This is a genomic window from Nostoc commune NIES-4072 (genome assembly GCF_003113895.1).
GTDB lineage: Bacteria > Cyanobacteriota > Cyanobacteriia > Cyanobacteriales > Nostocaceae > Nostoc > Nostoc commune.
In genome coordinates this window covers 617,388-732,730 of sequence record NZ_BDUD01000001.1, presented here as the reverse complement: position 1 = coordinate 732,730, position 115,343 = coordinate 617,388, and the positions used below count along the sequence as shown (strand labels likewise).

94 protein-coding genes, 1 tRNA gene and 2 pseudogenes (1 of these 97 only partly in view) are annotated in these 115,343 nt (G+C 42.3%); 55 read left to right on the top strand and 42 right to left on the bottom strand.

The window, feature by feature from the left end:
- Window positions 1–1,599, top strand: the 3' portion of a protein-coding gene (locus CDC33_RS03210) for a DNA polymerase III subunit alpha (RefSeq protein ID WP_109007267.1). The gene continues 1,032 nt to the left of window position 1, outside the view; the window shows 1,599 of its 2,631 coding nt (coding positions 1,033–2,631); its start codon lies beyond the left edge, outside the window; its stop codon occupies window positions 1,597–1,599.
- A 315-nt stretch (window positions 1,600–1,914) separates the two neighbouring features.
- Here the strand turns inward: CDC33_RS03210 and CDC33_RS03205 are convergent, their stop codons facing one another.
- Window positions 1,915–2,445 (bottom strand): hypothetical protein, encoded by a 531-nt coding sequence (locus CDC33_RS03205; protein WP_109007266.1) that lies wholly within the window; start codon window positions 2,443–2,445, stop codon window positions 1,915–1,917.
- A 538-nt stretch (window positions 2,446–2,983) separates the two neighbouring features.
- Here CDC33_RS03205 and CDC33_RS03200 point away from each other — a divergent pair.
- The 4 genes from CDC33_RS03200 to CDC33_RS03185 all read left to right on the top strand — a co-directional run bounded on the left by CDC33_RS03200 (window position 2,984) and on the right by CDC33_RS03185 (window position 8,094).
- Window positions 2,984–6,259, top strand: a complete 3,276-nt coding sequence (locus tag CDC33_RS03200) for a phycobilisome rod-core linker polypeptide (RefSeq protein ID WP_109007265.1) — start codon at window positions 2,984–2,986, stop codon at window positions 6,257–6,259.
- 365 nt (window positions 6,260–6,624) lie between these two features.
- Window positions 6,625–7,110, top strand: a complete 486-nt coding sequence (apcA, locus tag CDC33_RS03195) for an allophycocyanin subunit alpha (protein ID WP_109007264.1) — start codon at window positions 6,625–6,627, stop codon at window positions 7,108–7,110.
- 65 nt (window positions 7,111–7,175) lie between these two features.
- Window positions 7,176–7,664, top strand: a complete 489-nt coding sequence (gene apcB, locus CDC33_RS03190; protein WP_100899351.1) for an allophycocyanin subunit beta — start codon at window positions 7,176–7,178, stop codon at window positions 7,662–7,664.
- Window positions 7,665–7,887: 223 nt separating this feature from the next.
- Window positions 7,888–8,094 carry a phycobilisome linker polypeptide gene (locus CDC33_RS03185; protein WP_109007263.1) on the top strand — a complete coding sequence of 69 codons (207 nt, stop codon included), beginning with the start codon at window positions 7,888–7,890 and terminating at the stop codon, window positions 8,092–8,094.
- 429 nt (window positions 8,095–8,523) lie between these two features.
- Here the strand turns inward: CDC33_RS03185 and CDC33_RS03180 are convergent, their stop codons facing one another.
- Together CDC33_RS03180 and CDC33_RS03175 are read right to left on the bottom strand one after the other, a co-directional pair.
- Complete coding sequence (locus tag CDC33_RS03180; protein WP_109007262.1) at window positions 8,524–8,904, bottom strand: cupin domain-containing protein; 381 nt, start codon at window positions 8,902–8,904, stop codon at window positions 8,524–8,526.
- Between the two features lie 205 nt (window positions 8,905–9,109).
- Window positions 9,110–10,528: an energy transducer TonB gene (locus CDC33_RS03175; RefSeq protein WP_109007261.1), complete on the bottom strand. Its 1,419-nt coding sequence runs from the start codon at window positions 10,526–10,528 to the stop codon at window positions 9,110–9,112.
- 334 nt (window positions 10,529–10,862) lie between these two features.
- On the opposite strand from CDC33_RS03175, the gene CDC33_RS03170 reads away from it, so the two are divergent.
- Both CDC33_RS03170 and CDC33_RS03165 read left to right on the top strand, forming a co-directional pair.
- Window positions 10,863–11,516 carry a MotA/TolQ/ExbB proton channel family protein gene (locus tag CDC33_RS03170; RefSeq protein WP_109007260.1) on the top strand — a complete coding sequence of 218 codons (654 nt, stop codon included), beginning with the start codon at window positions 10,863–10,865 and terminating at the stop codon, window positions 11,514–11,516.
- Window positions 11,500–11,904, top strand: a complete 405-nt coding sequence (locus CDC33_RS03165) for an ExbD/TolR family protein (protein ID WP_109007259.1) — start codon at window positions 11,500–11,502, stop codon at window positions 11,902–11,904. Before CDC33_RS03170 ends, CDC33_RS03165 begins: the two co-directional genes overlap by 17 nt.
- 155 nt (window positions 11,905–12,059) lie before the next feature.
- On the opposite strand, the gene CDC33_RS03160 is transcribed toward CDC33_RS03165, so the two are convergent.
- A complete protein-coding gene (locus CDC33_RS03160) occupies window positions 12,060–12,830 on the bottom strand; it encodes a thioesterase II family protein (protein ID WP_109007258.1) in 771 nt (256 codons plus the stop codon).
- Between the two features lie 159 nt (window positions 12,831–12,989).
- Between CDC33_RS03160 and CDC33_RS03155 the strand changes: the two genes are divergently transcribed.
- Entirely contained in the window at window positions 12,990–13,274 is a 285-nt protein-coding gene (locus tag CDC33_RS03155; protein WP_109007257.1) for a hypothetical protein, read from the top strand.
- 5 nt (window positions 13,275–13,279) lie between these two features.
- Here CDC33_RS03155 and CDC33_RS03150 read toward each other — a convergent pair whose 3' ends face one another.
- Window positions 13,280–13,732, bottom strand: a complete 453-nt coding sequence (locus CDC33_RS03150; protein WP_109007256.1) for a globin domain-containing protein — start codon at window positions 13,730–13,732, stop codon at window positions 13,280–13,282.
- Window positions 13,733–14,181: 449 nt separating this feature from the next.
- Complete coding sequence (locus tag CDC33_RS03140; RefSeq protein WP_109006873.1) at window positions 14,182–15,009, bottom strand: IS982 family transposase; 828 nt, start codon at window positions 15,007–15,009, stop codon at window positions 14,182–14,184.
- Between the two features lie 256 nt (window positions 15,010–15,265).
- Between CDC33_RS03140 and CDC33_RS03135 the strand changes: the two genes are divergently transcribed.
- From CDC33_RS03135 to miaB, 3 genes are all read left to right on the top strand, one after another.
- A complete protein-coding gene (locus CDC33_RS03135; RefSeq protein WP_109007254.1) occupies window positions 15,266–16,696 on the top strand; it encodes a carotenoid oxygenase family protein in 1,431 nt (476 codons plus the stop codon).
- 145 nt (window positions 16,697–16,841) lie between these two features.
- Window positions 16,842–17,423: a Uma2 family endonuclease gene (locus tag CDC33_RS03130; protein WP_109007253.1), complete on the top strand. Its 582-nt coding sequence runs from the start codon at window positions 16,842–16,844 to the stop codon at window positions 17,421–17,423.
- 395 nt (window positions 17,424–17,818) lie between these two features.
- Window positions 17,819–19,183: a tRNA (N6-isopentenyl adenosine(37)-C2)-methylthiotransferase MiaB gene (miaB, locus tag CDC33_RS03125; RefSeq protein WP_109007252.1), complete on the top strand. Its 1,365-nt coding sequence runs from the start codon at window positions 17,819–17,821 to the stop codon at window positions 19,181–19,183.
- A 62-nt stretch (window positions 19,184–19,245) separates the two neighbouring features.
- Here miaB and CDC33_RS03120 read toward each other — a convergent pair whose 3' ends face one another.
- The 7 genes from CDC33_RS03120 to CDC33_RS03085 all read right to left on the bottom strand — a co-directional run bounded on the left by CDC33_RS03120 (window position 19,246) and on the right by CDC33_RS03085 (window position 37,563).
- The gene (locus CDC33_RS03120) at window positions 19,246–22,059 is read right to left on the bottom strand and encodes a beta strand repeat-containing protein (protein ID WP_109007251.1); all 2,814 of its coding nucleotides are present in this window, start codon (window positions 22,057–22,059) and stop codon (window positions 19,246–19,248) included.
- Between the two features lie 99 nt (window positions 22,060–22,158).
- Complete coding sequence (locus CDC33_RS03115) at window positions 22,159–24,297, bottom strand: autotransporter outer membrane beta-barrel domain-containing protein (protein ID WP_109007250.1); 2,139 nt, start codon at window positions 24,295–24,297, stop codon at window positions 22,159–22,161.
- Between the two features lie 118 nt (window positions 24,298–24,415).
- Complete coding sequence (locus tag CDC33_RS38265; RefSeq protein ID WP_181373876.1) at window positions 24,416–28,222, bottom strand: beta strand repeat-containing protein; 3,807 nt, start codon at window positions 28,220–28,222, stop codon at window positions 24,416–24,418.
- A gap of 456 nt (window positions 28,223–28,678) precedes the next feature.
- Complete coding sequence (locus tag CDC33_RS03100) at window positions 28,679–32,587, bottom strand: hypothetical protein (protein WP_109007248.1); 3,909 nt, start codon at window positions 32,585–32,587, stop codon at window positions 28,679–28,681.
- Complete coding sequence (locus CDC33_RS03095; protein ID WP_244919122.1) at window positions 32,584–34,125, bottom strand: hypothetical protein; 1,542 nt, start codon at window positions 34,123–34,125, stop codon at window positions 32,584–32,586. Before CDC33_RS03095 ends, CDC33_RS03100 begins: the two co-directional genes overlap by 4 nt.
- 166 nt (window positions 34,126–34,291) lie before the next feature.
- Window positions 34,292–34,855 (bottom strand): DUF11 domain-containing protein, encoded by a 564-nt coding sequence (locus CDC33_RS03090; protein ID WP_109007246.1) that lies wholly within the window; start codon window positions 34,853–34,855, stop codon window positions 34,292–34,294.
- A 170-nt stretch (window positions 34,856–35,025) separates the two neighbouring features.
- A complete protein-coding gene (locus tag CDC33_RS03085) occupies window positions 35,026–37,563 on the bottom strand; it encodes a beta strand repeat-containing protein (RefSeq protein WP_109007245.1) in 2,538 nt (845 codons plus the stop codon).
- An 847-nt stretch (window positions 37,564–38,410) separates the two neighbouring features.
- Between CDC33_RS03085 and thrC (CDC33_RS03080) the strand changes: the two genes are divergently transcribed.
- Both thrC (CDC33_RS03080) and CDC33_RS03075 read left to right on the top strand, forming a co-directional pair.
- Window positions 38,411–39,721, top strand: a complete 1,311-nt coding sequence (gene thrC, locus CDC33_RS03080; RefSeq protein ID WP_109007244.1) for a threonine synthase — start codon at window positions 38,411–38,413, stop codon at window positions 39,719–39,721.
- Between the two features lie 80 nt (window positions 39,722–39,801).
- Window positions 39,802–40,077, top strand: a complete 276-nt coding sequence (locus CDC33_RS03075) for a ubiquitin-like small modifier protein 1 (RefSeq protein WP_109007243.1) — start codon at window positions 39,802–39,804, stop codon at window positions 40,075–40,077.
- A gap of 430 nt (window positions 40,078–40,507) precedes the next feature.
- Here the strand turns inward: CDC33_RS03075 and CDC33_RS03070 are convergent, their stop codons facing one another.
- Window positions 40,508–42,157, bottom strand: coding sequence for an iron uptake porin (locus tag CDC33_RS03070; RefSeq protein WP_109007242.1), 1,650 nt, complete (start codon window positions 42,155–42,157; stop codon window positions 40,508–40,510).
- Window positions 42,158–42,446: 289 nt separating this feature from the next.
- On the opposite strand from CDC33_RS03070, the gene CDC33_RS03065 reads away from it, so the two are divergent.
- The gene (locus CDC33_RS03065; protein ID WP_181373875.1) at window positions 42,447–44,603 is read left to right on the top strand and encodes a hypothetical protein; all 2,157 of its coding nucleotides are present in this window, start codon (window positions 42,447–42,449) and stop codon (window positions 44,601–44,603) included.
- 186 nt (window positions 44,604–44,789) lie between these two features.
- A complete protein-coding gene (locus CDC33_RS03060; protein WP_244919121.1) occupies window positions 44,790–45,023 on the top strand; it encodes a BTB/POZ domain-containing protein in 234 nt (77 codons plus the stop codon).
- Between the two features lie 100 nt (window positions 45,024–45,123).
- Here the strand turns inward: CDC33_RS03060 and CDC33_RS03055 are convergent, their stop codons facing one another.
- Window positions 45,124–45,315, bottom strand: coding sequence for a hypothetical protein (locus tag CDC33_RS03055; RefSeq protein WP_109007241.1), 192 nt, complete (start codon window positions 45,313–45,315; stop codon window positions 45,124–45,126).
- A gap of 874 nt (window positions 45,316–46,189) precedes the next feature.
- On the opposite strand from CDC33_RS03055, the gene thrC (CDC33_RS03050) reads away from it, so the two are divergent.
- The 4 genes from thrC (CDC33_RS03050) (at window position 46,190) to CDC33_RS03035 (ending at window position 49,033) form a co-directional block, all read left to right on the top strand.
- The gene (gene thrC, locus CDC33_RS03050) at window positions 46,190–47,281 is read left to right on the top strand and encodes a threonine synthase (protein WP_109007240.1); all 1,092 of its coding nucleotides are present in this window, start codon (window positions 46,190–46,192) and stop codon (window positions 47,279–47,281) included.
- Window positions 47,282–47,518: 237 nt separating this feature from the next.
- A complete protein-coding gene (locus CDC33_RS03045) occupies window positions 47,519–48,109 on the top strand; it encodes a chromophore lyase CpcT/CpeT (protein WP_109007239.1) in 591 nt (196 codons plus the stop codon).
- A 299-nt stretch (window positions 48,110–48,408) separates the two neighbouring features.
- Window positions 48,409–48,479 (top strand) — tRNA-Cys (locus CDC33_RS03040).
- Between the two features lie 317 nt (window positions 48,480–48,796).
- The gene (locus tag CDC33_RS03035) at window positions 48,797–49,033 is read left to right on the top strand and encodes a hypothetical protein (protein WP_109007238.1); all 237 of its coding nucleotides are present in this window, start codon (window positions 48,797–48,799) and stop codon (window positions 49,031–49,033) included.
- Here CDC33_RS03035 and CDC33_RS03030 read toward each other — a convergent pair.
- The gene (locus tag CDC33_RS03030) at window positions 49,030–49,362 is read right to left on the bottom strand and encodes a hypothetical protein (protein WP_219929997.1); all 333 of its coding nucleotides are present in this window, start codon (window positions 49,360–49,362) and stop codon (window positions 49,030–49,032) included. The genes CDC33_RS03035 and CDC33_RS03030 overlap by 4 nt on opposite strands.
- 350 nt (window positions 49,363–49,712) lie before the next feature.
- On the opposite strand from CDC33_RS03030, the gene CDC33_RS41870 reads away from it, so the two are divergent.
- From CDC33_RS41870 to CDC33_RS03015, 3 genes are all read left to right on the top strand, one after another.
- On the top strand, window positions 49,713–50,039 hold the full coding sequence (locus CDC33_RS41870) for a transposase family protein (RefSeq protein WP_439956585.1): 327 nt from the start codon (window positions 49,713–49,715) through the stop codon (window positions 50,037–50,039).
- Between the two features lie 391 nt (window positions 50,040–50,430).
- Window positions 50,431–50,676, top strand: coding sequence for a hypothetical protein (locus tag CDC33_RS40155; RefSeq protein ID WP_094352238.1), 246 nt, complete (start codon window positions 50,431–50,433; stop codon window positions 50,674–50,676).
- Between the two features lie 10 nt (window positions 50,677–50,686).
- Window positions 50,687–51,724, top strand: a complete 1,038-nt coding sequence (locus CDC33_RS03015) for a hypothetical protein (RefSeq protein WP_109007237.1) — start codon at window positions 50,687–50,689, stop codon at window positions 51,722–51,724.
- Between the two features lie 111 nt (window positions 51,725–51,835).
- Here the strand turns inward: CDC33_RS03015 and ilvA are convergent, their stop codons facing one another.
- Window positions 51,836–53,347, bottom strand: a complete 1,512-nt coding sequence (gene ilvA, locus CDC33_RS03010; RefSeq protein ID WP_109007236.1) for a threonine ammonia-lyase, biosynthetic — start codon at window positions 53,345–53,347, stop codon at window positions 51,836–51,838.
- Window positions 53,348–54,125: 778 nt separating this feature from the next.
- Between ilvA and CDC33_RS03005 the strand changes: the two genes are divergently transcribed.
- The gene (locus tag CDC33_RS03005) at window positions 54,126–54,827 is read left to right on the top strand and encodes an Npun_F0296 family exosortase-dependent surface protein (RefSeq protein WP_109007235.1); all 702 of its coding nucleotides are present in this window, start codon (window positions 54,126–54,128) and stop codon (window positions 54,825–54,827) included.
- A 438-nt stretch (window positions 54,828–55,265) separates the two neighbouring features.
- On the top strand, window positions 55,266–56,246 hold the full coding sequence (locus CDC33_RS03000) for an aldo/keto reductase (protein WP_109007234.1): 981 nt from the start codon (window positions 55,266–55,268) through the stop codon (window positions 56,244–56,246).
- 46 nt (window positions 56,247–56,292) lie between these two features.
- Here the strand turns inward: CDC33_RS03000 and CDC33_RS02995 are convergent, their stop codons facing one another.
- A complete protein-coding gene (locus CDC33_RS02995) occupies window positions 56,293–56,988 on the bottom strand; it encodes a pentapeptide repeat-containing protein (protein ID WP_109007233.1) in 696 nt (231 codons plus the stop codon).
- A 278-nt stretch (window positions 56,989–57,266) separates the two neighbouring features.
- Window positions 57,267–57,449 carry a hypothetical protein gene (locus CDC33_RS02990; RefSeq protein WP_109007232.1) on the bottom strand — a complete coding sequence of 61 codons (183 nt, stop codon included), beginning with the start codon at window positions 57,447–57,449 and terminating at the stop codon, window positions 57,267–57,269.
- A 271-nt stretch (window positions 57,450–57,720) separates the two neighbouring features.
- On the opposite strand from CDC33_RS02990, the gene CDC33_RS02985 reads away from it, so the two are divergent.
- On the top strand, window positions 57,721–58,815 hold the full coding sequence (locus tag CDC33_RS02985) for a WD40 repeat domain-containing protein (protein WP_109007231.1): 1,095 nt from the start codon (window positions 57,721–57,723) through the stop codon (window positions 58,813–58,815).
- 90 nt (window positions 58,816–58,905) lie between these two features.
- Here CDC33_RS02985 and CDC33_RS02980 read toward each other — a convergent pair whose 3' ends face one another.
- Complete coding sequence (locus tag CDC33_RS02980; RefSeq protein WP_109007230.1) at window positions 58,906–59,172, bottom strand: Precorrin-3B methylase; 267 nt, start codon at window positions 59,170–59,172, stop codon at window positions 58,906–58,908.
- Between the two features lie 260 nt (window positions 59,173–59,432).
- Here CDC33_RS02980 and CDC33_RS02975 point away from each other — a divergent pair, with 260 nt between their 5' ends.
- The 4 genes from CDC33_RS02975 to CDC33_RS02955 all read left to right on the top strand — a co-directional run bounded on the left by CDC33_RS02975 (window position 59,433) and on the right by CDC33_RS02955 (window position 62,339).
- The gene (locus CDC33_RS02975) at window positions 59,433–60,272 is read left to right on the top strand and encodes an MBL fold metallo-hydrolase (RefSeq protein ID WP_244919119.1); all 840 of its coding nucleotides are present in this window, start codon (window positions 59,433–59,435) and stop codon (window positions 60,270–60,272) included.
- Window positions 60,273–60,442: 170 nt separating this feature from the next.
- Window positions 60,443–60,622, top strand: coding sequence for a CAB/ELIP/HLIP family chlorophyll-binding protein (locus tag CDC33_RS02970; RefSeq protein ID WP_012407782.1), 180 nt, complete (start codon window positions 60,443–60,445; stop codon window positions 60,620–60,622).
- A gap of 274 nt (window positions 60,623–60,896) precedes the next feature.
- Window positions 60,897–61,220 (top strand): hypothetical protein, encoded by a 324-nt coding sequence (locus CDC33_RS02965; protein WP_109007228.1) that lies wholly within the window; start codon window positions 60,897–60,899, stop codon window positions 61,218–61,220.
- A gap of 804 nt (window positions 61,221–62,024) precedes the next feature.
- The gene (locus CDC33_RS02955) at window positions 62,025–62,339 is read left to right on the top strand and encodes a hypothetical protein (protein ID WP_109007226.1); all 315 of its coding nucleotides are present in this window, start codon (window positions 62,025–62,027) and stop codon (window positions 62,337–62,339) included.
- Between the two features lie 84 nt (window positions 62,340–62,423).
- Here the strand turns inward: CDC33_RS02955 and CDC33_RS02950 are convergent, their stop codons facing one another.
- Complete coding sequence (locus tag CDC33_RS02950; protein ID WP_109007225.1) at window positions 62,424–62,687, bottom strand: hypothetical protein; 264 nt, start codon at window positions 62,685–62,687, stop codon at window positions 62,424–62,426.
- A gap of 227 nt (window positions 62,688–62,914) precedes the next feature.
- Here CDC33_RS02950 and CDC33_RS38260 point away from each other — a divergent pair, with 227 nt between their 5' ends.
- The 3 genes from CDC33_RS38260 to CDC33_RS02940 all read left to right on the top strand — a co-directional run bounded on the left by CDC33_RS38260 (window position 62,915) and on the right by CDC33_RS02940 (window position 66,543).
- Entirely contained in the window at window positions 62,915–63,076 is a 162-nt protein-coding gene (locus CDC33_RS38260; protein WP_181373874.1) for a hypothetical protein, read from the top strand.
- A 105-nt stretch (window positions 63,077–63,181) separates the two neighbouring features.
- Window positions 63,182–64,501, top strand: a complete 1,320-nt coding sequence (locus tag CDC33_RS02945; RefSeq protein ID WP_219929996.1) for a hypothetical protein — start codon at window positions 63,182–63,184, stop codon at window positions 64,499–64,501.
- Window positions 64,502–64,803: 302 nt separating this feature from the next.
- Window positions 64,804–66,543, top strand: a complete 1,740-nt coding sequence (locus CDC33_RS02940) for an RluA family pseudouridine synthase (protein WP_109007223.1) — start codon at window positions 64,804–64,806, stop codon at window positions 66,541–66,543.
- Window positions 66,544–66,695: 152 nt separating this feature from the next.
- Here CDC33_RS02940 and CDC33_RS02935 read toward each other — a convergent pair whose 3' ends face one another.
- Entirely contained in the window at window positions 66,696–68,195 is a 1,500-nt protein-coding gene (locus CDC33_RS02935) for a multicopper oxidase family protein (protein ID WP_109012416.1), read from the bottom strand.
- A gap of 911 nt (window positions 68,196–69,106) precedes the next feature.
- Between CDC33_RS02935 and CDC33_RS02930 the strand changes: the two genes are divergently transcribed.
- The 4 genes from CDC33_RS02930 (at window position 69,107) to CDC33_RS02915 (ending at window position 73,746) form a co-directional block, all read left to right on the top strand.
- Entirely contained in the window at window positions 69,107–71,461 is a 2,355-nt protein-coding gene (locus CDC33_RS02930) for a di-heme oxidoredictase family protein (protein WP_109007222.1), read from the top strand.
- 385 nt (window positions 71,462–71,846) lie between these two features.
- Window positions 71,847–72,173 (top strand): RRXRR domain-containing protein, encoded by a 327-nt coding sequence (locus CDC33_RS02925; protein WP_244919118.1) that lies wholly within the window; start codon window positions 71,847–71,849, stop codon window positions 72,171–72,173.
- A 156-nt stretch (window positions 72,174–72,329) separates the two neighbouring features.
- On the top strand, window positions 72,330–73,001 hold the full coding sequence (locus CDC33_RS02920; RefSeq protein WP_109007221.1) for a cysteine dioxygenase family protein: 672 nt from the start codon (window positions 72,330–72,332) through the stop codon (window positions 72,999–73,001).
- Window positions 72,988–73,746: a class II aldolase/adducin family protein gene (locus CDC33_RS02915; protein ID WP_244919117.1), complete on the top strand. Its 759-nt coding sequence runs from the start codon at window positions 72,988–72,990 to the stop codon at window positions 73,744–73,746. The genes CDC33_RS02920 and CDC33_RS02915 overlap by 14 nt, the downstream gene beginning before the upstream one ends.
- On the opposite strand, the pseudogene CDC33_RS40150 reads toward CDC33_RS02915, so the two are convergent.
- A pseudogene (locus CDC33_RS40150) lies at window positions 73,628–74,188 on the bottom strand (hypothetical protein); the annotation flags it as partial. The gene CDC33_RS02915 and the pseudogene CDC33_RS40150 overlap by 119 nt on opposite strands.
- A gap of 223 nt (window positions 74,189–74,411) precedes the next feature.
- On the opposite strand from CDC33_RS40150, the pseudogene CDC33_RS41865 reads away from it, so the two are divergent.
- The 3 genes and pseudogenes from CDC33_RS41865 to ylqF all read left to right on the top strand — a co-directional run.
- Window positions 74,412–74,648: pseudogene (locus tag CDC33_RS41865) on the top strand (IS982 family transposase); the annotation flags it as partial.
- A gap of 58 nt (window positions 74,649–74,706) precedes the next feature.
- Window positions 74,707–75,090, top strand: coding sequence for a VOC family protein (locus CDC33_RS02900; RefSeq protein WP_109007220.1), 384 nt, complete (start codon window positions 74,707–74,709; stop codon window positions 75,088–75,090).
- A 31-nt stretch (window positions 75,091–75,121) separates the two neighbouring features.
- Entirely contained in the window at window positions 75,122–76,003 is an 882-nt protein-coding gene (ylqF, locus tag CDC33_RS02895) for a ribosome biogenesis GTPase YlqF (RefSeq protein ID WP_109007219.1), read from the top strand.
- 27 nt (window positions 76,004–76,030) lie between these two features.
- Here ylqF and CDC33_RS02890 read toward each other — a convergent pair whose 3' ends face one another.
- Window positions 76,031–77,515: a VanZ family protein gene (locus tag CDC33_RS02890; RefSeq protein ID WP_109007218.1), complete on the bottom strand. Its 1,485-nt coding sequence runs from the start codon at window positions 77,513–77,515 to the stop codon at window positions 76,031–76,033.
- A gap of 445 nt (window positions 77,516–77,960) precedes the next feature.
- On the opposite strand from CDC33_RS02890, the gene CDC33_RS02885 reads away from it, so the two are divergent.
- The gene (locus CDC33_RS02885; RefSeq protein WP_109007217.1) at window positions 77,961–79,610 is read left to right on the top strand and encodes an adenylate/guanylate cyclase domain-containing protein; all 1,650 of its coding nucleotides are present in this window, start codon (window positions 77,961–77,963) and stop codon (window positions 79,608–79,610) included.
- A 92-nt stretch (window positions 79,611–79,702) separates the two neighbouring features.
- Here CDC33_RS02885 and CDC33_RS02880 read toward each other — a convergent pair whose 3' ends face one another.
- Window positions 79,703–80,326, bottom strand: coding sequence for a Uma2 family endonuclease (locus CDC33_RS02880; protein ID WP_109007216.1), 624 nt, complete (start codon window positions 80,324–80,326; stop codon window positions 79,703–79,705).
- A gap of 227 nt (window positions 80,327–80,553) precedes the next feature.
- Here CDC33_RS02880 and CDC33_RS02875 point away from each other — a divergent pair, with 227 nt between their 5' ends.
- Together CDC33_RS02875 and CDC33_RS02870 are read left to right on the top strand one after the other, a co-directional pair.
- Window positions 80,554–81,921: an NAD-dependent succinate-semialdehyde dehydrogenase gene (locus CDC33_RS02875; RefSeq protein ID WP_109007215.1), complete on the top strand. Its 1,368-nt coding sequence runs from the start codon at window positions 80,554–80,556 to the stop codon at window positions 81,919–81,921.
- A gap of 203 nt (window positions 81,922–82,124) precedes the next feature.
- On the top strand, window positions 82,125–83,768 hold the full coding sequence (locus CDC33_RS02870) for an acetolactate synthase large subunit (protein ID WP_109007214.1): 1,644 nt from the start codon (window positions 82,125–82,127) through the stop codon (window positions 83,766–83,768).
- A gap of 184 nt (window positions 83,769–83,952) precedes the next feature.
- Here CDC33_RS02870 and guaA read toward each other — a convergent pair whose 3' ends face one another.
- From guaA to CDC33_RS02820, 10 genes are all read right to left on the bottom strand, one after another.
- Window positions 83,953–85,572, bottom strand: coding sequence for a glutamine-hydrolyzing GMP synthase (gene guaA / locus CDC33_RS02865; protein WP_109007213.1), 1,620 nt, complete (start codon window positions 85,570–85,572; stop codon window positions 83,953–83,955).
- 224 nt (window positions 85,573–85,796) lie between these two features.
- Window positions 85,797–86,912, bottom strand: a complete 1,116-nt coding sequence (gene cbiD / locus CDC33_RS02860) for a cobalt-precorrin-5B (C(1))-methyltransferase CbiD (RefSeq protein ID WP_109007212.1) — start codon at window positions 86,910–86,912, stop codon at window positions 85,797–85,799.
- A gap of 141 nt (window positions 86,913–87,053) precedes the next feature.
- Complete coding sequence (locus CDC33_RS02855; protein ID WP_109007211.1) at window positions 87,054–87,431, bottom strand: clan AA aspartic protease; 378 nt, start codon at window positions 87,429–87,431, stop codon at window positions 87,054–87,056.
- The gene (locus tag CDC33_RS02850) at window positions 87,428–87,700 is read right to left on the bottom strand and encodes a hypothetical protein (RefSeq protein WP_109007210.1); all 273 of its coding nucleotides are present in this window, start codon (window positions 87,698–87,700) and stop codon (window positions 87,428–87,430) included. The genes CDC33_RS02855 and CDC33_RS02850 overlap by 4 nt, the downstream gene beginning before the upstream one ends.
- Window positions 87,701–87,981: 281 nt before the next feature.
- Complete coding sequence (locus CDC33_RS02845) at window positions 87,982–88,332, bottom strand: DUF5615 family PIN-like protein (RefSeq protein ID WP_109007209.1); 351 nt, start codon at window positions 88,330–88,332, stop codon at window positions 87,982–87,984.
- Complete coding sequence (locus CDC33_RS02840) at window positions 88,326–88,664, bottom strand: DUF433 domain-containing protein (RefSeq protein ID WP_109007208.1); 339 nt, start codon at window positions 88,662–88,664, stop codon at window positions 88,326–88,328. The genes CDC33_RS02845 and CDC33_RS02840 overlap by 7 nt, the downstream gene beginning before the upstream one ends.
- A 22-nt stretch (window positions 88,665–88,686) precedes the next feature.
- Window positions 88,687–89,145: a hypothetical protein gene (locus CDC33_RS02835; protein WP_109007207.1), complete on the bottom strand. Its 459-nt coding sequence runs from the start codon at window positions 89,143–89,145 to the stop codon at window positions 88,687–88,689.
- A gap of 94 nt (window positions 89,146–89,239) precedes the next feature.
- Window positions 89,240–89,536 (bottom strand): DUF7734 family protein, encoded by a 297-nt coding sequence (locus CDC33_RS02830; RefSeq protein ID WP_109007206.1) that lies wholly within the window; start codon window positions 89,534–89,536, stop codon window positions 89,240–89,242.
- A 36-nt stretch (window positions 89,537–89,572) separates the two neighbouring features.
- Complete coding sequence (locus CDC33_RS02825; protein WP_109007205.1) at window positions 89,573–90,169, bottom strand: DUF3177 family protein; 597 nt, start codon at window positions 90,167–90,169, stop codon at window positions 89,573–89,575.
- Between the two features lie 677 nt (window positions 90,170–90,846).
- Window positions 90,847–91,092: a Calvin cycle protein CP12 gene (locus CDC33_RS02820; RefSeq protein ID WP_109007204.1), complete on the bottom strand. Its 246-nt coding sequence runs from the start codon at window positions 91,090–91,092 to the stop codon at window positions 90,847–90,849.
- A 370-nt stretch (window positions 91,093–91,462) separates the two neighbouring features.
- Between CDC33_RS02820 and CDC33_RS02815 the strand changes: the two genes are divergently transcribed.
- The 4 genes from CDC33_RS02815 to kdpA all read left to right on the top strand — a co-directional run bounded on the left by CDC33_RS02815 (window position 91,463) and on the right by kdpA (window position 96,032).
- Window positions 91,463–92,698, top strand: coding sequence for an FIST signal transduction protein (locus CDC33_RS02815; protein WP_109007203.1), 1,236 nt, complete (start codon window positions 91,463–91,465; stop codon window positions 92,696–92,698).
- Between the two features lie 187 nt (window positions 92,699–92,885).
- Entirely contained in the window at window positions 92,886–93,200 is a 315-nt protein-coding gene (locus CDC33_RS02810; protein WP_109007202.1) for a hypothetical protein, read from the top strand.
- Window positions 93,201–93,521, top strand: coding sequence for a type II toxin-antitoxin system VapC family toxin (locus tag CDC33_RS39740; RefSeq protein WP_109007201.1), 321 nt, complete (start codon window positions 93,201–93,203; stop codon window positions 93,519–93,521).
- A gap of 765 nt (window positions 93,522–94,286) precedes the next feature.
- Window positions 94,287–96,032: a potassium-transporting ATPase subunit KdpA gene (gene kdpA, locus CDC33_RS02800; protein WP_109012413.1), complete on the top strand. Its 1,746-nt coding sequence runs from the start codon at window positions 94,287–94,289 to the stop codon at window positions 96,030–96,032.
- A gap of 60 nt (window positions 96,033–96,092) precedes the next feature.
- On the opposite strand, the gene CDC33_RS02795 is transcribed toward kdpA, so the two are convergent.
- Window positions 96,093–96,398 (bottom strand): hypothetical protein, encoded by a 306-nt coding sequence (locus CDC33_RS02795; RefSeq protein WP_146195766.1) that lies wholly within the window; start codon window positions 96,396–96,398, stop codon window positions 96,093–96,095.
- Between the two features lie 50 nt (window positions 96,399–96,448).
- Here CDC33_RS02795 and kdpB point away from each other — a divergent pair, with 50 nt between their 5' ends.
- The 7 genes from kdpB to CDC33_RS02760 all read left to right on the top strand — a co-directional run bounded on the left by kdpB (window position 96,449) and on the right by CDC33_RS02760 (window position 102,574).
- Window positions 96,449–98,590 (top strand): potassium-transporting ATPase subunit KdpB, encoded by a 2,142-nt coding sequence (kdpB, locus tag CDC33_RS02790; RefSeq protein ID WP_109007199.1) that lies wholly within the window; start codon window positions 96,449–96,451, stop codon window positions 98,588–98,590.
- Between the two features lie 6 nt (window positions 98,591–98,596).
- Window positions 98,597–98,866, top strand: a complete 270-nt coding sequence (locus CDC33_RS02785; protein ID WP_109007198.1) for a potassium-transporting ATPase subunit F — start codon at window positions 98,597–98,599, stop codon at window positions 98,864–98,866.
- Entirely contained in the window at window positions 98,866–99,504 is a 639-nt protein-coding gene (gene kdpC, locus CDC33_RS02780; protein WP_109007197.1) for a K(+)-transporting ATPase subunit C, read from the top strand. The genes CDC33_RS02785 and kdpC overlap by 1 nt, the downstream gene beginning before the upstream one ends.
- Before the next feature lie 252 nt (window positions 99,505–99,756).
- On the top strand, window positions 99,757–100,122 hold the full coding sequence (locus CDC33_RS02775) for a TrkA C-terminal domain-containing protein (protein WP_109007196.1): 366 nt from the start codon (window positions 99,757–99,759) through the stop codon (window positions 100,120–100,122).
- A 153-nt stretch (window positions 100,123–100,275) separates the two neighbouring features.
- Entirely contained in the window at window positions 100,276–100,674 is a 399-nt protein-coding gene (locus CDC33_RS02770; RefSeq protein WP_109007195.1) for a hypothetical protein, read from the top strand.
- Between the two features lie 116 nt (window positions 100,675–100,790).
- Window positions 100,791–101,333, top strand: coding sequence for a pentapeptide repeat-containing protein (locus tag CDC33_RS02765; protein ID WP_109012412.1), 543 nt, complete (start codon window positions 100,791–100,793; stop codon window positions 101,331–101,333).
- Window positions 101,330–102,574, top strand: coding sequence for a hypothetical protein (locus CDC33_RS02760; RefSeq protein ID WP_244919116.1), 1,245 nt, complete (start codon window positions 101,330–101,332; stop codon window positions 102,572–102,574). Before CDC33_RS02765 ends, CDC33_RS02760 begins: the two co-directional genes overlap by 4 nt.
- 371 nt (window positions 102,575–102,945) lie before the next feature.
- Here CDC33_RS02760 and CDC33_RS02755 read toward each other — a convergent pair whose 3' ends face one another.
- Window positions 102,946–103,968, bottom strand: coding sequence for a phosphatase PAP2 family protein (locus CDC33_RS02755; protein ID WP_109007194.1), 1,023 nt, complete (start codon window positions 103,966–103,968; stop codon window positions 102,946–102,948).
- Between the two features lie 319 nt (window positions 103,969–104,287).
- Between CDC33_RS02755 and CDC33_RS02750 the strand changes: the two genes are divergently transcribed.
- Window positions 104,288–106,657, top strand: a complete 2,370-nt coding sequence (locus CDC33_RS02750) for a WD40 repeat domain-containing protein (RefSeq protein WP_109007193.1) — start codon at window positions 104,288–104,290, stop codon at window positions 106,655–106,657.
- 9 nt (window positions 106,658–106,666) lie between these two features.
- Here the strand turns inward: CDC33_RS02750 and CDC33_RS02745 are convergent, their stop codons facing one another.
- From CDC33_RS02745 to CDC33_RS02725, 5 genes are all read right to left on the bottom strand, one after another.
- Window positions 106,667–107,245 (bottom strand): HMA2 domain-containing protein, encoded by a 579-nt coding sequence (locus CDC33_RS02745; protein ID WP_109007192.1) that lies wholly within the window; start codon window positions 107,243–107,245, stop codon window positions 106,667–106,669.
- Between the two features lie 475 nt (window positions 107,246–107,720).
- On the bottom strand, window positions 107,721–108,029 hold the full coding sequence (locus CDC33_RS02740; RefSeq protein WP_109007191.1) for a DUF5132 domain-containing protein: 309 nt from the start codon (window positions 108,027–108,029) through the stop codon (window positions 107,721–107,723).
- A gap of 69 nt (window positions 108,030–108,098) precedes the next feature.
- Entirely contained in the window at window positions 108,099–110,357 is a 2,259-nt protein-coding gene (locus CDC33_RS02735) for a heavy metal translocating P-type ATPase (RefSeq protein ID WP_109007190.1), read from the bottom strand.
- A gap of 252 nt (window positions 110,358–110,609) precedes the next feature.
- Window positions 110,610–111,437, bottom strand: coding sequence for an HMA2 domain-containing protein (locus tag CDC33_RS02730; RefSeq protein ID WP_181373873.1), 828 nt, complete (start codon window positions 111,435–111,437; stop codon window positions 110,610–110,612).
- Between the two features lie 38 nt (window positions 111,438–111,475).
- Window positions 111,476–112,570 carry an HMA2 domain-containing protein gene (locus tag CDC33_RS02725; RefSeq protein WP_109007189.1) on the bottom strand — a complete coding sequence of 365 codons (1,095 nt, stop codon included), beginning with the start codon at window positions 112,568–112,570 and terminating at the stop codon, window positions 111,476–111,478.
- 763 nt (window positions 112,571–113,333) lie between these two features.
- Here CDC33_RS02725 and CDC33_RS02720 point away from each other — a divergent pair.
- The gene (locus CDC33_RS02720; RefSeq protein WP_109007188.1) at window positions 113,334–115,121 is read left to right on the top strand and encodes an iron uptake porin; all 1,788 of its coding nucleotides are present in this window, start codon (window positions 113,334–113,336) and stop codon (window positions 115,119–115,121) included.
- The last annotated feature ends 222 nt before the right edge of the window (window positions 115,122–115,343 follow it).

The window sequence follows — 115,343 nt, the reverse complement described above, 5'->3', positions numbered from 1 at the left end:
AAATACTTTTTAGTTGTATGGGACTACATCAAATTTGCTAGAGATAATAACATTCCTGTAGGGCCAGGTCGCGGCTCTGCGGCTGGTTCATTAGTTGCTTATGCAATGCGAATTACTAACATTGACCCTGTGCATCATGGGCTACTATTTGAGCGATTTTTGAACCCAGAGCGCAAATCCATGCCTGATATTGATACAGATTTCTGTATTGAACAAAGAGATAAAGTTATTGATTATGTAACTGAGAAATATGGTGCAGATAGAGTTGCCCAAATTATTACTTTTAACCGCCTAACTTCTAAAGCCGTTTTGAAAGATGTCGCCAGAGTATTAAATATTCCTTATGGGGAAGCTGACAAAATGGCGAAATTAATTCCTGTAGTGCGGGGGAAACCAACGAAACTCAAGGTGATGGTTTCCGATCAAACCCCAGAACCAGAGTTTAAACAGAAATATGATAAAGAACCTCATATTCGCCATTGGCTTGATATGGCGATGCGAATTGAAGGAACTAACAAAACTTTTGGTGTTCATGCAGCAGGTGTAGTAATTTCTGCCGATCCACTTGATGAGATTGTCCCGCTACAGAAGAATAATGACGGTTCTGTAATTACCCAATATTTCATGGAAGACTTGGAATCAATGGGTTTATTGAAAATGGACTTTCTGGGTTTACGGAACCTAACGTTGATTCAAAAGACTGTTGATTTGATTCAAGAAACAAGAGGATATCGGGTTGATCCTGATGAAATTCCCCGCCAGGAAAGAAAAGCCCAGAAGATATTAGCGAAAGGCGAACATAGCAGTCTACCTAAAGATGTCCAAAAAACTTATGAATTATTAGAAGCAGGTGAGTTAGAAGGGATATTTCAATTAGAATCTTCTGGGATGCGTCAAATCGTGCGAGATTTGAAGCCTTCTAATATAGAAGATATTTCTTCAATTTTGGCACTTTATCGGCCGGGCCCATTAGATGCAGGGCTAATTCCTAAGTTTATTAACCGTAAACATGGTCGAGAAAACATTGATTATCAACACACCATTTTGGAAACAATATTAGACGAAACTTATGGAATTATGGTCTATCAAGAGCAAATCATGAAAATTGCTCAAGATATGGCTGGATATTCTTTAGGACAAGCTGACTTACTGCGTCGGGCGATGGGTAAAAAGAAAGTTTCTGAGATGCAAAAGCAGCGAGAAAAATTCGTGGATGGCGCAGCTAAAAATGGTGTACAAAAAAAAGTTGCGGATGAATTATTTGAGCAAATGTTAAAGTTTGCTGAATATTGTTTAAGCTATGACACGGAAATATTGACAGTAGAATATGGATTGTTGCCAATTGGAAAGATTGTAGAAAAAGGCATTGAGTGTACTGTGTACAGCGTTGATAATAATGGAAATATTTACATCCAACCTGTAGCACAGTGGCACGATCGCGGACAACAAGAGGTGTTTGAGTATTGTTTGGAAGATGGTTCATTTATTCGGGCAACAAAAGATCATAAATTTATGACTGTTGATGGTCAAATGTTGCCAATTGATGAAATATTTGAACGGGAATTGGATTTAATGCAGGTAGATGGTTTGCCAAATTGAGAAAAGAGGCAGTGAGAGTATCAGAGTCTTCTGGCTAAAAATGTGCCGCTAATCAGGGGGTCGCTGCCTCATTAGCGGCGATCTTTATAGAGAAAGGCTGATGCTATGCTTACTATAAAAGGGCTTGAGGATACAGTACGATGAAAACTCGCAGCTTTGCAGTCCTCATTTATAAAGAGGCTCTTCTTATAACTTTATGAATTCACTATTTTGTTATTCTGTCAATGCGTAAGTCCTAAAATCTTCTCTATTTCTCCTCTCTCTGTGTTCTTTGCGTCTCTGTGGTTAGTTTATTTCTTTCTTGGAAATCCCTAATTAAACGTCGCACTGATTGGTTTGGCAATATTTAGCATTATCTATAAACTCTTGCAATTTATTCAAGGGAATTATCTGAAATGATGACCCACCCTGCACCTCAGCAGTTATGTAAGCAAACTTTTGTCCACGATAAAACTGGTCACGTCCAACTTTGGTGATATATCGGGACTTCTGGAAATCATTGGCAATATTAGAATTATAAATATTTTGTAACAATTTCACTGCATTAGCATTTTTTGTGGTGAATTTAAGGCGTTTATCACCACTAACGGTTATACCTTCTTTATTCACTATCCCATTTTGAGAAGTGACATCAGCATAAAAGTATAATTTTCCCTTTGTACCCTCGTAGCCGTGGGCTTCGCTGTTGTATCTCAGTGTTGGTAGTTGAGGTCTGGTCTTTGCCCACTTAACAACAGTACTGATATTTTGCTCTGGAAGCGCATTTGCAGGAGTGACTGCCAAAAGAACTGCGATCGCAGACAGTGTAGCATTAAATAGATAATTAAATTTACAACCTTGTCTCATAGTATTTTCCCTATATAGAATGCTGATAGCTAAACCTTAATTCGACGATATTGAAGAATTATTTCCCGTTGGCGTTATTTATGAATATTTAACTATTAGTAGCAAAAATAACTTAACATCGACTAATGACTACTGTCCACTGACATTGCCATAGGCAATTTGATTTCAACTAAAATTTTGTATAAGTTGTAATAATCGTAGGGTGGACACTGCCACAAACATCAAAATAGAGGCTTCTGGCATCAGTAGACCGTGCCTAGCCTATTTCTTAGTTACAAAACTTAGATTTTGTCTCAGCCAAAAAAGAGTATGTACTCTTAAGACTGGATGTATCTAAGCTACAGGTTCTACACAGTTCTTAATAAACCAGCTTTGAGAACGCAAAACGTTCTAATCTAAAAGCTAACCGGGTTAATTTACTGGCAGTTTTGCAGGCACTACTCTCAAGCTTATAAAGCACAGACGCACCGATGTGTCAAGCCTCAAAGCGATCCAGACTTAACACATAAATGATTATGATGGGAGTTTTACAAATCCGATGAGTGTTAAGGCAAGTGGTGGAAGCTCAGTTGCGCGTCCGCAACTATATCAAACCCTAGCTGTAGCGACAATTACCCAAGCCGAGCAGCAAGACCGCTTTTTGGGAAGTGGTGAATTAGATGAACTGGCAAGCTATTTTGCATCTGGTGCAAAGCGTCTAGAAATTTCCCAGACGCTGACGGATAATGCCGAGATTATTGTATCTCGGGCTGCCAACCGGATTTTTGTCGGTGGTTCACCAATGGCTTTTTTAGAAAAGCCCAGAGAAGTAGAAATAGTACCTGTTAGTGCTGGTGCTAATGTTCAGCAAGGGATGCAACTGGGAACTGTAACCTACGTTGAAAGTCGTGGTGGGTTCCTAGAAAATTTACGCTCAATATTTAACTCATCCCCCAGTGGCCCGACACCTCCGGGTTTCAGACCAATTAACATTGCTCGATATGGCCCAAGCAACATGGCCAAGAGCTTGCGGGATTTATCCTGGTTCTTGCGCTACGCTACTTATGCGATCGTTGCTGGCGACCCCAACATCATAGCGGTGAACACACGGGGTTTGCGGGAAATAATTGAAAATGCCTGCTCTGGTGAAGCAACGCTGGTAGCTTTGCAAGAAATCAAAGCTGGGTCACTTTCCTTTTTCCGCAAAGATCCTGAGGCTACAGAGATTGTGTCTCAGTACATGGATGTTTTGTTAACAGAATTCAAAGCAGCCACACCTTCAAATAAAGTCCGCCAACGCCCCTCTAGCGACCAGCAAGGGTTGGATCTGCCGCAAATTTATTTTAATGCGGCAGAACGGCGTCCCAAGTTTGTAATGAAAACTGGGTTGTCAAGTAGCGAAAAAAATGAGGTAATCAAGGCTGCATATCGGCAAATCTTTGAGCGCGATATTACCCGTGCTTATAGCTTGTCGATATCTGATCTAGAATCCAAGGTGAAAAATGGCGACATTTCCGTAAAGGAATTTGTCCGTCGTCTAGCTAAATCTCCCCTTTACCAAAAACAGTTTTACCAGCCTTTTATTAACAGCCGAGTCATTGAACTAGCTTTTCGTCACATTTTGGGACGGGGGCCAAGTAGCCGCGAAGAAGTACAAAAATACTTCTCGATTGTTTCTAACGGTGGTCTGCCAGCTTTAATAGATGCCTTAGTAGATTCTGCTGAATACAGCGACTATTTTGGCGAAGAGACAGTACCTTACCTCCGGGGTCTTGGTCAAGAGGCACAAGAATGTCGCAACTGGGGGCCGCAGCAAGACCTGTTTAACTACAGTGCGCCTTTCCGCAAGATACCTCAGTTTATAACCACATTTGCTGCTTACGAACAACCACTACCAGACCAACATCCCTATGGTTCTGGTAATGACCCCTTGGAAATTCAATTTGGGGCGATTTTCCCGAAAGAAACTCGCAACCCCAGCACCCGTCCGGCTCCTTTTGGCAAGGATACTAAGCGCATCCTGATTCACCAAGGCGCAGGGATTAATAACCAAAACAGCAATCCCAACGCGCGGGGTGAAGCTCCTGGTACCCTTGGTCCCAAGGTGTTCAAGTTAGATCAACTGCCTGGTACTATTGGTAGAAAAGCTGCCAAAGGTTCTAGCGTCAGATTCTCCGAAAGCTCCACGCAAGCAGTGATTAAAGCTGCTTACCTGCAAGTTTTCGGTCGCGATCTTTACGAAGGTCAGCGCCCGAAGGTATTGGAAATCAAGCTGGAAAACGGCGACATCTCTGTACGAGAGTTTATCCGTGCTTTGGCTAAGTCAGATGTATTCCGCAATTTGTACTGGTCATCGCTTTATGTTTGTAAAGCGATCGAATATATTCACCGCCGCTTGTTGGGTCGTCCTACTTATGGTCGTCAAGAAATCAACAAGTACTTTGATATCGCTTCTAAACAGGGCTTTTACGCGGTAGTTGATGCCATTATTAACAGCGTAGAATACAGCGAAGCATTTGGTGAAGATACAATTCCTTACGAACGGTATCTGACTCCTGGTGGTGTATCAGGGCGACAATTGCGTGTTGGTAGTATTCGTGAAGATGTTGCAGCGAAAGTTCAGAAGGAAGTAACGCCGAGCTTTGTGACATTGGGTACAGTAACAGAAAATCGGTCAGAACCAGATATTCAGTTCCGCATTAACCAAGGCGTCAGCAAGCAACGCGAACAAAGCAAAATCTTCAAATTGGTGGCGAATACCAGTGACAAAGTTGCAGTGCAAACTTTGATTAGTGCTGCGTATCGCCAGATTTTTGAACGGGATATTGCACCCTATATCGCCAAAAATGAATTTACGGCGTGGGAAAGCAAGCTGGGTAATCGCGAAATTAGTGTGAAGGAGTTTATTGAAGGTTTGGGTTATTCTAACCTCTACCTGAAAGAGTTCTACACACCTTACCCCAACACCAAAGTGATTGAGTTGGGAACCAAACACTTCTTGGGACGTGCGCCACTAGACCAAGCAGAAATCCGTAAGTATAACCAGATTTTGGCTACTCAAGGTATTCGTGCCTTTATTGCTGCTTTGGTAAATAGTGTGGAATATAACGAGGTATTTGGTGAAGATACGGTGCCTTACCGTCGCTTCCCGACCCTACCTGCGGCAAACTTCCCGAATACGGAGAAGCTGTACAACCAGCTTACCAAGCAAAACGATGACGTAGTTGTACCGAGCTTTAAGCCAGTGCAAGCCCGCGTTGGAGCTGGCGATACGCCGCTTTTGACACAGGCGATCGCAGATATAGCAGCGCAAACAAATGGTCAGCTTTCCTTTGCTGAACTGGGTCGTTCCTACAACTATGGAAACGGACAATCAGTGGAAGTGGCTGTGCGTAAACATGCACGTATTTACCGTCTAACTGAAACCACAAGCCAAGCCGAAAGACAACAGGCAATTAACGCCATTTACCGTCAAGTCTTGGATGTATTTAGCGGTGAAGTGCCTGATAATTTCCGCCGTAGTGACCTAGAGGGCAAACTCCAAAATGGTGAAATTTCTGTCCGGGAGTTTGTGCGTCAACTAGCTAGTTCCGAAATCTATCGCCAGCGCTTCTTATCACCTTATCCTCATGCCAAGGTGGTTGAGTTACTCTTCCGTCACCTGTTGGGGCGTACACCCGCAGATCAGGAAGAAATTCGCCAATATCACAATCTGCTAGCTGATAGTAGTTTGTTGGCTGCTGTAGAAGCAATAATCGATAGCCCAGAATATAGCCGTTACTTCGGTGAAGATGTTGTACCTTACAACCGCTTTCCAATAGGGAATAGGGAATAGGGAATAGGGAATGGGGAATAGGGTACAGATTATTTACTGTCCCCAGTCCCCTGCCCCCTTCGTAACCTTTCGTAATATTGCTCTCAGATTAAGGCTAAAACTCGAAATTCTGAAAAAGAATATTACAAAGTGTTAAGAGCAGTAATAAATGCTCAACAGAATGCCGGAAAATGTTTTGCGGAAGGTAACTGAGTTTCAAAGCTTGTTTACTAGTGTTGACTCAAGAAAACTCGTAATTTATTAGCCGTAACAGTTATTAAACTGTTGTATCTAAAAGAACGAGAAAAGAAACTCAGTGAACCGAATTTAAAGTCGCACTAGTTTAATCAAATCCTGGTTTCATTCGTATTTGGAGGAATCCATTAATGAGTATCGTCACGAAAGCTATCGTGAATGCTGATGCAGAAGCTCGCTACCTCAGCCCTGGTGAATTGGATCGGATCAAATCCTTTGTTGCTACTGGTGAGCGCCGTGTGCGGATTGCTCAAGTTTTGACAGAGAATCGTGAGCGCCTGGTTAAGCAAGCTGGCGATCAACTGTTCCAAAAGCGCCCTGATGTTGTGTCTCCTGGTGGTAACGCTTACGGTCAAGAATTGACTGCTACTTGTCTGCGTGACCTAGATTATTACCTCCGCCTCGTTACCTACGGTATCGTTGCTGGTGATGTTACCCCCATCGAAGAAATTGGTGTTATCGGTGCCCGTGAACTGTACAAGTCCTTGGGAACTCCTATTGATGGTGTTGCTGAAGGTATCCGTGGACTGAAAAATGTAGCTACTACATTGCTGTCTGGTGATGATGCTGCTGAAGCTGGTACTTACTTCGACTACTTAGTTGGTGCCCTGCTATAGGGTGATGCTGTTTCTCTGCCGAAACACAAGTATTGCAATACGGTTGGAAATAAGGAATTAACAACATGGCTCAAGACGCAATTACTGCTGTAATTAACTCCGCAGACGTTCAAGGTAAATACCTAGACTCTTCTGCTTTACAAAAGCTAAAAGGCTACTTCGCAACTGGCGAACTGCGAGTCCGGGCTGCTAGCACCATCAGTGCTAACGCTGCTGCGATCGTTAAAGAAGCTGTAGCAAAATCTTTGCTATACTCTGACATCACTCGTCCCGGCGGCAACATGTATACCACCCGCCGCTATGCTGCTTGCATCCGTGATTTGGACTACTACCTCCGCTATGCCACCTACGCTATGTTAGCTGGCGATCCTTCCATTTTGGATGAGCGTGTATTAAATGGCTTGAAGGAAACCTACAACTCTTTAGGAGTTCCCGTTGGTGCTACCGTGCAAGCTATCCAAGCAATCAAGGAAGTAACCGCTAGTTTGGTTGGTTCTGATGCTGGTAAAGAAATGGGTGTTTACTTAGACTATATCTCTTCTGGCTTAAGCTAAGAATTAGTTTGCGCTTAAGAATTTAGCTGCGACTTTATTAAGGTCTGGAAATCAACCGTGAGTGCTAGAACGTTATATTGCTTATCTTGGTAAATTATCAGTGATGAGTGTTGGTGGTCTAGTATTGATGTTTGATTTCCAGCCTTTGAATGATTAAAAGATTTGCACTCAAGATTTTGAGATAAAAAAAGTTTTCACAAATTTTACAGGAGATTTTCAAAACATGGCCCGTTTCTTTAAAATCACCGCTCTAGTTCCTAGCCAAACCAGAATTCGTACCCAACGCGAACTCCAAAATACTTACTTCACTAAGCTAGTTCCTTATGAGAATTGGTTCCGCGAACAGCAACGCATTCAAAAAGCAGGTGGCACAATCATCAAGGTGGAACTAGCAACTGGTAAGCAAGGCGCTAATACTGGCTTGATTTAATTGCTGTAGATAAAACATTATTTTAGAGAATTGGTAAGGGGTCAAAAAAGACCTCTTTTTTGTGGCTAGGATTTTTGAAAATCAGTGCATAAATAAATATTTAGGATGACTTACAAGTAGAACTACAGATAGAAAGCAGGAACTTGTTAAACCAATTCGCAATTCGCAATGACGCTCGTTCCTCGCTAACGCTGCGCTAACGCAATTCGCAATTACGTTTTGTGACGGGGATTTAGACCCCGACACAAAACGTGCTGCCTATCTTGCTGGGGACTTAAACCCCCAAAGTTCGTTAACATGAAAATTCGTATAGCACAAAACGTTATTTAGGTTGTAGCCAAGAAAGCTTTCAGTTGTTTCTATAAAAATAGATAGTTACTCCTTTATTCCGAAGAAGTGCGGAATGTGGGTTGAAAATTATTATTTTTATTATTGTGGCGATCGCACTGCTACACTATCACCTGGTGTTGAAGGCCATCTCACCGTCAGAATAGTACAGTCAGACTGAGCAACCCAACAATGTGGCACACCCGCAGACCACAGCACATAATCACCCTCACGAGATAGAATCATCTCGCGATCCTCAAACTGAAGGCAAAATTGGCCATTAATCAAAATCGAAAGAGTCGCGGCTGTATCATTTACTCCCCACTCAGTTCTACTGTCTCCTGCTTTATGGACACCCCACTTTATTTCTAGTGCTGTGGTTGAGCGAGGATCATCATCTGGGGTGATGAAGTAACCCATAAACCAACCCCAGCGATTTGCACCTTCGCTAGCAGCATTCCCAAAAATAACTTTAGGCTGCATCACTCACCTTCTTCATTCATAACTAATTAAAAAAATATAGATGAACACAGATAATTAATTATCAAAATTATCTGCGTCCATCTGCGTCCATCTACGGATTTAGATTAAGTTGAGTTCGACTAACCTCTTTCTACCTCTTTCTTTGGAAGAAGATCGAGCTGGCTTTGCAAGGTGATAGATAAAAGTAAGTTAGCATACACCGTAGCTACTCTTGACTGGGAGCAGCAGGTTGTGATTGAAGCGATTGAGGTTGTTGGCGTAAACGGCGCAAAGAATCCCGCAACTTGTTCTGGCTAGTGTTATCTCGCCGCCGCCGCCGATTTGTGGTTGATTGTGGCTTTTGTGATGAATCGGTAGCCCTTTGCTCACGTTGGATACTGCTTCCTTGAGTACGAGTTGTCGTAGCTCCAGATGATGAGTTTGTAGGAAGACTTTCCTCTCTTTGAGGTTCCAGTCGCCGACTAAATCCAGATATTGCTGGTTTTCTGACTGTAGATCCATTAGATGAAGGTGGCAACTCTCTGCGCCTACGTCCTGGAGTTTCCTGTGTGGAGTTTGCAGCCGTTGTCTGCCGAGTTTTTTCTTCTGCTTGTCTTCGTGCTTGCCGTTCTTGAACTTGACGCGATCGGCGTGAACCTTTTATGGCAAATTCAGTAGCTATAGATACCCCTTGTCTACCACCTTCTGCGGGTTTTAATTTCCAGTTACGCGCTTGTCTCATGGTTTCTTCATCCAAGTCACGGTTTCCACTGGAACGAGCAACCCGTACATTGGTAACATTACCTTGTGCATCAGTATCGACGGCTACTTCTACTCTGCCTTCAACTCCTCGCCGTCTTGCTGCCTCTGGATACTTGGCACTACATTCGCGGCAGGCTGCACGACCGTTAGCATTACCTGAACTATTAATTTTTGGAGTAATTTTTGGAGGTGTTGGTGCTGTTGGCGCTGTTGCTACTGGCGGACGGTTTGTTGGTTCATTGCCTATACTACTGCCTGTACCACGACCAATTCCAGTGCCAGTTCCTCCGCCAGTGCCAGTGCCAGTACCTCCACCAGTGCCAGTACCAGTTCCTCCGCCAGTGCCAGTACCACTACTTGTACCTACAGCAATACCACTACCTGAGCCTAAACCAACACCAGAGCCGCCACCGCCACCTTGAGGAGCAACAGTTGTCACAGGGACGAATGGCTTGGGAGCAATTTGCGTATTTGTTGGCTGTGGATTTTGAGTAGTTTGTTTTGGTTGCTCAACTGGCTGAATTTGAGTAGTTTGTTTTGGTTGTTCAACTGGTTGAATTTTCGGTCTTTCAATAAATTCTTGTACTGTTTTTTGTACTGGCGGAGTTTCTATAGACTGTTTTTGAACAACTTCTGGTAATTTCTTGGGTTCTTCTGGAATTTTTTCAAGCGGTTTTTCTGGTTCCGCAGCCGGAGAATCAACGATCGCTAACTCTATCGCATCATCATCTTCTTTAGGCACTCTCGTCAAATAATTACCTATGCCTGAGGACAGTACGCCGATATGCAGCGCCAGTGAACCTATCAGACTGTAAGTCAGAAAAGACTTGAGAGCCTCAACTTCTTTGGAACGTTGCTCGACAGTAATGCCAGAAAAGCTCATAGCTATTGCTACCTATTCTCACTAATTTAGCTATTTTAGAATGCAATGTTACAAATATCAAGTAAAAAATTAAAATTACTTGCGATTACGTTATAGAATCCTGCACTAGCAAAACATCTTTTCAAACCGCCAATATCAGGGCTTTTGGACAAAATTAATTTTTGTTTCAATCAAATTAAATTATTTTATGTAAAACAAACGGATAAGTAAATAAAAATCATGAGTATTAAATTTGAAAAAATTATCATTATATTTTATTGAGAAAAACTTTCAGCTTTTATCTAGATTCTGGTAGTCTGATTTTGTATTGTGGATGAGGTTATAGAGGCACTACATGGGAATTCAAAATTTGTTTGCAGCAGGCGGTGTGGTCATGTGGCCCCTGTTGGCGTTTTCGATATTGGGTGGGGCACTGATCATCGAGCGGATCAGATTTTGGGTACGGATAAATCAGCGTCAAAGCCGTGTGGTGCGGGATGTTTTGAATCTCTACCGACTCGATAATGTTGTCGGTGCAATGGATAAACTTCAGAAAAACGCAGATTTACCACTGGCACGTATTTTTCTTGCTGCTTTAGAATTGGAAGAACCAAATCCAGAAGAATTTCGTTTGGCATTAGAAAGCGAAGCTCAAGCTGAGATACCTGTACTCAAACGCTTCCAAAACATTTTCGAGACAATTATCGGGCTAGCCCCACTGTTGGGTCTTCTCGGCACTGTGTTAGGATTAATAGCTTCTTTTGCCTCCCTAAACCTTGGTGATGTGGGAGGTACTAAAACAACTGGTGTTACATCTGGGATTAGTGAAGCTTTGGTATCAACCGCATCAGGATTGATCGTTGCTATCTTTACACTCTTGTTTGCCAATACCTTTCGAGGACTGTACCAACGGCAAATTGCATTAATTCAAGAGTATGGGGGACAGCTAGAATTACTTTACCGCCGTCGTTATGAACGAGGAGAAAAAACCTATGCGTCTACCAGATGAACCAGAACTTCCATTACAGATCAACATCGTGCCGATGATTGACGTGATATTTGCAATTTTGACATTTTTTATCATGTCAACTCTGTTTTTAACGCGTTCAGAAGGTTTACCAGTAAATTTACCCAAGGCTACCACAGCGAAACAACAGCAAGTTCCCACTAAAATTACAATTACGGTAGATGAAAAAGAACAGGTAAGCCTAAACCGTAAACCAGTTGCGATTGATGATTTGACAAAGCAAATACGTACTCTAGTTGGTTCTAACCCAGAAGTGTTAGTAATTATTAATGCTGATGAAAAAGTTGATTATGGTCGGGTAGTAGCGGTGATGGATCGGGTACGTCAAGTTGAAGGGGCAAAGTTAGCGATCGCTACCCAAAAACAATAAGTCTCAATATTGTACATCAGAAGTTCAGTGAGTCAGGAAAATTCTATATTCTGACTCCTAACTCTTTTTTGTATGATGACTAGTAGCGCAAGGCGGAAGTCAAAAGTCAAGAATTTTGTATATCAAGGCTTTTGCTTGTTTCAAACCGCGCTGTACTAGTACAAGCTGCGCTGACGCATCTGCAATTCTTGAGATATAAGTTTTAATAATAATTCTTGTTGTGAATGGATAAAAAAGTGGTCACTGTTGAACTCATGTAATGAGAAAGCTGCGATCGTCTGCTCTCGCCATGCTTGCAATGCCTCATGATTAACTTCTTGGTCTTGCAAACCACCAATAACAGTAATCGGACACTCCAGAGGCTGTTTTTGAGTGTAAATATAAGTTTCTAAAACGGCAAAATCTGCCCGCAAAATGGGGAGGAACATCTGCATCAGTTCCTGGCTTTCTAGTACTGCTTTGGGTGTACCATTAAGACTACGTAGCTCATTGAGCAAATCAGGGTCTGATAGGATGTGGAGGGGTGGTTTTGTGGGCGGGATTTGCGGGGCGCGACGAGCAGATATGAAGAGGTGAAAGGGAGTAAGACTATAGTGAGAGCGAAGTAAACGGGTCAACTCGAAGCTAACTAATCCGCCCATACTGTGACCGAAGAAGGCGAATGGTTTGTCTAAGTATGGTAACAAAACTGGAGCGATCGCTTCAACAAGAGATTCTAATCGCGTTAAGGGTGCTAACTTAATCTGTCTTCCCCGTCCCGGATATTCCACAGCACAGACTTCGACATTACTAGGAAGATTATTAGGCCATGTGCGAAAAATCGCCGAGTTCCCACCAGCGTAGGGGAAGCAGAATAAACGCAAGTTGGCTTTAGGATTTGGTTGGGGACAGATAACCCAGGAATTGAAGCTTGGTGTAGTTGTCATAATAGAGCTTAGAGTTGGATAATACAACTTTGCTTTAATTTTTAAGTATATTAACTGATAATCTTATGACAGTAATCGAATCTTTAGCAGCACAACCCGTTAGCGGTTTAGCAGTTCCGATTTTCCAAATCCTTTGGGAAGGAGGTCGATGCAATTGAGTTGCAGCTCAATGCAATTGAGTTGCATGTCGATGCAATTGAGTTGCAAGCCAATGCAATTGAGTTGCAAGCCAATGCAATTGAGTTGCACGTCAATGCAATTGAGTTGCAGGTCGATGCAATTGAGTTGCAGGTCAATGCAATTGAGTTGCAGGAGATTGTATTTAGATACTACCGTGATGTAAATACTAAACCGCAAGACGTTTTAGACAAAAGCCGCTCAACAGTTAACAATATAAACAAAGCTGATTATCTTGATAACTGTCGAGAAAGGGCTAGAGGTTAAATTTTTTAGCATACTTCACACAATTGAGAATCGCTGTATATCTCATGTTCTCTGTTGATAAACACCTGAGACAATGCCTGATAAGCTTCAGTCCAAGCTGCCATTACTTCTTCTGTAGCTGCTTCCCCTAAAACATCTTTCATCGCTTGCAGTAAACTTTCTCCAACAATAGGATATTGCTCTGGTGTAACATGAGTCTGCACATGACGATGAGCAATTTTTTCAACCATCGATTTTAAAGCAGGCAAATTATCAATTTGGGCAGCATAGCCATAAACTGCTGTAGCCAACCTCGCAGGCTGAGAACCATTTGCTTGAGCAGACATATCAAATTGCTCTCTAATTTCTGGATGGTTTTGAAACATAATTTCATACATCCGAGTTGTAATTTGCTGACCGTTCTTTTTCAAGACAGGTGCTGTAGATTTGACGATATCTATTGTTTGTTGGCTAATCATAGTATTTTGAACCACTTGGAATGTTGATTGACTTCAATTTAGTGGTTATTCCTATTGGTTACCATGAGCTAGCTCAGTTAATACCATTTTGGATTTTGAATTTTAGATTTTGGATTGGAAACCGCTCAGTGTATCTAGGTTTTCTCTGTCCATCTGTCGCAATCATTTTTAAAATTGCTATAGGAATCCGGTTTGATTTGGAGAAAATATACGTAGGATGTGTTAGCACAGAGAGTACGGCATCAAACCCTTGATAATAGTGCGTTACGAACTCCGTTCTAACACACTCTACAATACTTAACCCAAGTTGCTGGTTATCGACTGATATGCACTTGTTATCACTCAATTCATGCGATCGCGTACAACAAAGTTGGTGCCTAGCGCCAACGTGCCGATGCCATTGTTGCCAGCATTCAGCTACTTAAATGCCTATTAGTTGTATAAATTACTTATTCAATAAAAGCTTGTTGAAGAGTAAAAGAAAAAATGAATGCTTGTAGCTTAAGTAAAAACCCTTGATAAGTGACTGCATGTATTGATTTTGGAAAAACACAAGTGATACTACTAAACACAGTTTCGATATAATGCCGAGTATGTTGTTTAATATATTGATTCCAAGGCTGGTCTTGACGCTTGGAGTTCTTTTTCCTCATGACTTTTAAAGAAATGTGACTTGTTTGTTCCAAGTCATCCTCAATCGTGTAGTCGGTGTAAGCTGAATCACCATAAATTTCACTACCAGGTGGTAGATTCAAGGGTAAGGCATTTAAAGCACGTACATCGTTGGCACTACCAGGCATAAACACAAATTCGACAGGAATACCATTTTTGGTTGTTAATAACTGAACTCGAACCCCGTAAAAATATCGTTTTTTCGATGCGATGTAACCTCTATACTGCGCCGACTGTATTATTTTTACATTAAAGATACGGATGTTATCGCAGATGGGCACTGGGAACGAGTCTAAAAGATATTCAGTGGAATCACTAATTTCCTTCAGTGCCATTCCCACTTGATGAAACAAGTCGTTGATTAACATTGAGACACTGTGTAATCTCCGGTTAAATCGTGACTTTTCTAACATATTAGATATCAACTTATGTTCTTTCATATAGGTACAAGCCTTACTATGATTACCATTAAAGAACATCGCCGATGTTATTGCCGTTGTAATAATTTCTGCGTCATTCATCTCTCGACGACAATCTTCATTATGCCCAATCGCCTTTAACAGGTCGTCTATGATAGCATATATGGAAATTATTTCGTTTAGCATTTAGCCCTCCTAATTTTCTCTTCTTGGAGGGCATTTTATTGCTTTACTGTCCCAAAGCGATCGCCCATAAGAGTAACTAGCAACTTGGGTTACTTAATTTCGTTCAAAAATCAAATAGTAATCCTATATAACAATTAATATCATGTCAAAGCCTCTATACATCTACAGCCAGAGGCATTGTTAAAAAATTGCAACAAAGATAAAAATGTAAGAATGCAACTATGTACATCGATAATTTATCAAGCAAACCTTTAAAATGCATACTGTTGAGAGAAAGTCAACTAAAAAAGCTTGGGCAGGTGCGATTGCATCTGCAAAAGAATTCTCCCCTACCCAACTGCCAATTATCTCTGGCAAAATTCCAGATGGCTTGCGTGGCACACTTTACCGCAATGGCCCCGCACGGCTAGAACGCGGTGGCATTTGCATGGGACACTGGTTTGATGGAGATGGAGCAATTCTGGCTGTAAATTTTACCGATGCAGGTGCAACCGGGGTTTATCGGTACGTGCAAACCTCTGGCTATCAAGAAGAAGCCGCAGCAGGTAAATTACTCTACGGCAATTATGGCATGACTGCACCAGGGCCAATTTGGAATCAATGGCAAAAGCCCATAAAAAATGCTGCTAACACCTCAGTGCTAGCACTTCCAGATAAACTTTTGGCACTATGGGAAGGCGGTAAACCCCACGCCCTGGATTTACAAACTTTAGAAACTTGGGGCGAAGATGATTTAGGCGGATTAAGCAAAGGATTAAACTATTCCGCACATTATAAGCGTGACAAGCAAACAGGGGAGATTTTTAACTTTGGCATCAGCCCTAGACAAAATGCGACACTTAATATTTACAAAAGCGATTCGACTGGCCGGATTATCCAACAAGCCGCATATCAGCTAGATGGTGTACCATTAGTGCATGATTTTGTTTTAGCAGGGCAGTATCTTGTATTTTTCATTCCGCCAGTGCGGTTGAATGTCTTACCCCTGCTAATAGGAATAAACAACTATAGTGATTCCCTAGAGTGGCAACCTAGATTAGGAACTCAGATTTTAGTTATTGATCGAGAAACCTTATCTGTAGTGAGTCGTGGAGAAACCGAACCTTGGTTTCAATGGCATTTTGCTAACGGTTATTTAGATGCTAACGGCTCAGTAATTGTGGATATCGCCCGTTATGAAGATTTTCAAACTAACCAATATCTCAAGGAAGTAGCTACAGGTGAGACTCACACCCCAGCAAAAAGTACACTAACGCGAGTTCATCTGCATCCCCAAACTGGTAAAGTTACGTCAATTCAGCAACTATTCAACGGACACTGCGAATTTCCGAATGTACCACAGCAAAACGTAGGACAAGCTTCACGCTACACATATATGTCAACATTCCGTTCAGGAACAGATATTAGCCAAGAAGTAGTAAATGCGATCGCCCGCTTCGATAACAAAACCGAAACCCTCACCGAAGCAGACTTAGGAGAAAACCGTTATCCTTCAGAACCCATCCCCGCCCAAGACACCCAAAACCCTGCACAAGGTTGGGTACTAACCGTTGTCTACGATGCTAATTCTCATAATAGCGAAGTTTGGGTATTTGATAGCGATCGCTTGGATGCCGAACCCGTTTGCAAACTAGGATTACCCAGCGTCATCCCCCACAGCTTCCACGGCACCTGGAACCCAGCCTAATAACCCCTTTGCGTTCCTCTGCGTTTCCCTTAGCTACCTGGTGCGTTAAAAAACAACGCTACAGTAAAAACGAATAGCATTGATCGGACATAAATTTTTTGCATCCGGTCAATGCAAAATCAAAAATACCAAAAAATCTTGCCCTATGCAACTACAAGAAAAACGCGACTATTCTCCCACAGAATACCTAGAACTAGAAATCATTTCCGACTATCGTCATGAATATATAGATGGTCAAATTATACCCATGACAGGCGGAACACCAAATCACAACCAAATAGCTGGTAATTTTTATGCAGCCCTCAATTTTGCTTTGAAGCGGCAACCTTATCGAGTATTCATCACTGATCAACGTCTATGGATTCCCAAAAAGCGAATTCATACATATCCTGATGTCATGGTTGTTGCAGGTTCATTAGAATTTTCTGAAGGACGTAAAGATACAATTACTAATCCCTTAGTGATTTGTGAAGTGCTATCCAAATCTACCAGAAGCTATGACATAGATGAAAAATTTGCAGCTTATCGCACTATCCCTGGTTTTCAAGAATATGTTCTGATTGATCAGTACAAAAATCATGTAGAACAGTATTCTAAAACTGACGAAAAAAAATGGATTTTCTCAGAATATGAAGAAGAGAGTAGTATTTTAACACTATCCTCTATTCAATTTCAAATTCCTCTATCAGATATTTATGATAAAGTTGACTTTGAGGCTAAAGAATAACCTCACTTTAACTGGTTAACTAAGCGACAGCGAAAATATCAGCATTTATCACTGATAAGTCTATTATTATATATATAAAGTTGCAAAAAACTGCATTTAAATTTATCTAACTCTAGGCGAAAATTCCCATAATAAAAATGTTAGTTTGTAGTGTACCCCTTTGGGGATCTTGCTACGCATAGCGTCTCGTAAAGAGGGTTACGCGAACAAAAGCAGGACTTCAGTCCTGACTACAAACATTTTTACTCAGGTTGATTAACCGGATTATGATATTACAGTGATTTACAGATGAATAGACTACAGCTGAGACAGCGAGTAAAAAAGAGACACTGCGTTACGCGGGTTAGAATAGAAAAAAACCTTAGATACATTACCCTGATTAAGCAGAATTGCCCATGACCACTTATAAACGCCACTACCACATCACTACCTTCGGTTGTCAGATGAATAAAGCTGACTCAGAGCGCATGGCTGGCGTTTTGGAAGACATGGGCTTTGAATGGTCAGAAGATCCGAATGATGCAGATGTAATTCTTTACAATACCTGCACAATTCGGGATAATGCCGAACAGAAAGTATATTCTTACCTCGGCAGACAAGCAAAGCGCAAACATGAGCAGCCTGATTTAACCCTCATCGTTGCAGGTTGTGTTGCCCAGCAAGAAGGTGAAGCACTATTGCGACGAGTCCCAGAATTAGACTTGGTAATGGGGCCACAACACGCCAACCGCCTCAAAGATTTGTTGGAGTCAGTGTTCGACGGCAATCAAGTTGTCGCCACCGAGTCAGTTCATATTATTGAAGATATCACGCAGCCGCGACGGGATAGTAAAGTAACAGCTTGGGTAAATGTAATTTACGGCTGTAACGAACGCTGCACCTACTGTGTAGTTCCCAATGTGCGCGGTATCGAACAATCTCGCACACCGTCAGCTATCCGCGCTGAAATGGAAGAATTAGGAAGGCAAGGCTACAAAGAAATTACTCTACTCGGTCAAAATATTGACGCTTACGGCAGAGATTTACCAGGAGCAACAGCAGAAGGTCGGCATCTGCACAACTTCACAGATTTACTTTATTACGTCCATGATGTACCAGGAATTGAAAGGTTAAGATTTGCTACTAGCCACCCTCGTTATTTTACAGAGAGATTAATTAAGGCTTGTGCTGAATTGCCAAAGGTGTGCAAACACTTCCACATTCCCTTTCAATCTGGGGATAATGAACTTTTAAAAGCGATGGCGCGGGGTTATACCCATGAAAAATATCGCCGGATTATCGATACCATTCGGCAGTATATGCCAGATGCTTCCATTAGTGCCGATGCGATCGTCGGTTTTCCTGGGGAGACAGAAGCACAATTTGAAAATACCTTGAAACTGGTGGAAGATATTGGCTTTGACATGTTGAACACAGCAGCATATTCGCCGCGTCCAGGGACACCAGCCGCTTTGTGGGACAATCAACTGAGTGAAGAAGTTAAAAGCGATCGCCTCCAACGCCTGAATCATTTAGGAAACTTGAAAGTAGCCGAGCGATCGCAACGTTATTTTGGACGCATTGAAGAAGTTTTAGTAGAAGACCAAAATCCCAAAGATCAAACCCAGGTGATGGGACGCACTGACGGTAATCGTTTGACATTCTTCAGTGGCGACATCAAACAATTGAAAGGGCAGTTAGTCAAGGTAAAAATTACTGAAGTCCGCCCCTTTAGCTTGACAGGTGAACCAGTTGAAGTGAGACAAGCCTTATCTGTCTGAGAAAATAGACATAGGTTGGTATAAGCACAAAACCTCACTTCTGAACCGTATTGGAACTGCCCCTATTTCACCCTGGCGCGGAAGCGAACAAAGCCATAAGAATTAGCTGGAGTTCCAGATCCATTTGCTGGAGGTAGATTTGACAAATCTGGACTCCGCGTGATATTCACCACCACAGCCCCATTAGTGTTACCACCACAGGATGATGGAATGCCTGATTCGTTAGGTGTATAAAAATGTCCGCGATCGCCATCTTGTGCATTGGTAAGATAAGCCGTAGGAGTGCTAGAACCAAGCCCAAGAGCAATACCTTGATCTGCTCCTGGTAAGCCGCCATCACTAGGAGTCATACCATTAAAAGCAGTAGGAAGAAAAGTAGTATTGGTAGGTACTAAGTCACAGATTTGCACACTAGTTACATCACCCAGACCATTGGAGAGGAAATATATAGTGTACTCTAACTCATCTCCTGGCTTGACTGTCCCACCGTTGATCAATCCGCGCAAGTAACCACTAGGCCATGGGTTACTGCTATCATCATCAACGTCATTAGGAGATGCTACGTAATTGGTAGCGTTAGTAGAAACGTCGCTGCGACCATCCACAATATCGGTTAAGTCCTGGTTATTAATGCGGGTAATCCGTTTAACTAAAATTAGCTTAGGTTGGCCTGTTAACGTCACTGGGTAATCTTCCACCTCTCCAACTCCCCCTGAACCTGTTGGGCTGGGTGTTGCAACTGTACTAGTCGTAAACCGGAAACGAGCAAAGCTACTACCAAGGGTTGCATTGCTGGGTACAGTAAAGGTTAAAGTATTGTTTCCAGCATTGAGTGGAACATTATTAACCGTTGCAGCCGTTCCATTAGTGACATTGGTCAAATTGAGTTGTTCGCCACTATCAAAGACCCCATTTTTATTAAAATCGATCCAAGCATTGAGAAATCCTGCTGTCGAAGCGTTAACGGTAATTGATACAGACTTTCCTACAGTTAGTCCTGAAGGTAAAGTCACACCATCATCGCCACTATCACCATCCGCATTGGCACTGTAAGGCTGACTATATTCTCCAGTTACAGTTGGGCCAAGGGAGGGATTACCACAACCAATTGCGTGTGAAGCTTCGCCATAACTGCTTGGTGCATCGCCGAAGTCAGAGACAAAATCAGTAGTTACCTTAAAGCCACCAATATTGGCGTAGTTCGATAGGCGAATCTCAATAATATCGCCAGCATTGACGGAAACTGTTGATACGCTGCTTGCTGGTAGGCTGCTAGTAGAAGTTAGAACAGGATTCCCGACCCGCAGTCCATTAATATAAACTTCCATTGAATCATCAATGTAAGCTCCTGCTTGCCCCAAGGTAACTCTGCCTTTGGCAAGTGCCTGCCGCTTAAACACGATCGCCCAGTTGGGTTGATCGCTACCATTTCCTGGTGAAGTGTAGTCTCCGTTAATCGGAACATAACCCTCAGTTGGAAACGCACCGCTAATAATTGTTTGTAACGGATGGGCAGTTGCACTTATAGATTGATCATTAAAAGTAAATGCGGAACTTGCCGCTCCAAATTTTGCAGTGCCACGGAGCGTTGGTAATCCAGTTGTACCATAAAGACCATTCGCTACAGTCTCGCTAGCCTGTGCGCCTGGAATTGGAAAATGACCTGTGTAGAGTTGAGCATCCCATTCACAGGTAGAAGCCGGATAGAAACCAAAATCTTCTCCGGTGATATTGGTAGTATTAACCGTAACTGGCAAATTATCAGGAGTACCCAGCGTGTACCCTACAGGCACATCTATATCAGCAATATCTACTTTGATTTTGTAAGTTCCAGCAGCGATGTTGGTAAATTGATAACTACCGTCAGCGAGAGTTGTTACTTGCTGGATGATTTCACTCGTAGCAAGTTCACCATTGTTGTCAGTATCTTGGTAGAGAATCACACGCACATTTCCAATCCCAGGCTCACCATTGTTCGTACTGTTGCGATTATCATCCCGGTAAAGCGTCCCGGAAATACTGACACTGTTAGCAACCGTTATTGTCTGGATTGCACTGGCTTCTTGGCGGTGATTTGTTGCATCCCCATTAATCGGTACGCCTGCCGATTCACCGGAAATGTTATCGGCGTTATCAACAGTGTATAAATCCCTGCTTCCAGTTCCATTTGCACCTAGAATATATGGAGTATTACTATTGCTGGGTTGTCCACTAGTATTGCCTAATGTCACACTTACAGTTTGTCCACCACTTGCCGTGACTGTTACTGGAACCCGTACAACAATTGAACCGCCTGCGGGAATCGAACCGTTGTTAGCAGAAGCGATGCCTACGGCGGTAAACAACGCACCTAACAATATCCCCGTATTTTCACCACCATTAGGAACAGTAATATTGTTAGCAGTAAGGTCAACTGCTGCCGTTGGCCCACTACCATCTGGGTCATAGGCAACAATTTGCAGTGTGCCAGCCGTACCCCCGCTAATCACCGAAGGTACATCGGGAATAAAGAACTGTGTCGGATCATTACCGACGTTAGTCACTGTAAAGTCAAAGTTGACAGCACTGCCAGTTGTTCCACTGGGTGTATTTGCTGCTGTAATTGTAATCCCTGCAACTTCTGCCACAGTTACTTTAACTATATTTGATTCAACTTGTTTTTCAGTATTATCTGTAGAATCATTAAAACTACCAGTTACTTGGTTATCAATTACAGTATCAGGTGTCGGACTAGCAGCCAATGCTGGTAAGACTTGTAGTAAAGTACCGCTTAAAAATAAATATAACAGTATAATTACGCAGGGGTATGATTTACCCTTTTGGTCTTTTTGGCGTTGATAACTAGACTTTTTCTGGATGAATTGATGTTTTAACATAAGTAGTTTTGCTTTTTCAATACTGAAAAATTTAAATTCTTCCCTAGATTGTAGAGACGTAGCACTGCTACGTCTCTACAACGTGAGGGTTCGTTAAAGTTAGGGCTTCACCTTCGTCACAAAGCGGAAGAAACCATAGGAATCATTAGGTGAACCCTGCCCTGTTGACCCTGGCATAGTAGTTAAATTTGGGACTCCAGTATTACCAGTCACATCAATAACTAAAGTGCCATTATTATTAGCTGCCTTGAGATAACAATTAGTGGGAACGCTATTACCAGCACTAATCAATTGAGCGCGATCGCCTGCGTCCGACGCACTAGTTAAATCAAGTACTGTACTCGTTCCTAGCTGCAATTGCATATCTTTGTTAGTACCATAAGCACTGACTTTAAAATCTTGGTTGTCACTAAGGCGATCGCACACTCTGACAGTATTGGCATTACTACTACCGGCATTCAGGAAATAGATTGTATATTCAATCTCGTCCCCTGGCTTGACTTTGCCAGCATCAATTGCCCCTAACAGATAATTAGACTTCCAATTGGGGCTGTTATCGTCGGCTTGACGAGTCGAGGTGGTATCGTCAACGAAGGCATTTAGCGGTGTGTTGTCATTGGGGTTTTTGGTGCGATCGCCATTAATTGCAGTAATCCGTTTGACTAATAAAACATTGGCACGAGTGACAAAGGGTATCGTCACTGTTGCAGGAGTCGCATCTTCTTTGCTTGCAGCATCGATCGCCGCATAGGTAAAACTAACGGTAATCGCTCCATCTTGAGGATCAAGCTTCAATAACGTTGGATCATAGCTACTAATGACCTGCCCCGCAGTCACGGCTACGTTATTGTAAGTCAGCGTTCCATTGGTCGGTAAGGTGACAATTTTGAATTTATTACCACTGCCCAATGCGCCATCTTCGGGGTCAGTTCCCGCTAAGGTTGGCACTTGAATCGTTGCCGTCCCGCCCGGATTGGTTTGAGGCGCTGGATTTAAGTTGGTCGTATCCGGGAGTTGCTCAATCCCAAAATCTTGATTAGTGATGATGTTGACCGTCGTCGTAGTGATAGCAATATCACCGGGCGTAGTGGTTTCAGTCGTGCCATTTTTGTTCTCACCAGTATTCACCCAGTTACTCGGCAAGCTAGGGGTTGTGGGAGCAGTTGCCCCAATAGCTACAGTGGAGTTGTTAGACAGCCGCAGCGTCACACTGGAATTTACTGGGACATTGGGCAGACTGTAAGTTCCATTAGCTGCGACTGTGGCTTTATCGACTACATTACCAGCAGTATTGATCGCATAAATAGTCAGGTTAGTTGATCCGGCATTGGTTCCCACATCGCTGCCATCAATAGTAACGTTACCATTGGCATCCCTAAACACAGTTCCACTCACCGTGACAACAGTATTGACTACCGTCACCGTCTGGATTGCACTCGCTTCTTGGCGATGATTTGTCGTATCGCCATTTATCGGTGCGCCTGCCGATTCGCCGGAAGTACCATCGGCGTTATCAACAGTGTATAAATCGTTGCTTCCACTTCCATTCGCACCCAGAATATATGGAGTGTTGCTATTGCTCGGTTGTCCACTCGTATTACCTAGTGTCACACTCACAGTCTGGCTATCTGCTGCCGTCACGGTGACTGGAACCCGCACCACAATCGACGCACCGGCGGGAATCGAACCGTTGTTAGCAGAAGCGATCGCACCTAACAATGTCCCTGTACTGCGACCCCCACTCGGCACAGTAATGTTGTTGGAGGTCAGGTCAACTGGTGCTGCTGGGCCACTACCATCTGGGTCATAAGCAACAATTTTCAATGTCCCTGCTGTACCCCCGCTAATCGCCGAAGGTGCATCGGGAATAAAAAACTGGGTTGGGTCATTACCGACGTTGGTTACTGTAAAATCGAAGTTGCTAGTACTACCCGTTGAAGCGCCAGGTGTATTTGCGGATGTTATCGTAATCCCTGCAACTTCTGCCACCGTGACTTTGACGATGTTAGATTCAATTGGTTTTTCAGTATTATCCGTAGAATCAATAAAACTACCAGTTGCTTGGTTATCAATTACAGTACCAGGTGTCGGACTAGCCGCTAATGCTGGTAAGACTTGTAGTAAAGTACTGTTTAAAAATAGATATGACAGTATAATTACGGTAGAGTAGGATTTACCCTTTTGGTCTTTTTGGCGTTGATTATTAGACTTTTTCTCGATGAATTGATGTTTGAACATAAGTTGTTTTGGTTTTGTAATAGTGGAAAAATTGAAATTATTTCCTGGATTGGAGAGATGCGAAAGGGTTGCGGGGCAAAGCCCAGTCCAATTTCGCGTCTTAGAGGTTAGTTAACAGTTAGGGCTTCACCTTCGTGATAAAACGCAAGAAACCATAGGAATCATTAGGTGAACCTTGCCCTGTAGACCCTGGCATAGTAGTTAAATTTGGGACTCCAGTATTACCAGTCACATCAATAACTAAAGTGCCATTATCATTAGTCGCCTTGAGATAACAATTAGCGGGAACACTACCACCAGCGCTAATCAATTGAGCGCGATCGGCTGTATCCGATGCACTGGTTAAATCAAGTACTGTACTCGTTCCTAGCTGCAATTGCATATCTTTGCTAGTACCATAAGCACCGACTTTAAAATTTTGGTTAGCACTAATGCGATCGCACACTTTCACAGTATTGGCATTAACGCTACCCGCATTCAGGAAATAGATTGTATATTCAATCTCGTCTCCTGGCTTGACTTTACCGCCGTCAATTGCCCCCACGAGATAACCAGACTTCCAGTTAGCATTGTTATCGTCGGCTTTACGAGTCGAGGTGGTATCATCAACGAAGGTATTTAATGGTGTGTTGTCATTGGGGTTTTTGGTGCGATCGCCATTAATGGCTGTAATCCGTTTCACCAAGAGAACATTCGGGTTAGTACAAACTTGAGTAGTGGTGGCTTGAACGGCTAGGAAGAAACCAACTCGATCAGGGCCAGAATCGGCGATGATTTCAATGGTGTTTACCCCAGCCTGCCAACCGTTGGTGATGTTAACGGTTTTTGTTGTCCCATAGTCAGCAGCTATGGGATTTGCCGCCGGAGTTGGCACGAGATTTTCCACCCCATTGACCTTAATGCTGACAAATTGATTATCAATCGCCACGCCAACGGGTAAAGAAATTGAGATCGTATTGGCATTACTGGGCAAAGTCAGTGTTGAGGTGAATTTCAGTCGCACATCATCAGAGGTGCCAGGCCCAGAGAAGCCACTATTACCTTCCGCTTGAATGCCATCTAAATCAGCATCATTATGATAGCCATCGGTGTTTACGGATAAGCGGAATGGATAGCTAATCCAGCGTGCATTGGCTGGATTGGTTGGTTCAGTCACCCAAGTGCTGGCGAGTTTGCCAACTACCACCGCAGGCATGACTCCCACAGGGCGCGGCGGGGCATAAGGAGTTCCAGGCCCGCTAGCGGGGCCAGCAATCCATTCAGCAGTCCAGTTTAAGTCATAGGCTCCGACTGCTAATTGCCCACCAGCAGCAGTAATCCCTGTGTTCAAGGCAGTTCTGTAGTCTGGGTTACAGGTTGTCGGGGCGGGGTCAGCAGTGATGGTGTAGGCTTGACGAATGCCAAAATTTTGATTGGTGAGATTGCTTGTAGTAGTGGTCAGGGCAATATTACCTAATGTGGCGATCGTCCCATCGACTGTGCCATTTTTGTTTTCGCCCGTATAATACCAACCACTGGGAATGGTAGAGGCTGTGGGTGCGGTTGCCCCAATTGCTACAGTCGAGTCATTAGAAAGCCGCAGCGTCACACTGGAATTTGCAGGGACGTTAGCCAGACTGTAAGTACCATTAGCCGCGACAGTAATTTTATCTAGTACCTTGCCAGAAGTATCGACGGCATAAATGGTCAGGTTTGCCGATCCGGCATTGCTTCCTGCGTCGCTGCCGTTGATAGTAACATCTGCATCAGCATCGCTAAATACTGTTCCACTCACGGTTACAGGTGGAGGAATAATAGTAACGTCTTCTCCGGTGCTGGAAGCGGAATTATACGTTGCGGTGGTTGTTCCATTAGTGGTGGTGCGGGTAGGGTCGAGATAGGTTGCTGTAGCTGGGTTCTGATAAGTGCCTAATGCCTTACCCGCTACCACATTTACTGTGAAGGTAATTTGCACCTGTCCTCCACCGGGAATGGTGAACTGCCCAAAACTTGGATTAGTGGCCCCGACAGTTGGATTTGTCGTTGTTGTTCGAGTTGCACCACCAGTTAAGTTAACTGAACCAACAGAGGCATAGGTAAAACCAGCAGGTAAGGCATCAGAAATATCAACTTGAGTGGCGCTGGCTCGATTGGCAGCATTGGCAACGGTAATGGTGTAAGTAGCGGTACCCCCCGCAGTCGTCGTCGGTGTGCTGGTCGTCTTTGTGACCGTTAGTTGAGGTACACAGCCAGCACTACCAGAAATACTGGTTGTAAGGCTAGCCGCAGTAACTGTCTGATTGATACCGCTTGTGCCAGCCGTTGCACCGTTTGAAGTGTTATTGTTCACTGTACCGTTAACGATCAAGCCGGATGTGCCGCCGCTAACATTAGCAGTCACGCCGCCAGTTGTATAGACAGCACCGCCCCCCCCCCCACCACCCGGCCCGTCAGTTTCATTAGTGCCATTTTCGTTTAGATCACCACCTGTCCCCCCCGTTGCATTAATCGTCAGCCCAGCCAAACTGCCTCCGGCAGCCGTGATTAATGCTGTACCACCCGCACCGCCGCCACCTCCTGCATCTGGGTTTGCTCCCCCAGGACTATCAATTCCATCTGCACCTCTGGCGTTAATGGTGGCAGTGCCACTCACACTTCCAGCGCGAATGAACACCATGCCACCGCCGCCGCCCCCTGACCCTGAAGGCATAACCTGATCGTTAACGTCACCAGCCCCCCCGCCACCGCCCATTACTAAGCGAGTTGGGTCTGCCGTCAGAGCTGTACCACCAAAACCACCAACATAGTAGCCTAAGCCTGTACCTCCACCAGTATATGTGAACGATCGCCCACCCAAGCCGCCATTACCTCCATTGGCACCGCCGCCACCCCCAGAGTTGTGTTCGTTACCACCTCCTCCAGCATTGGCAGGGGCACCTCGACCATCATCACCATTGGGATAGCCTTGGGTACTATTGTCGATAGTGACAGTTGATGATCGGACATTAAAAGAGCCAAATGGTTGCTGTGAAACCAGTCGGGGTGTACCAGCAATACCTTCGCCCTTAGGAGCATCACTACCAGTACCAGCGCCCGTATCTGTACTGCGATAGTTGGTTTGAGCATTACCGCCATTGGTAACACCGTTTTTATTCGTTCCACCGCCGCGAAACCCTAAGCCATTTACATCAACTGTACCGCCACCAAGGTTGAGTTGTCCGGCGACATCAAAGGCGACAATCCCGCCCGATGAACCATTCCAGCGTGCACTGGTGGTCACTGCACCACTAATCGTGCCGCTTGAGTACTGAGGTATACGCACAACCTGATAAGTACTCTGTCCTTTTGCTGTGGTTGCAGTACTTTGCGAGTAAGAGTTGACGGTACCCTGGCTAATAGGAATTGCCCCACCACTGACTGGCCCTGTTGCTACAGCATATTCATAACGTCCAGCTTTATTTAAGTTTGTCCATCCACTGGCACCTAAAGGTTGTGGAACTGTTGTCACACCTGCTGGGGGAGTCACATCTCCACCAACACCATTACCATAGGCATCGGAGTTGGTGGAATCGATTGCGGCATCTTGCATTTGAATAATCAAAAGCAAATCCCCAGCCGCGATGGGGGTTGTTGATCCTGCTGAGTTAATAGCACCCACTGGAATTGACATTGCACCAACTGCGACTGTTGCACCCGTTGCGCCGGGATAGTAAGAATTGAGGATACCGCTAATCGTCCCAACACCATCCTTACCCGGTACAGCACAAATTCCAGTTTTATCTGCCAGCGCAGACTGTGGTGGCAACAGGATTTGTGGAGCTAGAAATGCACCTGAAACTATTAGCGTTCCTACAATGCGTAGTGTAGATAGAGAATAACTTCGCCTGGGAAGGCTTTTGTGAGCAAGTTTATTGATCTCTCTTAGATATTTAAATAAATATTTCATTGTTAGTTATTGAAAAATTGGGAAGACTAACGAATTACTGGTTTTACTATGGAGCGAACAACGGCATTAATAGAAGGTTTAGAATTACCATATTGGAGATGAGTTGCGATCGCCCGCTTTTAGGTTTCCCAATTTATACGAAAATCTATCATAGAAATTCATATTCACTTAATTTAAATGATTGGGAATTTCTATCCCACATTTTTGAGCAATTTATCCTATTTTCAAAAGTTTTACCTGACCTGACACGACCTGAGCAAAATAATCAAAGCAATCTTTAGTACAAATGGTGATGCAATACCAACCATTCGCAGCATAATTTCGATTTGGTAAACGGGTGGACTCTACGCGGTATTTGCCCTGAAATTTTGGTTTGATCATCGTGAAAATTCCCCATCCGTTGTTTACAACCCAATGTAGAGAAGTAGCAGTGCTACGTCTCTACAAATAACCGTTTTATATTTCACGCTTTTGCATCGCCGTTGTTGCGGCTTTAAGTTTATTCACCAAAGTTTTCATTGCAGATTCTTGTGGCTGGCGTAATGGAATCTTTTGTTGTCCAAAGCCTTCAAACAATTCGTTGAGTTTGACCGTAAAGCCTAAATATGCGCCTCCCGCCGAACGTGTGCCAGAAAAATCTCGGTCATCAACTTTACCAAACACATATCCAGCCGAAAGGCGCAGGTTAGGTGTGAGGTAGTAGCCTGTTTCTAGAACAAACCCTGTTTCGCTGTAGTTAGGCTGACTAATCACACGAGCCTCACCCACCAAATCCCAGCTATATCCCAAACGATAAGTAGCCCGTAGTTGGGCCAGATTTACTGTGCTAGTACCTGCTAAATCACTAGCTATGTAAGAAGTACTGTTACGCAAGGCATACTTACCATAAAATTCCCATTGCCAGTTAGGAGCGTAAATAGCTTCTAAAGCAAAAGTATGGTCTTGGGAACCTGTACCACTTCCTAACAGGATGGTGTCAGGAACAGTTGATGGATTTTGTCGATATTCATAACGCAATAAGGCATTAAATTTATCGCTATTGGGGTCGCGGTAAGCTAAACCTACCTTCAAGTTAGCAGTATCTCCCAATCCTGAAAGCTTTTGATTGGAAGAACCAGCTTGTTGATAACGTACCAAAGCGGTCAGAGCCGGAGAAATTTTACCCGTAGCACCTGCGGTAATTACTGTATTGCTACCACTAGAAGAAGAACGATGTTCATAACGGGCGCTGGCTTGAAACTGTGGATTATCAGAGTATTCTAGCCCCACGCTGTAGCTATCGCCACCATCAAATCCGATCGCAGATGCTGATTGACCAAAAGCGAAGGGTTGGGCATATTGTTGTCCTGCTCCAGTCCGTCCGAAGAAGTTGCCAAATACGTGTTCGTAAGCTAAGTTCAGCCGTAATCCATGAGCAATATTCCAACGATTATTTAGACCAATTGCTCCTTGAGTAGTCATTTCATTCGCACCACCCAAAATTGAATAACGACCGGTCAAAGTAGTATCTGATCCGAGTTTGTGTTCACCGTTGACACTCAAGCTGGTGATGGAATTACCTGAATATTGACCGCTAGTGTAAAACTGTTGGGCCAGACTGATATTTACACCAGGGATTGCTGCCCAATTCAACCCGAAAATAGTACGGTCTGGGTAAACAGTATCTTTTTGAGAAGATAAACTTAATTCATTTTGCGCCTGAAAAGTCAGGTTCTTGGCAATGGGAACTGAAAAACGCGATCGCAGTTGATCAGAAGTACTACTTAGGGCGCTGTCGGGAATGCGGTCTTCTCGATGACGATGAATCCAATCCAGATCAATAGTAGCTTTACCCAGACGTTGTTGAATACCGGCGGAAATCGTCGTCAGCGAATTATCAACTTTGCTCCCAGGTATCGCCTCAGAACGCGGTGCAAACAGTTCTTCAAAGGTATCTAGGGGTTGGGGAGCAATCCCAAAATTGTCTTCGTGGTCATATTGCACTCTGACGTTAGTGGTTGAGGCCAGTTTAGCTGTAACCTGCGCTCCATAACGGGTTTGTCCTGGGACAAAGCTGATAGTGGCATTATTGGCAAAACCTGTATCAGCAAAACGATAATAAGCACGACCTTGAATCCCATTAGTAATCTGTCCCTCAGCTTCCAGCCGGTAAGCGTCACCGCTAACCTTTCCCACAACATCAGAATCATTAGTCGAATGGGCATATTCTGCAATTAAGTTACCCTGATTACCCAAAGAAATCAGCGCATCTGCACCGTAGAGTTGAAAGTCACGCACTCCCTGATTTTCTTGAACGTAACTTGCTCCGATCCAGCTTTCTTGGTTCAGCTTACGGGAAAGGTTATATTGCAAACGACCAGCATAGATATTACTATCAGAATCTTCGCTGTCATATTGATAGGTAACAACAATCCGGCGTACCAATACTTGTCCGACTTGATCAATATCGGTGCGGAGGATGGGTTCGCGGAATAATAAAGTACCGCGATCGTAGTCTATTTCGTAGTCTGGGCCTCGGTTAAGCTGTTTGCGTTCTAATACAGTCCCAGGACGATTGAGTTCTTCTAACTCGATAAAGACATTTTCGCTACCTGGTTGCAGTATTCTGCGAGAGAGGAAATAATAACCACTAGTACCATCAGGAGCAATAGTATCTCGTTGAAACCCTTCTAAATGGTTGCCATACAAACCTGTAATTTGTAAGTTCCCTAAGTTGTAGTTAGCTTTAAAACCGTGGAGTTGACGGGTGATAGAAGTAAATTGCTGCGATCGCCGCGCAAATTCTTCTGTGTTATAGTCACCCCACATGGCATAATCAGGAGAAGATCCAGGGATACCAGTTGAACGCTCCAAACGCAGATATACGCTGTCAATAGAAGGAGCAACGACATCAACTTTCGAGCTATCGCCATAGACTGGATAATTTTGCTCACTCGATTGGTAAGTTCTAAACAGACGATTATTACAGTCGCAATCTTCATTGAGGCTACGAGAACTGTTATATGCGCCTGTAAATAACCATTCCCCGATCGCACCAGTGGCGAATACTGCTGAGTGGAAATCTAATTGCGTTCCGTTGTCTTTGTCAGGAGGGAGAAAATCACGAAAACTGCCGTAATAATTTGTACCTCTAGCACCCAAACGTAAATCTATTACCCCTGTCACCAAACTCGGACGCAGTGCCGTTTCAAATTGTAGTTGAGTAAAGGCTTCTAAATTATTAGCGATCGCCCGAATTCGGACAGTTTCGGCTTTGAGTTGCGATCGTAACGTAGCTGTAAATTGTCCCGCTTTCGCCTCCACTTGAAATCCTGGTTCATCGGGTTTAAAGTCTTTCCCAACAAACTCTCCAGCAGTAGGTATCAAAGTGACAACAGCATCACGATTAGAGCGATTGCCATTTGCATCGATGAGTTGACCCCGAATTGTCGCTGTGGAACGTCCATCTGCTGGGATGCGAGACTCAACTGTTTCTAAAGTTAGTTGCTGCGGCGCTCCCCTGACTGCAACTTGCACCGTTACGGGGGGTTCTTTTCCTCCAACTACTTGTGCAGAGATAGTATTTTTACCTTCTTTTAACGAGACACCATACCATGTCTGCGTTATTAGATTGGTAGTGGCATCACTTTCCGTGCGTCCCACCAAAGAAGAATCTACCAAAATGCCATTCACCCGCAATTCCACCTGACTTCCAACGGGAAATTGCACAGTAACTGTGGTAGCTTGTACATCTACAACGCCCTCAGCCGTCGGAGTCAGAATTTTGATTGCTGAAGAAATGGCGGGAGTAGGGGACATGGGAAGATTTTCATTCACCTCTTGCCCCTTTTCTACTCCTGCTATTTTGCTTAAACCTCTAGGTAAGCCTACGGAACTTGCTGGTTGGAATGGTTGTATTTGCTTTAGAGAACCTTGCAATTGTGTTTTCGTGTCTTTACTTCCATCATTCTTGTTCTTAATTCCGGCTATTTTGCGTAAGCCTCTGGGTAAATCTACGGAACTTGTTGGTTGAAATGGTTGTATTTCCGTTTCACTTGGCTGGACATCTGGAATTGAAGTATCAGTAGTTGGTGAGGAAGGAAATTTGTGAGGTGGAAGTTGCTTGGAACTTTTCAGGTTATCTGAAAAAACCAAAGCGGAATCTAACCCCTTAGCGCCCTCTCCCCAGCTAAAAGCTCCCTGCTCCCTTGCCTCTGCTTCAACACCCTTATCTGCTTGCGAAGGGGAATCAGAGAAAAAGAGATTTTCATTGACTGGTTCTGCTTTGACTATTGCAGGGTACAAAATAAGGCTGAGAGCTACTACCGGCATCGCCCCCATCAACCTCAAGTTAAATGTATTTACATCGTGCAGTCTAAGTTTCATTTCTTGACTGGCTCCTGAAAGGTGGGGGTAACTGCGAAATTCATACGTACCAAGCCACCAGGCTCTAAACGCACTAGACGAGATTGGCTATTCCGTTCGCGGAATTTGTTATTGGGAGCCAGAGTATAACCAGGAAGACTGCTGAGGTCTAGCACACCCGTATGGTTTCCTGGTAAAGCATTGGCTAATGAAAACAACCCATTCGGGTCTGTGGTGATGCGGTTTCCATCCTCCAGAAAAATCACCGCATTTGGTACTCCAGGCTCACCACGCTGTTGTTCACCGTCAAAGTTTTTATCAACAAACACGCGGCCGATGATTGTGCCACAATCAGAAACGATTCCTGGACGAATTTTTAACTGGTGCGTTGCTGGGCCATCTTTAGTGCTAAAACCGTTGTCAGCTCGTCGGGCATTAGCGATCGCACTATTACGACCACTACCGCGCAAAGCATCGGCTGTTAGTTGAGCCGCGTAGGCAATATTCAAGACTTTCTCTGTAGGAATTGTGACATCTGTCCGGAATGTCACCGTGTTTCCATTGCGTTCTGAGGTAATAGCGATCGCTTGACCATCTAACTCTCCCCGCACAGATTTGGGCAAGAACTGGAATCCTAAAGGTAAGTTGTCGGTAACAACTAAATTATTCAAACCAGCATCAGCGAGATTTTTTACTGAGAGGCGGTAGATTACTGTATCTCCAGGTTCAGCAGCAGCGCGATCGCTTGTTTTGATAATCTGCACCTGATTGGGTTGACATAAATTTGTACTGAAATCAAAGGCAAATAACTTCAGTGCTTGCGTTTCAGCATTGTTAACTAAAACAACCGTATCCTCGACCCTTGTCTCGCCTAGAACACTAATTGGCTGACCATCTAAAGAAGTAGCGACATACCGCACGAGATTATTACCTTCACTGCCAGTGCTAGCAATGATTTCAATTTTGATGCGTCGTTGTTTAAAGATGGAATTTGCTGGGGGATTAACTACAAAAATGTAGCTTCTACCTGGATTAGTTTGACCCTTGTTAGGATCGAGGAGAAAATTGTAGACACCCGCAGGGTTATTCGTAATAAAATAGGGATTACTATTTTCGATATTTGGCGATTTACCGCCAGGAACGTTGTTATTAGCAATATCCGGTAACTCTGTTCGAGTTAAAGGAACTAAGTTTCCCAATTCTGTACCCGTTGGATCGCTGGAATTAGGTTCGTATACTCCAACTGAAAAACCTGTATAGTCAGGTAAAAGTTCGCCAGCGCAACCTAAAATCCGCCCTAATGGGTCAATTAATGGGTTAGGACTAACATTAAGCTGACTAGAACTTCCTTGATATTTATAATTACTAGTAGAATCTGTATAAGTATAAGTAGCTTGATTTGTTAATGGCACAGACGCAATCAGATTCTTAGTCTGTTGCGCGATCGCTGGTATAGGTATAGTAGTATGCAAAACACTTGCCAGAAGAACAGTAGCCGTTAACCTTTGATACCAGCTACTGCTAGAAGTAATTTGGTTTTGGTTTTGAGGACGGCTCACTGAACATATCTCCTCTGGAATGCCGCTTTTTTTGTTGACAAAAGCATTTGTTTCTCTATCGAAGATCCCTCCGATTCTCCTTATAAAGCAGGGCTGTTTCATTCCTTTTACCCCCTTAAAAAGGGGGTCGCCACAGGCGGGGGGATTTTATCCGTATAGGCGCGAATCAGCGCACTTGAGTTTGATAAGTCGCTTTAACTGTTGTCTTTGCTGCAACTAACGGAACTTGCAAACGGATATGGGTGTAAACATTCGCTGGTGCTGGCTTTGTTTCCACTTTGCCGTCAGGAAGAGTAACTTTAACAGTAGGATTTTCGACAAAGCTGCGCCCGCCATCAATACTGTAAGTAGCTTTAGTATTATTAGGGGCAGAAACAGATTTCAGTACGTACACCATTCCTTTAGGAATAGGTTGATTTAGAACCAAATTTTTGACTGGGCGATCGCTCTTATTCTCACCGCTCAAGGTATAACGCAACACATCTCCTGGTCGCACCACAGCTTGACCTTTCAAAGGTTCCCATTTCTTACTTTGCTTACCTTGTTGATCCTGTGCCACCACTTGCTTTTCTGCCTCTAAGCGCAACTGTAACTGCCCTTGAGGTTTGACATTTTGAGCGATGGCGGTTGTAGAATGCCATAGAGAAGGCACTCCCGGCACTTGATTGACAAATGGAACGGTAGCAATAAGTGCGATCGCTCCTAAACCTGCAAAAGAAAGACGCTTCATAATAAATAACCTCAAAAAACTTTCACAATGTCGATTGTTGATTTATCTTTCCCTGTTTTCGCTGGGGAATAATCAGTTTGTAGTTAGCGCTTTAGTTTTAAATCGCCAACTACAAACACAGATGCGTTATCACACCCCTCTTTTACAAAGAGGGGTAGAAATCAAACTATCTAATTAACCTTGCGTTGGAAGGTAAATGTTCTTTGAACACCAGGTGCAATCTGTCCAGTAGCACTATTTACATACTTTGTGACATCACTGTTTACCGTGGTTCCAGTTTGATCGACGCCAGGGTTAGTAGCTGGACTGCCAGTGAAGAACTGGATAGTTGAAGCCCCAGAATCTTTAGCCGAACCAACAATGTTACTAGTATCAATTTGACCACTGCTATCGTTATCTAGCGCCCAGTTGTTGGGGCTTTGCGTACCATCTTCAGTAATCACAACTTTGTTAGCATTCAAAATCACGTTACCGGTTCCAGCTTGAGCATCAGAAATATTTTTGTACCGAATCTGGTACTCAATAATGTTGCCTGGAGCAGGATTTCTGGGTACATCAGCAACTCCTGAATTTGGATCAATAACAGTGCCATTAGCATTGGTGTAAGCTGGTGTAGACTCAAAATCACCCTGACCTGCACCAACAGCTGGCCCAGTTCCTTGTAAAACTCGTGACACTTTCACCAATTGTAAAAAGCCAGTGTAGACGCGATCGATGGAGATGTTGTAGACTTCAGTAGTTTTATTTAATGCACCATCATTATCAGCATCAATGAAGGCAACAATGGGTACTGGGAAGCCCTTACCGATATCAGTCGATAGTTTCGTATCAGCTGGTAGGTCAACTTCTAGACCATAATTAACACTGGCACCAGCGGCAACACCAGAGATTTTAATTGGTGTATTACCTGTTGCTATGGTAAAAGCACCAGTAGTACTATCATAGGTATAAACAGCAGATTGATTGTTATAAGTAACAGTCACCTTTGTACCAGTTGGCAAATCTGTAAGTGTTGTTGGTGCGGTTGGCACTATTGTGATGTCGTTAGTGGCAGTACCGTTGTTCTTAAGTGTGTTAGTAAAGCCAACTGATTGTGGATCAAGTGTACTACCAGGTGCTGTGTTAGGAGGAACAAAGGAAGATTTGTTGGTAAAGTCGTCGTTGTTCCCCGTTAGCCCAGTTGCATCCGGTGCATTATTCGGCCCATTTAAAACTGAGTTTGCTGCCGCAACTGAAACAGTATAACGGTTGACATTTCCTGTAACAGAATTAGCACCTTGGTTGTTATTGCCCGTATCAATATTGGTGGGAGTAGTGACATAATAACCAGCGTCAGGTGTAGTAGGAAAGGCTCCAGTAGTGGGGTCAATATTATCTGGGTTTTGGTCACCTGAATCGTCGAAGAGTAGGGGGCTAGCTGGATCACCAGCAGTTTTACCGAACACTTGAGCGATGTTGTTAACATCTGTCGCTGTCGTTCCTGTGATTCCAGTGGTCGTTACTTGTACTGTAAAGCCTGTAACGGTTGTCCCAGTGGCAACTGTAGAGATAGAACTAGGATTGTTAATAAAACCAACCCGTCTAACTACACCGCCTGTTACTTGAGTTTTGTCAGTTTTCCACAGAGCCTGATCAGCAGTTGTAGTTGCAGGATCTTCGCCAGCGTAAACCACTATCCACCCTGGAGGAGCGGTTGGAGTCCCATTAAGAGTTGTGGATGCTGGAAGTGCATCAGAAACTAAGATGCGAGTAACTGCACTACCATCTACATTGATACTTGTACCAGCTAAAGCTGCGGGTGTTAGCCCCCGATTGGTTACGTCATTGCTCTCAACTCGCAAGCTTAAACCATAAGTCAGCACATCATCATTGAGTACGGAAGTGTTACCGGCGTTATAGCCTGTGCGAGTTTTGAGTATTGTGGCTAGAGCAACGGTTTTAACAGTGTTGCCCACTTGAATTTGCTGGGTAATACTAGCTTCTCGTGTACCGTTAATTGGTGCGCCAGCAACTTCCCCAGGACTTCCATCAGCATTATCTACAGTATAAACGTCACCACCATCGGGACTCCGCAGTTGGTTTTGGGCATCACCAGGAGTGTTACCAAGGGTAACTTTGATTACGTCATTCGATTGAGCGCCAGTCTGTACAGTCACTGGCACACGCACCAACACAGTACCACTAACCGGAATTGAGGGTGTATCTACACCACCTGCTGTTACGTTTGTCCAAGTTGCACCACCATCAGTACTGTATTGCAGTGTGCCACTAGCTGGTGTTGCATTATTTTTATCAGCAGGAAGTACACCAGAAACTGTACCAGGCCCAGTTGTTGTTGCTTGGTTGGGAATATGGAATTTGGTGGCGTCGTTACCTACGTTCGTTAAGGTGTAGGTGTAGGTTAGTAAATCACCAACTGCAACAGAGCCACCATTGTTATCCGTTACACCCGACGCTGTGACAGTGATACCAGCAACCTCTGCCACAGTTACAGTTACAGTGTTAGAGGTCGAATTTATAGTTGTCCCTGGCGCGTTGGGATCTTCGTAGCTTGCTGTCGCCGTGTTACTGATAGATTGCCCACCAGCTGTACCCTCAGCTAGTACAGGTGCGACAAATTGGAAAAGGCTACTAGTTAACAATGCTGTTGCTACTAGAGATTGGTAACGCTGGCGCTGCTTGTTGACAGATTTCTTTCGGTTTACCATAGAAGTAGTTTGTTTATTTGCTGAACTTGTATCTTGGGTTTTGAGACAGGATAAAGTTCGGCAATTCCTTAAAGAATTACCGATTAGACGAGCCAAAACGTTAATGTTTCGGAGATGTCTATTTGAGGAGTTAAATTATTGGCTACTCCTGAAAAACCAGATTGAGGCAATAGGCAGAGAAGTTATTGCCTACTTGTTTGACGCTTACCGTTGATTATCAAAGCTAGCGATCGCAAATATGGGTAACTTAACTACTGTGTTTTGCTGAATCGTCGATGTAAGTAGAAATGTAACTTTGGCTGCAAAAAAAAACTTCCGTATAAATAGCTAATTTTTTTAGCGATGAATCGAGTGCATCAAAGCTGAAAAAATAACTTTATTTTGGCAACACATACGGCAATTTTAGGGCATTAATTCAGATGCTCAAAACACTAAAGTTTATATCTGGAAATACTTTTGAGTTTTTGCTGTCATCTATGCTTACTAGCTTGTGGAGTCATTTAGATAAAAAAATAGAAGCTTAACTAAGTGATCTAGATCACTTAAAATTGGATAGTGATTTCAAAAAATGCAAATTCATCATAGATATGATGCAATTTAATCATATTAAAGATCAGTGTTAAGACTGAGTACCTGAAGCTATTATTTGATTTTGCAACAATGTTCAAATAAGTATAAATACTTTTTATAACGTTCGTGAATATAAAAATTTACAGAAATCATTTTTTCAACACTAAGAATACCCGATACTTTTAGTCGGGTATGTTTGACGGGTATTTTTGCTCGTGTTAGTATCAGGCGACAGCAGACAGACAAACGCAAAAAGACAAACAGGGAAAGCTAGTTTATGACTCAGGCAATCAAAACCCAAACCCAAACCCAAACCAGCACTGCCTACTTTAAAGCCTTGAAGTGCAAGGAATGTGGTGCGGAATATGAACTCAAAGCCAGTAACGTTTGTGAGTTATGTTTTGGCCCTTTAGAAGTCATGTATGACTACAGCGCCCTCCGTTTGACTGTCACTCGTGAAAAAATTCAAGCCGGGCCCAATTCAATTTGGCGCTATCGTTCCTTTTTGCCTGTCGCAACCGACAATGTTATAGATGTGGGAACGGGTATGACTCCCTTGGTTCGTTCTCACCGCCTTGCCCGTCGCCTGGGTCTAAATAAGCTTTATATAAAAAATGATGCCGTTAATATGCCCACCCTTAGCTTTAAGGATCGGGTAGTTTCAGTTGCTCTATCAAGGGCGCGAGAGTTGGGTTTCACTACCGTTTCTTGCGCTAGCACTGGTAATTTGGCAAATTCTACAGCTGCGATCGCAGCTCATGCCGGTTTAGACTGCTGTGTGTTCATCCCCGCAGATTTAGAAGCCGGTAAAATTATCGGTAGCCTGATCTACAGTCCCACTCTAATGGCTGTCAAGGGCAACTACGATCAAGTAAATCGCCTTTGTTCAGAAGTTGCTAATACACATGGTTGGGGTTTTGTCAACATTAATCTGCGTCCTTATTACTCTGAAGGTTCTAAGACGCTAGGTTTTGAAGTTGCGGAACAACTAGGCTGGGAACTACCTGATCATGTTGTTGCTCCCTTGGCTTCTGGTTCACTCTTTACAAAAATTTATAAAGGGTTCCAAGAATTTATCGAAGTTGGTTTGGTAGAAAACAAGAGCGTCCGTTTCAGTGGCGCTCAAGCTGAAGGTTGTTCACCTATCGCCCAAGCCTTTAAAGAAGAACGCGACTTTATTAAGCCAGTAAAACCGAATACAATTGCTAAATCGTTAGCGATCGGTAATCCAGCAGACGGCATTTATGCTCTAGAGTTAGCTCAGAAAACTGGTGGTAACATTGAATCAGTCAATGATGCAGAAATTATTGATGGCATCAAGCTGCTGGCAGAAACCGAAGGCATCTTCACAGAAACAGCTGGTGGTACAACTGTGGCCGTGCTGAAAAAACTGGTAGAAGCTGGCAAAATAGATCCAGATGAAACCACTGTGGTTTACATCACCGGCAATGGTCTGAAAACTCAAGAAGCAATCCAAGGCTACGTTGGCGAACCCTTGACTATTGATGCGAAACTCGATAGTTTTGAACGTGCGCTAGAGCGATCGCGTACTCTGGATCGCTTGGAATGGCAACAAGTCCTCGTTTAGTTATGAGTTAAGAGTTATGAGTTTTTTATTCATAACTCTTAAGTTTATTCCTCACTCCTCATTTTTCACTTTGTACTTCTATGGCTGTAACAGTTTTAGTTCCTACGACTCTTCAGAATTTGACTAATAATCAAGCTACTCTCGAATCTAGCGGTAGCACCATTGCTGAATTATTAGACTCTTTAGAACAAAGCTTTCCTGGGATAAAATCGCGGTTGTGCGATGAAGAAGGAAAGCTACGTCGGTTTGTAAATTTTTACGTCGATAGCGAAGATATCCGGTATTTAGATGGTATAAACACAGCACTGAAAGATGGCGATGAAGTAAGTATTGTTCCTGCTGTCGCCGGTGGTTAATACTATTTATCTGGTCTTTTATTTTGCTTGCTAGTTGGAAAAATCGCTTTAACGCAAGTTCTGAAAGTAAAAATCCTTCTAGTTATTTTATTGAATTTAACATCTAATCAATCTGCCATTGGCTATAGGCTATGGCAGATTTATTTATTTTATATTTTAGTATTCGGCTATACTAGAGGAATTTTGTATCAGATTTCATGCCCCATGAATAAATAATGAGTAAATTAATTCGGGATGTTGTTATGCACTGGATTTATATAAAGGTTTGGTTCACTGCCAAACCTTATTTTTATATCTACTCAAAATGCGGCATGGTGTATAGTAAATTGAGTATGGGGGATTGAAAAAGAAATTTCATTGGGTTTTATGGTGAGTTGGCTATAAGTATTTATCAATACTTAAGTTAAATAATATTTATATGCAAGCGGAATTAAAAAAGAAAAGTACTCCGCAGAATACCGATGGTAACTGAATCACTATCTGGTGTGTGACCAGGCTCCATAATATGAATTATTCCTGGTGTAATGCTGATGTTATCTGTTAGCTGAAAACGATAAAATGCCTCAATTTGAGTGGTCGTTCCTGGTTGTCCACCTGCACGTCCTAAACCAGTATTGATAAAATCAGGAACATTATTCCCTACAGGTAAGTTGCTACTGGTGATTTTAGGAGGTTGACCGACATAAATTCCCCCCAAATTTCCTTTCTTCAATAAATCAGGGAAATTCAGAAACACCATATAATTTGTTGTCTCTACATTTCCGGATTGCCCAGGAATATAAGATTTAGTATAACCACCCCATGCACCTGCGCTAATGCGGGGAGAAATTTGCCAAGTTACAGTCGCACCTACGGCGTTAGTTTGCAGTGGTGCTGATTTTCCGGTAGTGGTATTAACTGTAGTTAAGCATTCATCACCAACAAAGGTTAGTAAACAACCATCCGAAGAGTAATTATTAACGTAATATAAACTTAAATCTAGAGTATTGGTTGGTGTCAGCAGCAATTGCACACCTGTAGTGGTGGTTCCATCAAATAAACCGCTACCTTTACCGGGATTTCCTGGTTGATAACTAGTATAAATTGCCTGCATACTAGCGCGTTTAGCAAATTGCCAATCAATAGCTATACCACCGTGACCGTATCCCATATTTAAAATTGGGTTTCTTTGGGCAAAATAAGACAATGGCCCTGTTGCAGCACTTTCTACCCGATTGGGGCCTCGGAAAGCAGCTGGCATACTTACGCCTTCTGTTCCCACCATTACTGCTAATTTATCTGTCACCAGCCAATGAAAATTGAGGTCACTTACAATTAAGCTATCTGTAGGAAATTCGTAACCAAGTAAAACATCATTCCGGGAAACACTATTGGTAAATCTAGGTGTAGTTTTTCCTTTACCATCTAAAAGACCTGTAAATAAATAACTACGGGGAGTGATTTGACTAGTTAAATATAGTTGCGCCAGGGATATGACATTAGTGTTTGTCCCTGCATCATCTGTTTCTTTTTGTCCATCTCTAGGATTTACATCACCACGATTGCTAGTCCGTCCTTGAATACCAACTATTAGTAGTCCACTGAGTTTGGTTGTTGTTGAGAATTGGTTGGCTTCGATTTCGGCAGTTTTGGCTTCTAAACTATTGACACGACCTCGCAAAGTTGCTATTTCAGGGGTAAATTCTGACTGCAATTTTTGTAATATTGCTAAATCTTTGCGGGTGACTAAATCGCTGGTGGCTGTAGTGATTAATTCGTTGACTCTATCTAAACAAGCATTCACTCCGGCCGCGAATTCATACCGAGTTAAGGCACGATTACCGCGATAGCTGCTATCTGGATAGCCAGTTATACAACCATAGCGTTCTACCAAAGATTGTAATGCTTGGAATGCCCAATCGTTGGGTTGTACATCCTTAAGTTGAGAAACCGATGTAACTTGTGCCATCGGATTTACTGGAGAGAGGGAAGAAGAATTTAAATCTATACTCTCCTGCGCCTGAGTAGTTCCTGTGTATTTTTGTGCTAGTGCTTTTTGTGAAACTCCATTTACTCCCGCAATTAGTAACCATGCGAGCATCCAGATTTTGCTATGACTGTGGCTTATAAGTATACTTTTCAACTTTTTAAACTCTGCTCACATACTTAAGTGAAAAGTGTATTCGCAATCATCAAGCATTCACATGGGAAAATTTACGTATTTTGTCCCAAATTAGACTTAATCCTTCTGGGCAACTTCTGAAAGGACGAGTATAACAGGGTATTAGGTATTGGGGACTAGGGATTAGGTATGGGGACTAGGAAAGAGTTTTCTCAATCCCTAATCCCCAGTTCCCAGTCCCCAGTCCCCAGCCCCCAGTCCCTAATCTATGCAAAATCGCCCACGCAAGCTGACGCCAAAAACCTCTAAAGAAAATAAACCTCATGCAGGTATGGTGAAACGCGTCGTTAAAAAACGCCAGAAAAAGCTAAAACGGGGAAGTTGCTTGTCGTCAATGCTAGCGATGTCTACGACGGGCTACGCCTACGCAATTCTCTTCAGTAGTGCTAGTCTAATTATGGCTTTTGCCTGGATTAGTGTTCTCTTCATCTTCAATCCAGATCAGGTAAGCTGGCTAAATAAAATTTTACCTGCATGGGTACAAATCCCCCTTGGTAATCACGAACGCCCCCAAACTCTTAAACAAATTCAACTCGATTTGAGTCGAAAAAACCAAATATTTGGGGAAACTCTGCCTTTAAATCAAAATACGAAAAACTCATTTTTATTGCCAGTTTTTCAACAGCGTGCTAATTGTCAATCTGATTGTGAAGAACTGGTGGAACTCAGGGTTTATGAACGCTCAGAAGAGTTAGAGTTTAAATCTCAGTCAGAAAATTACTACTATCTAGCAACTCAATTACCTGTAACTGGGCCAGATGAATCCTTTGTAATTTCCTCGCTTGATGGGACATCAGAACTCCAGGATATCAGCATTCCCCTACCTTTAACTGAAGTGCAACGGTTTGAAGGTGCGACACCATCACCAGGGGTTTGGTTTGATTTGCACGGTCAACGCCAACAAGGAACTGCTGCAATCCGCTACGGTTACGTCGTCTACTACAATCCAGAACGCCGGAATTTACTACAAATGCTGTCTTGGACTAGTCCTAATGGACAATTGCCCAAATGGCGGCAGGTAACTGGTGATGGTACAAAAGAGTTAGTTCTCGATCAAACTATAGGTTTAGAACCGAACTTTCAAGTTTACCAAGTCAAGCCTCTAAAGTTATTCCTCAAACCAATTCAATTGGAGGCGATTACTCTCAATTCAGCAGCCCTCAAGGATTCGGCATACCAAAACGCTTTGTCAATTGCCCGTAGTGGACTGTGGACACCAGCCTGGGAATGGTTAAAATTCATCAAGAAACAGCACAAAGGAGTTTTGCCAGAGGCTGCACAAGCACAAATGGATTTGATTCGCTTGCATTCTCAACTTACTAAAACCCAAGCCGAGAAAATTTGGGCAAGTCCTAGTCAAGAAGTGCTGGCAGATTTGATTGATGGTCGCTGGGGGAAGGCTTTACAGGTGTTTGAAGCATCGCCACATAACGCCCAAGAAATTGCTACCCTACTCAAAGTTGATAAACAACGATTGTGGAATCGCACAGTGGCGGCGTTACGAGTCAACCCAAATAGACTAGAGGTGCAAGCTTGGTTCGCCTTGATTTTAAAAGTTCAGCAGGGAGAAGAACATGCTAATTCTTGGTTAAAGGCGCAACCAAAAATAACAAAAGATAATCTTGCCTATATTCAAGGTCTGTTAGCCAGACTTAATAGTGAGGGTACATCGCAAATATCTTCTACTCACCCTAGTGAAATTGTTGGTACAGTCCAACCAATCACTCAAGTTACCAGTAGTGAATGGCTGCAACCAAATTCCTCAGCAGATTTGAAACTCACAGATAACCAATGGTATCAGGTGGAGGTAAGTGCATTTCATGACGGTAAACGCTGGCTAAATTCACCTTTTGAGAATTTCAACCCACCCAAAACTGACACCGCCAAATTTTTATGGAAAACTTTGGGAATTAGTTCTGACCCAGAAATTCAAATTGTGGTCTGGTTACCAAATGGAGAACAACAAATTACTATAGCCGCTATCAAAGCGGTGCAACTACGGGGTAAAGTTTTGCGCCTATTAGCTGCTGGCCCAAAAATCCCAGAGAATCAAAACGATGTTTTTCAACCCAAACCTTTAGCCTTGACAAATGCAGCACTGGAATGGGTACAACCATCTCCCATCACTCTACAACAACTGCATCAACAAAATCCCCAAGGGGTGAAGGTAATTTTATCGAGTGTGTGGAAATCTTTACAGCAATCTGATGAAGTTCCGGGTGGTGCTATTCCTAATTTTGAGCAGATGCAGGAAAAGTTGGGTGATTGGCCGGTTCAAGTGATTGATTTAACAATTGAAGAAGGCAGAAGGCAGGAGGCAGAAGGCAGAAGGTTCCGTTTAGAAGGGGATTCTGACCCCTCCTAAACGGGAGCCACCAAATTGAAAATTTGGTGGGGGTCTTAAACCCTTGGCTCCCTTTGGTCGCCCAGAAGGTTCGGGCATTCGGAGAAGAGATAAATCCCTTCTGCCCTCTGCCCTCTGCCTTCTGCCTTTCTTGATAATGCTCAACCAGAAATAATACTGACTATTTCAGCAGGTGCAATAGCATCTTTGAATCAGCCTACACCTGAAAGTCAGGGGGAAAACCCAGAGCAACGGCGTGACCGGACTATAATTTTGTCTGATAGCAATGAAGTCATTTACACTGATTTTACAGGAAATGACTTACAAAGACTATCTGCGATCGCCAAGCTTTCAGGGGTGCAATCCTTAGCTTTATTAGTAGAAAATCCTCATAACTACAGTTTGAGGCGCTGGTCAGAGAAAAATCAGCGCTTTGAATAGCACGCCCCTTACTCAAATTTACCCCTCACTTAAATTTAGATTAGAGAGGGGAAAAGCGTAGGCGCAGCCCGTCTTAGACATCGCTATCTCCAAAATTGAATTATTCTTTTTGGTTGGTTTCGGCTAGACGTTGCTGCTTCAGGTTTTCTAACTGCTGTAATAAAGAGTCTACCTCTGCTTGTAAATGCATCAACTTAGCTTGCTGATCGTCTTGATAGTAAGACTTGGTTAATTTACTGACCCAGTTAGCGTGGGACTCGCGATCGGAAACACTAGGTAAACAAGTAGGCATCGCTAATTAAATCCAAAACTTAACTCACACCATTAGCAATATTATAATATTGCTTTTTTAAGCTTTATTAAAATATTGTATATTTTCAATCAATTACTCTAATGGTTTTCAGGTTCAATCATAAGAGACAGCGATCGTAATGGCTGTGTTCCTCACAAAACATTGCCCGAAGTGTGCAAAGCTTCCGTCCACTCAATAGTACTTAGCAATACTTAATTAATAGCCTGCCGATTCTAGTTGTATTAATTTTTCTTGATGTTGTTGAAAAATTTACGTAAAATGCTTCTTGTAAATTATATGAAATTACGCCGAATAACGAGAAAATGTAGGGCAAAGCACTTGCCGTTCGTGTAGAGTCTTAGAGTCTTGGTACTACTTGCCTAGAGCATACTCCGCAAACGTAGAAGCAAGCTAGCAAGAGCGTCTTTGTCATGAGAAGGATAAAACTACCGCAAAGTAAACATATAGTAATACGTATTTTTGACTAGATAACTTAAATTCAAATTGCTAAATTATACATATATTTTTCGCAGAGCGTCTGATACAAAAGTAGCTTTTTGCAAAGTAAGAATAAGTGTTTCAGAGGGTTATTACGTAAGTCTCACAGATTTGTCTATCATTTTTCGCTTTGTCAGCATCCCTAGTTCGCCGTGGCGGTTATGATAAACTGACAGTCAAAATAAAATAAAAATGGCAAAATCAAACGCCTGCACCACAAAAAATAATATTCTTAAATAATATTCTTTTGGAATTAGGGACTCTTAACTGGAAACTGGTAAAGAAAAATTCGTTTTCTTCCTCTTCCCGATTCTGTCCTTCCCTATGCGAGCCTTTCTAAATATCCAATCCTTTACATTAAAAAATTTTAAATCCCGTGACTTTGAGCCTGTCTGTTGCTAAATCTCATCGCCAACCCTGGCCCGGACTGATAGAAGCCTATCGAGAATATTTACCTGTCAGCGAAAAAACTCCGATTGTAACTCTGTTGGAGGGTAACACACCCCTAATACCAGCGCCTGCGATCGCAGAACGCATTGGCAGACAAGTGCGGGTTTTTGTAAAATATGACGGTCTCAATCCCACCGGCAGCTTCAAAGACCGAGGGATGACTATGGCAATTTCCAAAGCCAAAGAAGCAGGCGCGAAAGCAGTAATTTGTGCCAGTACGGGTAACACCTCAGCCGCCGCCGCCGCTTATGCAAGGCGTGGGGGTATGAATGCCTTTGTGCTGATTCCCGACGGTTATGTGGCGCTGGGTAAATTAGCCCAAGCTTTACTGTACGGTGCAGAAGTATTGGCAATTAAAGGGAATTTTGACCAAGCCTTAGAAATTGTCCGCGAGATGGCTGAAAGCTATCCAGTGACTTTGGTAAATTCCGTCAATCCCTACCGCCTAGAAGGGCAGAAAACAGCAGCCTTTGAAATTGTCGATGTGCTGGGTGATGCGCCAGACTGGCTGTGTATCCCCGTGGGGAATGCAGGAAATATCACAGCATATTGGATGGGCTTTTGTCAATATCATCAAGATGGGAAGTGCGATCGCTTACCCCGAATGATGGGATTCCAAGCCGCAGGTGCAGCCCCTTTAGTGACCGGTCAGCCAGTAGCAAATCCCGAAACCCTAGCCACAGCAATTCGGATTGGCAACCCTGCGAGTTGGGAATTAGCGATCGCAGCCCAAACCGCAAGTCAGGGAAATTTCCACGCCGTTACCGATGCCGAAATTCTCGACGCTTATCGACTTTTGGCAGCATCAGAAGGTATCTTCTGCGAACCTGCTAGCGCCGCTTCTGTAGCCGGATTGTTGCAAGTGAAAGACCAAGTTCCTACAGGGGCGACAGTGGTTTGTGTCCTCACCGGTAATGGTCTAAAAGACCCAGATACAGCCATTAAACACAATCACAGTCAATTTAAACAGGGTATTGCAGCAAAACTGGGTGCAGTAGCCGAAGCAATGGGATTTTAAGCATGGAACTAAACGCGATCGTAATAGCTAATTGAAAAATTGCGTAGCTAAACCTCACCAGAGGTATCATAGCCAGGATTTTTCAGTTTAGAGAGTGTCAAAATAATTCTAGATAATTTTCAAACACTAGTCGATCATCTTGTAATGACCAAAACAGACTCATGATATAAACCTCTAAATTTATTTATGGGGGTTATTAATTTTGAATTTTGAATTTTGAATTCGGAGGGAAGCGACGTGACTCATTCTACTGATATTGCCACTTTAGCCCGGTGGATGGCAGCTGATTTTAGTAATCAAGAACAAGCTTTTGAAAATCCGCCTTTTTATGCCCACATTCGCGTGTGTATCCGTCCCCTTCCGTTGGAATTGTTCTCAGGAGTAAGTTTGTTTCTAGAACAAGCTTATGATTTTATGCTCAATCAACCCTACCGGATGAGGGTAATGAAGTTGATTCCGGCAGAAAACCACATTGTTATTGAACACTACACGGTTAAAGAAGAACAAAAATTTTACGGTGCATCTCGCGATCCTGAACGTTTAAAAGGTTTATCCGTTGACCAATTGGAAAAAATGTCAGGTTGCAATATGGTTGTAGAGTGGACAGGTAACAGCTTTAAAGGCAGGGTTGAACCTGGAAAATGCTGCATTGTGGTTCGTGACGGCAAAAATACTTATCTGGATAACGAATTTGAGATTGACGCTCAAAAATTTTACAGCCTCGACCGGGGAAGGGATTTAGACACTGATGAACATCTGTGGGGTTCTATCGCCGGGCCATTTCACTTTGTCAGATGGGGTAGTTTTGCCGATGAAGTCAAGGTGTAAGAAGTGAGGAGTTAAGAGTTAGGAGTGAGGAATTTAAACTCATAACTCATAACTTATTTATAGTCAACCTGGATCAGGACTCTTTAGCGATCGCATAAAGACTATCATCCTACTATCTCTACCTGAAAAACTTTGGATTTGGTTTATGATGTCCATCTAGCGATCGCCTAAAGACTACCAGAAACTCTAGTTAAGCTACTATCTCTACGTCAGAATCCTATGCTATCATGGTTTAACTAGCGCCCTATGGCTACTAAGGTATCTTATAAAGATTAAAGTAGTTAGAGGAATTGTGCTGTGGCGGCATAGCCAAGTGGTAAGGCAGAGGTCTGCAAAACCTCCACCCCCGGTTCAAATCCGGGTGCCGCCTTTAAGGGTTTCAGCCTTTTAGGGCAATCAAAAAAACAGATAACTGGGGTAAATGATATTCAAAGTGATATTCAAAGCCCCAGTCTACCTTTAGACATCCAATGGGTTAACCCTGTTTGCCTCTGTTTGGCATATCTGGCTGACCAGTATTACCCCTAATGTCCTAGCGATCGCCTCAAATACTTAGTAGCTAAGTGGTTTAATGTCATAGGCTATGTAATATAAGTAAAACTAATATGGATAGTCTGAAAGTGCAGATTATACTGATATTTCATATTGACTAAATACCTGTAAGCATCCCACTTGGTATACAGGAATATGGCTAGGCAGAAAGTACAGACAAAACAGATAGCGGTTCGGATGAAGGAATCGACCCTTCAGTGGTTAGAAAAGGAAAGCCTGAGAAGTGGTCAGAGTGCATCTGAGCTAGTCCGGGAAGGCATTGAGATGCTACAGAAGTCCAGAGACACCCAGGCAGTTCAGGGGTTAATCAAAGAGTATTTATTATCCCTAGATCGAATGGCACTAAGAAAAGCCGAAACACTTGCGGTTTAAGCAGTTTGGAATTGCTTTCGTAATTCGTGCCGGGGTTTGGTCATCAAGGGGTAAATTTTTGGGCGACGTTTGCGGACTCGTGGTTCACTTCTACCTGGGCGATCGGGAACAACCTTGTGGGCTATAACTTTTAGTAAAGTGTGATAAATTCGCTGACGTTTTGTTGAAGAAGTAGCTAACAATTCGGGAATAAAGTTATTTAAATGATGGCGAGTACCTTGCAGTGACAGGCGTAACGGGGGAGTACCGTAAGTAGTACCTGCCGACCACATCAAACCACGAAGTAGATTGTAAGCAAGTAAATAAACATAAATTTCTTTGCGTACCATTGAAGGAGTTTTACAGCGTAAAACATCCATACCCAAGGTAGTTTTCAGATGTCTTAAATCAGTTATCAGTTATCAGTTATCAGTTATCAGGCGTATGGTGGGGGATTTAGACCCGCCACCAACGCATTCCACCTGGAGGTGGGGGACTTAAACCCAGGGATAAATAGATCACTGATAACTGTTTACTGTTCACTGTTCACTGTTAAATCCAGGGTAAGCGCATTTCATTTTGTAGCTAAAAATACAGATTATTTGACTAAGATATGTATGAGTGAATGGGATTTGAGCATTAAATACCTTAAGTAGTACGCTAATAAGCAAATTGTTTATTATACATAAGTGTAAGTCTCATGGTATCGGGTTTCAAGTCTCCTAATAATTCTCTTGCTAAAAACTCAAAGGTATTGAGTATAGCGAATGCGACTGCGTTAACAGAAAAGATGGAATCAATTTTTAGCGAAATCAAAGACCCCCGTGTAAAAAGAAACCGTGTGCATTTATTAACAGATATTTTAATCATTGCAATATTATCAGTAATTGCAGGATCTCGTGGATGGGAGGACATGGAGAATTATGGTTTGAGTAAATACGAATGGTTGGAGCAGTTTTTAAAATTACCTGAAGGTATCCCCTGTGCAGATACATTTCGCCGAGTTTTTGAGCGGATTATATTTTAGCGCTTAAAGCCAATCATCCTACGCTTCATACACAAGTTAAAGACTGGTTTGAGCAGCATTTGCAAGGAGGTTTTTCAGGGATTACCCATAGTTACGATCAACGGGTGGAAAAAGGTCATCATCGTACTGAGAAGCGTCAAATTTGGTGTGTTCCAGTTTCTCAATTACCACCTCTACATAATCAAGTTCAGTAGTGCTGAGTACTGAACAATTATATGCTGAGAGGATAGTCAATAACTAACTATCAAGTTCCTCATCTGCACTTTATGATAGGTGTCAAATTCACTGAATTGAATAAAACTTCTACATAAACACACACTGATGCAGCTTGATTTGCTTGAATAGCTATATTGATAGGACATTGATACGAGAGCAATTGACAATCCTGATTATGGCAAGTAAATTCATTGATGTTAGAGAATATACTGTCAGGGCGCACAAAAGACAGATTCATACTCGTGTTTTCCAGTTTGTCTGTAAAGAGTGTAACGATCTGACAAAGCGCGAGACTTTTGGGCCTCGACCCTTATATTGTGAGAGATGTCGCCCTCCCCAAGCGCCTAAGAAATCCCAGCCAGCATCTCACAAAGCAAAACCCAGAGCAATGTCTTACAAAAGTGACATCGATTTAAATTGATTAAACCCTTATGACTCAAAATGGACAATTAGAACCACCTCCAGGTACTTTTCTCTCACCATTGTTGGAATTGCGAGACTATTATGCTCGCCTTACAGAAGAGTATGAACGCCTTTTTGTGCAGGCGCGATCGCAGCTAGATCATGTAGAAGCGTTGTTGTCTAACTGGTCTTTTTCTGATAGCAGCAAGCAGATATCAAGTCTGACGGCGGCTGATGAAACCTCAGATGTGTCCCAAGAAAGCTCTTTGCGGTTTTTATCACCTCTTGATGACATCGACGAAATCAACCTGGTGGAGTCTGTACAGTCAGAACTTGCAAACAAAGACTTGGTAGAGATCGATAATTCTTTTTCTGCTGTTGATACACAAGAGAACCAACCTTCAACTACATCGCCAGATCCAAAGATTGCTCCAGAGAACAACGATAGTTTAACAAAGGTAGCCGAAATCCCCATGCTACCCCAGTATAATCACGCTGTTTCCCGAATGGAAGCCATAAAACAGCTATTGCAAGAGCAAATAGGTACTGTGTGTCATATCGATTTTATCGTGCGATCGCTTTATGGAGAGTTAGATTCTAATCTATTCAAAGTAGTTAAAGGTCGGGTTCAATCTTCCCTCACCCAAGGCAGGGAAAGGAATTACTGGGTAACTGTTCCTGATGAGCCAGGTTGTTATACTCTGGATCTAAGTTTGGTAGCCCCAAGTAACCGTAATGGTGCTTCTAGGAGCATCAAAAACAAAAACAAGAAGCCTTTTATACCCCCAACAAAAGCAGTACCGATGCTTAAAGCCTTTGAGGGTCAATTCTTAATTGATGCCCTCACCTCTCTGTTTGAAGAAAATCCAGGTAAAGTTTTCAGCGTTGCTGAAGTTATCGCCGGAATTTATGGAGAACTAAATTCTCAGCAACTTCGAGAGGTCAAAAATAAGGTGCTGAACGAATTATCTAGAGGCTATCGAACAGGCAGATTCTCTAGGGTTCCTAACCAAATTGGCTTCTATACTTGGGACTCCAATATGATATTGGAGGGTAGTTCTCGTTAGATTGGGCATTGGGCATTGGGCATTGGGCATTGGGCATTGGGTATGATCTATTAGTTCTTCTCCCTCATCTCCCCCTGCTTCCCCTGCTTCCCTTGCCCCTTCCCCACTCCCCTAGCCCAAAAACAGCTTGTATGCCGGATTCTTATTCTCATCCCAATAGCGATAGCCCAGATTATCAAGAAAAGCTTGCCACTCTCCCATCTCGTGCGGGGGAACCTGGATACCAACAACGATTCGACCGTAGTCTGACCCGTTGTTGCGGTAGTGAAAAAGACTAATATTCCAGTCGGGACTCATGGAAGTAACAAACTTCATCAATGCGCCAGGACGTTCGGGAAACTCAAAACGGTAGAGCAATTCATTATGAGCTAAGGGAGAATGCCCACCTACCATGTGCCGCAGATGTAATTTAGTTAGTTCGTCGTCTGTTAAATCAAGAGTTTCAAATCCTTGAGCTTCAAAGTTTTCTACCATCTTGGCAGCATCAGCACGATTTTGAATTTGCACACCGACAAAAATATGGGCTGTTTTTTCATCGGCAATGCGATAATTAAACTCGGTAAGATTACGATTGCCAATACATTCACAAAACTGGCGAATACTTCCCCGTTCCTCTGGAATTGTGACTGCAAAGATGGCTTCGCGGCGTTCGCCCAACTCTGCCCGTTCTGCCACAAAGCGGAGACGATCAAAATTCATGTTTGCCCCACAAGCTACAGCAATTAAGGTTTGTCCCTCGATTTGCTCTCGTTCTGTGTATGCTTTAGCAGCTGCGATCGCTAATGCACCGGCTGGTTCTAAAATTGATCGCGTATCCTCAAACACGTCTTTAATCGCAGCACAAGTATCATCTGTATCCACCAAAATAATTTCATCTACATACTGCTGACACAAACGGAAGGTTTCTTCACCTACTTCTCGCACCGCCACACCATCAGCAAATAACCCTACTTGAGACAAGCGCACCCGATGTCCAGCTTTTAGCGATTGAGACATCGCATCAGCATCTACTGGTTCAACGCCAATAATCTTGATTTCGGGACGCAAGCGTTTTACATAAGCCCCAATCCCAGAAATTAATCCGCCCCCTCCAATCGCTACAAAAATCGCATGGATGGGTTGCTGATATTGTCGTAAAATTTCCATCCCAATTGTTCCCTGTCCAGCAATGACATGAGGATCATCAAAAGGATGAATAAACGTCAAACCTTTTTCTATTTCTAATTCACGGGCATAGCTATAAGCATCGTCGTAGGTGTTTCCATGTAAGACGACTGCTCCCCCCCTCATTCTAACTGCGTCCACCTTGACTTGGGGCGTGGTTACTGGCATAACGATAATCGCTTTGGTTCCTAAGCGACTGGCTGCAAGGGCGACTCCCTGAGCATGATTTCCCGCAGATGCGGCAATTACACCCTGGGCTAATATATCTGGTGGCAGTTGCACCATCTTGTTATAAGCACCCCGCAGTTTAAAGGAAAATACTGACTGCATATCCTCACGTTTCAGCAGCAGTTGATTATTCAGCCGCGCAGACAAGTTTGGGGCATACTCCAGTGGTGTTTCTTGGGCAACATCATACACACGGGCAGTCAAGATTTGGATGAGGTAGTCGCAAAACATGGGCGTCAAGGTGTTAGCAAATGCCGGATGGAAACTAATTTTACGTTACAAGCGATCGCACTGGTTTTATTTAATTACACTCTCTCAAAATTTGGAGTGAATAAAATTTACAAATTACTAATACTGTTTGAAGAGAAATCAGTTCACTATTAGAAAAGTATCTACACAGCTAGGTTTAAGCCTAGTTGAGGTGTGTAGGGGAATCTTGATACTCTCACAACGAGTTGATCTATTTACGGAATTAAATAGATCGTATCCTAAGCGTTGCCAAGTGCGGCTTAAAACTGCACTTGGCAACATTCGTGCTTGTATCCCCTTACTTTCAGGGGGATATCAATAAGGTCTAAAACTAAGAATTTAACTCAAAAGTCTTGAGGGCAGGCGCCTTGTCTACCTTTTTTTGTGCTTTGGTTGACTAGAGTATTTACCACAATCCAACTACAAACTAAGCCGATTTAGTAAAAATTGATAGGATGACCAAAATAATATTAGTGGTCTGTCTCATTAATCTTGATGAGTTCTTAGTAAGCACAAAGCGTGCTTAAAAATCCCGGACTAAAGTTCTTATTACGAACTTATTTATGAAGAAACAATAAAGATATAAAGATACCATTTACACAGAATTAAATCTAATTTTTTTGAACCATCAATAGCTTTTTCCTATCTTCAAATTGATGCTATTAATACATTTTTTTTGTAAAAGCTGCTTCTAGGTACTACACATTTTGTAGTTTTAAATGCCAAGCTATGCATATCAAATACGTAGGGAAATAAATCAATGCTTACTCTTCAAAAACTATCATTAGCCTTAGTTGGAACAGCAATTTTTTCCATGAGTACTAACCCAGCCGGCGCTGTTAGCCTGACTATAGGAAATTCTACATCTGTTGCAGGAGAAGGTCAAAAAACTAATATTCTAGGAACTAAAACGATCGACTTCAATTTAGGGACAGCAACCGATCCAAACGGATTTGCTACTTACTCTGGAAGCAATGGAATTGTCAAAGGGAGTATAACTAATCAATATGCTACTCCCTTGGGTGATAACAGCTATTACTTAACAGTTGCGCCCTCAGGACTTCAGAATATTCCAGGAAGTGGTAATGAAACTATTACCTTTGCTAATCCTATTGATTACTTTGGGTTCTACTGGGGGTCTATAGACGCATATAACTCTGTTTCGGTCTATAGCGGAAGTAATCTAATAACAACATTTAATGGCAAATCTGTTCCAGGCGCTTCAGCCGATGGTAATCAGACTAGTCTGACAAATAATGTTTATGTTAATTTTTTAGCAAATACTAGTAAAGGAGAGACTTTTGATAAAGTAGTTTTCAGTTCAACTGGTATTGCATTTGAAACTGATAACCATAGTTATAGGCTAGCTAGTGTCCCTGAACCTACTACAATATTGGGCTTATTAGCGTTCGGCGTTGTGAGTGTTGGTTCATTTATGAAACGGAAATCAAAGTTAGTTTAAAATAATCTATTCACGCTGTTTTAAAAAACAACAATATCCTTCTCGTTTTAAGATATAAAACCCAGCAATAAATGCTGGGTTTTAATTTTGATATCATCAAAAAAATATCAATTCAAAATCCCAATTTTTTAACTGTTTTTAGGTAAATGTCTCAAATAATACGGTTTTTTAGACAACAATCAGATTTGTAGAGAAGCTACGTCCGCCGTTGACATTAGCGAAGTGGTAGCGAGTCTTCTGGGGAGACGCCAAGGGCGATAGCGCAGCGTTAGCGAGTCAGACGCTCCTACGTCGCTCTAAGCGAAGCCATGCCGCAGGCTTTACGCTACGCTATCGAGCGTCACGAGCGTCAGCCTCTTGTAGAGTTTGCATCGCAAAGTTTTTCGGTCTACTGACTATATGCCTGATAATTAATAAGGCAATCTACAGAGAGCAAAGATGCAGACTCTCCAAAAACTTACACTCCCAAGTATGGGCTGCGGGACTTGGGCCTGGGGCAACCAACTGCTTTGGGGATATCACGAAAGTATGGATCACCAATTACAAGCGGTGTTTAACCTTTGTGTAAGCAACGGTGTGACTTTATTTGATACAGGTGATTCTTACGGAACTGGCAGATTAAATGGTCGCAGTGAGCTACTTCTGGGACGATTCAGCCAAGAATATGTAGGTTTAGGCAAAGAAAATATTTGTATTGCGACTAAGATTGCTGCTTACCCGTGGAGATGGACACGTAAATCAATGGTAGAGGCTTGCAAGTCATCTGCCCAACGTTTGGGAAGAAACGTAGATTTGGTACAAATGCATTGGTCTACAGCGAATTATGCTCCTTGGCAAGAGGGAGGACTGTTAGATGGACTTGCCGATTTGTATGAGCAAAGACTAGTTAAGGGAGTGGGACTATCCAATTATGGGCCTAAACGGCTTAAGCAAGTGCAGAAAAAGTTTGCTGAACGAGGCGTTCCTATTAGTACTTTGCAAGTTCAATACTCTTTGTTGTCTACATATCCTGTCACCCAACTAAAGCTCAAAGACCTTTGTGATGAGTTGGGAATTAAACTTATTGCTTACAGCCCTCTGGCTTTGGGGCTATTGACTGGGAAATACTCTGAGCAAGGCCCTTTGCCCAAAGGCATCCGAGGTCTGCTATTTAGGCAGATATTACCAGGAATGCGATCGCTTTTGGCATGTTTACAAGAGGTGGCACACTCCAGAAACAAAACTATGTCTCAGGTAGCAATTAATTGGTGCATCTGTAAAGGAACCATCCCTATTCCTGGAGCAAAGAGCGTGGAACAGGCTAGGGAGAATATTGGTGCATTGGGTTGGCAATTAAACGCCAGCGAGATTGCTGAGTTGGATAGGGCAGCAGCGAATGCAGACAAAAAAATGGTACAAAATATATTTCAAACTAAGTAAAATTTCAACGTTGCTGAATTTGAATATGAATCATTATTATCGTTAGTTACTGTCTAGCAAAAGCTAAGTCACTTTCAATTAACTTAGCACCTGTGAGGTTAGCCCCACTCAAATTGCAGAAGTTAAAATTTGCCCCTCTGAGGTCAGCTAACGATAAATTAGCTCCTGTTAAATCTGCATTAGTAAGGTTAACTTCACTTAAGTTAGCACTACTTAAATTAGCCCCCCTCATATCTGCTAATTGAAGGTCTGCCCCCTTTAGGTTTGCCCTCATTAAATATGCCTTACTCAAGTCGGCTCCACTTAAATTAGCTTCACTTAGGTCTGCTGCTGTTAAATCAGCTTTACTTAGATTGGCTTGACTGAGGTCTGCCCAACTCAACTTTGCATAACTTAGATTAATTTCGCTCAATTTCGCTGATGGAAGTACTGCACACCTCAAATTAGCATTAATAAAAAATTTTTCTCCCATTGCATAACGGCGTAAAATTTCATCAGTTGCTATTCTGTCTAAAACAGCTTTGGATGCGCCTTGATAACACCATGCAGCTTCTAATAGTTTGGTAGCAGTGTTAACAGCTACCTCATCACATTTATCTATTATCACACCATTGCAGCCATCCCACTGACCGTTAAGCATAAAGGCAATTTCACTAGCGGCAGCAATTGAGTCAAATAGTAAAATAGATTCCTTGTGCCTTTTTAACCAGCTATTCCAACCAATCGAGATAATATTTTTCATTTGTATAAGTTCTGGCGCGTTAAGTGACGATTACGGCTCTAACTTCAAGATATTCATAAATGCTTACTCTATCTCTGTCTTAAATTATTTATTCAGAGCTAGTTCTGCCAGACACAAGTATAAAAAACTGGACTTCGTTTTTCAAGATTTCTCTCTTATGCGCTAGCTAGTGACAGAGCGCTGCACAAAGACTTACAACACTGATGCAGCCCATCTACAGCGCCCAGTCACTAAAAAGTTACAACTGGATTAGGTATAAACTCTGCAATAACTAAGTCCTAAGCAGCTGAGTCTGAGCGTTCTATTTGCTGGCGAATTGTCTCAATAGAAGCATTAATGCCAGCCAGTCTGGATTCTAAATCATCTCGCATCCAAATCAAGAATTTTAATTTCCGCTCTAAGCCAGCTTTGCGCGAAATGGGTTCGCTTCCATAACAGGCATTACCCCAAAAAGGAAACATAGTTTACCTCTGTATTTAGCTTTTGTAACAGCGCAATATATTGCACTACTACACTACATTATGACTAATCACAATCAGACTGGTGTGTGTAGCAACCGACCTAAATTTGACGTGCTTAACGAACTTTGCTAAAAGTTATCAATTCAACTGGCAGAGTTTACTATACTGCCATCTATCGAATGTGGTGAGGGTGCGATGGCGTATCTGCCCGCCGTAGGCATCGCATCCCATCAAATGGGAACCCTATTATATAATTGCGTTCCTGACCGCCATGAAATTATTAAATTTTCTCAAGTCCAAACTAGCTATTACAGCCTTAGCGATGCCTGCGGCGGTAAACTACGCAGTAAACATGACTGTGATTGTCATTGATGTACATTCTTCCGGTTCAAATCCCCCCATTGTTAAGAGTACAATTACCCAGCCTCAAATACATATTCAACTTGTTCATACACTGACTGGACATAAAAAAGCGATTTTTGGTGTTCCAGCAATTGTCATTAGCCCCGATGGGCAAACCCTGATTAGTGGAGGTAGAGATGATACAATTAAAACCTGGAATATACGTACTGGAAAATTACTGCGTAGTTTAGACGCTCACTCAGATGGTGTTACATCAATTGCTATTAGTCCAGATGGCAAGCTGATTGTAAGTGGTGGGATAACTACCCCAACAATGAAGGTTTGGGATTTACGCACTCAATTAATGCTTAACATCGGAAGTGAACATACCCAGCCAGTAGAAACCGTTGCTATTAGTTCAGATGGTAGATTGATTGCTAGTGGCAGTGACGATCGCACAATCAAACTTTGGGATTTACACACGCTTAAGCTGCTTGATACTATTGCTGCACACTCAGGCTTTGTAAGTAAGGTTGCAATTAGCCCTGATATGCAAACCCTTGTAAGTGCTGGGGGTGGCGGCGATGACAATACAATTAGGCTCATTAATCTGCAAACTAAAAAAACACGCCATATTCTCAAAGGACACAAAACCGGAATTGATGCTATTGCCATTACTCCAGATAGCAAAAAGCTAGTCACTGGGAGTTTTGGTCAACTTGTTTCTCGAAATCGTGCAATTAGCACCCTGAAGTTATGGAATCTTCAAACTGGAAAATTGCTGCATGAGTTTCCTGACAATTTTAGTTCAGTTGAATCTCTTACCATCAGCCCCGATGGAAAAATTCTAATCTGCGGTAATTTTGATGGCAGTATTAAACTGTGGAGTTTAGAGACTTTGAAACTCTTGCACACTTTTCAGGATGGTTCCAGTTCCGTTTTAGGGCTTGCTCTTAGCCCAGATGGTAAAACCCTCGCTAGTAGCAATGAGGATGGCACTATCCATATTTGGCAAATTAACTAACTGCATTAGACATCTGATGAAAATGAATTGTTTTGACGTTGCATTGCAAGGTCTCTACAAGGGTTTCAGGTAACGATATCATACTTAATACTATTTTGATTTTCGTGCCGATTTGGGCGGTGTTCGGTGTGCGCCAAAATACTTCTCACTGCGATAGCGCAGCCATACCCGCAACACCTGCGGAATCTGCTCTTTTTGTTCTTTGCTCAGTGTATTGTAAAGGAAGATTGCGCGATCGCGCTCACCCCGACAGGCAGCGTTATTGTGAGCATCCCAATAGCTGCGGGCTACCCGAATCCGCCGACAGACTTCCTTAATTAGCGCTTCTCCTGTGAGTGGAGCGTCCTGGTTTGCCATACTCAGATGCGATAAATTTCTAATGCGATCGTAGCGAGTCAGACTCATTCTCGCAATTACAACCTAAACAAGTCAAACTCACAAATCGATTTCACTAGACTTTAGACACAGACTGCAAAAGTAACTCAGCAATTAAATCCTGTGAAAACATAAATTTATTCACTCCTAAGTATGGTGATTATCCATATTGTTTCATCTTTAAAAGAGATTGATGCTCGATAGAATAATTTATGCGTATTCATCATCTTAATTGCGGTTGTATGTGCCCGATTGGTGGGGCACTCTTCGACGGTTTTAGTCGTGGGCTAACAGCCTGTCTCGTCTGTCACTGTCTGCTTATTGAGACAAATCAGGGACTCGTTCTCATAGATACAGGCTTTGGTCAGCGCGATGTCAAAGCGCCATTATCAAGACTTAGCCCCTTCTTCATGAATTTGAATCGTATCAAGTTTGAAGAAAAATACACGGCGGTTGCAGCTATTGAGCAGCTCGGCTTGAACCCCCGCGATGTCCGCCATATAGTGCTTACTCATCTCGATTTTGACCATGCAGGCGGGTTGGAAGATTTTCCCGAAGCAACTGTGCATGTAATGCTCAGTGAGATTGAAGCAGCCAAAGAACGGCAAGGCTTTGTCTCATCTCGACGTTACCGCCCTGGCCAGTGGGACGAAGTAAAAAATTGGAAGTATTATTCGCCTGGTGGTGAACCTTGGTTCGGCTTTGAGGCAGTACGTAACCTCGAAGGACTACCGCCCGAAATTCTCCTAATACCGCTCGTTGGTCATACACGGGGTCATGCAGGTATCGCTATTGAGACATCCGAAGGTTGGCTCTTACATGCAGGCGATGCTTACTTTTACCGACACGAAATCGGCTCTCCTAAACGAGTTTGCACACCTGGTCTACGTGCCTACCAATCGTTCATGGAGGTAGACCGCAAGGCTCGACTTTCTAATCAAGATAAGTTACGGGCGTTATCGCTCGACCACAGTAGTGAAGTGCGCCTCTTTTGTAGCCATGATGCGATCGAGTTCAAAACCTTCGCTGACCAAGATAATTCGCAATTGCAGGACAATTTGCGCTCAACAGCTTCCAATTAGCTCAAAAACTCAATGCATCTCAACAAAATTATGCGGTTTTTAAGGTTCTGCAATGAAAAAATGTTGAGCAGATTTTCTTTGTTCTGAATGTCGCATTTTTTTAAACATCTGTTACATTACTTTACAGACAGTCACAACTGCTACAACACTTGAACTTTGGAGTTTTACTGATGACAGGTTTTAAGAATCCTGCCCCTATTGTTTCAGAAGATCCTAATGCTGTGCGTTTTGGCTTCACTCCTCAGAGTGAAAACTGGAACGGTCGTCTTGCGATGATTGGTTTTTTATCTGCGATTTTGATTGAAGCTTTTTCTGGTCAAGGCTTACTCCATTTCTGGGGTATCCTCTAAATTGATGCTAGCAGGGTAGCACACCCGTGCTACCCTTAACTGCTCAGTCCACGCAAATAATTCGTTTCTAAGGGACTTCCAAAAAAAAATTATCCATTTACTCAGATAATATTTTTCATTCTCCCCCTGCCTACACCGCGATAGGATATTGTTTTAGTTGGAAGTCTCTAACCTATGGTAGTTATTGGAATTGGTGCAAAATATTATATTTTTCCGGTTTAGCCAAAATATAAGTGAATAATTACTTTACATTGAATATGTATAGCTAAAACTCATGGAAATACCCCAACGCGTATCAGTCCGCTACAAAGACGCGTCCTTCAACAGTAATGAAATCCGTTTGAAAACTTTTCGGCTTGGTTTGCAAATATGGGAAGAACAAACTAAACCTAGAAAAACAGAGCTTTATCAGTTTATATCGTCGTGCTTGAAACAAGTTGACCGCCAAGATCGTTTTATGTTTTCTCTGCTGTTCATAGAATTAACAGACCTCATACGCAATTCTTCGCTGGAAAGGGGGACAAAAGAGGTTTTGATTAAAACAGCTTTTAGAGAGTTTGCTTGTGCAATAACAGACTTTGAAGACGTTGGCAAGTAAGGTTGGTTATGAGGGTACTGGTATTGCGTAAGTGTAGCCTAACCCAGGCATCGCCCTGAAGTCAGCTAACCTAATTAAATAGGATATTTAGTTAAGTAAGCAGCTTTCCCATCAGATTAGTTTGTTCGCTGAATGCGCGGATGGGTAGGTGTTCGGGAAGGAGTGACTCAAAAAATGGCTGAATTGCTCTATATGCAAGAACTTGAGAGCGTTAGAATTTCTAAACCATCCGCGCACCTTATGGGGACTAGTTTTCAGCCATTTGTTTCTAGCCAAATTACAACTCGTCGTGTTACTGACTTTTCCCGTTATCTCCTTGATTGAGCGATCGCTTACTATACCCCTAGCTCAAAGCCCTATTCTCTCGTGATTTATTGTCACTAATATTAAGTTATTGAGAATATACTATAGTCTGAAACTCCTGCTGCTTCGTTGTTTCATGACTTAACGGGAAAAGTCAGGTCGTGTTATGATTTTTGCATTCGCGCAACCGAACCTTGAAAACCAAATAGAGCAAGACTTTCAGAAGCCTGCATTGCAATTATCTAAAATCCCTATTAGGGATTGAAACAATACTATCAAAATTGTTGAGTCTTTAGAGCCAGTTGCAATTATCTAAAATCCCTATTAGGGATTGAAACTAGACTCAAATACATCTATTCAACAAAAGCACAACTTGCAATTATCTAAAATCCCTATTAGGGATTGAAACACAACTTTCATTGGTTGACCATTAGTTGAAGTACCATTGCAATTACCTAAAATCCCTATTAGGGATTGAAACTATTATACCAAAATATACCTATGGATGACACAATTATTTACCCAAGCTATTTTCGCATATTTGAATGTAGGAACGGGCGTTGGTTCATTAAAAATCTTGAAGTCTTCGTAACTTTCAGTACAACAAATCACGAAGACATCAAAACACTCTACGGCATCACTGAAGGGCAAATAGTAATTGAATTATTCCGAATTAATGGGGGTAAATCAGGATATTACTTAGCAAACATTCAAGATAAAACATACTATTACTGCGTTGACCGCAACGGGGTAAAAAGCAAATTACTTGAGTTAGGCATTGGGCGAATAGACCCATTGGAGAGCATGAATGGCTAAATCAGCATATCATAGGCACCTACAAAGAAAATCCCCACACTTGGGGCAGGGACTTACTCTAAACAGCTATCAATACAAAGGCAATTAAGATACTTTCGATTGCTGCCATAGGATGAGTTTCAATTCAGAGCAATAGCAACCCCCATCACTAATTTCTTCTTCGTGGTCAGCTAGCCAATCATAAATTAGTGTAGCTTTTGCTAATGCCACTTTTTCTGAACGATAAAGCCGAGGAGTAGGGCAATAGGCTTGGCCATTGATATGTATAGCTGCAATTTGCCAATAATCGCTCTCTGGTACAATTTCTAAAAACCCGTTACTGTAAGGCTGGATTATTCCTATGTTCATCTACAACCATCAAACTTTAAAATGAAGAGCAAAACAAAGTCGATACCAGCCAATTCTTCAGAGTCAAAGCTGGAATCAACAGGGAATGCAGTAGCAACCCCTGCTTATGATTGTGGGTTCGTAGCCAATGAAAATCTGAATGATTAGTCACTTTTTGGCTTGATTGCGTTATTGTCAGCAAGAATGGCAAGAGAAATAGGCACAAAATGGGCTAAATTACCGAAAAATTGGGTCTAAAGCCTCACTCTAAAGAATTTAAACGAGTCAAAATTGCTATTCCAGCGATCGCAATCTCTAATTCCTGCTTTTACCCTGATGCGATCGCAAAAATGAGAAACCACAGTTCGGCGTATAGCTGGCGACACCAAACAAAGGATTTTGAAACCTAAACTTTTAAACTTTCAGTTACCCTGAGTGACTCAAGTATGGTTACACTACCGACATAGTAATCACTGTTGGTGGAATACCGAGCGATGTATAGAAATGCTAAAAGATTGACTGCTATTTTTCTGTTGGTTTTTCTGTTGATTGTTACTATCAACTTTGCAGTAATTGCTCAAGATAGTTCAGATGGCCCTGCTGTAAATTTTGCGCCTCAGCTATGTTCAGTCCCTGCTGGACTGAAAACTCAACAAGTCATTGCCGACAATGGTCATAACCAAGTTAAGATGGGCGATCGCATTAGGATAAAAGTTGAAGGATTATCAGCAGCGACCAGAAAAGCAACGGCTAATGCCACCAATTCATTTGATCCTCGACAATTAGTGTTGTATCTAGATGGCTATGAACTAGAGGATGTCCACGGAGAACCAGTCATCGTTAAGGTTGTGGGTAAAGATCAAAAGACAGTTCTTGAGGATGATTGGTTAGCCTTTCGACTTGAACGCACCGACTCGTCTGAAGCTGCATGGAATGGGCTTCTTGGTAGAGGAAGCAGATACAGTATTAACGCGATAGCGGGAGTAGGCTGTCCCAAAAAAATTGCAATTCCGGTGAGCGATCGCTTTCCACCTCCTCAATTAACAATAGTTCTGTTTTCGTGGCGATTTTGGCTGTGTCTATTTCTACTTGTGGTTGTTGTATTACTGTTCATTAGATATTGCCGAAACACTCTTCGTAGCTCTGGAATAGAAGGGGTTTACTCTGAAATAGAGGTGATTGGTGGACAGGAACGGTTGACCACAGAAAAGGTTGATCTTAAAAAGGTTGCTCTTAAAAATGAATATCGTCAAAGCCGAATTGCTCAATTTTTTCTTGGCAGGAAAAAATTGAATAGAAACCCATTTAGTCTATCTATATCTCAACTTGCTTTTTGGACATTTCTAATTTTTGGTGCTTACCTGATTATCTACGGCATAACAGGAGACTATACGAATATTTTGACTCAACAATCACTAATATTATTGGGAATCAATTCTGTAACTACTGTTGGTACTTCGTTAATTGATGGGCAGGGGAATGAAAAGAATAAAAAAGGTAGTCAACGCGTTTCTGAAGGTTTTTTCTATGATATATTATCGGACATTAATGGAGTCAATTTTCATCGGTTCCAAACATTTATTTGGACACTTGCGCTCGGACTATTCTTTGTTTGGGAAGTCGTTAAAAATCTGGCAATGCCGGAATTTGATGACACACTTCTTACACTACAAGGAATCAGTGCCGCAACATATCTTGGGCTTAGAGGGCAAGAGCAGCATGGTATGATAAAAGAGCCAGAATCTATATCCATAGAAGATAATTCTTCTACACAACCGCTTCCACCAGAACAAGCCAATCCACCACAGAGCGATTCATCGATTCCTGCTCCCTAAATTCTAAACGTTGAATCTTTGGTTGCGTACCCGCCCAATCTAGGCGATCGCACCCTTATTATCTGGTTATCCTTTTCTTTATGAAGCTGCGCCAAATCTTTTAATTTCTTGTTTATTGGCGGTAATCTGCGGCAAACTGCTTCTCTACGAACGCGAACAGCGTGTCGCAGACAGACGTTTTGCGAATGCGTGTATGTTCTCTTATTTCTTGTACTATCGGCGCATCTTCATACAGAATTGGTATTTAGCAAAAGTAATAATTTCATACATCAGGATCAACTAGATTTGCAATCATACTTTGTATGGTAGTTCTGCACGCACTTTCAGATTTCATCGACTGCGATTTTGCGATAAGTGGCTCATCTGCTAGTTATTGGTACGAGGGGCGTTGTCTCCATAGTGGCGATTGCCTAAAATTACCCCGCACCTCAATATCTGAAGCGATCGCTCACGGACTCATGCAACAACTTGCCAAAAATGACTGTTATTCTCGTGAAGGCAAGATGTATGGAATACTATTAGTTGAACTGGCTACTGGGGAACAAAGGGTACTCAAAGCCTTCTCCGGTCTTTTGAATGGTTGCAGTGTAGTTGAGGGCTGGGTTCCACCAATTCCAGGACGAGACGAAGTTGCTTTGGAAGAAGCCCGCACTTTGGCACAGTTGGACGCGATTAAGCAAGAACTCTTTACCTTAAAGCAACTAACCGAACGCCAGCAGTATGAAACCCTGTCTGATGAATTTGAGCAACAATTGCAAGCAATGAGCGATCGCCATCGCCATAGCAAACATCAACGACAACAGAAACGTCAGCAAATCTGCAATACACTTACAGAAGAAGCACTCACAATTGCCCTTGAACAACTCGACGAAGAGAGTCGTCAGCAAGGAATTGAGCGACGACAACTTAAACGCCAGCAAAACGCTGTATTACAGCCTCTCCAGGAGTTAATTGCAGCAGCCGATGCGCGAATTAGCGAACTGAAACAACAGCGTAAAGCACTATCTCGTCAATTACAAGCTCAGATGCAGGCTACCTACAGCCTGACTAACTTTTCTGGGCGATCGCTATCATTACAGCAATTGATGCCAGGAGGTTCGCCCACTGGCACAGGAGACTGTTGTGCCCCGAAGTTGCTCCATTATGCGGCAACACATAATCTCAAACCCCTGGCAATGGCAGAATTTTGGTGGGGTGCGTCTTCAGTAAATCAAGATAAAATCCAGGGAAAATTTTATGGAGCATGTGCAAAGCGATGCCAGCCATTGATGGGGTTTTTGCTCTCCGGTTTAAGACCTATTTCAATGCCGAATAGATATTTTCAGATAACAAGCCCAATATCACTAAATACATTAACACATTTACCTAGACCTAATGTGTTTGAGTCCAATGAATTCTCCCCAATGAAGGGAGAAATGGCAATTATTTATGAAGACAAATGGCTGATTGCTGTAAACAAACCTGCTGGATTACTTTCAGTGCCTGGTCGTTATAGCGATCGCCAAGATAGTGTCTTGAGTCGCTTACGTCATCTGTTACCGGACGGGATGGCGCTTGCATCTGTGCATCGCCTAGATCAGGAAACATCTGGGATTTTGTTGTTAGCACGCGATCGTCAAACCCATCGGCAAATTAGCCAGCAGTTTCAGCAACGCCAGGTTCACAAGGTTTATGAAGCGATACTTTCCGGTATTATGATAGTTGAGCAAGGTAAAATTGACCTGCCACTGTGGGGAGATCCTGAAAATCGTCCTTATCAAAAAGTCGATTGGCAGCACGGTAAACCCAGCTTGACACACTTCCAGGTAATTGCCAGAGAACAAGATTACACCCGTGTAGAATTTACGCCGCTCACAGGGCGCACTCATCAATTGAGGGTTCATGCAGCTGATGCACGAGGACTTGGGGTAACTATTTTAGGCGATCGCCTTTATGGATGCTGTGCAGTTACCAGTCGCTTACATCTCCACGCTAAAGAACTTCGCTTCGAGCATCCGCAATTAGAAAAAACCTTTCATTTACAAGCAATTACACCCTTTTGACGCTCAACGAAGAGGACTTGGGGACAAGGGGAAAGACTTGTTGCAAGTACTCATACCATTTCACGAAAGAATTGATACAATTTTTTTTGCCTCCCCAGCTCCCCCTGCTTCCCCTGCCCCCTGCCCCCTGCCTTATCTCTAAACGTTAATGCCTATAAAGGTGGAGCTGGAAGTGGCTTTGCTGCAACTGCAAAAGGTGAGCGTCCGCCCTGTCCCACTTCAAACTGATTCATCATATCGTGGTCTTCGTGAACCGCATTGTGGCAGTGTGACATATATTTACCTGTATTAGGGCCAAACTTACCAATTACTCGTATGGTTTCATTTTCCCCAACATAAAAGACATCTTTCAACCCACGCTCGTAAGGAAGAGGTGGTCTACCATTACGGTCAAGCATTTGGCAATCAATTAGGTGAAGGTGAATAGGATGAAACGCACGACCTGATGGGTTAGACAATTTCCAGATTTCAACATCGCCTAATCGAGGATTAGCATCAATTCGGGTGTTATTCCAGGCTTTGCCATTGATCACCCACAGATTATTAGAACGCTCATACTTAAATTCTCTGGTTCGCACTGCTGAAGATTCGGGGATAGGCTGGATTGTACGTAACCTGGAGGGAATAGAGCTATTATCTGGTTCACGGCGCACAACATCAAAGCGCATAATTTGATTCGTACCGTCGTAATTCGTGTTGTTAGGAAGTCCGAGATTTCGCAGCACTACCTGAGAGCCGATTGGGTATTTAGAAAAGTCAATAATGAATTCGTAACGTTCTGCTGGCGCCAACCGGAAATTTTTGGCTTTAACCGATGCGCTCATTAATCCGGCATCAGTGCCAATCATAATAAAATCATCGCCATTGCTCAGGGCAAGATTATAAGAGCGCGAAATCGAACCATTCAAGATCCGGAAACGGTATTTACAGGTATCTACCTCCATACGCGGCCAAGGCGCACCATTGACCAAAATAACATCACCATATTGACTAATTTCACCTTGGGTATTAAAGACTAACCTGCCAGTATTAGTAAACTGCTTATCTTGAATAAATAGTGGTACGTCGTATTTACCTTTGGGTAAGGGTAGTCCAAGCTCAAAGTCATCTTGAACAATGTACATACCTGCCAAACCCATATAAATATTACGCGCAGTATTATGAATAGCGTGGTCGTGATACCATAACGTAGCCGCGCGTTTGTTCGGATAGACGTAATCTTTGTAGAAACCCGGTCGTGTCAAATCTTCAGCATAGCCATCGTACTGCGGTAAAGATGCCATCCCATGCAAGTGAACTGATGTTGGTGTATCGACACTATTATTGATAAAGCGAATAATTGATTGTCGCCCTTGACGTTGCTTAATTGTAGGGCCAGGAGCAATACCGTTATACGCCCATATCTGCGTTGTTAGCCCAGGCAAAATATTGACCAGAGCTTTTTTCATCGTGATCTGGTAGTAATCTGTGGTCGCATTACTCCGCACTGGTTTAAGTACTGGCGGTATGGGAAGTTTAACACTAAAACGAGTAGGCTGAGGACTACCAGCAGTAGCTGCTTGTCCACGAGATAGCAAGCCTATAGGAATCAGCAAAGAACCACCTGTAAGCGCTCCTAGCTTCAGGGCTTCTCGTCTAGTTATTTTTATCACTTTTATTTCTTTATTGGTGTATTGCGAAATTGGCCTGAATGGTTCTAGCAATCAGTAGATTTGAAAAAGTTTGAATTACTAAAATTTATGTACTGGACAAACACATCATCTTATGTATTAAGGTAAATAGGTCGTCTCAGCTTTTTACAAATAATTTTTTATCATTTGCATAGGATTCTTTATATGAATGTACATTTCTGTTTGTTTGTTAAATTTACAAATATATTTCCAAAAAGTCAACCAATTAGTAATTAAATTAAACTCTACAAGGCTACAAATGACTTGATTTTTGCTTTACTTTTTGAATTTATACTTCTTTTTTAAGTTTAGAAAAATTAACATTTTTTTAGTAAGTTTTTAAGTCAATAAAAAATTTGTACGCTATTTCTTCATTTTTTAAATAATTATAAATAGCAAAATTATCTACATTGTTAAACCATTTAATCTTTTTGTTTAGTATAGTTAATTGCTAATTACAAGCATTATATTTCATGTTTTTCCTTCACTTGTATATAACTATTACGTCATCTGTTGCTGGATGGGATGGCGCTTGCATCTGTGCATTACCTAGATCAAAAAACATGTAGGGTACTGCTGTAGTATGTAGTATATAAAAATAAGGTTCAGTTAAGGATTTTTGGTACTGATTTTATACCTGTAGAGGCCCAGAATTAGACTTCGTATCGCTGCGCTAATCTTATGTAGAAATATTTAGACTAAATAGGTTGACTTTAGTATTGTTGTAAATTGTATGTAATTCCCCTTAGGTTTTGCAAAATTAAGGTTTGAGCATTGGTATCAATAGCTTAATCAGTTTTCATGCTTAATAGCGAGACAGGCTAAAAATCCAAATATGAGATTTGTGATTTTCAGCGTGTCTTACTCAATCTTGAATAAGGCTGAAAAACGTAATGCGAAGACTTAAACTTCTGAGTGTCTTGTTGATAGTGGGTTTATCCCTTAGCCTTTCAGTGTTCATTTCTTTTGTTTTCCCACACAAAGTTTTTGGTCAATTTCGTACCAACATTCCCAACAATGCCACGTTACTTGCACAGCGAGAAGCCGAAGTTAAATCGGGCTTCGTGGTTGCGCCTCCCAATAAACCCCTTCGTCCAGCAGAGCGTCTCCGCCGCGATACCTATGGCGACGTGGGACTTTCTCCCCTGAGGACAACGGCTCAGTTAGATCGATTGCTCTATCCTTCTGTTCCGCAATCAGCTCGCCAGAAACTGGTGGAAGGGGCGTGGTTTTTTACTGCCCCAGAAACTGTTAGAGAAGGTGCAGGTTCGATGGCTAACCAAACTCGATGCGCAGGCTGTCACTTGAATAACCTTGAGTCAGTTCCGGGGCTGGGGCTGGTCACGGGTATCTCTAACGTCACTCGAGCTGGACGGTCAACCCCCACCAACTTCAGTTATACGTCGGGTGACACCAACAAAGGTGGTAGACCAGCTGGTGTTCGCTTAGATCCAGTCAATCCAGACGGTTATGCTAATTTGAATATCGTCAATAAGTCCGACCCAGCTTTAGATGCAATCAATAATACCGGGCGAACCGCAGCCTTTACGATTTTCGGGGACTTTTCACCATCGGCTGAAGCAGTCGATCCTACGAAATCTTACGATCCTCTGGATGGCACTAAAAATCCCATCACAGGTAACGCACAGAATTTTGGTGGTTTTGTGCAGCATACACGTCCTCCGATCGCTGAACTTAAAGCTTTCGATAGCAGTATAGATTGCAAACCAGATGCAATCCCAAGCATCGCCCAAGATCGAAACCTCGGCAGGATTGATCCAACTACGGGTCTGAGTTCAAGTGGATTTCGCCGTGGTGTCGGTGAACGCGCTGGCCCCCCCTATATCGGTCGTGGACTAATGGAGGCTATTCCAAACCAGGACATTACCGACGCTCCTGATCCCTCTGACACTATAGGCGGCAAATCGTCTTTGAAAACTGCTGTATTCAAGTGCAAGGGTGATTGTGTCACAGGTAAGGTTAATGTGATTCCTGCCAATGCGCCACCTGACCAACCCAACGCTCTAATCTCTGGGGTAGGGCGTTTTGGCTTACGTGCCAATGGCGCAGAGATACTACAGTTTATCATTGGGGGCTTGCAAGGTGAGCTTGGCATTACTACCTTAGCTAACAATAATGAGATCAAAATTGCTGATCCCAAAATTGCTCCCTACAATAAGAACTGCCAAAAAAATCTAGTAACCGACCCTGAGTTTCCCCTCAGCACCCCATTCAGTGAGCGCAATTTCTTACGCCTAACGGCTCCCCCTGAATTTGGCCCCAATCTCTTGGCCGTGCTAAATTCCAAAAATCCCTCTCAACCTCGTTCTGGCTATAATCGTGCAGCCAGCGTTCAACGGGGAGCGCAGCTTTTTGGCATTGATCTCACTGCCTTTGCCAACCGGATGATCCCCGGTCGTATGCCTAGCGGAGGCGATGGTCGTAATCCCAATGCCATTAACCAGAGCGATCACATGGTCAGTTGTGTAAGTTGCCATACTCCGGTTCAAAGAACTGGTCGGTCGCCTGCTTTTGGCGATCCATCCTTAGGTGCTGATGCAGCATCCGTTGTAAACATTCTCAGTTACCGTTGGGCACCAATTTTCTCGGATCTGCTTCTGCATAAAGGCCCCATCATTGATGCTGAAAGGTTTGCACCAACTCCGCGTGATCCAATCCTTGTGAGCCGATCCACGGTTGTCGGTAGTAACCAATTGAACTTTAAGACCTATGATCTACCCCGCAACCTCACTGATGATATCTTCTCAAACCAGAAAGCAACCGCTAAGGGTGAAGAGTTCCGTACACCGCCTCTGATGGGAATTGGTAAAGTTGGCCCTCCATTCTTGCATGATGGTAGCGTCTACTTGAGTACCCTCACCCGTGATACAACACCTGCGGGTACTGTGTTTACCAATAGCGAAGTGACCAATGCACCGTTGGTTATTCGTTCGGTAGATGATGCACTTCGTGCAGCAATTGAGCTACATGACTTACCTGCACCCGATGACTATAAGACCTCTAAGCTGCCGGGTGGAGGATGCCCTGTTCCTCCGGGTGGCAAAGTCTTCAATAAAATTGGCAATGTTATCAACTATGGCTCATCACCTGAAGATGTCATTTGTCCACCTTATAGCAGTGCTATTTCAAAAACTCATCGGAGTGAAGCACGTGAAGTTATCGGTCGTTACCGTTCTCTAAAACCTTCTGATCAACAAGCGATAATTGATTTTTTGAAAGAACTATAGTGGCTTTCCAGTATCTCTAATATGGATAGTTTGTGAATTTTACTAAGGGGACATTCTGAAGAACGTCCCTTTTTTTGATGCTCCCACCGAGAACTATGACAATCGACTTGCTTTTTAAATTTGGATGTGATAATTTTTGCTTGTAGTTAGTTGAACGGTTATCCGACCAATTTACCGTATTTAAAGAAATTGATATCACAAGCTAAGAGACTTTCCAAAACAATATTCAAGGAAATCTCTAATGAGCGGTAAAGATAAAAGTGCAGGAGTTTACGTCTAAACTCTCATTCTTATCTTCTTTTATTAAAAAACGAACCTTTCCAGACATAAAGAAGCCAGTGTGCCCTTGCAATTCCTTGACTTGTACCCCTACGGGGATCTTGCTATGCTCTTAGCATTAAGGCAGGGTAGCAACTGGCGCGACACAGAGCAAAAGATTCTACTAAGAAGGATAGATGTTGCTGCTACTATTTGTCCCATAATTCACAATTATATGAGTAAAGTATTCATTCTTAATGCCAACCAACAACCGTTATATCCAGTACGTATCAGCCGTGCTAGGCTGCTATTGTCACAAGGTAAAGCTACCGTATTTCAGCGATATCCCTTTACTATAATTCTGAAGGAATCCCTTTCTCATCTTAAACTTGAGCAACTTGGCTTCAAAATTCATCCTGGTATTAAAACTACTAGTACGCCACGACGGAAATAGAGCAACCATTTAAAATCCTTAAAAAGCTGATTCCATAATACTTTTTACTTTTGACTTTTGAATGCGTGACTTCTGCCTTGCGGTACTAGTACTATTGTCAGCAAAGATAAAAAAATTGGTATTAATCTTAGTCGCCTCCCAAATGGAGGAATATAGATGACAAACCACATCATCTTAGAACCATTGCCAGAAGACCAATGGTTTATTGAGAGCCAGGAACTACGATCCTTTGTAGCAACAGTGCGTGAAATTAGCGCTATTACTGTTGACGATCGCACCCAAACTCTCGCTAAACTAGAACCCTATTTTCAAGAACTGCTTGCCCAACAGGAATGGCTACCCCAAAAGTTTGCCCAAGCCAATCCCGAAAGCAAAATGGGCGGTGGTATTGGTCAGTGGCTACTTTATCGCGCTAAAGACCGTTCCCTGTCAATCTTTAGTTTGGTAATTCCCCCAGGTTCAACAACTCCTGTCCACGACCATTTGGCCTGGGGATTAATTGGTTTATACAAAGGCAATCAAGAAGAAACAGTCTATCGCCGTATAGATAACGGCGATGCTGAAGGACATGCACAATTACAAATAACTGAAGTGCGATTGCTTCAATCAGGGGATATCTATCGTCTGTTACCCCCAGATGGTGATATCCACGCTGTCAAAACTACATCCCAGAGCGCATCTGTATCTATTCATATTTTGGGTAATGATACTGGTTGCATCTTGCGTCACCAGTTCATCCCAGAATCTCATAGCGTTAAATCCTTTCGCTCTGGATATTCTAACGCTCCCTGCAAAGAAGAAGAAGAAAAAGAACATGCCCTACGCTAGACCACAACCCCCCGTATTCGAGCGAGTTGAAGACGAACGCCTGCACCGCAAACAACGCCTAGCTGCCGCCTTTCGCCTATTTGGTAAATTTGGTTTCAGCGAGGGAATCGCCGGCCATATTACAGCTCGTGATCCAGAATTTACAGACCATTTTTGGGTGAATCCATTAGGAACATACTTCGGTCATATCCGAGTTTCTGACCTGCTGTTAGTTAACAGAGAAGGTGAAGTGGTTAAGGGTGATGCTGAAGTGAATCGAGCTGCTTTCGCCATCCATTCTCAGATTCATGAAGCTCGACCTGATGTAATCGCGGCGGCTCATGCCCATTCACTTTATGGTAAAGCTTGGTCTAGTTTAGGTCGGCTTCTTGACCCCTTGACTCAAGATTCCTGTGCTTTTTATGAAGACCATGCCCTATTTGATGACTTTACAGGTGTGGTTTTAGAAATTTCTGAAGGTCAGCGATTGGCGCAAGCCTTGGGGTCAAATAAAGCTATAATCCTGCGTAACCATAGCATTTTAACTGTAGGACATACAGTAGATGAAGCTGCCTATTGGTACATTAACTTAGAGCGATCGTGCCAAGCCCAACTACTAGCAGAAGCTGCGGGTAGACCTACTATTATCAAACACGAAACAGCCCGTTTAACACAAACTCAAGTGGGGTCACATACAAGTGGGTGGTTCGGCTTCCAGCCCCTTTACGACAGAATTGTGCGCGAAGAACCTGATTTGCTAAATTAGTGTTGTGTTTAGGAGCACCAAAAAACTGGAGAATCCATTGTCTTTCATGCGTTAAATTGGCAATTTGTTTAATTTGGGCGATCGTAACCAAATGAATAGACATAAAACATTGAAACACCCAACGTAAGGTTGGAGTAGAAGTTGGTTTACCCATTCGATGATTATAGTTATGAACGATGTAAGCAACCAATATTTGCTCTAACTGCTGCAATGTTAAGCAAGCTTCTTTCTCCACTTCCTCTGGTCGTTCTTGAACGTTTGAACCTGTATATCCTTCTAAAGTTGAGAATAATTCTGTGTTTAGAGTTTTAAATGGACCCTCAACAATACCACCTTCGGATGGGCGATCGCGTAAATGACAAACAAACCCCAACTGCACACCTATCTGTTGCAAATGGTTTGAGCGAAAATCTTTACCGCCATCAGTATAAAAGTGTTCTGGCTTCAGGGCAAACGCATCTAAATTATTCTTGATCACAACGAAGGTTAAGAACCAACGAAAAAATCTTTCCTTTCGCGCTTGATTATTTTTTAAGCTCCAAAGCGATGTCTACGACGGGCTACGCCTACGCCTAAAATTTTCGCAATAAGCAAGACTTAATGACATTATTTTTGCCTCTGTTGAGAATAAACTTTGCTTATTGACATGATGCGGCCGCCCTGACTATATGAAAGACCATAAACTGACACGAATAATGTTAGAAAAGTCACGATTCAATCGGAGATTACATAATTTATCAATGTTAATCAACGACTTGTTTCATCAAGTAGGAATGATACTGAAACAATTGGATGAAAATACGGAATATATTTTAGACTCATTCCCCGTACCAATGTGTGACAATATTCGGATTTTTAATGTTAGGTTAATTCAATCAGAACAATTCAGGGGCTATATAAGCTTGACATTTTGCCTGCCTATGCTATGTAACTTAAAAGTTAAAAAGGCGAAAGGCAAACATGGTTTTCCAGTACACTAACGCATTTGTCACCATAGCATCGGTTAATTGCGATAATTTAGTGAATTTCTATACTAAGTTACTGGAGCAAAAGCCAATTATTTTGATTCCGAATGTCTATGCTGAGTTTAATTTGGTTAGTATGCATTTAGGTATTTTTAAACCAAAGAAGACAAACGAATCGGAATTTGAAGCTATTGCCAAAAGTAAGATAAGTTTGTGCATAGAGGTGAGTAACTTAGAAGATGCGATCGCTCACCTAACAGCTTTGGGCTATCCCCCACCAGGAGACATTTGCATTGCTTCCCACGGCAGAGAAATTTATGCCTATGATCCTGATGGCAATCGGATAATTTTACATCAAGCCCCAGTGAATGATAATTAATAAGTGATAATAATTTATTTGGTAATTGACTATGGCTATAACTCAAAACTATAGATTAAACCTGATTCAATGGTATCCGGGTCACATTGCGAAAGCTGAAAGGAAGCTCAAAGAACAGCTCAAACGCGTAGATGTGGTGTTTGAGGTACGAGACGCGCGGATTCCCTTAGCAACTCATCATCCGCAAATAGGTGAGTGGGTGGAGGGTAAGACACGGGTGTTGATACTTAACCGAGTAGATATGATAACGCCGCAAATGCGATCGCTCTGGATAGATTGGTTTAAACGTCAAGGGGAAGTCCCTTATTTTACCAACGCTCAACATGGTAAAGGTATAGCAGAAGTAGCGCGGGCAGCGCAAGCTGCTGGAGTAGAACTCAATAAAAGAAGAAGCGATCGCGGGATGTTACCCCGTCCAGTGCGGGCTGTGGTGATTGGTTTTCCCAATGTCGGCAAATCAGCTTTGATTAACCGCCTATTAGGACGGCGAGTAGTAGAAAGTGCAGCCCGTCCTGGGGTGACGCGCCAACTGCGCTGGGTGCGAATTTCCGAACATTTGGAATTGCTAGATGCTCCTGGTGTCATCCCTTTAAGATTAGAAGACCAAGATGCAGCATTGAAATTAGCCATTTGTGATGATATTGGTGAAGCATCTTACGATAACCAGCTAGTAGCAGCAGCTCTAGTGGATTTACTCAATTATTTGGAAGCTGTAGCCGCAGATTTATTACCAAAAAAACCATTAGAGTCCCGTTACCAACTCGATTCGACATCAGACACCGGAGATACCTATTTGCACGCCTTAGCGGAGCATCGTTACAAAGGTGATATAGAGCGAGCTGCAAGGCAACTTTTAACAGATTTTCGTAAGGGTTTGTTAGGTGAAATGAGTTTGGAATTACCGCCTAATTAAATAAGGGTGGCAGAAAATAAAACATTGTTAACTTCTCATTTTTAATTGAGCAGCCCGCACCCTTAAAATCACCATAGTTCCTCCTGTAAATAACATACCGAGTAACAAGGTTTTTAGACTAAGGTTTTTCCCGCTTTCACTCACTAAAATACCTTCCAATATTAGAGAAGGTATTAATATTCCCCCATAAATCAAGAAATTAGAAAGGATCAATCTTCTTTTTGCTAGAAGAGTCAATATCGTTAAGCCAAACCCTAGAGGAATAAAAGTTAGTGCATAGTAAAAAATCCTCTGATTTTTAGGCATTAATTCCAATAAATTCAAAGAGTACAAATTATGTAAATTATCTACATATACTTGGAGGGTTGCTTTGGAATAAGTGATAATTATGTGGTGAGGGTTAGTATCTGTAAAAATATTAGGTATATTCAGTGTAAAGTCTGCTCCATTCTCTCCAGTTATCGGCGTTCGTAATCGAAAATCTAAGTTATTTCCCTGCTGTCCCAGTGTCAAATTGCGACGTAGAGAAGTGCCGGAAATCGAAATAATGCGGGCGGGACCAAACTGCTCTAAGTTGGTAGTAGCCAGGGTAGTGCTGAGTGTAAATTCAGATGTTTTACTAATTCTTTGGCTAAGAGTTTTAACAGGAGTAGCTGTTTGTAGCCAGTGACTAGAACTCAAAAAAACACCTTTACCTTCCTGTGCATCTGAAGGCTGTCCTTGCCACAATAGCTCTGGCAATTGTCCAGTCTGTTCTTTATAGCAACATTTTCCTTTAAATTGATAATTAGCTATTAGTGAATTACCAAGATTATTTAAGTAACTGGAATCAGCTAATCCTTGCGCTATTTCATTTTTTGAGATGGCTCGATCAGCAATATAAACTTCAGACATGTATCCTTGCCAAGGTCTATCTCTCGTCTGCTCGTTACCAATCAGTAGGGGATAACTTGCATCCCAATTACTCAAATTTATCGTATTTTGCCACAACAGCGAAATCAAGAATGTCAAAAATATATATCCAATACAAAATACTATTATCTGTTTAATTGAACGGCTAGCTTTACTGTTTTCTATCTGTGCAACAGTTTGTTTAAAGCTTTGACTATTCCATAGATAAAAACAAATAAAACCAAGAAATCCACCAATACTATTGTTTATAATATCTGATGGAGTAGGCATTCTTGAAGGTAGAAATATTTGCAATACTTCAACTGTAAACGATAAGCCAGCACTCACCAAAGTAACTATGAAAACTTGCACTCCTGTTTTTATCCTTCTTTTCTGCAAGAGTCTAGTGAAGCCAAACCCTAACGGCATAAACAGCAAAAAATTATTTACCTGGTCTTGAAAATTACTAGCATTGTTAAAATTAGCAAAAAATTCTGGTAGGGAAAAACTGTCTGGGATGGAAAAATTAAATGGATAAAGTGTAGCTAATAGTACTGATACAATGCTGATAATGACAATCAGTCGATTAAATGTTTGAGCAGAAATCGGGAATCTATTCATAAGTTATTGTGTTATTACTATGACTAGTAATGGATAGCAGTAAAGTTAGTTAGTTTCAATATATAGTAGTGGACAAAGCCGTTATAACAAGTCGGTGGTAGACACTTTCAACAAGCGTGCATTGTAACTTTATTATTGTCCTAAGCTTCCTGTCCGTTGCTATATCAATGATTGTTGAGAGTAAGTAACTAAAATTTTTTCTTACTTTTCCGTGCTACGTATGAATTATTAACAAAATTGAAAATTTGCTGGCTCTACTTGACAAAGAGATTCAAACCCACTCTAAACCGAATCTCCAACAAAATTGCCTCTTTCAATGTAACATCTGTCACATGCAGTTGTCGGAATGCAGTTAGCAGTGTCATAAAGAAAAGGTGAAGGTTAACCTGTAGTGTATAACTTACCTTAGAGTTGCTTGCACCTCTAGCTTCGATGGATCACACTCATGACTGAACTGACGCTACGCCTACAAGAGGGAGATACCGAGACAACGATCGCAGTTGATCAAGATATATTCACAATTGGCCGTTTGCCGGAATGTAACCTGTACTTACCTTTTGCTGGAGTATCTCGCAACCATGCCCGCTTGGTTAAAACGGCTGACGGGGTGTGGACTATTGAGGATATGGGTAGCAAAAACGGGACGCAAGTAAATAAATATCTTGTTAACTTTCCCCAAGAGTTACATCACGGCGATATCGTTTGGCTGGGCAATGTTAGCCTGGTAGTGCTGCTCACAAGCCCTGTTTCCCAACCTACAGGGCATCCTGGAACTTCGGACATTAATGAACAAAGAACAATCCTTCACAATGTCGAACAATTACAACAGCAATGGATCGCAGCCGATAGCAAAGATGGCAACATCAATAATAAAGACAAAACCATTGCCCGTCTCAAAGACTTAGTGGACATAGCTAAAAATCTTTGTGCGGCGGCGTCTATAGAAGAGATTTTTTCTCAGGTGCAGCAAGTGGTTTTTCGTTACCTTGATAGTATCGAGCGTTTGGCATTATTAATTGATGTTAATGGTTGTGGTCAATTAGAATTAGTCAATGCTGCTACTAGAAATATTTCCCAACAAAAACATCTCCCCTCTGATGGAAGTTGGATCAGTCGTAGTATCTGTCAAAAGGTGTTTGACGAAAAAGTTGTTATTCAAACAGCCGATACCCAGCAGGACGAACGGTTTGCTAGTGAACAGAGTATTTTAGTTAAAGGCATTCGCAGCGCGATGGCAGTGCCTTTATGGGATGAGAATAAAGTTGTGGGCGTATTGTATGCCGATGCCAATCTTTCTTCTTATCATTGGGCAAATGAAGGCGAAGAAGAACTCAGCTTTTTTTCAGCTTTAGCAAACATTGTGGCTTCTAGCGTCCAGCGTTGGCTACTGGTAGAGAAACTCAAAACTGAAGAAATGATTCGTCACCGGTTAGAACGTTATCATTCTCCAGCAGTTGTGCAGCAGTTGATTTCTGTAGGTGGATTACCGGGTGGTCGTTTAGCTCCCACGGAGAGCGAAATTAGTATTTTGTTTGCAGATTTGGTTGGTTTTACAGCAATTTCTGAACAGTTAACACCAACTGCGATCGCTCAATTATTAAATAATTTATTTGAAGAAATGCTAAAAGAAGTGTTTACTTGGGGCGGTACTTTAGATAAGTATATTGGCGATTGTATTATGGCATTTTTTGGCGCTCCAGAACCGCAACCAGATCACGCCGATCGCGCTGTTAATGCAGCCAAGGGAATGCTCACTCGTCTCGAACATCTTAATGCTAATGGTTTTTGGCACGAACCCCTTCAATTACGTATTGCGATTAATAGTGGTAAGGCTGTTGTAGGAGATGTCGGTAGTTCCCAAAGGGTAGATTATACAGCGTTAGGCGCGACGATTAATCTTGCTGCTCGTATGGAAGCAGTTTGTCCTCCTAGTGAATGTGTGATTAGTGAAGCCACTCATAAAATGCTTTCACTGCCTTCAGACTTTGAGGAAATGGGAGATTATCGTTTCAAAGGTATTGAGCGATTGGTTAAGATTTATCAGACAAAATTGCAGCCAATGCCAACAATTATTACTCCATTTATGAATCTTTAGGAATAGGGGATAGGGAAAAATTGCTAATTATGAATGACGTTAAGAACTTTCAAATAAATAATATCTAACTATTTATTGTGGAATAGGCGAATTTAGCTGACCGTGCCAGCACGAAAAATTTGCTCTGCGGTCAAATTCAACTCTGGAAAAGTTGGCGACTGGATTCGGTCATCTCCTCGAAACTTACTAATGCGATACTCACCTTCTTCTAAACAGCAAACCAAAAAAGTAGGTTGTTTTGGTTTGCCAATAAATTCTCTACCGCCTAATGCACCATAATCTACAATCCAGTATTCAGAAATTCCCATTTCTTCATAGTCAGCATATTTTTTCAGATAATCATCACGCCAGTTTGTACTCACCACCTCAATTACTAAAGGAATTGATGCTGCTTGAGTAACAGTTGATTCTTTTTTCCACCGAGGTTCATTAACTAAATTAGTAAGATTTAGGAGCAGTAAATCTGGCGAATAAGCTGATTCGTTTTCAAGTGGTTTAACTAATACTGTTTTTGGTATACCATACCGCAGTCCGAGGCGACTATATTCTAAAGTGATTTTTGTAGATAAAAATACAATAATCTCTTCATGGTCGCCTGTTGGTTGGGGCATTTCTACTACTACTCCATCATATAGTTCGTAACGTTGCCCTGTGTTATCTGGATATTTAGCAACGAATTCATCGAATGTAACTACTTTGCGTAAGACTTGAGTCATAGCTTGATTCCTCAATTGTGCAAATTATAACAACTTTAATTGGACTTAATTCATCAATATTAATACTTACTGATTGGTATACTTTAATTCAATTAAAGTTGCGAAATTGTAATACTGGGCAGCTAATTCTTAGCTAAAAGACTAGAATTTGGGTAGTAGCTTCCTAAATTTATATGTATAACATTAGGAAGCCTACTTCAAGCTATTTTTTAACGGGAGGTCAGGTAATGGCGATCGCCACCATTAATCCCGCCACTGGGGAAACGCTCAAAACCTTTGAGCCACTCAATGATGCAGAAATTAACGCTAAACTCGATTTAGCTAATCAGACTTTTGAAAAGTATCGTCAGACAAGTTTTTCTGAGCGATCGCACGCTCTTCAAAAAGCTGCTGATATTTTAGAGCAAGACAAAGCAGAATTTGCGAAGTTGATGACTCTAGAAATGGGTAAGCCATTTAAAGCTGCGATCGCGGAAGTCGAAAAATGCGCCGTCGTCTGTCGCTACTATGCCGAACACGCCCCTGGTTTTTTGGCTGATGTCAGTGTAAAAACGGATGCCAGCCAGAGTTTTATACGTTATCAACCAATGGGTGCGATTCTCGCGGTGATGCCGTGGAATTTCCCCTTTTGGCAAGTATTTCGCTTTGCTGCACCAGCCCTCATGGCGGGAAATGTCGGCTTACTCAAACATGCTTCCAATGTGCCGCAATGCGCCTTGGCAATTGAAAATATTATCCGACGAGCAGGTTTTCCTGAAGGTGCGTTTCAAACTCTATTAATAGGCGCTGCTAAAGTCGCCGATTTGATGGCTGATGACCGCGTAAAAGCTGCCACATTGACCGGAAGCGAACCAGCAGGTGCATCCCTCGCCGCCGCCGCCGGGAAACAAATCAAAAAAACAGTTTTGGAATTAGGAGGAAGTGACCCGTTTATTGTGTTAGAAAGTGCTGACTTAGAGACAGCAGTTGTCACAGCTACTACAGCACGGATGTTGAATAACGGGCAATCATGTATTGCAGCGAAACGTTTTATTGTCGCAGAAGCGATCGCAGACAAATTTGAAAAATTACTTTTAGAAAAATTTGAGGCGCTCAAAGTAGGCGATCCCATGCAACCAGATACCGACTTAGGCCCACTCGCAACCCCTGGTATTCTCCAGGATTTAGATCAACAAGTGCAAGCTGCCACAAAAAGCGGTGGTAAAGTCCTCACTGGTGGACATCCTTTATCAGATCGTTCTGGAAACTTTTATCCACCAACGATTATCATAGATATCCCGCCTGAAGCACCAATTGCCAAAGAAGAATTCTTTGGCCCGGTAGCCTTGTTATTCCGGGTTCCAGATATCGATGCTGCCATTAAACTTGCTAATGACATCCCCTTTGGATTAGGTGCAAGTGCTTGGACAACCAACAACCAAGAGAGCGATCGCTTGGTTGAGAAAATCGAAGCCGGTGCCGTGTTTATCAACGGTATGGTCAAATCTGATCCCAGATTGCCCTTTGGTGGCATCAAGCGTTCTGGATATGGCAGAGAATTGAGTATCCAAGGTATACATGAGTTTGTCAATCTTAAAACCGTTTGGGTTAAATGATTAGGAATTAGGGACTGGGGACTGGGTATTAGGGACTAGGTATTAGGAACCAAGTATTGGGATTAGGAATTAGAGATTACAAATTAGATTTTGGGAAAGATATTTTCATTCCCCACTTCGCAGTCCCCAGTCCCCAGTCGCCAATCTCCAATCCCCAGTTCCCAATCCCCAATCCCCAGTATTGTCAATAGTTAGGAAATAAAATGAATACAGCAGAATTATTGGTGCAGTGCCTAGAAAATGAAGGAGTGCAATATATTTTTGGACTCCCTGGCGAAGAAAACCTGCACGTTTTGGAAGCGTTAAAACATTCTTCGATTAAATTTATTACAACTCGTCATGAACAGGGTGCAGCATTCATGGCTGATGTCTACGGACGCCTGACAGGAAAAGCCGGAGTGTGTCTTTCTACTCTTGGGCCTGGGGCAACCAACTTGATGACTGGGGTAGCAGATGCTAACCTCGATGGTGCGCCCTTAGTGGCGATTACCGGCCAAGTGGGAACAGATAGAATGCATATTGAATCCCATCAATATTTAGATTTGGTGGCAATGTTTGCACCTGTTACTAAGTGGAATAAGCAGATTGTGCGACCGAGTATTACACCAGAAGTAGTCCGGAAAGCATTTAAGCGATCGCAATCGGAAAAACCTGGTGCAGTTCACATCGATTTACCAGAAAATATTGCTGCTATGCCCGTCGAAGGCAAACCTTTGCGTAAGGATAATAGCGAAAAAACTTATGCATCTTTTGCTAGCATTCGGGCCGCCGCCGCCGCAATTTGCCAAGCAGTTAACCCATTAATCTTAGTAGGAAATGGGGCAATTCGCGCTCAAGCAAGTGATGCTGTAACGCAATTTGCTACCTTGCTGAATATACCTGTTGCCAATACATTCATGGGTAAAGGTGTTATTCCTTATACACATCAATTAGCTTTGTGGTCAGTGGGATTACAGCAAAGAGATTATATTACTTGTGGCTTTGATAACACAGATTTAGTAATTGCGATCGGTTATGACTTGATTGAGTTTTCCCCCAAGAAATGGAATCGTAACGGTGAAATTCCCATTGTGCATATTGGGGTAACTCCGGCGGAAATTGATAGTAGTTATATTCCCAACGCCGAAGTAGTGGGAGATATTTCAGATTCCCTTTATGAAATTTTAAAATTAGCAGACCGACAAGGTAAACCCGATCCTTTTGCCATTAGCTTAAGGTCTGAGATTCGGGCTGATTACGAACAGTACGCCCATGATGACGGATTTCCCATCAAGCCGCAAAAGTTAATTTATGACTTACGGCAAGTGATGGGCCCAGATGATATCGTCATCTCAGATGTTGGCGCACATAAGATGTGGATGGCGCGTCATTATCATTGCCATAGCCCCAATACTTGCATTATTTCTAATGGCTTTGCGGCTATGGGTATTGCCATTCCTGGCGCTTTAGCAGCAAAACTCGTTCATCCTAAGCGCAAAGTCGTGGCTGTAACTGGCGATGGCGGCTTTATGATGAATTCTCAAGAATTAGAAACAGCCTTGCGTGTCGGTACACCCTTTGTCACCATAATTTTCAATGATGGTGGCTATGGATTAATTGAGTGGAAGCAAGAAAATCACTTTGGCAAAGGAAACTCATCTTTTGTGCATTTTAGCAATCCTGATTTTGTCAAATTAGCCGAAAGCATGGGTTTAAAAGGCTACCGAGTTGAATCGGCTTTAGATTTGATTCCCACTTTGAAAGAAGCTCTCGCTCAAGATGTACCTGCCGTGATAGATTGTCCCGTAGATTATCGGGAAAATCACCGCTTTAGCCAAAAAGCCGGTGAGTTGAGTTGTGCGGTGTAAAAAGCAGAGACGCGATTAATCGTGTAAAAAGTAGAGACGCGATTAATTGCGTCTCTACAAGAGTTAGGAGTTATTTATTCCTAACTTTTTTAGTGTTTTGGTTGGCGTGTTAAGGCTAAAATGTTGCAATAGAATCAGCTATGTGTCGGTTTCAAAAATCTGATTAAGTCAACTCAAAACTTGATTACTCCCATTCAATGGTTCCAGGCGGCTTAGAGGTGATGTCATAAACCACCCGGTTCACTCCTTTTACCTCATTCACAATCCGAGTGGAAATCACTTCCAGTACATCGTAAGGGACTCTTGCCCAATCAGCAGTCATGCCATCTTCACTGGTGACAATCCGCAAAACAATCGGGTAAGCGTAAGTGCGTTGATCCCCCATAACGCCAACACTACGAATTGGCAGCAATACCGCAAATGCTTGCCAAAAATCATGATACATGCCGCGTTGGTTAATTTCTTGCCGGACAATTAAATCTGCATCGCGCAAAATATTTAACCGCTCAGATGTGACTTCCCCTAGAATGCGAATTGCCAAACCAGGCCCAGGAAAAGGTTGCCGTTGGACAATTTCTTCTGGTAAACCAATGGAACGCCCAACTTTGCGGACTTCATCTTTAAATAGTTTCCGCAGTGGTTCCACCAACTTAAATCTTAGGTCTTTGGGCAAACCGCCAACATTGTGATGACTCTTAATTTTCACCGCTACCCGCTCACCAGTTTGGGGATCAACGTTGGTATCAGCAGATTCGATCACATCTGGATAAAGAGTCCCTTGAGCTAGATAGTCAAAGTGACCAAGGCGTTTGGATGTTTCCTCAAATACAGCAATAAATTCGTGTCCGATGCGGCGGCGTTTTTCTTCAGGATCTGTGATATCAGCAACTTTAGCTAAAAAGCGATCGCGAGCATTAACATACTCTACAGGAATGTGAAACTGCTCTTGGAACAGCTTTACCAATCGCTCTGGCTCATACTTTCGCATAAAGCCTTGATCGATAAATACGCAAGTCAGTTGATCGCCAATGGCTTTATACAGCAAGAAGGCTAAGGTAGAAGAATCCACCCCACCAGACAACGCCAACAGCACTCGCTTGTCACCAACTCTGGCGCGAATTTCCCGAATTGCCTCTTCAACAAAAGCAGCTGTTGTCCAAGTAGGTTCGCAATCGCAGATGTGATAGACAAAATTACGGATTAATGCTATACCGCCAATAGAATGCACTACCTCTGGATGGAACTGAACGCCGTAAAGTTTCTTTTCATGGTCGGCGATCGCAGCACAAGGAGTATTTTCTGTATGTGCCAGCAATTCAAACCCTGAAGGCATTTGGATAACTGAGTCTCCATGACTCATCCACATGGTAGTGCCATCTTCGACGTTAGTGAGCAAATCTGTGGGATCATCAATATATAATGATGCTTTGCCGTACTCACCTCGGTCAGCCTTTGCCACTTCCCCACCGAGTTGGTTTACCATTAGCTGCATCCCATAGCAAACACCCAAAACGGGTATTCCCAAATTCCAGATTTCTGGGTCACAATGGGGAGCGTTATCACCATAAACCGAACTTGGGCCACCTGAGAGAATGATTCCCTTGGGATTGAGTTGGCGCAATTGTTCAGAAGTAGTGCGATAGGATAAAACTTCCGAGTATACTTGAGTCTCGCGGATGCGACGGGCAATCAACTCAGAATATTGAGAGCCGAAGTCCAGAATTATAATCAATTGGCGATCAAGTCTCCCAAAATTTTCTAATGTTTGGGGCGCTTGTTCTGTTGGTATCACCGCTGTGTTCATGACGGGAGTGTTATGTCTGTTAAGGGTAGATGCTTTGTGGTCTATGATGATGCTATTATTCAGCCTGGGTAGGCTAATAATGGTATAGAGAGCCTTTACAAACGCCCGGTTATGTGCGTTTGTCTAGTCCCGGAGTCGGAAATGGTATTAAAACGATAAACTTACCCTAGAGTGGTTACTTAAGAGATTATTTATTTGGATTGTTTACGATTATTCATAATAAATTAACATAATTTTCCCATCAACAGACCAGCAGTTTTACTCTTCACGATAATTTTGCGATCGCGATCAAAGAGAATCGAGCCACAGATTGTACTTACTGTGCCCCTTTCGCTATGGCTTTGGATGTATTCTTGAGAACGAACATCGATGGTTTCGGCGATCGCATTGTAAACTTGATTTACCCAATCACTACCAGTTGAAGCATCTAGCGATTTTAGGTATGTTAATGCGGCTTCGGCGGTTGCACTGTTAAACACAGCTTGGATATCTGGTGATTTTAAACCAGCGATCGCACAGTGCGCTGCCAAAATTTCCCGTCTTCCATCAGCCAAATAGTGATGAGTGTGAAAAATCCCTCCAGCCAGTTTCATCAGCTTACCGTGATAGCCAAATAATAAGATTTCTTTTACGCCTAGCACATCAGCTTCTACCAACATTGGGCCAAGCCAGTTAGCAGTTTTGACCAATTGTTCAGGATTAATCCCTAGTTTACGCGCTAAATCTAGGCCATTTTCGCCGATACAGAATACTAAACTTTCAAAACGACTGGCTTTATTTTGTAATTCCGCCCGGAAAATTGCAAGCTGATCTGGTGTACTTAAGGGTTGAGAAATGCCAGTTGTGCCTAAAAGGGAAAGTCCTTCAACCACACCAAAAGCAGAATTTGAAGTGCGAACAGCCAGCGATCGCCCTTCGGGTAGAATAATCGTCACCGTGATTTTTTCCCCAGGTACTAGCATTCGTTGCAAATTCTCTTGCAACAGCTTTTGAGCATAGGCATAAATAGCTGGCTTGTCGTCAGCATTCACCTGTCTGCCAATTCCTTCCCCACCTTTAATAATTACAGCATCATCACCCTCTTCCCTCCACTCCACCAGCCCCCAAATCGGTGTATCTTTAGTCAAATCAAGATTATCACCAGGATCGCTGCGAGTGATTGCTAAAGCTGTATTCTCAGATAATCCTGCTACCTGTTCAATGGGGATTTCTGCGATTTGAGCGGGTTCAATCAAATCTATAGATGCTAAAGTTAGGGGTTGGCGATCGCGTAACCAGTGTAAAGCTGCAACAGCAGCAGCGCAGGCAAAGACGGGAAGTGTGTATCCAGAACGGGACATTTTTTAATTTAAAAATCAAAATAATTATTTAAAAATAAAGACAGTTTTAGACGGCAATTTAGACATCAACTGTAGCTTACTTCCTTTAGGGTAACGTTCCCTCTCAACCTCTCTTAATACGGGCGGCGTGCAACGGGCAATTTAGATCGTGTTTACTTTGCTGAGTTCGACGCGACCGCCTTCAAATACTTGCACCATTAGCTGATAACCTTCCATCAGGGACATCCCGACGAGTGGTTCTGAATCAGCCTCATCGATTGGGATTGTTAGAATATCTCCATCCCAAACTAAAACTGCTTCATAGATATTGAAAACGCATTCACTCCCATCTCCAAGAATGGCTCGTCCTCGCCTCTTCCATCTCAGATTCAACTGAGCGATCAAATCTGGAGGCAGTGAAAGCCAACCGTTAAAGCCTGTGTCTACAATCGCATCTTGTGTGTAAATTTTGCCATCGGAACCACAAACTGAAAGTGAAATAATCGGTTCAAAATCCGCGTTAACGATTCCGGTGATCATGCGGCTTTTTTCGTGCGTTTGCCGAATCGACGAACATAGCGAGAACCAATGCGGACAATCCAGATTTGAGCGTCTGGGTGACGGGCTTCGAGGCGATCGCAGGCAGCGATTTCACTAGCATCGACTTCAAAAGCTCCGGTTTCGATGTCGATCGCCACAATCTTGCCATGATTATCTGCTTCAACCTGTGAGCGCACCTGAGATTCATAAATCTGATCGCCACGTCGAGCGAATTCTTCTTTGCTGTAGCGGGGTTGGCTAACTGTCATAGAAATAGCCTCATGTTCACGCCTCTAATTTTTCTATTTTAGGCTAGGGGCTTTTCGCTTCGCTCAGAGCCTACGGTTAGATAGAGCCAAGCTACCCAATAAACAGATCGGGATATATCCAGAATAATAATGCTTCCAGTGCGATCGCTTATTCAAAATTGAAGATAGTTTCAGATAGCTTGCTTTCTTCAGGATAACGGCTAAGATGATCAGCAGTAGATATTCTTTACATCCACGCCAATGGCTTGTGGCTGCTTGCTTCATCGCTTTGTTAGACCATTTTACCAGGGTAGATACTGAACTTGACCTTCTAGTTCTCCCTCCTGGCTACACTCTACAAGTACAAGAATATCTTCAATGACCTGTCCGACCGATGCATCTAGGCTGACTTCGATAACTCCCGGCATGGTCTGACCTTGCCTAACTCGATCGTATGCATAGCGAGTAATTGTAGAAACGTCATGGGTAAGCAGGATACGTCCTTCTTGGGCTGCCCAATCCAAGATAGTTGGATCATCTTTGCCTGATAGCCCAACATCTTGTACACGAACGATGTCAATTTTCGGGCTACGGCGGAACAATCCTCTAACAACCGTATTATCGAAATTTTCATCCGCAAGGAATTTTAACATGCTTCCTGTGCTGCTTTGCGGGCAAGCAAGCGATCGCGTAAGCCTTGTGGGTCAAAATTCCCTTGATTTATTGCCCGAATCTCTAATGATTGCTGCTGTCGCTGTTGCAAGTAGGCTTCTACTTCAGGTTGATGATTGAGATAGAAGGCAATCGTAGCGTAAATGTCAGCCAAATTGAGCGACGGATAGCGATAAACAATTTCCTCTGCTGTCGTGCCTTGCTTAAAGACAGCAACCACAGTGTCCAATGTGACGCGGGTTTTACCGACGAGAACTACACCATGTTCATTCAATTTTAGAGGAGCAGGTTCGGCAATAATCGATAGTGTCATAAACGCCTTCCAATTCCATAAATTAATCAAGATAATAGTTACGACCACCTTCAAACATCGATTCTAGCTCCTCAACTGTTGCAAGAATTGCCTCTATATCTCTATCTGAAGCCAACTCCTTAATCTCTTTGAGACGTTCCAACACTCCTGCTTTTCCATCTGGCAGCAATGCATTAAACTGATACCAATTGTAGAGGTGATAGAGCAGGTGATACGTAACAGCGACATCTAGTTGATGACTAGGTTCATGTAGAAATAACTCTAAATCAACTAACCAGTCTATTGCTGCTTCAATTCCATCAACGTAAGTGTGAAAAACAGCAGTTTTCAGCATCTCCTCTGGTGCATTGGGATAAGCTTGGCGAAATGCCTGTTTTGCCTCGCTGCTCAGGTTGCTACGTTGTAGCAAGGTTTGTACAATTTCCCAACGTTGTTCTCGACTGAATTGTTTTGGCGTGTTCGCATCCTGTGACTGTTGCATCTAAGCCCATCCAATAAAGCTAACAGTGTAACCAGTCTGTCTTAACTGCGATCGCCATACTGCTCTATGTTACGAATTACGAATTAGGAATTAATTAAACTCCCACTTCTGATAATAGAGCTTCCATAGCTTCCCAAGAAATTCCTTGTTGAATATAACGCGGTGCTTCAGGATTGTAAGGACTGGCGACTCGATCAATATTGAGGATGTTTGCCCCATCTGGTAGAACTGGTACATCTGCATCAAATGCCGTTGGACGCATTAAAGAACTGGAAAAGCCTTTGAAAATAGCAATTGTATCTTCTTCATCAGCAATTTCCACCGTTACAAGTAGAACTTCTTGGGGGCGTTTAGCAGTGTATTGTTCCAGTCGCTTGCCAATGGAATCCATTTTTTTAAGAGTAGGAGTATGGTGGTGCAACGATGCTTACTGTGGTGTGGCCGAGCGTCCCTGCTTGCCCAGCTTAATCAGAACAAAGTAGCTTAAATAAAGCACATAAATTACTAAACTAGTTATGCCGAGAAAACCTAAAAACTCAGCCTTGCTATTAGCATGAAAATATTCTTTGAATAGCAACGGAGCCTCAAACCAAACGCGACAATAGGAAGTCTTCAGCGCACTACTAGAAAAAGCACAACCTAAAAAAGGGATAAAGGCTAGTGTACCCAAAATACAATAAACAGTTGTAGCCCAGCGCCAAGAAGTAAAAATAAATTTTAAAGCGCCAGTGGTTTGATACTCAATTTCATCGTTAATATCCACCCAGAACCACAGCGAAATCGGGATCAATATCTGAGCTATCAACCCAGAGATAAAGCTAACTGGATACTGGGCAATCATTAAGTAAATCGTGATTGCTACCAGGCTTGATACTCGCCAGTATATAGCCAATAAGCGTTGTATGGCTTCCGCTTTTTGCACAAATGCCCAAATTAGAAGAATTAGCGGAATAACTACCAGGAATAATACTGCTAGTCGGTAATCCATCCAGACGAAAGGGCGAAACCAAACGTTATAGTCCATAGTTTTTTTCAAAGGATAAATAAAACATTTTTAACCAAGAACAAAATCCATAACTGACAAACTGTAAGCTATTAGCTAGCTATTAGTCCATCTATAATTACATAACAGTTTAATCAAAGCACAAAGTCTAGCCTCAAGACTGCACTCTAACTTCTTTGTGCAAGCAAGTGGCTACCCAACTTATACCATTTCACGGAATTTATACTATAAATACGTTTGTAGGGGCATACAGATGTACGCCCCTACAGTCAATTCATTTGTTGCAAAGATTTTTGGAAAAGGTATTAAATAGTAAATTGTTTAATTCACTTTCCTCAATCTCTCTATTTGGTGAAAAACAAGCAACTAAAGACCCTCATCTCAGATTTTGCACCTATTTGCAAGTAGCGTCAGGAAGAGTTCTAAAACCCACCCACCCACTATATACTCGACACTCTCGGAAAAAATCCCAATTTTTTGGGTGTAAAAGTTTCCTTTTAAGATAAAAAAACCTCAAATTTTAACCCTTATACATCTGTAATTCCAAATATTTCACCAAATATTTACCGATTGGGGCAAATGATGAAAGAGGGGAGTAAGATTTTAGGCAAGAGTGAGGTGAGATGTGCAAGATTTGAGTATAGTAAATTTTGATTGCTTATTTACCAAACGAACAAAAAATTCACTTGTCTAAATTTTTAGTCGTCGTAAACTCGGCATTCAATTGCATCTGGGTTGTCATCACAATACTGTTCTAAAGAGTTTTTTGGCTTGTTTTGGCGCTTGTGGGAAGCTTCGGCTTGCAATTCTTCTACTGCATCCCAAGCAGCAGCACACTCTGGTGAGTTGCTACCGTTAACGTCACAGACAGTACGCGCTTGCTCTACTTCTTCTTGGATTTTCTCTTGAATATCGCTCTTTGCTGTTTCTTGGATGTTGGTCATTGCTTTAGTCTCGTTGTGTGTTGTTAATACTAGTATAGAAAAACTTCAGAAATGGCAGATTTTAGCTTGAGTAATATCCATTCTAACCATTCAGCTCATAACTTAGTACTTTAACCTATTGATTTATAACCAATACAGTAAACTGCCGCATCTATAATGCATTCATCTTTATTTTTTAAGATTTTGTGGAATTAGTACCATAGATGAACAATCATACAATATATTTAGATGCATCTATTAGAGAATGACAACCCCAGCTTCTTAGGATGGAGGAGACAAAAGGCTGGCACTAATTTTTGTAGGATGCAATTCTTCCCAAAATCAAAAATCAAAACCTACTAGCCCAAAAAGAGAAAGAAGCTCAAAACTCATGGCAGACCAAATGCAGTGGGCAAACGCCCTATCAACCCGTCATTCTTTGGAAGCAGCTGTTACAGATGTAGTGGAACGAGCTGTCTTATCGTTAACAGCACCTGCGGATCTAGGACTGGTATTCATTTCGTCTGCTTTTACAAGTGAGTATTCCCGACTGTTACCTTTGTTAGCTGAGAAACTTTCTGTGCCTGTGCTAATTGGCTGTAGTGGTGGAGGTGTGATTGGGACGACAGTTAACGGAGAAATCCAAGAATTAGAAGCTGAACCAGCTATTAGCTTGACTTTAGCACACCTTCCAGGGGTGAAGGTTCAAGTTTTTCATGTTGTTGCTGAAGAATTACCTGATTTAGACAGTTCTCCAGATGCTTGGGTTGATTTGATCGGTGTACCAGCATCACCGACACCCCAGTTTATCTTGCTGTCTAGTTCTTTCGCTTCTGGAATCAACGATTTATTGCAGGGGTTGGATTTTGCTTATCCAGGATCGGTGATAGTGGGGGGACAGGCTAGTGGTGGGGGTATGGGTGGTCGTGTTGCCCTATTTTGTCATGATACTGAGGGCGGGGAATGCCAAAGTTTGTATCGTGAGGGTACTATCGGCATAGCTTTGACTGGCAATATTGTTTTGGAAACGATTGTAGCCCAAGGATGCCGACCGATTGGCAAACCATTGCAAGTTACAAAAGCCGATCGCAACATTATCTTAGAGTTAGATGAGCAAGTGCCGCTAGTGGTATTACGAGATTTGATTGCTAGCCTCAGCGAACACGAACGGATTTTAGCACAGCACTCTCTGTTTGTTGGTGTGGCGATGGATGAATTTAAGCTGGCTTTGCAACAGGGAGACTTTTTAATTCGTGGTATTCTTGGGGTCGATCCCACAGCTGGGGCGATCGCAATTGGCGATCGCGTCCGTCCAGGACAAAGGCTGCAATTCCACCTCCGCGATGCCCAAGCCTCTGCTGAAGACCTAGAATTACTCCTCCAAAGTTATCAAACCCAACGAGAATCTGTACCCTCTGCCGTAGCTGCCTTAATGTTTGCCTGTCTGGGGCGAGGTGAAGGACTTTATGGTAAACCCAATTTCGATTCTGAACTATTTCGGCGCTACGTCACCGATATTCCTGTAGGCGGCTTTTTCTGTGGCGGAGAAATCGGCCCTGTTGGTGGCAGAACTTTCTTACATGCCTACACTTCCGCATTTGGAATTTGTCGCCAAAATCAGTTATGAGTGATGAATTACACTCCTGACTTTATCCTATCTAATTTGTGAAAATTCGCGGTGTCCAATTCCCTGACTTCGTAAAAGTTGTCGGGGATATAACTTTTCACGAATGATTTAGGATTGCTATAGTAGCATGTTATTAAACTAGAAAGTAATTTCAGTATTTAAATATCATTTATGGAGAGCTACTAGCATGAAAAATAATAACAATCAAATACTACCATTACTAACAGAGGCTGACAGAGAAGAGTTAGAAGGCGTTGTGCAGGTGTTAGCAAATGTAACTAAGCTCCCTGTTGAAATGGTTAAGCCACATTTTAATGCATTGCTTGAGCAATTGATAAAATCAAAACAGGATCAACCATTCTACAAAACTGCAACGGCTCTTGAGTGGATAACAGCTTTTCAGGAATGGGCAGAGAGCCATAGACGAGATACGCCCTTACTATCAGAATATGCTTTAAGTCGGGCTGGAATATACGATGATGACGAGGACGAAGATATTTAGGTGACTTATCTTGTCGATACCAACTTATTGCTATTAAGTGTACAGCCACATCACCCAATGTATGCAGATACACTGAACGCAATCTCAACTTTACGAGGAGCCGAAGAAGAGCTTTTTATTACCTCGCAAAACCTCATAGAGTTTTGGCGAAGTGCAACACGACCTGCTCAAAGGAACGGCTTAGGCTTAACCATCGCTGAAGCGAGGACGGAACTGGAGCGTTTAGAAGGTTTATTCTTAGTACTTAGGACTTACGCAAAAATTGCTAAAAAGCTTAATTTCTCGAACCGCCAAGACGCCAAGAGCGCCGAGAATTCGTAGAGTGTGCGTAAGTCCTAGTACTGCCAGATGTACCTGAGATTTATCCAGAATGGAAGCGATTAATTTTACAGTATGGGGTAGCGGGTGTAAATGTCCACGATGCTAGGCTTGTAGCCTCAATGTTAGTTCACAGGTTAACCCATATCTTAACTTTCAACGTTAGAGACTTTAACCGCTACGCTTCTGAAGTCACCCCTGTGAACCCAACTAGCTTTACATCACCCCATCCGTGAGAGCTAATGAGGTTGTCACCTTGCACTCTTTTTTCATGACGTGAAAAATCAGATAGGCTATTCGCCAAAAGGGGATGCTTTTGTTTGAGCGCAAATAGCTGTTTGTTTATAGGAATCATATTTGATTTTTGAACGAAATTAGGTATTGTAGGGTGTGTTAGAACGCAGTTCGTAACGCACCAAACCCTTGATGATGGTGCGTTACGCTGTCGCTAACACACCCTACGTATCTTTTCAGAAATCAAATACTAGTCCTATAGGATTTAGCTATCTTTCTATATTTGTAGATATATATCGAAATAAACGCTTTTAATAGCTGTATATATCAACAAATATATTCCTTGCATAAGCTAGTTTAAATATTAATTTATACCTTGTTTTGTCTAATAAAAAGCTCGACAATTGATTGAGAAAACGATAGTTGAGAGTTAGCTAATAACCATGTCGAATTAATTCAGTATTTTCTCGAAATCATAGCAAAATATATCTGATATTCATCTTAAATTTATTTATGTCGAAATTCGATTATCCAATGTTAGAAGGATGGATTCAAATTGCGTTGACGCTACTAATTGTAGTAGCAATAACTCCTTTCTTTGGGCGCTATATGGCGTGTGTATACCTAGAGCAGAGTACTTTTATCGACCCAATTTTGAATCCGGTTGAGCGAGTAATTTATGCCTTGGTTGGTGTTAAAAACAAAGAAAATATGACGGGCTGGCAGTATGGGCGGGCAATCCTGTATAGCAATGTAGCAATGGGGTTGCTGATTTTCTTTATTATCATGAATCAGGGATGGCTGCCCCTGAATCCTACGGGGATAAATGCCCCAAGTTGGGATACAGCACTGCATACTACTATTTCTTTTATTACTAATACCAACCAGCAGCACTATTCTGGTGAAACCTACATGAGCTATGGCAGCCAAATGTGGGGACTTGGTTATCACATGTTCACCTCTGCTGCGACTGGTTTGGCGGTAGGAATTGCTTTTATCCGGGGATTGACTGGTAGATCGTTAGGCAACTTTTATGTAGACCTAATTCGCTCAATTACCCGAATTTTGCTGCCTATTTGTATTGTGGGCGGCATTGTCTTGATGGCTGCTGGCGTTCCCGAAACTCTGGGGGGTGCAGTTGTATTCCCTACTTTGGAAAATCCGAATATTAGTCAGGCGATCGCTCGTGGCCCTGTTGCCCATTTTGAAATTATCAAGCAATTAGGGGAAAACGGCGGCGGCTTTTTCGCCATCAACTCGGCACACCCCTTTGAAAATCCCAACGGATTTACTAACTTAATTCAAATCGTGGCGATGCTTTCGATTCCTACTTCCCTAATCTACACTTATGGGTTGTTTGCGAACAACACTAAGCAAGCTTGGTTAGTTTACGGCATGGTAGGCGTTATTTATTTAGTATTTGTCATCGTCACTGCCATTGGTGAATACAACGGCAATCCGGCTGTGAATGCACTGCTGGGTAGTCAGCAAGTGAATTTAGAGGGTAAAGAAGTCCGGTTTGGTTGGGCGCAATCTGCGCTATTTGCAACGAGTACAACTGGTACTATGTGCGGCGCAGTCAATAGTTTACACGACTCCTTTATGCCCAACGGCGGTTTTATTACCCTTTCCAATATGTTCCTGCAAATTATCTGGGGTGGACAGGGTACTGGAACTGCTTATTTATTTGCTTACTTGATTCTGGCTGTATTCGCTACAGGGTTGATGGTAGGACGCACACCAGAATTTTTGGGACGCAAGATTGAGAAGCGCGAGGTTGTACTTGCTAGTTTCCTGATTCTGCTGGTTCACCCGATCGCAATTATGATTCCCGCAGGTATCGCTTTGGCATTTCCCGATCAACTATCAGGAATTAGTAATCCCGGCTTTCACGGCTTTGCTCAAGTTATTTATGAATACGCCTCGGCTGCTGCTAACAACGGTTCTGGGTTTGAAGGTTTGGGAGATTCACAACCGTCTCCTTTGGCGATTGCTACAGGTGCAAAAACCACTGCAACTGCCCTGTGGTGGAATTTGAGTACCTGCTTCAGTTTAATTGCTGGACGCTATATTCCAATTCTGGGTTTGCTGTTTTTAGCAGATAGTATGTCTCGTAAGCAAGCTGTTCCTTACACGACTGGTACATTGCGAACGGATACCGGACTATTTACAGGCGTTACCGCAGGCGTGATTTTAATCTTGGGCGCACTTACATTTTTCCCAGTACTTGCATTAGGCCCCATTGGTGAAGCCTTTTTTATTGCTAAAGGTATTGGCTAGGGAGTGGGGAGTTAGGAGTTAGGAGTTAGGAGTTAGGAGTTAGGAGTTAGGAGTTAGGAGTTAAAGCATTGGCTTAAAGACTCGTTCATCCACCTCGGAACTCCGTTCATCCACCTCGGAACTGGATTCATCCACCTCGGAACTCCGTTCATCCACTTCGGAACTGGATTCATCCACCTCGGAACTCCGTTCATCCACTTCGGAACTGGATTCATCCACCTCGGAACTCCGTTCATCCACCTCTGAACTCCGTTCATCCACCTCTGAACTCCGTTCATCCACCTTTGAACTCCGTTCATCCACCTCTGAACTCCGTTCATCCACCTTTGAACTCCGTTCATCCACCTCTGAACTGGATTCATCCACTTCATCTTCCTATGCCCAATGCCCAATGCCCCATTCCCAAAATTTAATGTATGCCCACTACTACTGATTCTCCTTCGCCTCGTATTGGATCTGGAACTCGTGACTCGCGCAAGCACACCCCCAAAACAGATATGCGGGGGCTTTACCAAAGAGCAATTCGTGAGTCATTTGTCAAGCTCGATCCGCGAATTACTGTCAAAAACCCAGTTATGTTTGTTGTTTGGGTGGGGACAATTGTCACTTTTCTTGTTAGCCTTAACCCAAATTTGTTTGGCACAATTCAGGCAGATATAAATCAACAACGCCTTTTAAATGGGTTAATTACCTTTATTCTCTTTTTTACACTCGTTTTTGCCAACTTTGCCGAAGCTGTGGCTGAAGGACGCGGTAAAGCTCAGGCTGATTCACTGCGATCGACGCGATCGGATACGATCGCTAACAAAATCCTCCCCGATGGTTCGATACAACAAGTCAATTCTACGGAACTGCGACGGGGCGATTTGGTAAAAGTGGTTGCAAACAACATGATTCCCGCCGATGGAGATGTAATTAAAGGCATCGGCTCGGTGGATGAGTCTGCAATTACTGGAGAATCTGCCCCGGTACTGAAGCAACCAGGGACAGATATTGCCAGTTCGGTGACAGGCGGTACACGCCTACTATCTGATGAGTTGACAATTCGCATTAGTGCCGATCCTGGCCAAGGCTTTATTGATCGCATGATCTCCCTGGTAGAAGGGGCAGAACGCAGCAAGACTCCTAACGAGATTGCTTTGACGGTATTGTTGGCAGTGTTAACACAGGTGTTCTTGATTGTGGTGGCGACTATGCCCCCATTTGTCGGCTACATCGCCAGCTTTATCAGCACAGCGTTTGGAGTTGAGGCGGGAAACAGTTTGCGGGCGGGTGCTAGCGTTGCTATTCTCATCTCGCTACTGGTAGCTTTAATTCCTACAACTATCGGTGGTTTGCTTAGTGCGATCGGGATTGCTGGAATGGATAGAGTTGCCCAATTTAACGTCATTGCTACCTCTGGTCGAGCCGTAGAAGCTTGCGGTGACATCAACACCTTGGTGCTAGATAAGACAGGGACGATTACCTTGGGTAATCGGATGGCTGATGAGTTTATTCCTCTGGATAATCACTCAATAGAAGATGTGGCACGAATTTCTCTAGCTGCTAGCTTGTTTGATGAAACGCCAGAAGGCAAATCGATTGTAGTTTTAGCAGAAAAATCTCAGGCTGCGGTAGATTTCAATCTCGACAAAGCCGAGGGTGTGGAATTTTCCGCGAAAACCCGGATGAGTGGCACGAATTTACCCGATGGTAAACAAATTCGCAAAGGTGCGGTGGATGCTATTAAGGGATTTGTCCGTTCTCGTGGCGGTTACATTCCTGATGATGTAGACGCAGCTTATGAGCGAGTTTCCCGGTTAGGCGGTACACCCTTAGCTGTCTGCCAAGATGACAAAATTTATGGTGTCATCTACCTCAAAGATATTGTGAAACCTGGTTTAAGGGAACGATTTGACCAACTCCGCCGCATGGGTGTTCGCACGATCATGCTTACAGGTGACAATCGGATTACCGCTTCGGTAATTGCTGAGGAAGCTGGGGTGGATGATTTCATTGCCGAAGCGACTCCAGAAGACAAAATTGAGGTGATTCGCTCTGAACAATCACAGGGTAAACTGGTGGCAATGACTGGGGATGGTACTAATGATGCACCTGCTTTGGCTCAAGCAAATGTGGGTGTGGCGATGAACTCTGGAACGCAAGCTGCCAAAGAAGCTGCTAACATGGTGGACTTAGACTCCGATCCCACGAAGCTAATTGACTTAGTAACCATAGGTAAACAGTTGCTAATTACTCGTGGAGCCTTGACAACATTCTCCATCGCTAACGATATTGCCAAGTATTTTGCCATCATCCCCACTATCTTCGCAGCTGCTGGAATCGGCGCACTTAATATTATGGGATTAAAGAGTGCCCAATCTGCGATCGTCTCGGCGCTGATTTACAACGCCTTGATTATTCCGGCACTGATTCCACTGGCACTTAAAGGGGTAAAGTTTTTACCTTTAACAGCAGATCAACTGCTACGTCGCAACATCTTCATCTATGGTCTGGGTGGCATTGTTGCTCCCTTTATTGCCATCAAACTGATAGATATTATCCTACCTTTGTCTTAATTTACTATGAAATCCGTTCAGATCCGCCGCACTATTCTTGCATCCCAAGTATTAGAAGAAATAACTGAAATTTGGTGTCAATGGCGTAGACAAAAGCTGCCACTGTATTTATTCTTGGCAATGTGTTTCAACCTAGTGGTTGCACCTATGGTCTATGCCGCTACTGGTGAACAACTTTCCCGCAGTCAATCTTGGGGATTGGGGCTGTTAGGAATGGTGACACTAGGGCTTTCTATCTATTTATTTTTTGTAATGTTTGTACCGGAGAAATTCTAATGAGTTTTGCACGCGAAGCTGGTAGAGCTGTTCGTTCTACCCTGGTACTTTGGGTTATGGTCGCGATTATTTATCCTTTTGCGATGATTGCCATTGGACAGATTGGGTTTCCGTTTCAAGCAAACGGTAGTCTACTGAAAAATAGCACAGGTCAAGTTGTTGGTTCTGCTTTAATTGGTCAACCTTTTAGTAGCGATCGCTATTTTAACAGTCGTCCGAGTACCACCAGCTACAGCACAGCCGATCCCAAAAAAGATGATGCGGGTGTTTTGCAAACTGGGGTTTCCGGCGCTAGTAACTTGGCTCCCAGTAATCCCGCATTAATGGAACGCATCAAAGGTAAAGATGACCCAGAAAAGAGCAAAAAGGTTCAAGGTGACTTCACTCGTCTAAAAACAGCAGGAGTGCAGCCCACTGGCGATTTAGTCTACACCTCTGGTTCTAGCCTTGATCCTCACATTACTCCCGAAGCTGCGATCGCGCAAATTGCAAGAGTAGCCAAGGCGCGAGGAGTTCAGCCAAACCAACTAGAAACTTTAATTGCCCAAAACACCGACGGCCGCTTTCTCGGCATCTTTGGTGAGCCTGGAGTTAATGTGTTGAAGCTGAATTTAGCTCTAGATCAGATTAAGAAATAAAGCTATGGGAAATAGTAGCGACAAGTAATTTTGTATCTCTACTGTTCAAAATTATTATCTAACACTCAGATACCCGATTCTTAAAACTTGTCGGGTATTTTGTTTTTCATTATTTATTGAATAAACCTATATCTCTGAATATATGCCTATTTAAACTTTTTTGATCCATTTTATATACCTGTAAAATATATCTATTTAAAAATATTTTTCTTGTAAAATATTGCACAATAATATTAGAGTTAAAAATGTTTTGTGTTCAAAAATAATAACCATTTAAAACCAAGCTTGTTTGGTGTTTTAATCCAAGCTAATAGCGTTTATTGCGGCATTCACTTAACTGAAATTCAGTTGCCAGAACAATGCGCTTTTTTAGGAATATTAAGACAGAATCAAGTCCTTTCAACAACAGATAATCCTACTATTTTCGTAGGAGACTACATTTTAGCCATAGCAACCCATCCGATGATGATTCCAGCCTTAAAAGTCACTCTTAAGAAAATTCATTCTGTTTACTATTCTCTTAACAGTTGCTTACTGGAAGCTCGACAAACAGCCAACCAATTTGATAATTTAGATGACTCAGATGTATCATCCAATTCCAACTCCATATATTATTAGACACATGAATATTTGATTTATTTTAAATGGCAAACTTATTCCAAAAGCTGAGATGAAAACCAAGCAAAACAGTAGCTTATCATTAATCTCCAAAGATGTTAAACTGCGATTAAGTTTACTGAACCATAATCTGACTAACTAAAGATTTATAATATGCCTAATTCAGGGCTTTTACAACTTTATATATCCGCCCAAAAAAGTGTTTATCAATCTACCCTGATTGAAGCAAACCTGGCAAATACAACACAAAATAACACCAAAACACAGGATGGTGATATTCCTTTTGTAGCAGTATTTTTGGCTCATATTTCCTTCATGATTGTTTGGGGAATTTTAGTTTATCTCGTTTCATCTGTTTGCAAAGCACTAGAAGATCCCCCAGAAAATAGGGCGCAAGAAAAAAACGAAATCGTAAGCATCCAACATGTACAGCAACATCCTTGCAAAAACTGCCAATTTTTTCATAAAAACTCTTATCTAAAGTGTGCAGTAAATCCTGATACTGCTCTAACTAAAGAAGCGCTCAATTGTTCTGATTACAGTCCTAAATAGTTAAAAACTAAAAAGACAAAAGTCTTTTTATATTCTGTAAACATGGACATTTTTTTTTGAAGTCTGTTGCTGAAGTTTTAAAATCGCCCATCAATTTTAAACTGGAGTTGGTATTTATGAATCTCTTTCTACGACCACTGATTCCTATGGTATTTGTCCTTACTCCCTCTTTAGTTACCCAAGGCAATGATTTGTTTCGACAGCATGTAATTCAACAGCTTCAAGAAACTAGAAAATGTTTTGGCTGTAATTTATCGGGAGTTAACTTTTCCGGGAGAAACTTACAAAAAATAGACTTGCGATCGGCAAATCTTCAGGGAGCTAACCTGAAAAATGCTAATCTCCGATATGCAAATTTAGAGTGGGCAGATATTCGGAATGCAAATCTGCAAGGAGCCGATCTAACTGGAGCTATCCTCAAGAATACATTGCTAGCTGATGCTGATTTGCAAAAGGCAAATTTGGAAGCGTCTAACTTAGAAGGAACAGATTTTAGAAATGCCAATCTTAGCCATGCAAATTTAAGAAAAGCTTCAAAAAACAACGACGTTCAGGGTGGAAATTCTATAACTATCTGTGAAACAGTATTACCAAATGGAATGATATCAAATCGTTGTAATCATCAAACTTCATTTGAAAACCTTAAACACATTTTATGAAATCAAAAGAGACGATATTTGTTATTCCGACTCATCGCCTGAGAGATGTAGCACAGACCATCGAAAAGTATGATGAGAATTTCCGGGCAAATGGTCATGCTGTAAAAATTATAGTTTTTGATGATTCTAGCGTTGCCAACCATGAAAAATATTACCCACTTTTGGAGCAGACTAAAACAGTCAATGATGTGTATTATGTTGGCCCCCAACAAAAAGAGCAATTTATTACATTTTTAAATGAAAGACTGCGCGATCGCAAGCTAGAATCACTCGTCAAAAACTTATTCCGACCTAGTTATGGAGGGAATCGCAACTTCACGCTAATGTATACCCTTGGTCATTTAATGGTCAGTGCAGATGATGATATGCGACCAGATGCATTAATTGAAACTAGCCCAGAATCTTTAACAGGCGATGAAATATGTCGAGGAAAATTAATCAAGTCCACCCAACAAGGCGGCTATGTCCATAAATCTTTTGACTTACTCACAGCTTTTAGTGATGTTCTAGGTAAAAAAGCCAGCCAAGTACCAGAAAACTTCGAGGCTGGAGAATTGGTTGTTGATACAGCAATGGATTTAGAAACCAACACAACTAAAGGCTACTTTCGAGAAAACAGCCTCGTATTACAACAGGGAAGAGTCTTGAATAATGCGATCGTTAAGATTGCCCAGACTTTTCGCACAGGAACTAATGATATCGATACACTTGATTTTATTCACATGTATCTCAATGACGAAAATCAAATCAGTCCAAATGACCTAAATGATTTTTATATTCTGACTAATTTTCGACCTGTCATTACCAACAAAAACTGGAGAATGGATTGTGGAGTTGCTGGATATGATAATCAGCTAGGTTTACCACCTTTTTTTCCTACTCGGCTCAGATTTGAAGATTATATCTACAGAATTTGGATACAACAAGAGGGTATTGCAGCTGCACACGTTGATGCTGTCCAAAACCATATTAGGAATAACTATATGCGTAATCCTCTCGCTAGTGAACTCTTTAATGAGGAAATATGCAGTCTGCTGAAAAAGAAGATTAAGAGCAGTGTTTATCATCTTGATGACCTGGGAATCAAGTTTGATTACTCTGGCGAGGTTACATTGCAAGACTCTGAGGAAATCTTAGAAAAAATTTCTGCTATCCACACTCAGGTAGTTAAAGCCTCCATGTCTGCCGAAAATGAAGAACGTAAGCAGTCACTTCAACTATTTGCTGAGAATTTACCCTGAGTATTTTATGGATTTGAACCAGACTTTTTTCAGCAAAACGTTTCCAGAATTATTGATGATGTCATTAGCCAATTTCACGGTTCTCTAGAAATATGGCCAACTCTAGTAGAAATCTGTTACTTTTACAAAGACAAAAAGGATTTACCACAAATCAGGGTTAAAAACAAGAAGGTAAAGTCTAGAAATAATGCCAAATCTAGCGAAATTCTCGTATAACTTTAACCTTTGTTAGATTACAATATCTTGCGGCGATCGCCATTAAGCAGATTGTGTTTCTGTGAAAAGTAGCAGAGTCCAAGTTGTAGGTTCTGCCTCGGTTTGCTTGCTTATACTTACCCGCCATTATGCAACACCGAGGAAAAGCCTACAGTTCAGCCTGCTTGCAGTGAGCGAGATTTTTGCTCCGATTCCAAGCTAATAATACAGGCAATCAACCACACTAAACCTGCCCCGTAGCCAGCTGTGACATCAGTTAGCCAATGTACACCAAGATAAAGCCGACTGAAACCGATCGCAGCAATTAAAATAATAGTCAAACCATAAATCCAAAAGCGCCATTCAGGAAACTGCTTTGCCAGAAGATAGCCGGTAAAACCGTAAATCACTATCGAAACCATTGCATGGCCACTAGGAAAACTGTGTTGACCCACCTTAATAATATGCTTCCACAGGGCTGGACGCGCTCTACCAAATAATAATTTCATCAAACAATTTAGTAAGATTGCACCGACTCCAGCGATGCCCAACATAGCTGCTTCTCGGCGACGATTATAAAATAACGGACTAATCGCCAGCCCCAAAGAAGATATCAGCATTACTACTGGATCGCCCATAAAAGTGATACTAAGCATGATGCGATCGCGCAGTGGTGTATGCAACCTCTGGATCAACAGCAAAATGGCTTCGTCAAGATTATATGCGTACAACAGTCCGGTGACGCATACAAGAGCGCCAACAGCCCCCAATACCGGAATAAGTTGACTACCTGTTTGGTTTAATTGTCGCTGCATAGATATTTGAGGCAGTACGGCTAAATCAGATATGTTTCGATTATTAGCCCCAACGAAAGCAGTATTTTCTTTAATAACTGCGGCAGAAGCAAGTGATTTACTGCTTTTTTGCCGATAATCTAAGAGGATGTCTTGAATGAGGAGAGCGATCGCCTTTAAACTTTTATCTGGATGAAAGATAACAAGAACATTCCCTGTGTAACTATTAGCACTAGCTCGTGAGATTATTTCCTTTTCTAATAATCTCGATTCAAGATATTTTTTAAGAGCTTCTGAATGATAAAGCCCATTTACCTTATATCTAGCTCTTCCTTTAACAGCAGTATGTATTGCTTGAACCCAATGGTTTTGATTAGAAAGTTTATGAAAGTGAGGATTACCCATTTGTTATTGATAATAAAATGCTTTGACTGAACGCTAGTAGTCTGTCCCAAAAATTTTGAGAGGTTAGTGGTGTTAAGATCCCGACTTCTTGAATAAGTCGGGGATCTAGTAGCCCCGCAAAATTAATGGGACATTTTTATTTACAGGTGTTCGGTACATAGACTTATTGACATGTAAGGGTTTTAATGGCTTACAGTTGAGTTACTATACTCTCAATTAGTAAAATTAAGAGTATGTATGAATTTACTTGATGCCAGTATTGCCCTGATTTCATGCAAGCTTTGCTTATTTATTTTACTTAATTTCTAGGTATGTGTTTATGCAGCAAGGGTTAAGGTTACTAATTGAATTGGTACTAGAGTTTGCACCTGTTGTTGCAGAGCTAGTACAAAAGAGAAGTCAAGATTTAGCTCTGAGTAAATATGAACCGATTGAAGTAATTCCCGAAATACTCAAAGTTCTAAATCCTTCAAATAAAAAAAGTAGTTATTTTGAAGACTTTGAGCAAGAAAGAATTTTCCAACAGCAGTTAGTAGCCGACAATCACCAAACGCAATTAAGAATAGCTGCCCAAGAGCGAGAAACATCACTCAAGTTGCCAGAAGAAGTCAATAAAATTCTTGATAGCTGGCCCTTAAGATTATACCCTTCACAGATTTTAGACCACACCAATTATGAGCGCACTCCACTAAAAATTTTTATAGCTCCTCCTCAAGTACATTTTGACCAATTTAACGAGAATAGACATGAAACAATTTACCAAATTGAGTTAATGTTGGCTGAAGGATTACGAAATTTTCTCAACAAGCATTACTCTCTAAACAGTCAAGTTAGACCAACAGAATTATTGGCAGGAGCTTGGGATAGTAAACGTTTTCACAGTGAATCAAGTATTAAGGCTCTGTTTGGAATGTTGAAAACAGAGCCTATTTTGATTTTAGAGTCAGAAAATGACGGAGATTATTTAAATTTTCGGATTGCCTACTGGGGTTTGGGACAAGATAATTATTATTATAAAACAATTGCTCGTTTACCTTATCGAGAAATTTTGGAAGAGTCTGCTAAAAAACGAGCGTTAGAATGGAAAAAGATTAGAGATGAACTTCTGGCATTGGGAGAAAATTTAGAGAATATTAATCACATTGGCAAAGACAATGTTGTTAATTTGGCAATTTTAGAAAAGGCAGAAAAATGGAATGAAAAAGGAATTGATATTAGTAAGTTATCTTTACAATATCAAGTCAACCGTCAAGACTTTGAAAACCTTTGCCAGGTTTTGATTACCTATCACTGTTTGGTTGCAGGCTGGGTAGCGGATATTTATCACCTGGTTAATTATGGTGTACCTCCGTTACTACCAGAGTTGCTGCCGAGTTTGCTGTCAGATACTTTTGATTTACAATCAATAGAAGTTATCGCCTCTGGTTACAAGCAAGTTTACCAAGCTCTGGAAAATGAGCGTTGTTACTGGATTCCAGAATTGGCTTTGCAATTAGCCCAGAGTTTATCTCATTTAAGCGATGCCTACGGCGGTAAACTACGCTCTTGGGCAAATGAACAGCTTGATTATTCTGTGAATACATGGTTACAACTACGCCAAATATCACTACAGAATTCTACTAACCCGCTTCAGGCAATGCAATCAGCCGTCAGCATCAAAGATGAGGAATATGTAAAAAAGTTAAGAGAATATTTTGTTGCAGTCGGTGATAGTCAGAGTCTTGCTGATGTTGAGGAAATTTTGAATTGCGTCGCCAACCTCAAACACCAAGTTACACTACAACATATCGTTCTCAGTCACACCCTAATTGGACATTCAGAAAAGGTGACATCTGTCGTCATTAGTCCTGATTCTGAAAGTTTAGTAACCGGGTGTGCAGATAAAACCATCAAGGTATGGAATCTTAAAAGCGGCAAACTTATTCGCACCCTCACAGAAGATTTAGGCGAAATTTCCTCTGTTGCGATTAGTCCTAATGAACATTATCTCGCTATTGGTAGTTGCCAACATCCCAAAAGTAATGTTAAGGTCTACGACCTCAATTCTGGTAAACTAATTCACACTCTGTTAGGACATCAAAAACCGGTTAATTGCATCGCCATCAGTCCCGATGGACAAATTCTTGCTAGTGGCAGTAATAAAATCAAAATTTGGAATTTGCATAAAGGCAATGCCTACGGCGGGCTATGCCAACGCATTTGTACCCTTTGGCATTCATCCGCAGTTAATGCTGCTGCTATCAGTCCTGATGGTACAATCCTTGCTAGTGGTAGTTCTGACAACAAAATTAGGCTGTGGAATCCCCGCACAGGAGATCCATTACGCACCCTCAACGGGCATTTAGGTGGTGTGAAATCAGTAATCATTAGTCCTGATGGAGAGTTTCTCTTTAGCGGTAGCACAGACAAAACTATCAAAATTTGGCATTTAGCTACAGGTCAAGTACTACACACATTGACTGGACATTTAGAAGAGGTAAGATCCTTAGCTGTTAGTCCTGATGGAGAAATCCTGTTTAGTGGTAGTGCAGACAAAACCATCAAAATTTGGCATTTGCGGACGGGAGAGTTACTACAAACTATCACAGAACACTCAGGGGCAGTAAATTCTATTGCTATTAGCCGGAATGCCCAATTTCTTGCTAGTGGTAGTTCCGATAAAACCATCAAGATTTGGCAGATTAATTAAGCTTTTTAGTTACTCGTTTGGTGATTGTTTTTGGTTAGTTCCGTGCAATTTAATAAAACTATCAAAAGCATACCATGCTAAAACATACCAAGGAATCATTTCTAGCTGTAACCCTTTCTTAAATAATTGCCGTACCGAAAGACTAGCTAATCCCAAAGGGAAAAGAATTCGCAGATCGAAAGCACCGTGTGTTACCTGTTTGACGCGCTGGTTTAAGTCAACAATCGCGGATGATACTCCTGCTGCTGCTTCGGTGTTACCCTCGGAGACATCGGCAAAAATTATTCCTAAATCTTTAAGTGTTGCTAGCACGTTTTCTAGACTGCCATCTTTACCATCGTGATTGATAACAATACTGCCATGATGGACATTTGTCTTAACTTGAGTAATGTGAGAATTTGCTGACAAAGCATTGGCGATGCGTTGCATCTTTTCTGGTTGACGATGGGAATGAGCCACTCTCAACCGCAATCTTCCGGGGGTTGAACTTACAAATTTTGTAGATATCGATTGTGGTGATGTTTTGAAAGTGGGTTTGTCTATAATTTGCGGCATTTTATTGTAGGTGTTATAACCATTTGTCAACATGTAAGTACCTTGTTTACTTATATGATAGTGGTTTTTTTGTTATAGTTTGTTATCTAATATTTTGCATTAGGGACTTCCAAAAAATAAATTATTCTATTTTAGTAGAGTGCGTTAGGTAGAACATAGCAACGCACCTTACTAATACCAATTCAATTAATGATTGCAACACATCTTTGGGTAAAGACGCGATGAATCGTGTCTCTACAGATGGTTTATTTGTCGCATTCTTTTTTCAAATTGAATTTGATATTTTTGTAATTTGAAGTCCCCTATGGGGCAGTATAGTTGATTAAGCATTTCTTTCTTCTTTTTCTTTGCGTACTTGGCGTCCTTGGCGGTTCGTTAAAATTTAACTTGCTGATATAACAATCCTATTTGAGTTGTAGGAATTATCGAACCGCCAAGACGCCAAGAGCGCCAAGAGAAGAAGGAAAGAAGTTTACAAATCATTTAGGACTGCTATATGCAGATGAAATTATGCACCATTATCGGCGACATTATCGCCATTGGTGGCAGACGCTTCAAATACGGGGGTTTCTTTTTCTTCAGCAAGTTCTGCTCTGGCTTCGGCTACCATGTCTTCCCAGGTTTCGCCGATTTCTGCAATGGTTCCTTTGCTTCTTTCATAAAGACCAATTCCGCCTTTAATGACTGACTTGACTAAGGGTTTACCAACTCCAGCGACAATGGGCAGCAGAACAGGCGCTAAGAGGACTGCACCAATTCCGGCTATAATACCGGGAGCGCCTGCATCTTCAACAAAATCACTAATTTTAGGTGCCATGTTCAATTTTCTCCTATTAATTAAGAAATCTCGGAAGCTTTTCAAGATACTCTTGGCAGCATAGTTGCATCATCTTGCCGATGGTAGAGCTTTATGTTGACGACTTTTAAGAATTGGACGCAAACCGTTGACTCCAGCAACTACGGTTGAGCCATTGTTGACTACTGTTGCAGCTAAGGGGTTAAGACCAAAGAGAACGGCGATCGCTAATGCTGCTAAATTAGGAACAGCAACTAATCCTGTGTTTTGCCGAATCAATTGCTTGGCTTGACGAGCGATCGCGATCGCTTCTAATAAACCATGCAAGTCATTCTGCATCAACACTAAGTCTGCTGTCTCGCGGGCGATCTCGGAACCGTTAGCAAAGGAAACGGAAACATCGGCGTAGGCTAAAGCTGGCGAATCGTTGATCCCATCGCCTACAAATGCAACCGTCTTACCTTGTTCGTGCAGTTGGCGGACAACTGTTGCCTTTTGTTCTGGAAAAGCTTCTGCGTGAGTATGCGTCGGCAAAATACCAAGTTCAGCAGCAACGGCTGTAGCAGTTCGCTTATTATCGCCGGTGAGCATGTGAATTTCTACACCTTCGACTGTCGAAAGTGCTGTGATGACTTCCCGGCTTTCGGGACGGAGAAGGTCACTATATTTAATAATACCTTGAAGTTGACCGTTGCTGGCGACATAAATCGCTGAATTTGGAGATTTTTGATGACCATTTAACGCTTCGGTGTCAATGCCACTAGTACGTAAAAAGCGATCGCTCCCAACGTAAACTGTCTCTCCATCAATTAGAGCTTGTACGCCCAAACCTAGTTGATAATCCCACTTGCTACGCGGCAAAATTGCTACTTGCTCTGCTTGGGCATAGCGAACAATTGCTTCTGCTACTGGATGAGTTAAACGCTGTTCGGCGGCGGCGGCCAATTCCAACACTCGTAATCTTGAGGTTGCTGGATTAAGACTTTCCACACTGACAACATCAACTTCTCCCTTAGTCAGTGTCCCTGTTTTATCAAAAACTATGGTATCAACTTCTGCTAATTGTTCTAACGCCCGTCCGCTACGGATGAGAATCCCCCGTCGGGCAGCATAAGTTAATGCTGCTAAAACTGTTGTGGGGACTGATACTCGAATCCCTGTAGCAAAGTCTAGAGTTAAAACGCTGGCTGCCCGTGAAGGGTTGCGGGTTGCGGCAAATACTGCTCCACCAAGTAGCAAAGTTGGCACAACAGCTTTTTGAGCAAATTTCGTGGCATAATTCTCCATCCGGGTATCGTGGACAGGTGCTTCTTGCATTAATTTAATGCTCTGTCCGGCGCGGGTATCATTCCCTATCCATTCTGCAAGAATATAAATTCGTCCTTCTCGTACCAGCGTTGAGGCGAAAACTGGTTGTCCTTTTTTCTTCAGCACCGGCATCGACTCGCCAGTTAATTTCTGCTCATCTAGCAGGGCTTTACCTCGCAAAATGCTACCATCAACCGGCACTTGTTCGCCAGGGTAAACAATTACTGTATCCCCACGTTGCACATCTTGAATGGGAATTTGTACCTTTTCGCCATTGCGTTCCACCCAGACAAATTGTCCTAGAGAACTAAGTAAATCTAGAGTTTGTTGAGCAGAAGAACGAGCCGTGCGATCGCGGATATTTTCGCCGACTTCAATTAAACCCAGCATCAGCGATGGGGTGAGAAATTGCCCTTGGAAGGTAGTAATAGCGATCGCCATCAAATCCAAAAAGTCAATATTCAATTTTCGCTTTACCGTAATACCTTCCCAGGCTCGTTGGACAACCGGTAGTGTGGCAATGGCGATGGGAAGCACTACTATCAAAGGTGGGATCGGTAATCCTAACGGCCCTCCCAGTACTGCTAAAGTAGTGGCAACGGCAGAAAGTTGTAAACCTGGCCAAGATGGCTCTTTTTCGGTTTCTGATATGGATGTGGAATTTTTGAGAACAACTACAACACTTGCAGCCTGAATCAAATCGTGAAGGTGCGATCGCATCTTCGCATCAGAAACTTTATCAGATTTATAAGTAACTGCAACTGACATTGCCGCAGGCTTGACACGGACATTCTTCACCAGCGCATCTGCTGTTAACAATACTTCCAGACGCTTGGCATAATCTGCATCACGGCGTAAGCGAGGTACGCGAAACCGCAGTCTTCCCGGAGTTATATGGACAAGGCTGTAGGTAACGTTGGGAAGTTGTTCTTGAGATTGAGAGTGTCCATTAGTGTCAATTAAAGAAACTTTTCCATTCCCTTCCAACACAGTGAATTGAGATTTTGGGGGTGATGGTAGTTCCAGTGCTACTTTTGCCATTACTTTTCTTTAATCCAATAATTGTTACACTTCGATGAAAATCAGCCACCAATCTAAGTAGTCATTAGTCATTAGTCATTGGATATTAGTGTATGTTCCGTCCCTTGTGGGTGGAAAAACTTGTCTTTCATCTGACTAATTCAAACCACGTAAAAAAGTGGACATGGTTTCTCTTGCACTAATGACTAATAACTAATGACTAATGACTCTTGCGTTGCAGTTAGTTTGGTTATTTGTCATTTGCTGGATTAGTTAGCTTATCGCTGTGGCGGGATCATTGGCAGATTCAATTAGATTGGCTAGATGAGATATTGCTGCTGACAAAAAGCTTTGCACTTGCTTTTGAGAATCTCGCATCATTCCAGTTTTATAGGTAATGACAACTGATCTCGCAGCGCTATTAACTCGCTCACTGGTAACTGTAGAATCTGATTTGAGTAATGTCTCTAACCGTTGGACATATTTGGGATCGCAGGCAATTTGAGGCACACGAAACCGTACCCTTCCGGGAATTGCATGAGCAATGCTATAAGCTACTTTGGCAAGTTTTTTTGGTTGTTGAATTACAGAATTCGAGGATACCGAATTGCTTTTAGTCTTAGAGACTGACGCATCCGCAGAGGATAAGGAGAATGTTGCTGATTTCTGCTTTTGGGCTTCTCTTTTTGGCTTTCTATCCTGCTTGTCTTCTGTAATTGAGCATAGTTTGAATTGGTTTGCAGGTGCTGATACCACTTCTGGATTACCAGCCAACTGAATCAAATTAGCCAAGTGCGATCGCATGTCAACATCTGACATTACATCAGATTTATAGGTAATGGCAATTGACCCTACCATCGTAGTATTCACTTGCTGATTGATTACCAAAGGCTCATTAGCAAGCAAGGTGAGGAGACGTTGCACATATATTTCATCTTCTCTAATCTGGGGTATGCAAAACGCCACTTGTCCGGGAAATGCACAAATAATGCTATATGCTACCCTTGCAGGCGGCGTTACTGGGCAATTAGTCTTGTTTTTGACTGTTTGCTCTTGTTTTTTGTCTAAATTTGCTGCCGTTTCTAAATTTAAACCAGTCATAATTGCCCTCCAGTATTCCGCAATTTGAAACTGTATATTTAAGTTCCCAAGGGTAAGTTCGCCATAATACCTAATGAGAAAGACATCGCAGGCGATTTTAGGCTACTCCACAGACTAGATAGCTCTGGAGTTGTTTGGTTTGCTGTTGTTACGTCTGTAACTTCAGGAGTCTGACTAATTTCTTCTAGGGGTTGGTTAGCCGTTGTCATCCCTACTGTTGGTGGGTTTATCTCCAAAGCTAATTCCATCAGACTCACCCAATAAGATAATGGAATATCACGAGACTGATAAGCGATCGCAATCGATGCAGCGTCAAAATTTATACGCAGGCTGGTAACTTGAGCATCGGTTTTCACTATTCTCTCAAGCCGCCGCCCATAAGCTCGATCTTGGGCAATTTTTGGCACATTCAATCGAATACGTCCGGGAATTTGATGAACTACGCTGTAGTCAATTTTTGCAGGTGCTACTACCTTACTATTTTCTTGTTGGATAGTTGATTCGGATATATCACCTTTTATCGCCGAACTAGTATGATTAGCTTCTTTTTTTTCTAATGTCGGAACTTGAGAGCCAAGATAACCAATTACACCACGGGTTGCATCCGCCGCAATCATATAAACTGGAATCGATACCCAGCCATGAATTCCCAAACCTCCAGTTACCGCCAAGCCTGTCATCATCGGAATTAAGGAAATACCCTGCTCTTTCCAAAATGAAGGCGATTTCCAAGCTGCAAAGGGATCGGTCTTGCTAGCTGAATCAGATGAAGCCTGCGGCAGTTGGATATCAAGATCGGATTTTAGCGCCAAAATTTGTGGTAATGAGAGCTTATCTTTATCAAAATTAACTACCAAACTACCCGTTTGTTCATTTACGCTAACTTCCCTCACTCCTTCTATGGAGCGTAAATCTTGGGCTATGTTGTCTAATATTGAGTTAAGACTACTGTCAGTAGTACGCAGTCGCACGCGCCCGGTAGTTACATGAACTATTTGCAAGGCACCTGAAGGCTGTGCGATCGCTTTACTTGGACTCTGATTATCTTCGTTGCTTTGTGGTGTAGAGATTAAATTAGGAGATATTTTAGCAAAAATGTTTAATTTTTCACGATTACTGATATTTTTAGTCATTTATCCAATTAGCCAATAGCTGCATCAAGTCAAAGGTTAACAATAGATTAAATGTACCTTAAGGCTGCGGGTTAAGTGTGTGTCTTCCGAATTATTTTTAATAACGTTTTGTTATGAAAATGATTATTATAATCAAGAGCAACTATACAAAATTTTCAGGAAGGGATGGAAAAAAACAGGGATTCGGCCCCGTCTGTTGCCCTAGCTTCCCACTCTTGACGATAACTATACTTGTATAAAAACTAACCTTTGAGGAAATTCTGCAATACTATTGGTCAATCCTTGATGACTTTCAAGGGTAAGCAAACTCTTAAGAGCAAACGTGCTTCAGATAAGCTATGGCGAACAAAGCTATTTCCTATTTTCTATCCTTTATTCGAGAATTACAGCTTATATTATTCTTTATTCCCTTTTTAAAAAGGAGAATATAAGGGTTATCAGTTGGGTGGAATATATAGCGTTTCTCTGACAAATAAAATATATGTATGAGCTTGATAAGCTTGTCAATTAAGGGTTTAATCCACTAACGCCAGTAGGAACCGTTAAAATACTGCGTAGGTTTTGCCTAAAAAAATTATAAACTCTTAATTTAGTAAACAAGGCATCTACAAGACTTTACGAATCTTTATCTGTAACAATTTTGTGAGGCATATCTTAAAGTTACTGCAATCTGATAAGATTTCCAACAAGTACAATAACTGCTTGTTCTCTTTTTCTTGAAGCCAGTCATTTCGGGCCTTTTTTGGGAAAGGAAAATAAAAAAATGTCTAATCTATTGTGGAAAACTCTGGTACTAAGCCCAGTAGTTTTGGGAGTGACGGTGTTGGTTTCCGCTAGGGCTATGGCTACTAAAGTACCAGCCTCTTCTGAAGGTATAAAGGCAAAAGTTGCTCAGGCAGAAGCACCAATAGCTTCTAGCGCTTCAATATTCATCCAAACAGAGCCACTAAAAGTTAATCGGCAGTTGGTTGCCCAAAAGACTGATGAAAATAAGGTTTTAGAAGAAGTTAACCGCTATAGCAGTGAAGGCAAGAAGCAGAATTCACTGTCTCAAGTCACATCAGTTTCTCAGTTTTCTGATGTACAACCTACTGACTGGGCATTCCAAGCTTTACAATCCCTAGTTGAACGTTACGGTTGTATTGCTGGATACCCTAATAGCACTTACCGTGGTAACCGGGCATTGACGCGTTATGAATTTGCCGCAGGTTTGAATGCTTGTTTAGATCGGGTTAATGAACTGATTGCCACAGCAACGGCTGATTTGGTGACAAAACAGGATTTAGCAACCCTCCAACGTTTGCAAGAGGAATTTTCGGCAGAACTAGCAACTCTGCGTGGTCGAGTAGATGCTGTAGAAGCACGGACTGCTGAACTGGAAGCAAATCAGTTTTCGACCACCACAAAATTGGTGGGTGAAGCTATTTTTGCTGTTACTGATATTTTTGGCGGTAATACTGGCGATGCTAACAATACTGTCTTCCAAGATAGGGTACGTTTAGATTTGCAAACCAGCTTCACGGGTAAAGACGTTTTACACACTCGTCTTGCAGCCGGTAATGCACAAGCCTTCTCAAGAAGAGATAATGTTAATGGGGATCTCAATACTTCTGAAGGTACACAAACATTTCAACTCAACGGTGGAAGCACCAATAACAATGTCAATATAGATTGGCTGGCGTATTACGTACCCATCGGCCCAGCCCAAGTTTACTTGGCGGCTACCGGAGGTATTCATAGCGATTATGTTGCCACTAACAACCCTTACTTTGAGGACTATGATGGCGGTAATGGTGCTTTGTCTACCTTTGCTTCTGAAAGTCCCATCTATCGCATTGGTGGTGGTGCAGGTGCAGCACTGACTTTACCCTTTGGTAGCGGTGGCAGTTTTTTCAAACCAAGTTCACTGACTGTAGGCTACTTAGCGTCAAATGCTAATAATCCTGGCGCAAATCAAGGTTTGCTTGAAGGTAACTATGCAGCTCTTGGACAGTTGAACTTTAGTGTTGGCGATCGCTTGGCTTTTGCTGCTACCTACGTTCACGGTTATCATGGAGCCGGAAGCATTGGTTTATTTGATGCAGGTGGTGGTTTGACGACTGGTGCTAACCCTGTCGTAGGTACTAATCAAGCTAACACTCTCCAAAACGCATCTTCTAGTAATTCTTATGGCGTCTCGGCAGCCTTCAGACCCAGCGACAAACTGTCAATTAGTGGCTTCGTTTCTTACCACGATGTCACAGGCTTCGGTGCAAATGATGATTATGAAGCTTGGAGCTACGGAGTTGGGATAGCCTTACCTGACTTCGGTAAGCCGGGTAACGTTTTAGGTATTTTTGCTGGCGCAGAACCTTATTCCTTTAACCGGACAGGTTTAGCTCCTAATCTTGCTGGTAATGATATACCTTATCACTTTGAAGGCTTTTACAAGTATCGCGTATCAGATAACATTTCAATCACCCCTGGTGTTATCTGGTTGACCTCGCCTGGTCAAAATAGCGGTAACGACGATGCCATTATCGGTACGCTAAGAACAACTTTCACCTTCTAAAGGTTTACAGCAAAAGCGTCAAGAATGCAGAATTCAGAATTTTGAATTCTGCATTCTTCTTCAATTTTTAGTTTCTACTGTGTAGGCACAAGTCGAATTACCCCCCTTAATCCCCTCGTTTATTGGATGGTATTAACCCACTAATCAGTTCAAATTGCTTTGGGGTCAAGTTACTAGGGTAAACTTGGACAATCGTTGATTGAATTCGGGTAGTTGTTTATT

Bases quoted from the DNA above. Each gene is read 5' to 3' on its own strand.
- CDC33_RS03205 (WP_109007266.1), bottom strand. From the start codon at position 2,445: ATGAGACAAGGTTGTAAATTTAATTATCTATTTAATGCTACACTGTCT.
- CDC33_RS03200 (WP_109007265.1), top strand. From the start codon at position 2,984: ATGAGTGTTAAGGCAAGTGGTGGAAGCTCAGTTGCGCGTCCGCAACTA.
- apcA (WP_109007264.1), top strand. From the start codon at position 6,625: ATGAGTATCGTCACGAAAGCTATCGTGAATGCTGATGCAGAAGCTCGC.
- apcB (WP_100899351.1), top strand. From the start codon at position 7,176: ATGGCTCAAGACGCAATTACTGCTGTAATTAACTCCGCAGACGTTCAA.
- CDC33_RS03185 (WP_109007263.1), top strand. From the start codon at position 7,888: ATGGCCCGTTTCTTTAAAATCACCGCTCTAGTTCCTAGCCAAACCAGA.
- CDC33_RS03180 (WP_109007262.1), bottom strand. From the start codon at position 8,904: ATGCAGCCTAAAGTTATTTTTGGGAATGCTGCTAGCGAAGGTGCAAAT.
- CDC33_RS03175 (WP_109007261.1), bottom strand. From the start codon at position 10,528: ATGAGCTTTTCTGGCATTACTGTCGAGCAACGTTCCAAAGAAGTTGAG.
- CDC33_RS03170 (WP_109007260.1), top strand. From the start codon at position 10,863: ATGGGAATTCAAAATTTGTTTGCAGCAGGCGGTGTGGTCATGTGGCCC.
- CDC33_RS03165 (WP_109007259.1), top strand. From the start codon at position 11,500: ATGCGTCTACCAGATGAACCAGAACTTCCATTACAGATCAACATCGTG.
- CDC33_RS03160 (WP_109007258.1), bottom strand. From the start codon at position 12,830: ATGACAACTACACCAAGCTTCAATTCCTGGGTTATCTGTCCCCAACCA.
- CDC33_RS03150 (WP_109007256.1), bottom strand. From the start codon at position 13,732: ATGATTAGCCAACAAACAATAGATATCGTCAAATCTACAGCACCTGTC.
- CDC33_RS03140 (WP_109006873.1), bottom strand. From the start codon at position 15,009: ATGCTAAACGAAATAATTTCCATATATGCTATCATAGACGACCTGTTA.
- CDC33_RS03135 (WP_109007254.1), top strand. From the start codon at position 15,266: ATGCATACTGTTGAGAGAAAGTCAACTAAAAAAGCTTGGGCAGGTGCG.
- CDC33_RS03130 (WP_109007253.1), top strand. From the start codon at position 16,842: ATGCAACTACAAGAAAAACGCGACTATTCTCCCACAGAATACCTAGAA.
- miaB (WP_109007252.1), top strand. From the start codon at position 17,819: ATGACCACTTATAAACGCCACTACCACATCACTACCTTCGGTTGTCAG.
- CDC33_RS03120 (WP_109007251.1), bottom strand. From the start codon at position 22,059: ATGTTAAAACATCAATTCATCCAGAAAAAGTCTAGTTATCAACGCCAA.
- CDC33_RS03115 (WP_109007250.1), bottom strand. From the start codon at position 24,297: ATGTTCAAACATCAATTCATCGAGAAAAAGTCTAATAATCAACGCCAA.
- CDC33_RS38265 (WP_181373876.1), bottom strand. From the start codon at position 28,222: ATGAAATATTTATTTAAATATCTAAGAGAGATCAATAAACTTGCTCAC.
- CDC33_RS03100 (WP_109007248.1), bottom strand. From the start codon at position 32,587: ATGAAACTTAGACTGCACGATGTAAATACATTTAACTTGAGGTTGATG.
- CDC33_RS03090 (WP_109007246.1), bottom strand. From the start codon at position 34,855: ATGAAGCGTCTTTCTTTTGCAGGTTTAGGAGCGATCGCACTTATTGCT.
- CDC33_RS03085 (WP_109007245.1), bottom strand. From the start codon at position 37,563: ATGGTAAACCGAAAGAAATCTGTCAACAAGCAGCGCCAGCGTTACCAA.
- thrC (WP_109007244.1), top strand. From the start codon at position 38,411: ATGACTCAGGCAATCAAAACCCAAACCCAAACCCAAACCAGCACTGCC.
- CDC33_RS03075 (WP_109007243.1), top strand. From the start codon at position 39,802: ATGGCTGTAACAGTTTTAGTTCCTACGACTCTTCAGAATTTGACTAAT.
- CDC33_RS03070 (WP_109007242.1), bottom strand. From the start codon at position 42,157: ATGCTCGCATGGTTACTAATTGCGGGAGTAAATGGAGTTTCACAAAAA.
- CDC33_RS03065 (WP_181373875.1), top strand. From the start codon at position 42,447: ATGCAAAATCGCCCACGCAAGCTGACGCCAAAAACCTCTAAAGAAAAT.
- CDC33_RS03055 (WP_109007241.1), bottom strand. From the start codon at position 45,315: ATGCCTACTTGTTTACCTAGTGTTTCCGATCGCGAGTCCCACGCTAAC.
- CDC33_RS03035 (WP_109007238.1), top strand. From the start codon at position 48,797: ATGGCTAGGCAGAAAGTACAGACAAAACAGATAGCGGTTCGGATGAAG.
- CDC33_RS03030 (WP_219929997.1), bottom strand. From the start codon at position 49,362: ATGGTACGCAAAGAAATTTATGTTTATTTACTTGCTTACAATCTACTT.
- CDC33_RS41870 (WP_439956585.1), top strand. From the start codon at position 49,713: ATGGTATCGGGTTTCAAGTCTCCTAATAATTCTCTTGCTAAAAACTCA.
- CDC33_RS40155 (WP_094352238.1), top strand. From the start codon at position 50,431: ATGGCAAGTAAATTCATTGATGTTAGAGAATATACTGTCAGGGCGCAC.
- CDC33_RS03015 (WP_109007237.1), top strand. From the start codon at position 50,687: ATGACTCAAAATGGACAATTAGAACCACCTCCAGGTACTTTTCTCTCA.
- ilvA (WP_109007236.1), bottom strand. From the start codon at position 53,347: ATGTTTTGCGACTACCTCATCCAAATCTTGACTGCCCGTGTGTATGAT.
- CDC33_RS03005 (WP_109007235.1), top strand. From the start codon at position 54,126: ATGCTTACTCTTCAAAAACTATCATTAGCCTTAGTTGGAACAGCAATT.
- CDC33_RS03000 (WP_109007234.1), top strand. From the start codon at position 55,266: ATGCAGACTCTCCAAAAACTTACACTCCCAAGTATGGGCTGCGGGACT.
- CDC33_RS02995 (WP_109007233.1), bottom strand. From the start codon at position 56,988: ATGAAAAATATTATCTCGATTGGTTGGAATAGCTGGTTAAAAAGGCAC.
- CDC33_RS02990 (WP_109007232.1), bottom strand. From the start codon at position 57,449: ATGTTTCCTTTTTGGGGTAATGCCTGTTATGGAAGCGAACCCATTTCG.
- CDC33_RS02985 (WP_109007231.1), top strand. From the start codon at position 57,721: ATGAAATTATTAAATTTTCTCAAGTCCAAACTAGCTATTACAGCCTTA.
- CDC33_RS02980 (WP_109007230.1), bottom strand. From the start codon at position 59,172: ATGGCAAACCAGGACGCTCCACTCACAGGAGAAGCGCTAATTAAGGAA.
- CDC33_RS02975 (WP_244919119.1), top strand. From the start codon at position 59,433: ATGTGCCCGATTGGTGGGGCACTCTTCGACGGTTTTAGTCGTGGGCTA.
- CDC33_RS02970 (WP_012407782.1), top strand. From the start codon at position 60,443: ATGACAGGTTTTAAGAATCCTGCCCCTATTGTTTCAGAAGATCCTAAT.
- CDC33_RS02965 (WP_109007228.1), top strand. From the start codon at position 60,897: ATGGAAATACCCCAACGCGTATCAGTCCGCTACAAAGACGCGTCCTTC.
- CDC33_RS02955 (WP_109007226.1), top strand. From the start codon at position 62,025: ATGGATGACACAATTATTTACCCAAGCTATTTTCGCATATTTGAATGT.
- CDC33_RS02950 (WP_109007225.1), bottom strand. From the start codon at position 62,687: ATGAACATAGGAATAATCCAGCCTTACAGTAACGGGTTTTTAGAAATT.
- CDC33_RS02940 (WP_109007223.1), top strand. From the start codon at position 64,804: ATGGTAGTTCTGCACGCACTTTCAGATTTCATCGACTGCGATTTTGCG.
- CDC33_RS02930 (WP_109007222.1), top strand. From the start codon at position 69,107: ATGCGAAGACTTAAACTTCTGAGTGTCTTGTTGATAGTGGGTTTATCC.
- CDC33_RS02925 (WP_244919118.1), top strand. From the start codon at position 71,847: ATGCTCTTAGCATTAAGGCAGGGTAGCAACTGGCGCGACACAGAGCAA.
- CDC33_RS02920 (WP_109007221.1), top strand. From the start codon at position 72,330: ATGACAAACCACATCATCTTAGAACCATTGCCAGAAGACCAATGGTTT.
- CDC33_RS02915 (WP_244919117.1), top strand. From the start codon at position 72,988: ATGCCCTACGCTAGACCACAACCCCCCGTATTCGAGCGAGTTGAAGAC.
- CDC33_RS02900 (WP_109007220.1), top strand. From the start codon at position 74,707: ATGGTTTTCCAGTACACTAACGCATTTGTCACCATAGCATCGGTTAAT.
- ylqF (WP_109007219.1), top strand. From the start codon at position 75,122: ATGGCTATAACTCAAAACTATAGATTAAACCTGATTCAATGGTATCCG.
- CDC33_RS02890 (WP_109007218.1), bottom strand. From the start codon at position 77,515: ATGAATAGATTCCCGATTTCTGCTCAAACATTTAATCGACTGATTGTC.
- CDC33_RS02885 (WP_109007217.1), top strand. From the start codon at position 77,961: ATGACTGAACTGACGCTACGCCTACAAGAGGGAGATACCGAGACAACG.
- CDC33_RS02880 (WP_109007216.1), bottom strand. From the start codon at position 80,326: ATGACTCAAGTCTTACGCAAAGTAGTTACATTCGATGAATTCGTTGCT.
- CDC33_RS02875 (WP_109007215.1), top strand. From the start codon at position 80,554: ATGGCGATCGCCACCATTAATCCCGCCACTGGGGAAACGCTCAAAACC.
- CDC33_RS02870 (WP_109007214.1), top strand. From the start codon at position 82,125: ATGAATACAGCAGAATTATTGGTGCAGTGCCTAGAAAATGAAGGAGTG.
- guaA (WP_109007213.1), bottom strand. From the start codon at position 85,572: ATGAACACAGCGGTGATACCAACAGAACAAGCGCCCCAAACATTAGAA.
- cbiD (WP_109007212.1), bottom strand. From the start codon at position 86,912: ATGTCCCGTTCTGGATACACACTTCCCGTCTTTGCCTGCGCTGCTGCT.
- CDC33_RS02855 (WP_109007211.1), bottom strand. From the start codon at position 87,431: ATGATCACCGGAATCGTTAACGCGGATTTTGAACCGATTATTTCACTT.
- CDC33_RS02850 (WP_109007210.1), bottom strand. From the start codon at position 87,700: ATGACAGTTAGCCAACCCCGCTACAGCAAAGAAGAATTCGCTCGACGT.
- CDC33_RS02845 (WP_109007209.1), bottom strand. From the start codon at position 88,332: ATGTTAAAATTCCTTGCGGATGAAAATTTCGATAATACGGTTGTTAGA.
- CDC33_RS02840 (WP_109007208.1), bottom strand. From the start codon at position 88,664: ATGACACTATCGATTATTGCCGAACCTGCTCCTCTAAAATTGAATGAA.
- CDC33_RS02835 (WP_109007207.1), bottom strand. From the start codon at position 89,145: ATGCAACAGTCACAGGATGCGAACACGCCAAAACAATTCAGTCGAGAA.
- CDC33_RS02830 (WP_109007206.1), bottom strand. From the start codon at position 89,536: ATGGATTCCATTGGCAAGCGACTGGAACAATACACTGCTAAACGCCCC.
- CDC33_RS02825 (WP_109007205.1), bottom strand. From the start codon at position 90,169: ATGGACTATAACGTTTGGTTTCGCCCTTTCGTCTGGATGGATTACCGA.
- CDC33_RS02820 (WP_109007204.1), bottom strand. From the start codon at position 91,092: ATGACCAACATCCAAGAAACAGCAAAGAGCGATATTCAAGAGAAAATC.
- CDC33_RS02815 (WP_109007203.1), top strand. From the start codon at position 91,463: ATGGCAGACCAAATGCAGTGGGCAAACGCCCTATCAACCCGTCATTCT.
- CDC33_RS02810 (WP_109007202.1), top strand. From the start codon at position 92,886: ATGAAAAATAATAACAATCAAATACTACCATTACTAACAGAGGCTGAC.
- kdpA (WP_109012413.1), top strand. From the start codon at position 94,287: ATGTTAGAAGGATGGATTCAAATTGCGTTGACGCTACTAATTGTAGTA.
- kdpB (WP_109007199.1), top strand. From the start codon at position 96,449: ATGCCCACTACTACTGATTCTCCTTCGCCTCGTATTGGATCTGGAACT.
- CDC33_RS02785 (WP_109007198.1), top strand. From the start codon at position 98,597: ATGAAATCCGTTCAGATCCGCCGCACTATTCTTGCATCCCAAGTATTA.
- kdpC (WP_109007197.1), top strand. From the start codon at position 98,866: ATGAGTTTTGCACGCGAAGCTGGTAGAGCTGTTCGTTCTACCCTGGTA.
- CDC33_RS02770 (WP_109007195.1), top strand. From the start codon at position 100,276: ATGCCTAATTCAGGGCTTTTACAACTTTATATATCCGCCCAAAAAAGT.
- CDC33_RS02765 (WP_109012412.1), top strand. From the start codon at position 100,791: ATGAATCTCTTTCTACGACCACTGATTCCTATGGTATTTGTCCTTACT.
- CDC33_RS02760 (WP_244919116.1), top strand. From the start codon at position 101,330: ATGAAATCAAAAGAGACGATATTTGTTATTCCGACTCATCGCCTGAGA.
- CDC33_RS02755 (WP_109007194.1), bottom strand. From the start codon at position 103,968: ATGGGTAATCCTCACTTTCATAAACTTTCTAATCAAAACCATTGGGTT.
- CDC33_RS02750 (WP_109007193.1), top strand. From the start codon at position 104,288: ATGCAGCAAGGGTTAAGGTTACTAATTGAATTGGTACTAGAGTTTGCA.
- CDC33_RS02745 (WP_109007192.1), bottom strand. From the start codon at position 107,245: ATGTTGACAAATGGTTATAACACCTACAATAAAATGCCGCAAATTATA.
- CDC33_RS02740 (WP_109007191.1), bottom strand. From the start codon at position 108,029: ATGGCACCTAAAATTAGTGATTTTGTTGAAGATGCAGGCGCTCCCGGT.
- CDC33_RS02735 (WP_109007190.1), bottom strand. From the start codon at position 110,357: ATGGCAAAAGTAGCACTGGAACTACCATCACCCCCAAAATCTCAATTC.
- CDC33_RS02730 (WP_181373873.1), bottom strand. From the start codon at position 111,437: ATGACTGGTTTAAATTTAGAAACGGCAGCAAATTTAGACAAAAAACAA.
- CDC33_RS02725 (WP_109007189.1), bottom strand. From the start codon at position 112,570: ATGACTAAAAATATCAGTAATCGTGAAAAATTAAACATTTTTGCTAAA.
- CDC33_RS02720 (WP_109007188.1), top strand. From the start codon at position 113,334: ATGTCTAATCTATTGTGGAAAACTCTGGTACTAAGCCCAGTAGTTTTG.